This is a genomic window from Variovorax sp. PBS-H4 (genome assembly GCF_901827205.1).
Classification (GTDB): domain Bacteria; phylum Pseudomonadota; class Gammaproteobacteria; order Burkholderiales; family Burkholderiaceae_C; genus Variovorax.
Window position 1 is genome coordinate 4,484,311 of the sequence record NZ_LR594675.1, and the last position, 111,553, is coordinate 4,595,863.

The 111,553-nt window shown below is 65.5% G+C and carries 112 protein-coding genes, 1 tRNA gene, 4 pseudogenes and 1 riboswitch (2 of these 118 running past the window's edge); of the genes and pseudogenes, 43 read left to right on the top strand and 74 right to left on the bottom strand.

Going from position 1 to position 111,553, the window contains the following annotated elements; genetic code table 11:
* Both E5CHR_RS21245 and trbG read right to left on the bottom strand, forming a co-directional pair.
* Nucleotides 1-139, bottom strand: a pseudogene (locus E5CHR_RS21245) (TrbI/VirB10 family protein) (its annotated part extends 567 nt beyond the left edge of the window); the annotation flags it as partial.
* Between the two features lie 2 nt (nt 140-141).
* Nucleotides 142-858 (bottom strand): annotated as a pseudogene (gene trbG / locus E5CHR_RS21250) (P-type conjugative transfer protein TrbG); the annotation flags it as partial.
* 22 nt (nt 859-880) lie between these two features.
* On the opposite strand from trbG, the gene E5CHR_RS21255 reads away from it, so the two are divergent.
* Together E5CHR_RS21255 and E5CHR_RS21260 are read left to right on the top strand one after the other, a co-directional pair.
* Nucleotides 881-1,141, top strand: a complete 261-nt coding sequence (locus E5CHR_RS21255) for a hypothetical protein (RefSeq protein ID WP_232062143.1) — start codon at nt 881-883, stop codon at nt 1,139-1,141.
* 148 nt (nt 1,142-1,289) lie between these two features.
* Complete coding sequence (locus tag E5CHR_RS21260) at nt 1,290-1,586, top strand: hypothetical protein (RefSeq protein WP_232062144.1); 297 nt, start codon at nt 1,290-1,292, stop codon at nt 1,584-1,586.
* Here the strand turns inward: E5CHR_RS21260 and E5CHR_RS21265 are convergent.
* The 10 genes and pseudogenes from E5CHR_RS21265 to E5CHR_RS21305 all read right to left on the bottom strand — a co-directional run bounded on the left by E5CHR_RS21265 (nt 1,575) and on the right by E5CHR_RS21305 (nt 8,704).
* Nucleotides 1,575-3,548 (bottom strand): relaxase/mobilization nuclease and DUF3363 domain-containing protein, encoded by a 1,974-nt coding sequence (locus E5CHR_RS21265; RefSeq protein ID WP_162581689.1) that lies wholly within the window; start codon nt 3,546-3,548, stop codon nt 1,575-1,577. The genes E5CHR_RS21260 and E5CHR_RS21265 overlap by 12 nt on opposite strands.
* Before the next feature lie 376 nt (nt 3,549-3,924).
* Nucleotides 3,925-4,458 (bottom strand): S26 family signal peptidase, encoded by a 534-nt coding sequence (locus E5CHR_RS21270; RefSeq protein ID WP_162581690.1) that lies wholly within the window; start codon nt 4,456-4,458, stop codon nt 3,925-3,927.
* Complete coding sequence (locus E5CHR_RS21275) at nt 4,455-4,985, bottom strand: DUF2840 domain-containing protein (RefSeq protein WP_443083088.1); 531 nt, start codon at nt 4,983-4,985, stop codon at nt 4,455-4,457. Before E5CHR_RS21275 ends, E5CHR_RS21270 begins: the two co-directional genes overlap by 4 nt.
* Nucleotides 4,982-5,245, bottom strand: coding sequence for a chromosome partitioning protein ParB (locus tag E5CHR_RS21280; RefSeq protein WP_162581691.1), 264 nt, complete (start codon nt 5,243-5,245; stop codon nt 4,982-4,984). The genes E5CHR_RS21275 and E5CHR_RS21280 overlap by 4 nt, the downstream gene beginning before the upstream one ends.
* A complete protein-coding gene (gene parA, locus E5CHR_RS21285; protein ID WP_232062145.1) occupies nt 5,242-6,003 on the bottom strand; it encodes a ParA family partition ATPase in 762 nt (253 codons plus the stop codon). Before parA ends, E5CHR_RS21280 begins: the two co-directional genes overlap by 4 nt.
* A 197-nt stretch (nt 6,004-6,200) precedes the next feature.
* Nucleotides 6,201-7,028: pseudogene (locus E5CHR_RS21290) on the bottom strand (replication initiator protein A); the annotation flags it as partial.
* Nucleotides 7,029-7,056: 28 nt separating this feature from the next.
* On the bottom strand, nt 7,057-7,353 hold the full coding sequence (locus E5CHR_RS21295) for a helix-turn-helix transcriptional regulator (RefSeq protein ID WP_162581693.1): 297 nt from the start codon (nt 7,351-7,353) through the stop codon (nt 7,057-7,059).
* 92 nt (nt 7,354-7,445) lie between these two features.
* The gene (locus E5CHR_RS31855; RefSeq protein ID WP_232062146.1) at nt 7,446-7,928 is read right to left on the bottom strand and encodes a DUF2285 domain-containing protein; all 483 of its coding nucleotides are present in this window, start codon (nt 7,926-7,928) and stop codon (nt 7,446-7,448) included.
* A gap of 124 nt (nt 7,929-8,052) precedes the next feature.
* Nucleotides 8,053-8,238 (bottom strand): transcriptional regulator domain-containing protein, encoded by a 186-nt coding sequence (locus E5CHR_RS31860; protein ID WP_232062147.1) that lies wholly within the window; start codon nt 8,236-8,238, stop codon nt 8,053-8,055.
* A 124-nt stretch (nt 8,239-8,362) separates the two neighbouring features.
* A complete protein-coding gene (locus tag E5CHR_RS21305; protein ID WP_162581694.1) occupies nt 8,363-8,704 on the bottom strand; it encodes a DUF2958 domain-containing protein in 342 nt (113 codons plus the stop codon).
* Between the two features lie 153 nt (nt 8,705-8,857).
* Between E5CHR_RS21305 and E5CHR_RS21310 the strand changes: the two genes are divergently transcribed.
* The gene (locus tag E5CHR_RS21310; protein ID WP_162581695.1) at nt 8,858-9,166 is read left to right on the top strand and encodes a helix-turn-helix domain-containing protein; all 309 of its coding nucleotides are present in this window, start codon (nt 8,858-8,860) and stop codon (nt 9,164-9,166) included.
* 11 nt (nt 9,167-9,177) lie between these two features.
* On the opposite strand, the gene E5CHR_RS21315 is transcribed toward E5CHR_RS21310, so the two are convergent.
* The 4 genes from E5CHR_RS21315 to E5CHR_RS21330 form a co-directional block, all read right to left on the bottom strand.
* Nucleotides 9,178-9,519: a DUF2958 domain-containing protein gene (locus E5CHR_RS21315; RefSeq protein ID WP_162581696.1), complete on the bottom strand. Its 342-nt coding sequence runs from the start codon at nt 9,517-9,519 to the stop codon at nt 9,178-9,180.
* Nucleotides 9,520-10,117: 598 nt separating this feature from the next.
* Nucleotides 10,118-10,426, bottom strand: a complete 309-nt coding sequence (locus tag E5CHR_RS21320; protein WP_162581697.1) for a DUF736 domain-containing protein — start codon at nt 10,424-10,426, stop codon at nt 10,118-10,120.
* Between the two features lie 689 nt (nt 10,427-11,115).
* Nucleotides 11,116-13,152 (bottom strand): ParB/RepB/Spo0J family partition protein, encoded by a 2,037-nt coding sequence (locus tag E5CHR_RS21325; RefSeq protein WP_162581698.1) that lies wholly within the window; start codon nt 13,150-13,152, stop codon nt 11,116-11,118.
* 76 nt (nt 13,153-13,228) lie between these two features.
* Nucleotides 13,229-14,056: a DUF932 domain-containing protein gene (locus E5CHR_RS21330; RefSeq protein WP_162581699.1), complete on the bottom strand. Its 828-nt coding sequence runs from the start codon at nt 14,054-14,056 to the stop codon at nt 13,229-13,231.
* A gap of 544 nt (nt 14,057-14,600) precedes the next feature.
* Here E5CHR_RS21330 and E5CHR_RS21335 point away from each other — a divergent pair.
* Entirely contained in the window at nt 14,601-15,413 is an 813-nt protein-coding gene (locus E5CHR_RS21335) for an NYN domain-containing protein (RefSeq protein WP_162581700.1), read from the top strand.
* 31 nt (nt 15,414-15,444) lie between these two features.
* On the opposite strand, the gene radC is transcribed toward E5CHR_RS21335, so the two are convergent.
* Entirely contained in the window at nt 15,445-15,975 is a 531-nt protein-coding gene (gene radC / locus E5CHR_RS21340; protein ID WP_162581701.1) for a RadC family protein, read from the bottom strand.
* Nucleotides 15,976-16,297: 322 nt separating this feature from the next.
* Between radC and E5CHR_RS21345 the strand changes: the two genes are divergently transcribed.
* The 3 genes from E5CHR_RS21345 (at nt 16,298) to E5CHR_RS21355 (ending at nt 18,570) form a co-directional block, all read left to right on the top strand.
* The gene (locus E5CHR_RS21345) at nt 16,298-17,536 is read left to right on the top strand and encodes a hypothetical protein (RefSeq protein ID WP_162581702.1); all 1,239 of its coding nucleotides are present in this window, start codon (nt 16,298-16,300) and stop codon (nt 17,534-17,536) included.
* 53 nt (nt 17,537-17,589) lie between these two features.
* Nucleotides 17,590-18,030, top strand: coding sequence for a hypothetical protein (locus E5CHR_RS21350; protein ID WP_162581703.1), 441 nt, complete (start codon nt 17,590-17,592; stop codon nt 18,028-18,030).
* Between the two features lie 201 nt (nt 18,031-18,231).
* On the top strand, nt 18,232-18,570 hold the full coding sequence (locus E5CHR_RS21355) for a helix-turn-helix transcriptional regulator (RefSeq protein WP_232062148.1): 339 nt from the start codon (nt 18,232-18,234) through the stop codon (nt 18,568-18,570).
* A gap of 435 nt (nt 18,571-19,005) precedes the next feature.
* On the opposite strand, the gene panD is transcribed toward E5CHR_RS21355, so the two are convergent.
* Nucleotides 19,006-19,395, bottom strand: a complete 390-nt coding sequence (panD, locus tag E5CHR_RS21360; RefSeq protein ID WP_162581704.1) for an aspartate 1-decarboxylase — start codon at nt 19,393-19,395, stop codon at nt 19,006-19,008.
* Between the two features lie 155 nt (nt 19,396-19,550).
* Nucleotides 19,551-20,573 (bottom strand): substrate-binding domain-containing protein, encoded by a 1,023-nt coding sequence (locus tag E5CHR_RS21365; protein WP_162581705.1) that lies wholly within the window; start codon nt 20,571-20,573, stop codon nt 19,551-19,553.
* Nucleotides 20,574-20,749: 176 nt separating this feature from the next.
* Between E5CHR_RS21365 and E5CHR_RS21370 the strand changes: the two genes are divergently transcribed.
* The 6 genes from E5CHR_RS21370 to E5CHR_RS21395 all read left to right on the top strand — a co-directional run bounded on the left by E5CHR_RS21370 (nt 20,750) and on the right by E5CHR_RS21395 (nt 25,727).
* Nucleotides 20,750-21,394 carry a flavin reductase family protein gene (locus E5CHR_RS21370; protein ID WP_162581706.1) on the top strand — a complete coding sequence of 215 codons (645 nt, stop codon included), beginning with the start codon at nt 20,750-20,752 and terminating at the stop codon, nt 21,392-21,394.
* 205 nt (nt 21,395-21,599) lie between these two features.
* Nucleotides 21,600-22,541, top strand: a complete 942-nt coding sequence (locus tag E5CHR_RS21375) for an ABC transporter substrate-binding protein (RefSeq protein WP_162581707.1) — start codon at nt 21,600-21,602, stop codon at nt 22,539-22,541.
* Nucleotides 22,542-22,593: 52 nt separating this feature from the next.
* On the top strand, nt 22,594-23,367 hold the full coding sequence (locus tag E5CHR_RS21380; RefSeq protein WP_232062149.1) for an ABC transporter ATP-binding protein: 774 nt from the start codon (nt 22,594-22,596) through the stop codon (nt 23,365-23,367).
* A complete protein-coding gene (locus E5CHR_RS21385; protein WP_162581708.1) occupies nt 23,364-24,122 on the top strand; it encodes an ABC transporter permease in 759 nt (252 codons plus the stop codon). Before E5CHR_RS21380 ends, E5CHR_RS21385 begins: the two co-directional genes overlap by 4 nt.
* Before the next feature lie 13 nt (nt 24,123-24,135).
* Nucleotides 24,136-24,891: an ABC transporter permease gene (locus tag E5CHR_RS21390; RefSeq protein WP_162581709.1), complete on the top strand. Its 756-nt coding sequence runs from the start codon at nt 24,136-24,138 to the stop codon at nt 24,889-24,891.
* Nucleotides 24,892-24,941: 50 nt separating this feature from the next.
* The gene (locus tag E5CHR_RS21395) at nt 24,942-25,727 is read left to right on the top strand and encodes an enoyl-CoA hydratase/isomerase family protein (protein ID WP_162581710.1); all 786 of its coding nucleotides are present in this window, start codon (nt 24,942-24,944) and stop codon (nt 25,725-25,727) included.
* A gap of 99 nt (nt 25,728-25,826) precedes the next feature.
* On the opposite strand, the gene E5CHR_RS21400 is transcribed toward E5CHR_RS21395, so the two are convergent.
* From E5CHR_RS21400 to E5CHR_RS21480, 17 genes and pseudogenes are all read right to left on the bottom strand, one after another.
* Complete coding sequence (locus E5CHR_RS21400) at nt 25,827-27,080, bottom strand: c-type cytochrome (protein WP_443083121.1); 1,254 nt, start codon at nt 27,078-27,080, stop codon at nt 25,827-25,829.
* Between the two features lie 26 nt (nt 27,081-27,106).
* Nucleotides 27,107-29,356: a xanthine dehydrogenase family protein molybdopterin-binding subunit gene (locus E5CHR_RS21405; RefSeq protein ID WP_162581711.1), complete on the bottom strand. Its 2,250-nt coding sequence runs from the start codon at nt 29,354-29,356 to the stop codon at nt 27,107-27,109.
* Nucleotides 29,353-29,808 carry a (2Fe-2S)-binding protein gene (locus tag E5CHR_RS21410; protein ID WP_162583829.1) on the bottom strand — a complete coding sequence of 152 codons (456 nt, stop codon included), beginning with the start codon at nt 29,806-29,808 and terminating at the stop codon, nt 29,353-29,355. The genes E5CHR_RS21405 and E5CHR_RS21410 overlap by 4 nt, the downstream gene beginning before the upstream one ends.
* Nucleotides 29,809-29,854: 46 nt before the next feature.
* A complete protein-coding gene (locus E5CHR_RS21415; RefSeq protein WP_162581712.1) occupies nt 29,855-30,262 on the bottom strand; it encodes a GFA family protein in 408 nt (135 codons plus the stop codon).
* Between the two features lie 70 nt (nt 30,263-30,332).
* Nucleotides 30,333-31,709 carry an NAD-dependent succinate-semialdehyde dehydrogenase gene (locus E5CHR_RS21420; protein ID WP_162581713.1) on the bottom strand — a complete coding sequence of 459 codons (1,377 nt, stop codon included), beginning with the start codon at nt 31,707-31,709 and terminating at the stop codon, nt 30,333-30,335.
* A gap of 49 nt (nt 31,710-31,758) precedes the next feature.
* Nucleotides 31,759-32,439 (bottom strand): annotated as a pseudogene (locus tag E5CHR_RS21425) (alcohol dehydrogenase catalytic domain-containing protein); the annotation flags it as partial.
* A gap of 154 nt (nt 32,440-32,593) precedes the next feature.
* Nucleotides 32,594-32,989, bottom strand: a complete 396-nt coding sequence (locus tag E5CHR_RS21430; RefSeq protein ID WP_162581714.1) for a RidA family protein — start codon at nt 32,987-32,989, stop codon at nt 32,594-32,596.
* 10 nt (nt 32,990-32,999) lie between these two features.
* Nucleotides 33,000-33,932, bottom strand: coding sequence for an electron transfer flavoprotein subunit alpha/FixB family protein (locus tag E5CHR_RS21435; protein WP_162581715.1), 933 nt, complete (start codon nt 33,930-33,932; stop codon nt 33,000-33,002).
* Between the two features lie 2 nt (nt 33,933-33,934).
* Nucleotides 33,935-34,684, bottom strand: a complete 750-nt coding sequence (locus E5CHR_RS21440; protein ID WP_162581716.1) for an electron transfer flavoprotein subunit beta/FixA family protein — start codon at nt 34,682-34,684, stop codon at nt 33,935-33,937.
* 13 nt (nt 34,685-34,697) lie between these two features.
* A complete protein-coding gene (locus tag E5CHR_RS21445; protein WP_162581717.1) occupies nt 34,698-35,669 on the bottom strand; it encodes a Bug family tripartite tricarboxylate transporter substrate binding protein in 972 nt (323 codons plus the stop codon).
* Nucleotides 35,666-36,694, bottom strand: a complete 1,029-nt coding sequence (locus E5CHR_RS21450) for an ornithine cyclodeaminase family protein (RefSeq protein ID WP_162581718.1) — start codon at nt 36,692-36,694, stop codon at nt 35,666-35,668. Before E5CHR_RS21450 ends, E5CHR_RS21445 begins: the two co-directional genes overlap by 4 nt.
* Nucleotides 36,691-37,506, bottom strand: coding sequence for an enoyl-CoA hydratase/isomerase family protein (locus tag E5CHR_RS21455; RefSeq protein ID WP_162581719.1), 816 nt, complete (start codon nt 37,504-37,506; stop codon nt 36,691-36,693). The genes E5CHR_RS21450 and E5CHR_RS21455 overlap by 4 nt, the downstream gene beginning before the upstream one ends.
* Nucleotides 37,503-37,976 carry an acyl-CoA thioesterase gene (locus tag E5CHR_RS21460; protein ID WP_162581720.1) on the bottom strand — a complete coding sequence of 158 codons (474 nt, stop codon included), beginning with the start codon at nt 37,974-37,976 and terminating at the stop codon, nt 37,503-37,505. Before E5CHR_RS21460 ends, E5CHR_RS21455 begins: the two co-directional genes overlap by 4 nt.
* A gap of 10 nt (nt 37,977-37,986) precedes the next feature.
* Nucleotides 37,987-38,778 carry a citryl-CoA lyase gene (locus E5CHR_RS21465; protein ID WP_162581721.1) on the bottom strand — a complete coding sequence of 264 codons (792 nt, stop codon included), beginning with the start codon at nt 38,776-38,778 and terminating at the stop codon, nt 37,987-37,989.
* Between the two features lie 10 nt (nt 38,779-38,788).
* A complete protein-coding gene (locus tag E5CHR_RS21470; RefSeq protein WP_162581722.1) occupies nt 38,789-40,321 on the bottom strand; it encodes an AMP-binding protein in 1,533 nt (510 codons plus the stop codon).
* A 9-nt stretch (nt 40,322-40,330) separates the two neighbouring features.
* Nucleotides 40,331-41,476 (bottom strand): acyl-CoA dehydrogenase family protein, encoded by a 1,146-nt coding sequence (locus E5CHR_RS21475; RefSeq protein WP_162581723.1) that lies wholly within the window; start codon nt 41,474-41,476, stop codon nt 40,331-40,333.
* Nucleotides 41,477-41,645: 169 nt separating this feature from the next.
* Nucleotides 41,646-41,993 carry a putative quinol monooxygenase gene (locus tag E5CHR_RS21480; protein WP_162581724.1) on the bottom strand — a complete coding sequence of 116 codons (348 nt, stop codon included), beginning with the start codon at nt 41,991-41,993 and terminating at the stop codon, nt 41,646-41,648.
* A 126-nt stretch (nt 41,994-42,119) separates the two neighbouring features.
* On the opposite strand from E5CHR_RS21480, the gene E5CHR_RS21485 reads away from it, so the two are divergent.
* Entirely contained in the window at nt 42,120-43,187 is a 1,068-nt protein-coding gene (locus E5CHR_RS21485) for a LysR family transcriptional regulator (protein WP_162581725.1), read from the top strand.
* A 75-nt stretch (nt 43,188-43,262) separates the two neighbouring features.
* Here E5CHR_RS21485 and E5CHR_RS21490 read toward each other — a convergent pair whose 3' ends face one another.
* From E5CHR_RS21490 to E5CHR_RS21545, 12 genes are all read right to left on the bottom strand, one after another.
* Nucleotides 43,263-44,513 carry a tyrosine-type recombinase/integrase gene (locus E5CHR_RS21490; protein WP_162581726.1) on the bottom strand — a complete coding sequence of 417 codons (1,251 nt, stop codon included), beginning with the start codon at nt 44,511-44,513 and terminating at the stop codon, nt 43,263-43,265.
* A gap of 192 nt (nt 44,514-44,705) precedes the next feature.
* Nucleotides 44,706-44,782: transfer RNA gene (locus tag E5CHR_RS21495), tRNA-Pro, on the bottom strand.
* A 27-nt stretch (nt 44,783-44,809) separates the two neighbouring features.
* A complete protein-coding gene (locus tag E5CHR_RS21500; RefSeq protein ID WP_162581727.1) occupies nt 44,810-45,274 on the bottom strand; it encodes a MerR family transcriptional regulator in 465 nt (154 codons plus the stop codon).
* 64 nt (nt 45,275-45,338) lie between these two features.
* Nucleotides 45,339-45,701 carry an integration host factor subunit alpha gene (locus tag E5CHR_RS21505; RefSeq protein ID WP_443083089.1) on the bottom strand — a complete coding sequence of 121 codons (363 nt, stop codon included), beginning with the start codon at nt 45,699-45,701 and terminating at the stop codon, nt 45,339-45,341.
* Between the two features lie 5 nt (nt 45,702-45,706).
* Nucleotides 45,707-48,145, bottom strand: a complete 2,439-nt coding sequence (gene pheT, locus E5CHR_RS21510) for a phenylalanine--tRNA ligase subunit beta (protein ID WP_162581729.1) — start codon at nt 48,143-48,145, stop codon at nt 45,707-45,709.
* A 22-nt stretch (nt 48,146-48,167) separates the two neighbouring features.
* Nucleotides 48,168-49,244 carry a phenylalanine--tRNA ligase subunit alpha gene (pheS, locus tag E5CHR_RS21515; RefSeq protein ID WP_162581730.1) on the bottom strand — a complete coding sequence of 359 codons (1,077 nt, stop codon included), beginning with the start codon at nt 49,242-49,244 and terminating at the stop codon, nt 48,168-48,170.
* Nucleotides 49,245-49,374: 130 nt separating this feature from the next.
* Entirely contained in the window at nt 49,375-49,734 is a 360-nt protein-coding gene (rplT, locus tag E5CHR_RS21520; RefSeq protein WP_028253492.1) for a 50S ribosomal protein L20, read from the bottom strand.
* Between the two features lie 23 nt (nt 49,735-49,757).
* Complete coding sequence (gene rpmI / locus E5CHR_RS21525; protein ID WP_028253491.1) at nt 49,758-49,961, bottom strand: 50S ribosomal protein L35; 204 nt, start codon at nt 49,959-49,961, stop codon at nt 49,758-49,760.
* Nucleotides 49,962-50,113: 152 nt separating this feature from the next.
* Nucleotides 50,114-50,719 carry a translation initiation factor IF-3 gene (gene infC, locus E5CHR_RS21530; RefSeq protein ID WP_269474088.1) on the bottom strand — a complete coding sequence of 202 codons (606 nt, stop codon included), beginning with the start codon at nt 50,717-50,719 and terminating at the stop codon, nt 50,114-50,116.
* Between the two features lie 107 nt (nt 50,720-50,826).
* Nucleotides 50,827-52,734 (bottom strand): threonine--tRNA ligase, encoded by a 1,908-nt coding sequence (gene thrS, locus E5CHR_RS21535; RefSeq protein ID WP_162581732.1) that lies wholly within the window; start codon nt 52,732-52,734, stop codon nt 50,827-50,829.
* Nucleotides 52,735-53,054: 320 nt separating this feature from the next.
* On the bottom strand, nt 53,055-54,374 hold the full coding sequence (gene aceA / locus E5CHR_RS21540; protein ID WP_162581733.1) for an isocitrate lyase: 1,320 nt from the start codon (nt 54,372-54,374) through the stop codon (nt 53,055-53,057).
* Nucleotides 54,375-54,593: 219 nt separating this feature from the next.
* Entirely contained in the window at nt 54,594-55,004 is a 411-nt protein-coding gene (locus tag E5CHR_RS21545; protein ID WP_443083090.1) for a gamma-glutamylcyclotransferase family protein, read from the bottom strand.
* 92 nt (nt 55,005-55,096) lie between these two features.
* Between E5CHR_RS21545 and E5CHR_RS21550 the strand changes: the two genes are divergently transcribed.
* Together E5CHR_RS21550 and E5CHR_RS21555 are read left to right on the top strand one after the other, a co-directional pair.
* Entirely contained in the window at nt 55,097-55,981 is an 885-nt protein-coding gene (locus tag E5CHR_RS21550) for a DMT family transporter (RefSeq protein WP_174255800.1), read from the top strand.
* Between the two features lie 173 nt (nt 55,982-56,154).
* Nucleotides 56,155-56,574, top strand: coding sequence for an SWIB/MDM2 domain-containing protein (locus E5CHR_RS21555; protein WP_162581736.1), 420 nt, complete (start codon nt 56,155-56,157; stop codon nt 56,572-56,574).
* An 83-nt stretch (nt 56,575-56,657) separates the two neighbouring features.
* Here the strand turns inward: E5CHR_RS21555 and E5CHR_RS21560 are convergent, their stop codons facing one another.
* Nucleotides 56,658-58,382, bottom strand: coding sequence for a thiamine pyrophosphate-binding protein (locus tag E5CHR_RS21560; protein ID WP_162581737.1), 1,725 nt, complete (start codon nt 58,380-58,382; stop codon nt 56,658-56,660).
* 98 nt (nt 58,383-58,480) lie between these two features.
* On the opposite strand from E5CHR_RS21560, the gene E5CHR_RS21565 reads away from it, so the two are divergent.
* The 14 genes from E5CHR_RS21565 to E5CHR_RS21630 all read left to right on the top strand — a co-directional run bounded on the left by E5CHR_RS21565 (nt 58,481) and on the right by E5CHR_RS21630 (nt 73,220).
* Nucleotides 58,481-59,128: a TetR/AcrR family transcriptional regulator gene (locus E5CHR_RS21565; protein WP_162581738.1), complete on the top strand. Its 648-nt coding sequence runs from the start codon at nt 58,481-58,483 to the stop codon at nt 59,126-59,128.
* Between the two features lie 168 nt (nt 59,129-59,296).
* Nucleotides 59,297-60,232 (top strand): tripartite tricarboxylate transporter substrate binding protein, encoded by a 936-nt coding sequence (locus tag E5CHR_RS21570; protein WP_232062315.1) that lies wholly within the window; start codon nt 59,297-59,299, stop codon nt 60,230-60,232.
* 66 nt (nt 60,233-60,298) lie between these two features.
* Nucleotides 60,299-61,462 (top strand): Gfo/Idh/MocA family protein, encoded by a 1,164-nt coding sequence (locus E5CHR_RS21575; RefSeq protein ID WP_162581739.1) that lies wholly within the window; start codon nt 60,299-60,301, stop codon nt 61,460-61,462.
* Nucleotides 61,463-61,469: 7 nt separating this feature from the next.
* On the top strand, nt 61,470-62,657 hold the full coding sequence (locus E5CHR_RS21580; protein WP_162581740.1) for a dihydrodipicolinate synthase family protein: 1,188 nt from the start codon (nt 61,470-61,472) through the stop codon (nt 62,655-62,657).
* A 24-nt stretch (nt 62,658-62,681) separates the two neighbouring features.
* Nucleotides 62,682-63,704: an NAD-dependent epimerase/dehydratase family protein gene (locus E5CHR_RS21585; RefSeq protein ID WP_162581741.1), complete on the top strand. Its 1,023-nt coding sequence runs from the start codon at nt 62,682-62,684 to the stop codon at nt 63,702-63,704.
* 7 nt (nt 63,705-63,711) lie between these two features.
* The gene (locus E5CHR_RS21590) at nt 63,712-64,779 is read left to right on the top strand and encodes a dihydrodipicolinate synthase family protein (protein ID WP_162581742.1); all 1,068 of its coding nucleotides are present in this window, start codon (nt 63,712-63,714) and stop codon (nt 64,777-64,779) included.
* Nucleotides 64,780-64,829: 50 nt separating this feature from the next.
* Nucleotides 64,830-65,840 carry a Bug family tripartite tricarboxylate transporter substrate binding protein gene (locus tag E5CHR_RS21595; protein ID WP_162581743.1) on the top strand — a complete coding sequence of 337 codons (1,011 nt, stop codon included), beginning with the start codon at nt 64,830-64,832 and terminating at the stop codon, nt 65,838-65,840.
* A complete protein-coding gene (locus E5CHR_RS21600; protein WP_162581744.1) occupies nt 65,837-66,412 on the top strand; it encodes a tripartite tricarboxylate transporter TctB family protein in 576 nt (191 codons plus the stop codon). Before E5CHR_RS21595 ends, E5CHR_RS21600 begins: the two co-directional genes overlap by 4 nt.
* Before the next feature lie 16 nt (nt 66,413-66,428).
* Complete coding sequence (locus tag E5CHR_RS21605; RefSeq protein WP_162581745.1) at nt 66,429-67,955, top strand: tripartite tricarboxylate transporter permease; 1,527 nt, start codon at nt 66,429-66,431, stop codon at nt 67,953-67,955.
* A 12-nt stretch (nt 67,956-67,967) separates the two neighbouring features.
* Entirely contained in the window at nt 67,968-68,816 is an 849-nt protein-coding gene (locus E5CHR_RS21610) for a sugar phosphate isomerase/epimerase family protein (RefSeq protein ID WP_162581746.1), read from the top strand.
* Nucleotides 68,809-70,233 (top strand): enolase C-terminal domain-like protein, encoded by a 1,425-nt coding sequence (locus tag E5CHR_RS21615; protein WP_162581747.1) that lies wholly within the window; start codon nt 68,809-68,811, stop codon nt 70,231-70,233. The genes E5CHR_RS21610 and E5CHR_RS21615 overlap by 8 nt, the downstream gene beginning before the upstream one ends.
* Nucleotides 70,234-70,267: 34 nt before the next feature.
* Complete coding sequence (locus E5CHR_RS21620) at nt 70,268-71,146, top strand: sugar phosphate isomerase/epimerase family protein (RefSeq protein ID WP_162581748.1); 879 nt, start codon at nt 70,268-70,270, stop codon at nt 71,144-71,146.
* Nucleotides 71,147-71,189: 43 nt separating this feature from the next.
* Nucleotides 71,190-72,281: a DNA glycosylase AlkZ-like family protein gene (locus tag E5CHR_RS21625; protein WP_162581749.1), complete on the top strand. Its 1,092-nt coding sequence runs from the start codon at nt 71,190-71,192 to the stop codon at nt 72,279-72,281.
* Nucleotides 72,282-72,414: 133 nt separating this feature from the next.
* Nucleotides 72,415-72,612: riboswitch (FMN riboswitch) on the top strand.
* Nucleotides 72,613-72,701: 89 nt separating this feature from the next.
* On the top strand, nt 72,702-73,220 hold the full coding sequence (locus E5CHR_RS21630) for a 6,7-dimethyl-8-ribityllumazine synthase (RefSeq protein ID WP_162581750.1): 519 nt from the start codon (nt 72,702-72,704) through the stop codon (nt 73,218-73,220).
* Here E5CHR_RS21630 and E5CHR_RS21635 read toward each other — a convergent pair.
* Complete coding sequence (locus tag E5CHR_RS21635) at nt 73,213-73,977, bottom strand: sulfite exporter TauE/SafE family protein (RefSeq protein ID WP_162581751.1); 765 nt, start codon at nt 73,975-73,977, stop codon at nt 73,213-73,215. The two genes, E5CHR_RS21630 and E5CHR_RS21635, sit on opposite strands and share 8 nt — an antisense overlap.
* Before the next feature lie 46 nt (nt 73,978-74,023).
* Nucleotides 74,024-75,265, bottom strand: a complete 1,242-nt coding sequence (locus E5CHR_RS21640) for an MFS transporter (protein ID WP_162581752.1) — start codon at nt 75,263-75,265, stop codon at nt 74,024-74,026.
* A 116-nt stretch (nt 75,266-75,381) separates the two neighbouring features.
* Between E5CHR_RS21640 and E5CHR_RS21645 the strand changes: the two genes are divergently transcribed.
* Nucleotides 75,382-76,227 (top strand): AraC family transcriptional regulator, encoded by an 846-nt coding sequence (locus E5CHR_RS21645; protein WP_162581753.1) that lies wholly within the window; start codon nt 75,382-75,384, stop codon nt 76,225-76,227.
* Nucleotides 76,228-76,354: 127 nt separating this feature from the next.
* Entirely contained in the window at nt 76,355-78,076 is a 1,722-nt protein-coding gene (locus E5CHR_RS21650; protein WP_162581754.1) for a SulP family inorganic anion transporter, read from the top strand.
* Here the strand turns inward: E5CHR_RS21650 and arfB are convergent.
* From arfB to E5CHR_RS21685, 7 genes are all read right to left on the bottom strand, one after another.
* On the bottom strand, nt 78,045-78,458 hold the full coding sequence (gene arfB / locus E5CHR_RS21655; RefSeq protein WP_162581755.1) for an alternative ribosome rescue aminoacyl-tRNA hydrolase ArfB: 414 nt from the start codon (nt 78,456-78,458) through the stop codon (nt 78,045-78,047). The two genes, E5CHR_RS21650 and arfB, sit on opposite strands and share 32 nt — an antisense overlap.
* 44 nt (nt 78,459-78,502) lie before the next feature.
* A complete protein-coding gene (locus tag E5CHR_RS21660) occupies nt 78,503-80,179 on the bottom strand; it encodes an alkaline phosphatase D family protein (RefSeq protein WP_232062151.1) in 1,677 nt (558 codons plus the stop codon).
* A 303-nt stretch (nt 80,180-80,482) separates the two neighbouring features.
* Complete coding sequence (locus tag E5CHR_RS21665; protein WP_162581757.1) at nt 80,483-80,818, bottom strand: hypothetical protein; 336 nt, start codon at nt 80,816-80,818, stop codon at nt 80,483-80,485.
* An 8-nt stretch (nt 80,819-80,826) separates the two neighbouring features.
* Nucleotides 80,827-83,448, bottom strand: coding sequence for an ATP-dependent chaperone ClpB (clpB, locus tag E5CHR_RS21670; RefSeq protein WP_162581758.1), 2,622 nt, complete (start codon nt 83,446-83,448; stop codon nt 80,827-80,829).
* Nucleotides 83,449-83,543: 95 nt separating this feature from the next.
* Nucleotides 83,544-84,446: an alpha/beta hydrolase gene (locus tag E5CHR_RS21675; RefSeq protein ID WP_162581759.1), complete on the bottom strand. Its 903-nt coding sequence runs from the start codon at nt 84,444-84,446 to the stop codon at nt 83,544-83,546.
* Nucleotides 84,447-84,524: 78 nt separating this feature from the next.
* Nucleotides 84,525-85,565, bottom strand: a complete 1,041-nt coding sequence (locus E5CHR_RS21680; RefSeq protein ID WP_162581760.1) for a Bug family tripartite tricarboxylate transporter substrate binding protein — start codon at nt 85,563-85,565, stop codon at nt 84,525-84,527.
* 10 nt (nt 85,566-85,575) lie between these two features.
* Nucleotides 85,576-86,490, bottom strand: a complete 915-nt coding sequence (locus tag E5CHR_RS21685) for a diiron oxygenase (RefSeq protein ID WP_162581761.1) — start codon at nt 86,488-86,490, stop codon at nt 85,576-85,578.
* Nucleotides 86,491-86,616: 126 nt separating this feature from the next.
* On the opposite strand from E5CHR_RS21685, the gene E5CHR_RS21690 reads away from it, so the two are divergent.
* Nucleotides 86,617-87,510: a LysR family transcriptional regulator gene (locus E5CHR_RS21690; protein WP_162581762.1), complete on the top strand. Its 894-nt coding sequence runs from the start codon at nt 86,617-86,619 to the stop codon at nt 87,508-87,510.
* A 99-nt stretch (nt 87,511-87,609) separates the two neighbouring features.
* Nucleotides 87,610-88,605, top strand: a complete 996-nt coding sequence (locus E5CHR_RS21695) for a Bug family tripartite tricarboxylate transporter substrate binding protein (RefSeq protein ID WP_232062153.1) — start codon at nt 87,610-87,612, stop codon at nt 88,603-88,605.
* A gap of 5 nt (nt 88,606-88,610) precedes the next feature.
* On the opposite strand, the gene E5CHR_RS21700 is transcribed toward E5CHR_RS21695, so the two are convergent.
* The 7 genes from E5CHR_RS21700 to E5CHR_RS21730 all read right to left on the bottom strand — a co-directional run bounded on the left by E5CHR_RS21700 (nt 88,611) and on the right by E5CHR_RS21730 (nt 95,317).
* The gene (locus E5CHR_RS21700) at nt 88,611-89,087 is read right to left on the bottom strand and encodes a molybdenum cofactor biosynthesis protein MoaE (protein WP_162581763.1); all 477 of its coding nucleotides are present in this window, start codon (nt 89,085-89,087) and stop codon (nt 88,611-88,613) included.
* A gap of 117 nt (nt 89,088-89,204) precedes the next feature.
* Nucleotides 89,205-89,456 carry a MoaD/ThiS family protein gene (locus E5CHR_RS21705; protein ID WP_162581764.1) on the bottom strand — a complete coding sequence of 84 codons (252 nt, stop codon included), beginning with the start codon at nt 89,454-89,456 and terminating at the stop codon, nt 89,205-89,207.
* 2 nt (nt 89,457-89,458) lie between these two features.
* Nucleotides 89,459-90,706, bottom strand: a complete 1,248-nt coding sequence (locus E5CHR_RS21710) for a molybdopterin molybdotransferase MoeA (protein ID WP_232062154.1) — start codon at nt 90,704-90,706, stop codon at nt 89,459-89,461.
* Nucleotides 90,699-91,268: a molybdopterin-guanine dinucleotide biosynthesis protein B gene (mobB, locus tag E5CHR_RS21715; protein WP_332061350.1), complete on the bottom strand. Its 570-nt coding sequence runs from the start codon at nt 91,266-91,268 to the stop codon at nt 90,699-90,701. The genes E5CHR_RS21710 and mobB overlap by 8 nt, the downstream gene beginning before the upstream one ends.
* Before the next feature lie 46 nt (nt 91,269-91,314).
* On the bottom strand, nt 91,315-92,730 hold the full coding sequence (thrC, locus tag E5CHR_RS21720; protein ID WP_162581766.1) for a threonine synthase: 1,416 nt from the start codon (nt 92,728-92,730) through the stop codon (nt 91,315-91,317).
* Nucleotides 92,730-94,052, bottom strand: a complete 1,323-nt coding sequence (locus E5CHR_RS21725) for a homoserine dehydrogenase (protein WP_162581767.1) — start codon at nt 94,050-94,052, stop codon at nt 92,730-92,732. The genes thrC and E5CHR_RS21725 overlap by 1 nt, the downstream gene beginning before the upstream one ends.
* 41 nt (nt 94,053-94,093) lie before the next feature.
* Entirely contained in the window at nt 94,094-95,317 is a 1,224-nt protein-coding gene (locus E5CHR_RS21730) for a pyridoxal phosphate-dependent aminotransferase (RefSeq protein ID WP_162581768.1), read from the bottom strand.
* A gap of 67 nt (nt 95,318-95,384) precedes the next feature.
* Between E5CHR_RS21730 and E5CHR_RS21735 the strand changes: the two genes are divergently transcribed.
* The 5 genes from E5CHR_RS21735 (at nt 95,385) to E5CHR_RS21755 (ending at nt 99,797) form a co-directional block, all read left to right on the top strand.
* A complete protein-coding gene (locus E5CHR_RS21735; protein ID WP_162581769.1) occupies nt 95,385-95,768 on the top strand; it encodes an Mth938-like domain-containing protein in 384 nt (127 codons plus the stop codon).
* Between the two features lie 177 nt (nt 95,769-95,945).
* Nucleotides 95,946-96,416 carry a peroxiredoxin gene (locus tag E5CHR_RS21740; RefSeq protein WP_162575924.1) on the top strand — a complete coding sequence of 157 codons (471 nt, stop codon included), beginning with the start codon at nt 95,946-95,948 and terminating at the stop codon, nt 96,414-96,416.
* Between the two features lie 199 nt (nt 96,417-96,615).
* The gene (locus tag E5CHR_RS21745) at nt 96,616-98,355 is read left to right on the top strand and encodes a PhoH family protein (protein ID WP_162581770.1); all 1,740 of its coding nucleotides are present in this window, start codon (nt 96,616-96,618) and stop codon (nt 98,353-98,355) included.
* Between the two features lie 174 nt (nt 98,356-98,529).
* Nucleotides 98,530-98,985, top strand: a complete 456-nt coding sequence (locus tag E5CHR_RS21750) for a GyrI-like domain-containing protein (protein WP_162581771.1) — start codon at nt 98,530-98,532, stop codon at nt 98,983-98,985.
* Between the two features lie 101 nt (nt 98,986-99,086).
* A complete protein-coding gene (locus tag E5CHR_RS21755) occupies nt 99,087-99,797 on the top strand; it encodes a helix-turn-helix transcriptional regulator (protein ID WP_162581772.1) in 711 nt (236 codons plus the stop codon).
* A gap of 3 nt (nt 99,798-99,800) precedes the next feature.
* Here E5CHR_RS21755 and dnaB read toward each other — a convergent pair whose 3' ends face one another.
* From dnaB to ppsA, 7 genes are all read right to left on the bottom strand, one after another.
* Nucleotides 99,801-101,204 (bottom strand): replicative DNA helicase, encoded by a 1,404-nt coding sequence (gene dnaB / locus E5CHR_RS21760; RefSeq protein ID WP_162581773.1) that lies wholly within the window; start codon nt 101,202-101,204, stop codon nt 99,801-99,803.
* A gap of 187 nt (nt 101,205-101,391) precedes the next feature.
* Entirely contained in the window at nt 101,392-101,844 is a 453-nt protein-coding gene (rplI, locus tag E5CHR_RS21765) for a 50S ribosomal protein L9 (protein ID WP_162581774.1), read from the bottom strand.
* 15 nt (nt 101,845-101,859) lie between these two features.
* Entirely contained in the window at nt 101,860-102,141 is a 282-nt protein-coding gene (gene rpsR / locus E5CHR_RS21770) for a 30S ribosomal protein S18 (RefSeq protein ID WP_007830781.1), read from the bottom strand.
* Nucleotides 102,142-102,159: 18 nt separating this feature from the next.
* Entirely contained in the window at nt 102,160-102,462 is a 303-nt protein-coding gene (priB, locus tag E5CHR_RS21775; protein WP_232062155.1) for a primosomal replication protein N, read from the bottom strand.
* 4 nt (nt 102,463-102,466) lie between these two features.
* Nucleotides 102,467-102,841 (bottom strand): 30S ribosomal protein S6, encoded by a 375-nt coding sequence (rpsF, locus tag E5CHR_RS21780; RefSeq protein ID WP_162581775.1) that lies wholly within the window; start codon nt 102,839-102,841, stop codon nt 102,467-102,469.
* Between the two features lie 124 nt (nt 102,842-102,965).
* Entirely contained in the window at nt 102,966-103,493 is a 528-nt protein-coding gene (locus E5CHR_RS21785) for a hypothetical protein (protein WP_162581776.1), read from the bottom strand.
* Nucleotides 103,494-103,704: 211 nt separating this feature from the next.
* Entirely contained in the window at nt 103,705-106,098 is a 2,394-nt protein-coding gene (gene ppsA / locus E5CHR_RS21790) for a phosphoenolpyruvate synthase (RefSeq protein WP_162581777.1), read from the bottom strand.
* A 188-nt stretch (nt 106,099-106,286) separates the two neighbouring features.
* Between ppsA and ppsR the strand changes: the two genes are divergently transcribed.
* Genes ppsR through E5CHR_RS21805 form a run of 3 tightly spaced genes read left to right on the top strand, consistent with a single transcriptional unit; the run spans nt 106,287 to nt 108,654 of the window.
* Nucleotides 106,287-107,108, top strand: a complete 822-nt coding sequence (gene ppsR / locus E5CHR_RS21795) for a posphoenolpyruvate synthetase regulatory kinase/phosphorylase PpsR (RefSeq protein WP_162581778.1) — start codon at nt 106,287-106,289, stop codon at nt 107,106-107,108.
* 47 nt (nt 107,109-107,155) lie between these two features.
* Entirely contained in the window at nt 107,156-107,635 is a 480-nt protein-coding gene (locus E5CHR_RS21800; RefSeq protein WP_162581779.1) for a MarR family winged helix-turn-helix transcriptional regulator, read from the top strand.
* Entirely contained in the window at nt 107,632-108,654 is a 1,023-nt protein-coding gene (locus E5CHR_RS21805; RefSeq protein WP_162581780.1) for an FUSC family protein, read from the top strand. The genes E5CHR_RS21800 and E5CHR_RS21805 overlap by 4 nt, the downstream gene beginning before the upstream one ends.
* Here E5CHR_RS21805 and ahpF read toward each other — a convergent pair.
* Both ahpF and ahpC read right to left on the bottom strand, forming a co-directional pair.
* Complete coding sequence (gene ahpF, locus E5CHR_RS21810; RefSeq protein WP_162581781.1) at nt 108,651-110,240, bottom strand: alkyl hydroperoxide reductase subunit F; 1,590 nt, start codon at nt 110,238-110,240, stop codon at nt 108,651-108,653. The two genes, E5CHR_RS21805 and ahpF, sit on opposite strands and share 4 nt — an antisense overlap.
* Nucleotides 110,241-110,324: 84 nt before the next feature.
* Entirely contained in the window at nt 110,325-110,897 is a 573-nt protein-coding gene (gene ahpC / locus E5CHR_RS21815; protein ID WP_162581782.1) for an alkyl hydroperoxide reductase subunit C, read from the bottom strand.
* A gap of 247 nt (nt 110,898-111,144) precedes the next feature.
* Between ahpC and bfr the strand changes: the two genes are divergently transcribed.
* Nucleotides 111,145-111,553, top strand: partial view of a bacterioferritin gene (gene bfr, locus E5CHR_RS21820; protein ID WP_162581783.1) — the 5' portion only. Its footprint extends 68 nt past the window's final position; the window shows 409 of its 477 coding nt (coding positions 1-409); the start codon lies at nt 111,145-111,147; its stop codon lies beyond the right edge, outside the window.

The window sequence follows — 111,553 nt, forward strand, 5'->3', positions numbered from 1 at the left end:
ACAGGCCGCCCATCAGCATCGCCAGCGTGCGCCGGTTCAATCGAGTCACCGGACGCGGCTGGGCGCGCAGCGCCACCGCCTCCGGCGCGACCTTGCCCGCCTGCGGCGAGGCACGGTCGAAAGTATCGTATTGGTTCATGGTCAGTTCCTCCGCATGCCGTCCGTGCGCTCGATCTGCACCACGTCGCCCTTGTCGCCGCCCAGGCGCATCTCTGCCGCGCCGAACAGCCGATCGACGATGTAGTACGGCGCACGGAAGCGGTAGTTCATCAGTTGCCCGTCGCCCTGCGCACCGATCACGAACAACGGCGGCAGCTCGCCTTGCGCGATGCCAGCGGGGAACTGGATATAGACCTTCTCGCCATCGTCGAAGGCGCGCAGCGGCTTCCACGGCGGGTTGCTGCCGCTGATCGCGTAGCGGAAGGGGATCTTCTCCAGCGGCAAGCCAGAGTCCACCGGTTCAGCCGCGCTCGCGGCCTGCGCCTGGCGCTGCAAGGCAAGCATCCTGTCCTTGGGGTATTCCCAGGACACCGACGCCATCCATGTCTTTTCGGTCGAGGCCAGCTCCAGCAGGTACGTGCGCCGACTGGTCGTGATGACCAGATTCGTCTTCAACCCCGAGCGGATGGGCTTCACCATCACATTGACCCGCAGCGCATCGCCGCTGCCGCTCAATGTGTCTCCCACGATCCAGCGCACCGTGTCGCCCGCGACCACCGTCACCAGTTCCTCGCCCGGCTGAAGCGCGATCACGGTCACGCGGCCCACGGCCGCATAGACCTGATACAGCGCGCCGTCGGTGAAGGGCCAGACCTGAATCGCATTGACGTAGCCCTCGCGCGTGGGCGCGACGCGGGCCAAGCAGCTCAATCAACTGTTCGTGCCGGAGGTCAAAGCCGCGCAGGATGCGGGCGATGTTCGCGGCGATGTTCCCGCTGGGCTGCTCATGGTCACGATGGGCGGCCTGATGCAGTATTTCCTGCACAGCGACGTGGAAACCAACGATGCGCTGGCTGTCACTGGCGCGCGCCCGATGACAGACGACCAGGCGCTGGGCTACCTGTGGGGACTGATCGCCACGGTGCCGCCAGCGCCTACATCGGCAACGAAAAAGCGTCGCACGCCGGCAAGGGCGAAGTGACACCAAACCGCAAGGAGATCAGCCAATGCCAAACCCTTCACTCGGCGTCATAGACACCGGCCAGTTTCCCATCGTATGCATCCACGGCCAAGCCTGGTTCCTGGAAACGGACTTCGCATTATTGAAGACCTGGAGACAATGATCCGGCATGCCAAGGCGTTCGTACTCGTTCATCGTCAATGGTGATGATCCTGCCCAGCGCCACCATGATGAGGACAAGGCGCGCATGCTCTGGCTGAAGGAGAACAAGGGCCGCTTGGCGAGCGTCTGCCAAGGCATCGTGTCCGTCATGCAGGACAGCCAGCGCCTGCCGTTGGTCGAGAAGCAGGCTGCGGGACTACAGGCCGCGTTGGGCATCCCTTTCCTGGTCACAGCAAACCTCAGCGATGCGAATGCGCAAGCTATTTCCCTGCTGCAAAACACGGCGGCGGGGTCAACCGATTGAGGGGCCGCGCTGCCGCCCGACTTCCCACGACACCCCGCCGCCGCGCACCATTGCCGCAAGCTGCTGACCCAGCCGCTGCTCGATCACCGGCTTCCACGGCACCAGGCTGAACCCCATGCCGTCATTGAGCATCGCATAGCGCCCGCTGGCGAGCATGACGCTGCGGCGGTAGATGCCAGCGACGCGCTGCCCATCGGCCACGGGGCGATGCTCCAGCCCAGTTTCGGCGGCAATGTCCTTGGCGGCCCGCGCCAGTTCCCGGTTGCGCAGCGTGCCCAGCAGGTTGCGCGCCAGAATCACGCGCTGCCCGCGCCGCTCGGCCAGTCCCTGTTCGGCCAGGAAGTCGGCGCGTTGCTGCATCGCCTGCTTGGCGTCTGCGCCAAAGCCCAGATCGCCCAGCCGCGAGCCGCCGCCGATCAGTTGCTGGTCGAGCCAGGTGGCGCCGATCACGCGCGCCTGGCGCTCGATGGGCAGGTGCGATTTCAGCTCCACCGCCACGCCACCCAGGCGCTGCGCGTCATAGCGGCGGCCCTGCTCGGGCAGGTCGTCCGGCACCTTCCATAGCCCCTCGGCCACGCGCTCTACGATGCCAGCGCGGCGCAGGGCTTCGAGCCGTCGGACATGGGCCGCCACCACTTCCTCCGGATCGCGGCCTGGCACGGCCTGGCCCTGCGCGATGGCGAGATGATGGTCGGTGCGATACAGGCCATCGCTCGCTAGCGCGGCGATGTTTTTGTCTGCTGCCCGCACGTCCGCCGACCCCTTCACCTCCACCACGGCGCCGATCGGATAGTTCGCCAGTTCGTCGCGGGCATTGAGCGCAACGTAGTGGGCCTTGCCGTCTACCCCGTCGATGACCAGATAGCCCCGGTCGCGCAGCTCGTCGGCCAGCCCCTTCGCGGCCACGCGGCCGAGGATGGTTCGGCCATCGTCGCCCGGCTCGAACACCGCCACCTCACGCGGCTCGCCGCGCATGGCCCACTGCATGGTGCGGATGATGTCGCCGCGCTCGCCCAGGGCGCGCAGGGTCTTTTCCGCGTCGGCATGGACGGCCCAGGTGCCAAGCTGCGTCTCGTCGGCCAGGCCAAGGCGCTGCAACCGTTGCAGGCGGCCGATCAGTAGCAGGCGCTGGCATTGCAAATTCGGCTCGTTGAGGCGTTCGACATGCAACAGGCCATCGTCGCCCAGTTCGCGTTTGAGCGTGCGATCCAGGCTCGTCCACCGCTCTTGCTCCACCTCGCGCTGCAAAGTCTGCTGGATCTCCAGCTCGGTGCGCGGCCCCAGCCATTCGGTCGCCAGTTCGGCGGCCCGGTGTCGGAATCCATCGGCGATGTAGTCGCCCGCGATGATGAGGTCTTTGCCGGTGTCGTCGCGCCCGCGCACGACGATGTGCGTGTGCGGGTTGTCGGTGTTCCAGTGATCGACGGCCACCCAATCCAGCCGCGTGCCCAGATCGGCCTCCATACGGCCCATCAGGTGCCGGGTGTAGGTGCGCAGGTGTTCCAGTTCCGCGCCATCCTCGGGCGAGAGGATGAAGCGGAAATGGTGCCGGTCATCTGCGCAGCGTTCCTTGAACGCATCCAAATCGGCCTCGTCGGCCTGTGGCCCGTAGGCCCGGCCTGGCTCGCCATCGCGGCCCACGCCATCGCGCTCGATGTAGCGCAGATGCCTGGTGAGCGACCGCGGGCTCGCCTTGTGCCGGTTGACCAGCAAGGTCTTGATGGTCACCCGCCGGGCCATGGGCGTCAGCCTCGCACCGGCGAAGCGTGCAGCCGCATGGCCGCGGCCCAGACGCGATCCTGGCCGCTGGCCGGCCTTCCGGCTGACCGCAGGACGGCGCATCGAGGATTTGCCGCCACTGGTCTTTCCGAGCTCCTTGAGCACCCTGGAGACGAAGCCCTGGCGCCGGCTCTTCGGGGCGCCGGGACGAACCCGGAAATCGTCCGCGCGGCGATCGCTCACGGCCGCGTCCTCGGAAGGCTGCGGCGTCGTCCAGCGTACGAGGCACGTGGATGCGCCCGTGGCGACGCGGGATCCGCGGCCTGCACGGCACAACGGACAAGCAGAGGTGTGCCGCACCAACCCCACGTGCAGACTGGCTTTGCGGGCGGCCGGGTGCCGCCCCCTTTTGTCTTGCCCTCCGTCTGCGCCTTCCGCATGTGCTCCCGGCTCCGACCTACCGCCAGCCGCGCACGACGTGCGCAACGCTGCCCGTGGGGCAGCGGCGGTGCAGCAGGTGCTGCACGCTGGCGGCGGGCTCCCTGCACGAAGGGATGCAGCACGGACGCGCGTCCGGCTGCAGTTCGACAGCATGCTCGGTCGCGGGATATCGCAAAGTTCATGGCGCACTCCATGTCCACAAAGGCCGCGCGACGCCGAGCACGGCCGACGCGGCAATGGGCCCGAAATACCGGCTATCGAACGACGCCGGGTTCGTGTCGCCGAGCAGGAACAGCTCGCCCACCGCGAGGGGACGGCACTGAGACCATGCTTGCAGCGGGCGATGCGCGCCGTCATGCGTGCGCACGTTCGCCACCACGACGCCATCGATGCGCACAACCTGCTCCCGAACGCACGCCGATTGCGGCGCGAGTGCGCCGATGCGCTTGAGGATCGGCACGCCCCTGGGCAGGTAGCCGCGCTGCCCTGCGAACGCTGCCACGTCCGCCGGGAGCCGGGCCAGCACGATGCTGCCTACGTGCAGCGACGCTAGGTTTTCCATGCGGTCGATGCGGTACCAACCGCGCGGTACGCTGTCGCTCGGGTTGTAGACGACGAGGACGCCGTCGTCTATTGCCACCGGCATGACGGCAGGCGCGCACAGCGCAGCCAGACCGACGCCCATACAGGCGAAGAGCAGGCGCGGTGTCATCGCAGCGCCGCGCGCGCCAGATGCGCCGCATGCCGTTCGGCGGTGTAGGCCGGCAGCGGCTGGCGCGCAGCCAGCCGGTTGCCGACCGTGCGCCAGTACGTGAGGGCCACCGCGCGCGGGTCGATGCGCAACGCCCCGATGGTGTCGACCAATGCGAGCACGGCCTTGACCTGCGCCTCGCCGTTCGCGCGGAGCAGAATGCGCGCGCCCGGATGCACGCCGGCAACGCGCTGCGCGCCGTCGAACGGCATGGGCGCCTGCAATACCATCAATTGCCATAGCGCCGTGCCGTAGTCGTTGCCGATCCACTTGACGCGGCAGCAGACCGCCTCCGGCTCGAAGCTCGCGACGCGCCGCCAATGGTCGAGGACGGTCTCGCGCACTGGCCGGCCGAAGCGCAGCCAGACGTTCACCCGATCTTCGACGAACGCGAGTGAAACCCGCATGTGCGCAGGCCGCTGCGGCTGCGCGGCTTGCGGCGAGATAGGCATGACGGCCGGCGTCGAATATGAAGGCAGCGCTGTCATGGCTCGCCTGCACCGTACTCGCGCTCCAGCAACTCGCGCAGCATCTCGGCCGCAGTCACGCCGCGCTTGAATGCGACCACTTTGATGTGTCCGCGCAGCGCGGGCGTCACGTTGATGGTCAGGCGTGCGGTATAGATCGACGCCTTGTCCGCAGCCGCCGGTTCGTCGGCACGCCGCACCCAGGCCGATGCTGGGTCGGCCGCCGGTTTGCTGCCGATCGGTGCCCGCTTCTGCGTTACGGATGGCGCCTGCACCGTCATCGCAGCATCTCCCGCACGGCCTGCGCCAGCGCGGCGATCTCGCGCGCGGCTACGCACTTCGGCGCCGTTTCGCCAGCGAGCCGACCGGCGGCGACGCTGTCGGCGAACACGATGCGCTGCGAGATTTCAGCGTTCAGGGCAGCGAACGGCTGATCGGCCAGGGCCGTGCGCGCTTCACGACCGATGACCGTGCCGACCACGCGCCGATTGATCACGAATGCCGCGCGCAATGCAGGGCGGAACACTCGCGCTTCGATAACGAGCTGCACCATCTCATGGCTGGCCCACACGTCGTAGGCACTGGGCTGCACCGGAATCAGCACGAGGTCGGCGGCCAGCAACGCGGAGCGCGCGAGGGCCGCGACCCGGGGCGGCCCATCGATCACCACGAAGTCGGCCTGCAAAGCGACCTGCGGCGCCTCCTGGTGCAGACAGTCCCTCGCCAGCCCGAAGACGCCGTAAAGCCGCTCTTGGCCGCTCTGAAGCCGCCGCTGCGCCCAGTCGAGGGCCGAGCCCTGCGGATCGGCATCGAGCAGCGTGACGCGGTTTCCCTGCAGGGCCAGTTCGCCGGCCAGGTGCGTGGCGAGTGTCGTCTTGCCTGCCCCGCCCTTCTGGTTGAGCAGCGCGATCACCTTGCCGGGGCGGCCGTCCTTTCTTCCTGGCGAGCTGGTTTCGGATGCTGGGTCTGCCTGATTTGCAGTCGCCGAACCATTGCCCATTTTTTGAGCAGTATCTGCTCGCGCGCGCGTGACTTCCATTTATGTATCCCTTTAGATGTTTAGGGAGGTCCCAAACCGTTGCTGGGCGCGGCCTGCGGGCTGTTTGGCGCCGGTGATCCACCGATAGATGCGCCGGTGATCCACCGAGTCCCGCGCCGGTGATCCACCGAGTCCGTCCCCACGTCATCCACAGGTTCTTCAACAGAAGTTGTGGACAAGTCGCTTGGGGAGGGCTCGGCTGGGCTTGGGCGGAATGCCAGCCATTCGATGCCGCCGCTGCGCTCGATGAAGAGGCGGTAACCCGGCAGCGCCTGTCGCACAGACAGACCTCGCACATGCGCGGCGAAGTCGCGGTAGCGCTGGAGCGCCCCCGACTTCAGGTACAGGTGGCGCATGTCGAAGCGCCAGCCGCCGGGCTGCCGTCCACCGTGCTTGCGCACGAGCCGGTAGAGCCAGCGCTCAATCCCCCCGGAAAGCCGGAAGTACGTAGGATCGAGCGTGAGCACCAGGGCTTCGTCCAAGACGCCCGAGAAGAACCAATCGGCCAGGATCAGCTCGATGCCGTCGGCGCGTCCGTCGGGGCGCATGTACTCCTTCCACTCGTTGATCCAGGAGAAGCGGTGCACGCGCATCGCGCCGTTCGGACGCTCCCGCTGGCGCAGCGTCGTGGCGACGGTGGTGGACTGCAGCCGGTCCAGCGCGGCGCGCAGCGCCAGGTAGTCGCTGCGGCCGGTGCCGCGCTGCGCGAAGCGCAAGATCTCGTAGGGCGTGGCCACCATCAGGCGCGAAGGCGCGATGCCTTCCTTCTTGGCCTGGACGATCTGGCTCGCAGCCCAGATCAGCACGTCGGCATCCCAGATCGTGGCGATGCCGTGCTCGGGCACACCTTCAACGGTGAGCGAGACGCCTCCGGCGCCAAAGCGGATCGGCACGGTGCGCGGCGACTTGGCCAGCGAGAAGAACGGGTAGGCCATCAGGTCCTGCGCATCGCGCAGCGCCATGTCAGCGCCCGGCAGCGCGCGGAACAGCGACAGCTGTTCGCGTTCGGTGGGGCGCTTCGACATGGGTGACGCTCCCTGCCCTGCTTGCTGGTCAGCGGACGGAGTCACGCTGCACGTAGCCAGGATCGGAGGTCATGCCGTAGGCGCGGCTGTTGGCCCAGGCACGCAGGTCCTCGACCGCGTAGACCACGCGCGCGCCGAACTTCCGAAAGCGCGGGCCACCGCCCAGCACGCGCTGCTTCTCGAGCGTGCGCGGCGACAGGCGCAGGAAGGCGCCGGCCTCGTCGGTGGTCAGGAACTCGGGGCTGGCCGGTGCGGCGGGCACCGCAAGGGGCCGCGGCGCAGCCGCCGCAGCGCAGACGGGGAACTGGGAACTGGCACTTGCCATGAGGGCCTCCATCGTTGTCGCGGGGCCGCGAACCATTCGCAGCCCAATGGAGGCAGTCTCGGGAGTAAGGCCCTTCTTGCGCAGGGAGATATTCAGCGCATCGGTTCGTCTCCGGGGGGGTCGGCTGCGGTGCGCCGTATGCCCGCGAGGCTCAGATAGCCACCGCCCATGTACGCCTCGGCGCGCCGCAGCAGGTGCCGAACCTGGGCGCGCAGTTCGCCATCGGCGTGCCAGCGCACGACAGCTTCGAAACCGAACAGGGCTTGGGCAATGTCGCGGTGTGACGCGCCGGCCTGCGTGCCATCGAGCGCTTGGAGGGCGCGAAGATGCAGCAGTGCCGCGCGAGTAGCGGGCCGCACACACGATCTTGCCGGAGCGTGTCCTCGAAGAACCCCTGCCTGCGCGTTGAACGCCTCCAACTGACCTCGCAGACCGGGTCCGAGCGGGACCATGCAGGCGTAGGCCGCACCGTCCACGAGGTCAGTGGCCAGCGACAGGAGCAGGCGCTGCGTAGATACCTCGGTCAGCAGCGTCAGGCCTGCGCCGCCGAGCGCCAAACGCTTGCGGCCAGGCACGCGCCAGAGATCGAAAGTCGGCCGGGCCGACGCACCGTGCGCGCGCGAAGCGCATACGTGCAGCAGCTCGTCAGCGGCGGTGATCCATAGTGGACGCGCTTCGCGCGCATCGAGACGAGGATCTTCAGCGCTGTCGCAACCCCCACCGTTCAAGCGATGCGGCGCGCCGTGCCCAATCCGCCTGGTACTTCGGATGGCGGCGCAGGTACTCCCACGCGAGCGCGGGGTCGTCGAGATCGAGCGTGTAAAGATAGGCCGCCGACACGCGCCAGGGCGCGCTTGGCAGGCTTTCGGCCTTTCGGTCGGTCATGGCAGAACTCACTTCTTCTTGCTTGCGCGAAGGCTGCCACAGGAACGGCCGGCATGGCTGGCTTTTGCAGCGATGCGCTGTCGCGCGGGCGGGACGATCCTGTGCGCCCGCCCGCCACCGAAGTTCAGTCGTTGATCGAACCGTCGCGTTGCGCGTCAGCCGCGTAGCCGGACAGCGGCTGGCGCGCCCTGAAATGCGGATCGGCCACGATGCACAGGCCGGTAGGGCCGCGCACGCCCTCGAGCGCCGCCAGGCTCACATGCCCTAGTTCGGGGAAGCCGGTGCCGGCATCGGTCAGCCCATAGGCGCGATCGCCATCGGCATCGAGTTCGGTGAGCAGCCAGCAGGCAGGGGCGTCCAGCGTGTACAGCTTAACGACGGGATAGGGGTCGTCGGCTTGGCCACGGGCGTGCGCCGCGCGGTTGGCCAGCATTTGGGCGCGCTGCTGCTCGGTGAGAAAAGTCATCGGGTCCTCGGAGGAGGTGACGGAATGCTAACGTCCCAAGAGCAGGTGCAGGTGCAGGTGCAGAAGGATTCGACGCGCCAGCACATCCTGGAGATAGCACACGAGTTAAAGATAACGTGGTTTAAATTGTGCTGAACCGGGACGCTTCTGTCCATGCAGAAGCGAGCCATTCAGCGGGGACGCCCTATCGGCGCGACGACCTTCGAGGTCGCGCCGGCGCTGGCGTTCGGTGCCGTGGTGCGCGCACTGAGAACCGAGGAAGGCATCGCCCAGGAAACTCTGGCGCACCTCGCCGGCATCGAGCGCTCTCACATGGGCAAGATCGAGCGCGGCGAGCACATGCCCACGCTGGTTCTGGTGCTCCGGATAGCCCGGGCGCTGGGCCGCAGCGCCGGCGAATTGATGCTCGAGACAGAGGCCAGATTGCCGAGGGAATGGCATCGGCCGGCCATCGGCGGCTGATGCCTGCAGCGCTACGCCACGATGCGGCCTGCCAGCCGCGCCTCACGTGCGTAGCCGCTCAGCCGCTTGTCCGCGACGAAGTGGAGATCGCGCTCAATGGGCAGCCCCCACTTCCCACGCAAGGCCTCCAGCTCCGCCAGGCTCACATAGCCCAGCTCGGGAAAACCTTGCCCGAGATCGCAAAGTCCAAATGCGATTTCTTCTGAATCAAGTTCGGTGAGTAGCCAGGTCGCCCCCGCACTGGGCGTGAACAGCTTGACCAACGGCCGCGGGTCGAAGCGCGGATTCTCGGCCGACTCCCGGCCGTTGGCCAGCAGTTGCGCGCGTTGTTCGTCGGTGATGAGCTTCGTCATGGTCTTTCTCCTTGGAAGGATGCCGGGCGGAATTGCCCGAGACCGGAAGCGGCACGCCGCAGCGCAGCCGTCAGGGTTCGAAGACGGCCTCCAGGACGCCAGCGCGCAAGGCACGCGCAGACCTTGACGGCCAGACCGGCGTGCGACGATGAAGGGAACAGCAAGCCAGCCCTCCCCCTGCATGCACCCGCATCGCAAGCGGCTGCGCGCAGCACCGCAGGTGCGAAGGCGTCAGGGATGGAAGCCCGAACGGGGCGAGACGCCAGGGGCGGCTCGATGCGCCAGCACGACAGCGCGATCCGGCACCGCCGGAGACGCACGGATCCGTGAGATCTCGGAAACGCATCTGCTGACATCCGCTGAACCGCGAATCCAGCTTGGCGCATCTCCCCAAAGCCCCAGACGCACGAACCCGGGACATCGGCTTTACGACGAAGTGCGAACACGACATCACGCTTTTGCACTGATCCGCGCTTCCGCAAAGGAACACGGCACCCAAGAACTGGAAGTCAGACAACAAGGCCCGCGAACACTCGCGGGCAGTCGAAGCGATGGTGGAAGACGGCACCTCGCCGCAGCGGGGCGCCGAGGGCGACGCTCAGTCGCCCTTGCTGCGCGACCAGATCAGGTTGTGCGCGCCGTCATCGCCCTCGACCAAGCGGGCATAGATGGTCGCCGAGAACGACGGGTCGTCCAGCGTCACCGACAGGTAGGGCCGGTCCGCCTTGCTGACCTTCTTCCACGCCGCGCCAATCTCGAGTCCGTTGCCGGCGACGACGCGGTAGTCCGGGGCGTTCTCGCTCGCCTTGTCGCTGGCGGCGATCTTGACCTTGACGTTCAGGGTCAGGGTGCGAACCGTGCCGCTGTAGCCGTCGCCCAAAGCGGTGAAGTTGCCAATGGTGCTCATGATGAAGTCCTTTCGAGGTTGATCCAGGTCCGCGCCCATCGCGGCCTTGGCGTGATCCGACCGGCGCGGGTCCGGGCGCGCCGCACCGAAGGCCGCAGCGCAGCGGAGGACCGGCAGGCCCGAGAAATTTGCCTCGCGAGGAATCCGCGCAGCGGAGGGGAAATTTGTCGGGCCTGCCGGTTGCGGCGCCCGAGGCGAAGCGCAACGAAGAGCAGCGCCGCCGTGCCCGCGCCAGGATTCACGACACATACAAGGCCGTGGGCGTGGACCTGTCCTCGCAAGGGACGCATGCGCCTGGCAATAGCCCGATGAGACAGCCTCCCGGCACGGATTCGGCTGCGGCCGAACGCGAGGCCGACTGACCAGCGAAGCCAAGAGAGAATGCACCGCCGCATGGCGGCGGCACACAAGATCGGCATCGGCGGCGTGGAAGAAGGTCAGCATGGCAGACGGCCCGTCGGTGACACCACCAGTGTTCGGGGGGTCTGCCCGCCAGCGTCGGGGACGGCGCCACATTTCGGAACCCAGCGCAGCAAGGCCTGTCGCAGCCCTGTGCCCGTCCTGCGACGGGGGCTGACTTTTTGAGATGTCGGCGGCGCAGCCGCTGGATGTGAATACGCGCGCGGCACACGTGCCGCGCGCGTCGCGCCGACTCAACAAGCCCAGGCCCGCAGGCCGGGGCGCCATGCTCACGCGACAGCGTGCATATCTTCGCGGTCTTCTGCCTCGGCACCGCTGCTGGACTCGGCATCGGTCTCGGCCTCGCCCTCCGGCACGGCCTGCGTTTCGGCAGCAACCTCCTGCCCTCGGAACATCACGGGCAGCCAACCCGTACCCGCCGCCAGCCGTTCGGCCTCGCTCGCGATCTCGGCCTTCTTGAGCTTGCCCAGCCGGTTCACATGCTCGGGCGCGAACGCCTGCACCGCTTCCAGCGCCTTGGATTTCGAGACATGCTCGAAGTAGCCTGCGACGGTCGGCGTCCACCAGCCGTGCATGTCGAGGTTCACCGCCTGCGCGAGCGCAGCGGCGGGGACTTCTTCCTCATGCGAGGCCACCGCGCTGACCGTGGAGGCCACGCACACCGCCAGCAGCGACAGCAGTTCCTGCTGCGGGAAGGCCAGCAGTTCGGCAAACAACGCATCCGGGTCGCCGGGCAGGCGGTCGGCCCACGCGTCCCGAACCTTGCGCATGCCCACCGCCGCCGGTGCATCTCCGATGTCCGGCGCATGCTGCCCGAGCCCATCCTGCGGCGTCGCGGTGATGCCGACCGGCGAGCCGCCCGAGCCATAGCTGTCCACGATCACGCGCAGCGCGAGGCGATGCACCAGGGCCACCAGCGCGACGTGCGGGTGTCGGGCCACCTCGGCCTGCAAGGCCGCCGTGCGGTGCGCGCTGAGGCGCTTCGCCAGCTTCTCCGAGATGCAGGACTTGGTCTGTTCATCGATACCCGCATCCGGGCCGCTGCCCGCGGCGACCCCTTCCTGCCGCGCCTGTTCCCGCAATGCCTTGGCCTGTTCCTCGCGCAGCAGGCCGCGATGGACGACCACGCCGCCCATGGGATCGAGCGACACAACCGCGCCGGCCAGCGCCACCACGGCGGGCGGGTATTCGACCAATTGCCGCTCGAAGGCGTCCAGTTTGTTGCCCAGCTCGTCCATTTCGTCGTGAAGCGCCTGCGCCTGCTCGTCAGTCATGTCCTCGCTGTCGTCGTCCAGCCGCTCTTGCAACGTCGATTGCCGGTCTTCCAGTTTGGCGATGCGCCTGGCTTCGGCCTTGGTGGGTTCCCGGCGCGTGCTGCGCGCCCGCTGGAACTGGTACAGCTCAGAAGACGTGGCGCGCGGCGCGGCATCCACCCATGCCCAGCCCTCGGCCCGCACCTGCTCGGCGATCGGCGCGAGCTTGTCCCGCGCCAGTGCATCCAGCAGCGCGCCGTCCGCCAGGAAGATGCCGTTCTGGTCGTCCGCGAACAAGTCGCGGCGAACACCGCCACCCGCCTTCTCATAGGCCACCAAACCGACGAAGCGCGCCACCGCATCGCGGCCGGCATCGATCTGGTCGCTCGTCAGGTGATCGCGCAGCGCCTCCGGGCTGCGCTGCCATTGCGGCGAGTCGTAGAACGCGGCTTCCTGCGCCGCATGGTCATCGGTGATGGCCAGCGCCATCAGTTGCTCCAGCGTCACGGCCTGCGTTTCGAAGTCCGCCAGCAATCGGGGCGAGACGTTCGCGAGCTTCAGGCGCCGCTGCACCACGAGAGGCGTGACGCCGAAATCGGCGGCGATGTCTTCCACGGGCCGGCCTTCGGCCACGAGGTCCTTCCAGGCGAACAGTTCCTCGATGGGCGACATGGCCTCGCGCTGCAAGTTTTCCGTCAGGCTGACGGTGCGGGCCGCATCGTCAAGTACGAGCAGGCAATGCACCTCATGGTCCTTCGCCAGCTTGCGGCGCTTGACCAGCAGCTTCAACGCCGCCAGACGCCGTCGCCCGGCCACGACGTCGTAGTGCTCGCCATCGGGCGCGGCCACCACGGTGAGGTTGTGCAGCAGGCCGACGCGCGCGATGCTCGCTGCCAGTTCGGGAATCGACGTGCCGCCGTTCTTGCGCACGTTGCGACTCGAAGGCCGCAGCTTGGACAGCGGAATCAGCAGCAGTTCCTGCGAGGCCGCGACGGCGGCGACAGCGCCGGCCGTGGCGACGGCGTTGGTTTCTTGAAAGGTGGCGGTATTCATGGTGTAGCTCCTGTAAGGAAACATGGAAAAGGCGGGGAATGAATGGAGAGGCTTTGCGCCCCTCCGGGCTTGGGGTTCAAGCTTTGAGCTGGCGCATGCCGTCGGCCAGCAGCCATAGGGCGCGGTTCAGTCGCAGGTTCTGGTCGATGCCCTGCACCGGCCGAGTGGTCTGGCGGCGGCCGTTGGCGGCGCGCCCGTTCAATCCGCCTTTGATGAGGTTTTCCTGCGTGCGGTTGAACACGCTCCACAGGTCGCGGCGGTCGTCGTCCGTGCGGCGCGGCATCAGGATTTGCGCTTCCGTGATGGGCGCGGGCTTGTCCGGATCGTCGTACTTGAGGGTCAGCGCGGCGCGGGCGAACACCTCCGACTCGCCGGCATCCAGCGCAATCGCCTGCATGCCCTCGCGGGATTCCGATGCATGGTCGAACCCACTCAGAACCTCATACGCGCCCTCGATGACGTGGCCCGCCACATCGCCCTTGTGAGGGACGCGCACATCGGCCACGGTGTCGCCGCACACCAGCCCGTTCCGGCAGACGAAGCGGAACATGCCCGCCAGCATCTGGTAGCTGCTGGTGCCGTCATGAGAGTTCAGCAGGATGATTTCGTTGGCCTCTCGGCCGTTGATCTGGCTGGCGTGACGCAGCCGGATCATGTGCTTGGTGAAATCGCGCCGCCCTTCCTGACGCACGCGGGTCTGGCACACCATGAAGGGCTCGAAGCCCTCCCCTCTCAATTCCCGCAGCACGGTGGCCGTGGGAATGTAGCTGTAGCGTTCCGAGCGGCTGCCATGGGGAGCCTCCGCAAAAATGGACGGGGCCACGGCCCTGATCTGCTCGTCCGACAGTGGGGATTCCGAGCGCAGCGTCGGCGAAGCCGGCGCGAAACGGGAAGCGAGTTGCATGGTCTTTCTCCTGACGAAGTTGGCTGTTGAACAACCCCCACCGGATTCCTAGATTCGGAGCCCTCTTCGGGTCTTCCGGTGGGGTCGGCACGAAGAACCCGGTTGGCCTCGTTGCCACCGTCTTTCCTGAGTTCATCGCCCGCGACGGTCAGGAGCGCGCGGCCGGGGGCCGTCAAGGAAGAAGCGCCAGGGTGGTGCGGCCCGCAGGCGCAGCCGAGGACACGGCCTGGCGCGCCTTGACGGCCCCCGGCCGCGGGCTACGGTCGCGCACAAGGTGATGAGCTCAGGAAAGATGGCTGACAGGCAACGGTCGCCTTCTTCGCCGACCTCACGCAAGCGAAGCGCGCAGGCCCGCATCGAGAGCCGGGCCGAAGGCGTCGGCCGAGCGGAGCGAGACGAACGATGAACGCCCGCAGGGAGCGAGGCGCCAAGAGTGGCTCGATGCGCAGCACGACAGCACGGCCGGCCATGTCCGCCTGGCCGGAGACGCCCTGAATCAGTTACCGTGAGGGCACCCGTTCAACCCACAAAAACAAAACTCCGGATGAGCACCGCCCCAACGACAACTGAGACCCGCGTGGCCGTCCTGGTCGACTGCGACAACGTGCCGCCCGACATCCTCGAGCACGCGCTGCGTATGGTGGCGCAGTTCGGCCGCGTCGTTCTGCGCCGCGGCTACGGCAACCAGGGCACGCTGGCCAACAAATGGCAGGACGCCCTGGTGCGCCTGGCCTTCACCCCTTGCCTGCAGTACCAGTACGCCGCCGGCAAGAACACCGCGGACATCGCCCTGGCGCTCGATGCGCTGGAAGCGCTCTTCGACCAACGGGCCGACACCTTCTGCCTGGTCACCAGCGACTCCGACTTCGCCTACCTGTGCCGCAAGCTGCGCGAGCGCGGTGCCACCGTCTGCATCGTCGGCGAACCCAAGACGCCCGACGCCCTGCGCAACGCCAGCGACCAGTTCTTCGAATGGACACGTCCCGAACCACCGGCGGAAGCGGCGGTCGAAGCCGCGCCGAAGGCCACCGCGAAAGCGGAGCCGGCCAAGGCCGAGCCGCCGAAGCAGGAACCGCCCAAGCCGGCGCCGAAGCGCCGGCCACGCTTCCTCGTCGAGGCCGTGGCACTGCTCGCCAGCGACACGTCCGAAGGCAAGGTCGGCCTGGGCGTCCTGGGCCAGTACCTCAAGCGCACCGACCCGGCCTTCTCGCCCCAGACCTACGGCCACTCGGGCCTCTTGAACATGGTCAAGACCTACGATCTGCTGGCGCCTCAGCAAGAGCAAGGCGGCCATTGGTCGGTGAGCCTGCTGCCCAAGGCCGAGGGCATCGCAGAAGCCGACGCGTCGCGCGCCTAGTCGTCGGCACAGGGACCCGAGGGCCCCTGGGTCACAGAAGCCCTCGCTCGGCCATCGACAGGACCGTGCTGCCCGCGACGATCAGGTGATCCAGCACCCGCACGTCCACCAGCGCCGCCGCCTGCCTGAGCGTCCGCGTCAGATGTTCGTCGGCCAACGAAGGCTGGGCGCAACCGCTCGGGTGGCAATGCACGAACAGGAGCGCGGAACTGTTGAGCGCCAGCGCATCCTTGACCACCTCGCGCGGATAGACCGAGGTCTGCGTCACGGTGCCCCGGAACATCTCGACGTAGTCCAGGACCACATGCTGCGCATCCAGGTGGACAACCGCGAAGACCTCATGGGGCAAGGCACCGAGCCGCGCCCGCAGGAAGTCCTTGACCACCGCCGGCGACGTCAGCACGTTGGCGCCGCGCACCCGGCTCGCCAGCACCCGCTGCGCCGCAGCCAGCACTTCATCGGCCTCGGCAGGCCGGTACGCGCCCGCGACATCGCGAACCAACAGCGAAGACGAGGGAACCGAACCGAAGGAATCAAGGGAAGAGAACAGATCGTGCGACATGGCGGACTCCAGTGACCGGGCGGGATTGCCCGAGACCGGAACCGGCACGCCGCAGCGCAGCCGTCAGGGTTCGACAGACGGCCGAAGGACGCCAGCGTGCGCAGCACGCGCAGACCTTGATGGCAAGAACGGTGTGCAAGGATGAAGGGAACCAGCAAGCCGCCCCACCACGCGCCCCCCCGATTGGGCAAGCGCAGCGCGCAGTGGCTCTTCCATGAGAAAGGGGCGCAGGACGCTGATAAAAAATAGGGGCAGAGGCTCAGTTCGGCGTACCCAATCGGTTTGGCCGGAGTCTTCCTTTCGACTGACGATGGAGATGTGCGTGAAACGATCCGAACTGTATGCGTTGGTCTGGCAGACACCGCTACGCCATCTGGGGCCGAATCTCGGTCTGTCCGATGTCGGACTCTCCAAGCTCTGCCGCCGATACAACATCCCTGTTCCGCCCGTCGGCTATTGGACCCGTCTCGCGGTCGGCAAGATCTGCGTGCAGACCCCCCTGCCGCCTTCCGACGTCGATCACGAAATCCACCTGCCGGAGAAAGACACCACGGCGGCCCGCTCCTCCGACGCCACGAGGATCCAGCAGGTCCAGCAAGCGTTCTCCCGGGCCAAGGACGCCGTTGCCCTGCAGTCCATCGATCTACCGGCCTCACTCGACCACTGCCACCCGCTGGTGGCGAAGACCGCTCGCTTTTTTCAGTCCATCCAGCGCGATGAGGCGAAGTTGGCGGTGGAGGCTGAAGAAGCCAGGCGACTGCGCAAGCCCTTCTTCGGCGGCATGTCGAGCCACAGGATGACCACGGGCCGGCACACCTCCGGCAGCGGCTGCCTGCGCATCACCGCGACCCTGACCCACATCGACTGGATTCTGCGTTTCCACGAAGCGCTCATCCGGGGACTGATCGCCGGAGGCTGCCAGGTCGTCGCTGGCCGGGGAGAGGCATCGAACACGGTTGAGATCCGGCGCGCGGGCGGCGCCATCAAGCTGAACTTCTCCGAAAAGGTGGAGAAGATTGCGCAACCCAGGCGCCAGGATTTCCTCTTTTATCGGGATGAGTACAAGGCCCTCGACAGCTACAAGCTGAAGCTGGAGAGAGACTGGCACGCCATCGCCCGCCAGTGGACAGGCAGCCGCGAACAGCTGGAGCAGCAACTCCCGGAGATCACACGCGCCCTGATCGCATTCCCGGAAGCCGAAGCACTCAGGTCCAAGCTGCGGGCCGAAGAAGCCGCCATCCGACGGCAGCAGGAGCGGGAAGCAGCCCGGGCACACGACATCGCGATGGCCGCAGAGCAGGCGCGTACCCAGCGCCGCGAGGCGCGGGCGAATCAACTGCCTCGCGCCGTCGCGGTCGGCCAGTCCCTGACGACCTATCACAGTGCCCTGGATGTGCTGTCGCGCCTGGAGGGGATCGCCGACGATCAACCCGAGGATGACGCATTGCGCACATGGATCGCACTCGTGCGAAGCAGCCTCAAGGACCCCGTGCATGAACTGGCCGACACATTGCGTGCCGAAGCGGCGCAGCCGGAACGGCCGCTTTGGTGGCCGGAATGAGGCGCGGCCCCAGACCACATCACCAACCTTCGCAGAAACGATCGGAACCCGAGATGGCCGAAAACCGCCGAATCCTTGCGCACGTTCTCATCGAAATGAACCCGCTCGCGGATCAGGGTGCAGACGCAACCAAGGCCGCACTGCGATCGGCAATTCAGGTGGGCTTGAATGCCCGGGTTCTGGAACTGAACGTCTTCCCGATCGCCGCGGAAGATGGAACGCGTCATGAGAAGGCGCAGATTCCGCACTCGGAACCCTCGGACCATGATCAGATCGTCGAAGAGTACATGCACAGCGGCATGCAGGTGCAGATCTATCGCGAGGCTGGAGAAAAATCGCCGCCCGGCTACTTCGCCGTGGTCTTGAACCCGAACGCGAAGAATCCCAGCGGAGCGGTTCTCGACGCAAAGTCCTACACCGAACTCAAGCAAATTGCCGAAGCACGAGCCGAACGCAAGGCGTTTCTGCTGCAAAGGAAGAAGGGAGGGAATTGAAGGGTATCGGCCCACGCCCACTTTGGTCCAGAGTGCACGAAGGCTCGGCATGTGCTGAACGCCCTTTCCGATTCGCACGCCCGGCGCTCCGATACGCCTCGCATCGCTACAGCGGGTCGGTCTCAACAGACATCCCTGGCAACCTATGGACGTCCCGCAACGGCATTGGACGCGCTGCGGAAGAACCGAAAGGCAATGCCCATGCGAGCCCAGACCAACCCTGAATCGAGCGCGTTCGTCGCCGCAGATCCTGCCGCTCCACGAGCCATGCAGGTGGCTCATCTGCTGCATGAGGCGCTCACGCTCCTTTGCTCCGACTCAACGATACCGCTGGCGCAGAGGATCAAGCCCGCCCCCGACAGGCTTCTGAGACTGCCTGAAGTCGAGCGCCTCACTGGCCTGCGCAGGTCAGCCATCTACGAACAAATGCACAGGGGCATCTTTCCGCGATCGGTGAAAACCGGTCAGCGCACCGCAGCATGGCCAGAGAGCGCCGTGCAATCCTGGATCGCGGAGCGCATGAACGGGCAGCCAAGCTGACGCAAGACGCCCGACATACTAAGGTGTAATGGACGTTGCTCACTGATTGATTCCCGAGCATTAGCCCGAGGTGACCTGCACCGCGTGATCGAATGCAGCGACCGATCCGGGTCCGAGGCGGTGCGGAATCGCGACTTCCGTTTTCGCTGCAAAGCGGCCTTCGGCAACTTTGGCCGACATCACAGTCTTCGAATTTTGGCCCTCACGTTCGCCAACTGACGATAAGTGGGCGTTTACGAAGGGAGGTGTTGCGCTGCGTGCATGAGATGGCGCTGGAGCCACCGCTAGTTGGAGAGAGAGTTTTGCTTTTGCAGGACCGCGCATGACCGCTTCGGCTCCACCATCAGCCTGGGCAGCGAGCTCGAAGACACTCGCGGCTGCGGCATTCCTAAATCAACCGCTGGTCATAGCCCTATCGAGAAACAGCAGGTGGAGTCAGCTTGCAGTTGCGAGTTGCACGGGCACATGATCGCGCTGCTGCTTTATGCGGTTGGCCTCGTCGACGAAGACAAGCTTGGGAAGATGGTCAGTCACCTTCTCCTCTGCCACCGTCCCGAAGGCGGCGATGATGATCAAGTCACCAACGGATGCCCGCCTGGCCGCCGATCCGTTGACCGAAATGATCCCGCTACCGCGCTGGCCGCGGATCGCATACGTGACGAAACGCTCGCCATTGTTGATGTTCCAGATATGCACCTGTTCGTTTTCCACCATGTTGGCCGCGTCAAGAAGATCCTCATCGATTGCGCATGAGCCTTCGTAATGCAATTCGCAGTCTGTGACGGTAGCCCGGTGAATCTTCGACTTGAGCAAGGTACGGAACATGATGGAGAGTCCTTCGATATCAACTGAGGAAGAGCCGCAATTGTGAACGGCTCGCTACTGTATATGTCCACTCATCGACGACAACATGGAACGATCGCATCAATGCATCTCGAACGCGCTCCGCTTCGAGAATTGACTGCGTATGCCGGCCTTCTTCACGGGGCCGAGGTGCGCGGCGGACCGTCCGACGCGCGAAGTATCAACTCCGGGTTCCATAGTTCCTGAAGCTCTTCGGCAGGCGTGCCGTTCAAGCGAGCAAGGAGCATCTCCACCATCCGCTTGCCGGCGCGGTGGGTCTCTGCGCTGAACGTCGTTAGCGCAGGTGACAGTAGGCGACCGATCGGATGGTCGTCTCCCCCGATCACCCCGATGTCTTTCCCCGGAACCCTGCCAGTCTCTGAAATAGCGCGCATGACGCCCATGGCCACGATGTCATGCCCGCACACGATGGCGGTGGGCGGATCAGGCAACTCGAAGAGACGACGGGCGGCATCGACGCCGCCTTCTTCGGAAGGCGCGGCTTCAAGGCAAAGCGCCGGATCGATGGGGATTCCTGCCGCGCGAAGCGCCGCCTCGTAACCCACTCGCTGGTGGTGGCTGAACATCAGGAACTCGGGAGCGTGCACCAACGCAATCCGGCGATGGCCCAGCGCGATGAATCGCGCGCAACCAGCACGCCCGACGACGGTGTGGTCGATGTCCAGGTACGGAAAACCCTTCTGCGTATCGCTCCGGCCGAACGCCACGAAAGGAATATCGCGTTTCTGAAGGTATGCGATCCGTTCATCGTCTCGCCGAGTGCGGCCAAACAGCAACGCGTCCACGCGCTGGCGCTCGACCAAGCGCTTGAACACATCGATCTCCGTTTCGATGCTTCGTGCCGAGGCGATGATGACCTGGTAGTTCGACCCGTCGAGTTGCTCGTCCACGCCCATCAGCATGTTCAGGAAGAACGGGTGCACAAACGAGGCCTGCGGGGCCGAGAGCACGAAGCCGATGGTGTCTGACGTCTGGCGCCTTAGCCTGCGCCCGGCCGGATCCGGCGAGAAGCCAAAGCGGGCCGCAGCCGCAAGGACTCGCTCTCGTGTTGCCTGGCTCACGTCTTCTCGTCCGTTCATGGCCTTGGACACGGTGCTGACCGAGAGCTTCAGCTTCGCTGCAAATTCATGAATGTTCAATCGATGGTCCCTTGATTCAGGGCGTCATTGTCGCTGATAAGTGCACGGGTGCGAAACCGATTTCAGAGGCGCCCTCTTCCCATTCTTGACATTTTTACGAAGGGTTTTTAACATTCACCGAAATCGTTTTCGAGATTTGTTTTCAGGGCTTTCCAAGCTCTTTCCAAGGACTGCATATGGAGTTTCATTTCTACGAGCCCGCTGCCGGGCATGGGCTTCGGCACAACCCGCTCAACTCCATCATCGCGCCGCGGCCCATTGGGTGGATCTCTACGAGGAGCAAGGAGGGAGGTTTCAACCTCGCGCCCTACAGCTTCTTCAACACGTTCCACTACGACCCACCCATCCTCGGCTTTGCCAGCACCGGCTGGAAGGACACCGCGCAGAACGCGGTGGAGACGGGTGAGTTCGTCTGGAACCTGGTATCCGAAGACCTCGGAGAGCAGATGAACATGACCTCCCAACCGGTGGCCCGGGGAGTCGACGAGTTCAAGCTGGCTGGCCTGACAGCCATTGCCGCGAACAAGGTGAGCGCGCCGCGCGTCGCTGAAAGCCGAGCCTCGATGGAGTGCAAGGTGGTGGATGTGGTGCAGTTCCGAAACACGCGCGGAGAGCAGTTGCCTGGATGGCTGGTCCTCGGGGAGGTTGTCGGCGTCCACATCGACCACGACCTGCTCAAGGATGGCGTCTACCAGACCGCGTTGGCTCGCCCGCTCATGCGATGCGGTGGGTTGAGTGACTACGCATTGCTGTCGCAGGAGTGGATGGTCGAGATCCACCGCGCGCCCGACGAAGCCCTTCGCGACTCGCACGGCAGTTAGCGGACAGGCCGTCCGTTCGCAGCAATCGCTGGAGACGATGCGACGGAAGCGCGCGTCTCCGCGACTCGCACATACAGCCTTCGCCATGGTCGATTTGATGGCATCGGCTGCGCTGAACCGCGCCATTTGCGGCAAGGCCCGATCGGCCAGCGTGCGTCTTCTTGCCGCTGGTACTGGGCCAACTCATTCACATAAAGGAGACCCCATGCAATCCGTTTTTCGCCTGCTCGCTCCATTGCTGATCTGGGCTTCGTTTGCCACGTCTATGGAAGCCGTGGCACAAACACCCGCCAAGACCAAGATCCGGGTTGCATCCGTCGTTTCGGCTGCATGGCTTCCGCTGTGGGTCGCCAAGGACAAAGGTCTGTTCGAGGCCCATGGCCTGGACGTCGAGATCACGACGGTGCAGAACGTCTCGACCGTCGTGGGCGCACTGGGCCGACAGTTCGAGGTGTCGGGCTGCACGCCGATCGACATCATCAAGGCGCGGCTCAAGAAACTGGACGTCGTCGGCATTGCGGGCAACACCCAGGAGATGTCGAGCAACCAGCAGATGCGCCTGCTGACCCGCGCAGACGGACCGGTCAAGCGCATGGCCGACCTCAAGGGGCAGGTCGTCGCCACGCCTTCGCTCAACGGCGTGATCCACATTGCCACGCTGAACGCGCTGCGCCAACAGGGCATCGACACCAACGACATCCGCTTCCAGGAGATGGCCTTCGCCAACATGGGCGACCAACTGGCGGTCGGGCGCGTCGCGGCGGCCGAGATCGTCGAGCCTTTTGCCTCCGCGCCGGGCAAGGTCGCCACGACCAGCCTGGGCAATCCGATGCTCTCGGTGGCGGACCCGGTGGTGCTGACCTGCTGGATGGCCAACGGCCAGTGGGCCAAAGACAACCGCGCGGCGGTGCTCGCCTGGCGTGCGGCACTCGACGAGGCGAATCAATACATCCAGAAAAACGACAAGGCATCGCGCGCGGTGCTCACAAAGTGGACACGCCTGCCCGACGAGATCGCCAACGCGGTGCGCCTGCCCGCCTACAGCACCCGGCTGGACGACACGGCGATCGACACCTGGATCAAGGCGTCTCTGGCTGTAGGCGCCATCAACGAGAAACTGACCGCGGCGGGCGCCAGCTTCGAGTGACGCAACGCAAAGAGACAACCCGAAGAGACAACGGCCCTCGGGCCAGAGAACCATGAATTCACCCGTATTCATCTGCGAACGCGCAGAAGTCAGATTGGCATCGGCCACCGGCGACAAGGTGATCCTCCAGGGCATCGACCTGCAAGTGGGCCGCCAGGAGTTCCTGTGCCTGGTGGGCGGATCGGGCACCGGAAAGACCACCCTGCTGCGTGCATTGGGCGGCTTCTGCGCGCCAACGAGCGGCGCCGTCCTGTACGAGGGCAAGGCGTTCCGCAGCCCGCCCGAAGGCGTCGTGACCGTGTTCCAGGACTATGGCAATGCCCTGCTGCCATGGCGAACGGTTCGCGCCAACGTGGCGCTCGGCATCGAGGAAAAAATCTCCGGCGCAGAGCTCGACCGCCGCCTCGACACGGCGCTCGCGCTGGTGGGCCTGCAGAAGGCCGAACGGGAATACCCCGCGAAGCTTTCCGGCGGCATGCAACAACGGCTGCAGATCGCGCGCGCCCTGGCATTGCAACCCAAGGTCCTGCTGATGGACGAGCCCTTCGGCGCGCTCGATGCCATGACGAAGGCGAAGCTGCAGGACGAGCTGCGCAACATTCAGGCGAGCACCGGTGCCACCATCGTCTTCATCACGCACGACGTGGACGAGGCCATCTATCTGGGCGATCGCGTCGTCCTGCTCGCAGGATCGCCGGGAACGATCGCCTCGGAAATACGCCCGCCTCTTCCCGCGCGCCGCGACCAGATTTCCACCAAGGAGATGCCGGAATACCTGCACGCGCGGCACGAGTTGCTGGAGCGCTTGCACGGAGCTGCCCGATGACCGGCCACTCACGCAGGGTGCGTCAATGGCTGGTGCCCATCGCGCTCCTCGGCGCCTGGCAACTCGCCGTCATGGTCAACGACGGGCTCAACGTGCTGCCCACGCCCACCGAGATCGGTCGCGCGCTCACCGAGAGCCTCATCGACGGGCGCCTGGCCGCGGACGCCGCGCACACCTTCGCCGCGGCCCTCGCGAGCTGGGCGATCTGCCTGCTCATAGGCATACCGCTCGGCATGGCGCTGGGCACCTTCAGCACGCTTCGCACCATGCTGTCGCTGCTCATCGAACTGCTCAGGCCGTTGCCGGCGGTGGCACTCATTCCACCCGCGGTGCTGGTCTTCGGTTTTTCATGGAAGACCGAGATCACCGTGACGGTGTTCGCCAGTATCTGGCCGCTCATCTCCAGCAGCAGGGCCGCCATCGAAGGGCTTCACGCAAGAATCTTCGAGGTGGCCGCCACGCTGCACTTGAGCAAGTGGCACACGTTGCGCAGCGTCGTCACACCCGCAGCCTTCAGCCAGATTCTCGTGGGGGCGCGCCTCAGCTTCAGCCTCTGCCTGGTCGTCAGCGTGGTCGCTGAAATGGTCGGCAATCCTGCCGGCCTCGGCTGGGGGCTAGTCAGCGCGCAGGAAGCGATGCGGGCGAGCGAGACCTTCGCGTACCTCTTCGCCATCGGCGTGCTGGGCGTCTGCGCGAACTTCGCCCTGGGCTTCGCCGTCCGGCGCCTGCTGCCCGGCCTGGCCCAGGCGAGCTGAAAGGAGCGAGCCCATGAACAAGATGTCTCGCATCCTCCTGAGCCTTGCCACGCCCGTCGCATTGCTGTGCCTTTGGCAAGCCGTGGGCGACCCCGCCTCGCCCATCGCACCGCCGCCTCAGACCTGGCTCGCGAGCGCGCAGGCGATGCTCGCAGCCGGCGAGCTTCAACTCGCCGTGCTGGCCACGCTGAAGACCGTCGTGCTGTCCACCTTTATCGCCGGCGTGGTGGGCACAGCCATGGGTGCGATCCTCGGCGTCCGGCCTGCAGTTTCCGAAGCGGTGGCGCCCACGCTCGAGTTCCTGCGGTCCGTGCCGCCGCCCACCATCGTGCCCGTGGCAATGCTGCTGATCGGCAGCGGCGCCGTGCTCGGTGCCACGGTCGTCTCGCTCGCGGCGGTCTGGCCGATCCTGTTGAATGTGCTGCAGGCCACGCGGTCCATCCATCCGACTCTCGTCAACACCGGCCATACGTTGCGGATCTCGGCCCGCAGCAAGGTGATGAACATCTACGTGCCTAGCATCCTCTCCAGCGTGATCGCGGGGCTGCGCGTGGCCGTGCCGCTGGCCATCATCGTCGCGCTTCTCGTGGAGATGCTGGCCACCCGCCCCGGCATCGGGCGCATGCTGCTCTCCGCCCAGCGCGACTTCGATGCACCCGCCGTCTTCGCTCTGTTGTCCACCGTAGGCATCATCGGCGTCGGCGTGAACTGGGCGCTCGAGTGGCTGGAGCGCTGCGTCTCGAGGAAGTTGCCCGGGATGAAGCGCTGACACCCGGTCCCTTCTTCTTCCCCTCTCCTCCTCCCAACAGAACCCTCCAGATGTCCATCGATTTCCAAATCATTGACCACGCCATTGCCCGCATCGTCATCAACCGTCCCCAGCAACACAACGCGCTGGACGTCGAGCACGACCGCGCGCTTGCGGACGCCTGGCAGCGCTTCAACGACGACCCGCAACTGAAGGTCGCGATCCTGTCCGGCCAGGGAGGCCGTGCGTTCTGTACCGGCGCCGACATTCGCGACTACCTGCCCTACCGGCGCGGCCGCGCGGCCAGCCAGGAACCCACATCGATCATCAGCTTCGGCGGGCTGACTGGCGCTCAGGACGTCGCCAAGCCGACGATCGCGGCCATCGAAGGATTCTGCGTGGCTGGCGGGCTGGAGCTGGCGCTTGCCTGCGACATCCGCATCGCGACGCACGCATCGAGCTTCGGCCTTCCCGAAGCCAGGCTGGGCATTCTTCCCGGTGGCGGCGGCACGCAGCGGCTCGCCAAGGTGACGGGACTGGGTGTTGCAATGCGGATGATCCTCACGGGCGACACGTTCGACGCGGCCTTCGCGCTCAACCACGGCCTCGTGACCGAGTTGGTGTCCAGCGAGGCGCTCGAAGAAGCCGCGCTGGCCATCGCCCGGCAGCTCGCCAAGAATGGACCGCTCGCCGTCGTTGCCGCGCGTCGTTCGGTACTTGCCAGCTACGGACTCTCCGTCGAGGAAGGCTTGCTCCAGGAATCGGCGCTGCAACGGCAACTGCTCCTGACCCGCGATGCACACGAGGGCGTCGCGGCCTTTTCCGAACGGCGGCCGGCGGCATACACCGGCAGCTGACACGAGCAACTGACATCTCGCCCCGCTTCCAGCCGGCGGGTGCTTCGTCGCCGGGGCCGATCCATCCTGACCTCCAATGGAATGTCAGGAAGGATGAAGTCAGGAGCCGCCTCTCAACTTCGCAACCTCCTTCGGGCTGACTGCCCCCGCGCTGTTGTTCCAGCCTGCACGAATGAAGGTCAGCACGTCGGCAATGTCCCGATTGCTCAGCACGGCGGCGTACTTGGGCATCGGGTACGCCGCCGGAATACCTCGAACGACGAGATCCCCGGTGCCGTTCAGCGTCACGTTGATGAGTGACGACGGATTGCGCTCCAACACATTGGGATTGCCGGCGAGCGGCGCGAGCATGGGCGCGAAACCGCGCCCATCGGCGCCGTGGCACTGCAGGCAATGCGTTGTGTAGATGCGCGCGCCTGCATTGCCGGCCGGCCGGCTCAGCGACACCTTCGTCTTTTGCGCGTCGTAGGCATAAGGTGGTGCGCCATTGCCGCCCTGCGCCGGAAGCGTTTTCAGATAGGCGGCCATCGCGCCGAGGTCGGTATCGGTCATCGCCTGCGTGCTGTTGTTGACAACCTCCGTCATGGAGCCGAACGCGGTGGCATGCCGGTTCGCGCCGGTCTTCAGGAAGCTCACGAGTTCCGGTCCACTCCAGCGGCCCAGGCCGACGTTGTGCTCACCCGTCAGGTTCGAGGCAAACCAGCCTTCTATCAACGCGCCGGAGAGAAACGTGCTGCCGCCTTCGTCGAGTGCCTTTTCCTGGAACGCGACACCGCGCGGTGTGTGGCACGAACCGCAATGCCCCAGCCCCTGCACCAGGTAGGCGCCGCGATTCCACTCGGCATCCTTGCCGGGCTTGTCCTGGTACACACCCTTGTCGAGGAACATGAAGTTCCATACTTTCAGCGGCCAGCGGATGCTCAATGGCCACCGAATCTCGGACTTCTGATTCTCCCGGTTCACGGGTTCCACACCATGCATGAAGTAGGCGTAGAGCGCCTGCATGTCGCCGTCGTTGACTTTGGCGTACGACGGATACGGCATGGCCGGATACAGGTTGTGGCCGTCCCTTGCGATGCCTTCGCGCATCGCGCGAATGAATTCTTCCTGGGTGTAGCGGCCGATGCCGGTGTCCGGATCGGGAGTGATGTTGGTCGAGTAGATGCGCCCGACCGGCGTCGTCATGGGCAGGCCGCCGGCGAACGGCTCGCCGCGCTGTGCCGAGTGGCAGGCGATGCAATCGCCTGCCTTTGCAAGATAGGCTCCGCGCGAAACCAGCGCCTGGTCGGGCGCGGTAGCGGCATGCGCGGTCGTGGCGGGGCCGCCCGATGCCAGTGAGAGCGCAAATCCCAGCGTGGCAAACGTCTTCGGTGCGTGGGTTATCGACGGCCTCCACTCGCGTTTGACTTCAGTTGGTCGCCGATTGGCAAGGCGTGCAACCGCTTGCCGGTGGCCGCGAAGATCGCATTGGCGAGCGCCGGTTGCAACGCCGACGTGCCCGGCTCGCCGATGCCGCCAGGCGCTTCGCTGCTCTTCACGAGATGCACGTCGATGTTCGGCGTTTCATTGATACGCAAGACCCGATAGTCGTTGAAGTTGCTCTGCTCGACGCGCCCATTCTTGAAGGTGATCTCGCCGTAGAGCGCCGCCGTGAGGCCGAAGACGATGCCGCCCTGCATCTGGGCCTCGATCGTGTCGGGATTGACCGCCATGCCGCAATCAACTGCGCAGGTCACGTGATCCACGCGCACCTCACCGTCGTCCACGGTCACGTCGACAACCATCGCGAAGAAGCTGCCGAATGCGTGCATGAGGGACACGCCCCGGCCCTTGCCTTTGCCTTGTTGCGCGCCAGCCGTCCATTTCGCCGCGCGCGTGGCTTCGTTGAGCACGTTCAGTGCACGCGGCGACTTTCCGAGCAGGGCTTGGCGGTACTTCACCGGGTCCACTTTCGCGTGCGTCGCGAGTTCGTCGATGAAGGTCTCGACGACAAACGCGCTGCGCGTCGGGCCCACGCCGCGCCAGAACGCCGTGGGTATGCCCCGCGGCTCCTGGCGAACGTAGTCGACGAGCTGGTTGGGAAGGTCGTAGGGCAACTCGGCCGCCACGGCCACGGCATCGGGGTCGACACCGTTCTTCATCATCGCGGCCGGTGCGTAGCGCGCCAGGATCGAAGAACCGACGATGCGATGCTGCCAAGCCACTGGCATGCCGTTCGCGTCGAGGCCGGCGGAAATGCGGTCGTAGTAGTACGGCCGGTACATGTCGTGCTGAATGTCTTCCTCGCGCGTCCACACGACCTTCACCGGCACATTCAACTGCCTGGCCACTTTCACGGCCTGCGTGACCATGTCGATTTCCAGGCGCCTGCCGAATCCGCCACCCAGCAGATGGTTGTGGACGATGATCTTCTCCGGCGGCAGCCCAGTGACCTTCGCCGCCGCATCGGCCACGCGGCCGGGCACCTGCGTGCCCACCCACACCTCGCAGGCGTCCGGCCGGACGCGCACCGTGCAGTTCACCGGCTCCATCGTCGCGTGCGCAAGGAACGGCTGGTGGTAGACCGCATCGATGCGCGTCTTCGCGTTGGCAAAGGCTTTTTCGACATCGCCTTCCTTGCGCGCCACCGCGCCGCTGCGCTGCGACGCCTTCACGAGGTCAGTGACGATCGTCTCGGTCGAAACGTCGGCGCCTGCGCCCTCGTCCCATTGGATCTCGAGCGCCTGCAGACCGCGCCTGGCGGCCCACGTGTGCGCCCCGATCACGGCGACCCCGTTGTCGAAGCTGACGACCTGCTGCACGTCGGGAATTTTTCTCGTGTGCGTGTCGTCGAATTTCGCCAGCCTGCCGCCGAACACGGGACAGGTCGCTATCGCCGCGTACACCATGCCGGGCACACGCACATCCAGACCGAAGACCGCGGTACCATTCACCTTCTCCGGCGAGTCGAGGCGCTTCACGCGAGTGCCGATCAACTTGAAGTCCTTCGGGTCCTTGAGCCTGACATCCTGCGGCGGCTGCAGTCTGGCTGCGACATCGACCAGCTCACCGTAACCAATGCTGCGACTAGTCTGCGGATGCAAGACCCGCCCTTCCCGCGCCACGCAGCCCGAGGGATCGACCTTCCAGCGCTGTGCCGCGGCCGCGACAAGCAAGGTGCGCGTGCTCGCGCCGGCCTTTCGCATCGGCTCCCATGCGTAGCGAATCGAAGTCGAAGCGCCGGTCAGCTGTTCGGCCAGCATCGGATCGGCAAAGAGCTTCTCGTTCGGCGGCGCATGAGCGAGCGTGACGCTCGCAAGCGGCACCTCGAGCTCCTCGGCAAGCAGCATCGGAATGGACGTGTACACGCCTTGCCCCATCTCGACCTTCGGCATGACCAGCGTGACCTTGCCGCGGCGATCAATTTGGATGAAGGCGTTGGGGGCGAATACGCCCTCGCGCGGCATCTCGACGCCGTCGCCGTCGATCACAGACGTGCGCGCCCCGCCCTGGCTGCGTGCCGGCACGCTGAAGCCGAACAACAAACCGCCGCCGGCGGCCGTGCCTACCGTGGCGACCAACCCGAGCAGACTGCGGCGCGACAGGCCCGCGCTCTGCCGCGCACCAGACGATTCGTGTAACGTGCTCATGTGCTCTTCACGGCCTGCTTGATCGCGGCACGAATCCGGTTGTAGGTGCCGCATCGGCAGATGTTGCCGGCCATGGCGGCATCGATATCGGCATCGCTCGGCGCCGGATTGCTGGCGATCAGCGCTGTCGCCGACATCACCTGGCCCGACTGGCAGTAGCCGCATTGCACGACGTCCAGTGCGCGCCATGCGTCCCGGACTTTTTTGCCGATGGGCGTTGCGCCAACGCCTTCGATCGTGGTGATCTTTCGATCCGCAACCGCCGCCAGCGGCATCACGCAGGAGCGAGCCGCGACGCCGTCGAGATGCACGGTACAGGCGCCGCACTGAGCGATGCCGCAACCGAACTTGGTGCCTGTCAGGCCGACGAGATCACGAATTGCCCACAGCAGGGGCATATCGGGCGACGCGTCGACGTCGTGCTTCCGGCCGTTGATGTCGAGTATTGGCATGGCTTTGGCAATCAGAAGGTCTTCGTGATGGCGAACGTGTGGCCGTTCATGGGCTGAGCGCAAAACGATTCGCGCCGGTGAACGGCGCGAGCCATTCCACCGCGCGGTCGGTATAGATCTCGACCTGCGGGGACGGCAGTCCCTCCAGGCTGTCGAGCGTGCCGGCCTTCACCAGGACCTGGCCGGGCATCATCGCCACCTTGGTAATTACCGGCGAGCCGCAGCTCCCGCAGAAATGCCGGTAGGAGAGCTGTCCGCTGTCGCCCCTGTCCTCGAAGAACTTGGTCTCGCCGCGTTGCTCATAGTCGGCTTCGGCGATGAAGAGGTTGAAGGAGAAGAGGCTGCCGCTTTGCCTCTGGCAGTGCCTGCAATTACATATGGCTGCGGCCTGCGGTTCGCCCTTCAGCACGTAGCGCACGGCGCCGCAGAGGCATCCGCCTTCGCGATGTTTCATGATTTCTTTCTCTATCGAAAGCCGGGATATCGGCTTCCTTCTTGATGGGCTGCGCCGTCCGTTGCGGCGTTCAAGCCGCGCTGGCAACCCGGATCAGCTTGCGGTTCAGGAATTCACCGATGCCCACTTCCGCCAACTCCCGTCCGAAGCCGGCGTTCTTGACGCCGCCGAAAGGCAGCCCCGGCGAGTCGACGAAACAGGAGTTGATGTAGACCATGCCGGACTCGATGCGCGACGCCACCTGCTTGGCATGCTCGATGTCCGCGTCGAAGACGTAGCCGCCGAGCCCATAGCGGGTGGCGTTGGCCAGCTCGATCGCTTCTTCCTCGGTGTCCACGACATAGAAGGACAGCACCGGGCCGAAGGCCTCCTGCTGGTAGAGCGGGTTGTCAACGTCGATGTCCGTGACGATGGTCGGCTCGAGATAGAAGCCGGGGCGTTCGACGCGCTTGCCGCCGTAGACGATGCGCGCGCCCGCGGCCTTCGCCTCCTCGATCTGCTTGAGCAACCCGTTCAGCGCGGTCTCGCTGACCAGCGGGCCGAGCACGGTCGCTTCGTCCGTCGGGTCGCCCACCTTGATCGCTGCGAACCGCTCCTTCAGCGCCTCCAGCATCTGCGCGCCGCGCTCCTTGCCGACGACGATGACACGCTTGATGTTGACGCAGCCCTGACCCGAGTTGAACGTGCGGCCCATCACGCACTGCTCGACCGCGTGATCGAGCGGCGCGCCCTTCAGGATGAGCGCCGGGTCGCTGCCGCCCAGCTCGAGAACCACCTTCTTGAGATTACGCCCGGCCCGTTCGCCAACGGAGGCGCCCGCGCGTTCGCTGCCGGTCAGGGCGACGCCGCGCACGCGGAAGTCGTCGATCAGCTTCGCGGCCTGCTCGACGCTGCAAAAGAGGTTGGTGTAGACGCCTTCCGGCGCGCCTGCTTCCTCGAAGAGCCGCGCGAAGGCAAGTGCGCAATGAGGCACGTTCGGCGCATGCTTCATGAGCACCACGTTGCCCGCGACGAGCTGCGGCGCGGCGACGCGGACCAGTTGGTAGTAGGGAAAGTTCCACGGCTCAATGGCGAAGAGCACGCCGATCGGCTCGGCCACCACCGTGGCGCCGGGCTCGTCAGGCAGCGGCTGCGGCGCAAGGAAGCGTTCCGCATTCTTTGCGTAGTAGTCCAGGATGTCCGCAACGAGATCGACCTCCATGTAGCCGAAGCGGGTCACCTTCCCCATCTCGAGGGTGAGGTATTTGACATATTCGTCGCGCTTCTCGCGCAGGATCTGTGCAGCGCGGGCGATGATCTTGGCGCGCTCGGCTACCGGCCTGAATTTCCAGTCTTCGCGATAACGCCTGTCGGCGGTCTCCAGCGCGGCGAACACCTGCTCGTCGGATTGCAGCGGGAATTCCTTGACGAACTCGCCCGTGGCCGGGTTGATGGTGCGAAAGCTCATTTTCTGTTCCTTGTTCTTTGCGCTTGAAGCGCGGAGGGAGGGCTCCAGGCAAGGCCTGCCCGACTTGCTGCGATTCGCTGTCGATGTAGTGGTGCGCGCCGAGTTGCTTCGCGAGCTCGGCCTTGGCCTCTCCGCGGTCGATCGCTGCGGTCACGAAGCCCATCTTCCGGGCGAACTGCACGCCCAGGTGGCCGAGACCACCGACCCCGAGGATTGCCACCAGTCGACCCGCGCGGGCGCCGCTGTTACGCAGGGCGTTAAAGGTGGTGAGACCCGCACAAAGCAGCGGTGCAGCATCGGCGTCCGGCAGGTCATCAGGGATGCGCGCGAGGGCTTCCTGCGGCGCCACCATGTACTCCGCGTACCCGCCGTCATAGCTGATGCCGGGAATGCGCAGGCGCTCGCACCGCACGAAGTCGCCGTGCCTGCAGTTGTCGCAGTGGCCGCAATGCCCGCCGTGCCAGCCCACGCCGACCCGCTGTCCGGCGCGCCATCCCTGGACGCCGGCGCCGAGCGTGTCGATCACGCCGGCGATCTCATGGCCTGGCACACGAGGCAACTGGAGACCCGGCCAGGAACCATCCTTCGTGTGCGAGTCGCTGTGGCAGATGCCGCACGCCTGCACCTTGATCAACACATGGCCTTGGGGCGGCTTGGGGACTTCGCGCTCGACGAGCTCCAGGGGACCGCCTGCGATTGCCACTTGCACCGCCCGCATTGTTCGCGTCATTTGGTTCACCATCTTGATCTTCCTTCTACGAAAACGATTTCGCTGAAGCTAGCATTGGATTGTTGGAAGCCAAACGTGTATTCAATATATTTTTCGAAATCGTTTGATAGAAAACGATTTTTCGCAGATGACGAATTTCCCGTAGCGGGACTTTTCAGGAACCCTGCAGCGCCACGGCTTCGACTTCCACCTTGAGCCCATAGTGGAGTTGGCTGGTCGATACCACTGCCCGACTGGGCTGACTGCTTCCCGCCCACTCGGCATAGATCCTGTTGAACTCGGGCCAGTTGTCTATGCCGTCGATATAGACGCGAACCTGAACCAGGTTGGCGATGCCGCTGCCGCAGGCCGTCAGGACGGTCCCGACGTTCTCCAGGACCTGCCGGGCCTGTACCGAAAAACTCGCGTCCACGAGCTTTTCTCCCGCCGATGTGATGGGGAGTTGACCGGAAACAAAGACGAATCCGTTGGCGACGGTTCCATGCGAGTAATGACCGCCCGGTTGCGCAAGGTCAGCAGGGTTGATCGGGGTTATCTTGTTGGCGCACATCTCCGAATTCCTACAGCGCCTTGGTCAGTTCCGGCACGGCCGTGAACAGATCCGCTTCCAGTCCGTAGTCGGCGACGGCGAAGATCGGGGCCTCCGGGTCTTTGTTGATCGCCACGATCACCTTGGAGTCCTTCATGCCCGCCAGATGCTGGATCGCGCCGGAAATGCCTGCTGCGATGTAAAGCTGCGGTGCCACGATCTTGCCGGTCTGGCCCACCTGCAGGTCGTTCGCAGCGTAGCCCGCGTCCACCGCCGCACGGCTCGCGCCGATGGCCGCGCCCAGCTTGTCGGCCAATGGCATCATGACCTCGATGAACTTCTCGCTGCTGCCCAGCGCTCTTCCGCCGGACACGATGATCTTGGCCGCAGTCAACTCCGGCCGGTCACTCTTGACGAGTTCGGCGCTCACGAAGGTGCTCTTGCTGCTGGCGGATACGGTCGCGATCTGCTCGATGGCCGCACTGCCGCCGGTGGCCGCCGCCGGATCGAAGCCGGTGGTGCGCACAGTGATCACGCTCTTCTCGGTCAGGCTCTGCACCGTCGCGATAGCGTTGCCTGCGTAAATGGGGCGCTCGAAGGTGTCGGCGCAGTGGATCTTGGTCACCTCCGAGATCTGCCCCGCTTCCAGCACCGCTGCGACGCGGGGCGCAATGTTCTTCCCGCTAGCCGTCGCCGGAAAGAGGATGTGGCTGTAGCCGCCGGCCAGCGCGACCACCTGCGCGGCGACGTTCTCGGCTAGGCCATGTGCGAAGGCCTCGCTGTCGGCGCGGATCACCTTGGCCACGCCCGCGATGCCCGCCGCGGCCTCGGCGGCATCGCTCGTGTTGTGCCCTGCTACGAGGACGTGCACCTCGCCGCCGCAAGCGAGCGCCGCGGTCACGGTATTGAAGGTGGCGCCCTTGAGGCTGGAGTTGTCGTGCTCGGCAATGACGAGAGCGGTCATGTTCAGATCACCTTGGCTTCGGTCTTGAGTTTTTGCACCAGCGCGGCCACGTCGGGCACTTTGATGCCAGCCGAGCGCTTCGCAGGTTCGGTGACCTTGAGGGTCTTCAAGTACGGCTTGAGCGCGACGCCGAGGTCCTCGGGCTTCACGGTCTCGAGCGGCTTCTTCTTGGCCTTCATGATGTTGGGCAGCGTCACGTAGCGCGGCTCGTTCAGGCGAAGGTCGGTGGTGACGACGGCGGGCAAGCTGACCGAGATGGTTTCCAGGCCGCCGTCGACTTCCCGCGTGACCGTGGCCTTGCCTTCAGCGATTTCGACCTTGGAGGCGAAAGTGGCCTGCGGCAGGTCCGCCAGCGCGGCGAGCATCTGGCCGGTCTGATTGCAGTCATCGTCAATTGCTTGCTTGCCCAGAATCACAAGCCCGGGCTGCTCTCTGTCCACCAGAGCCTTGAGCAGCTTGGCTACGGCCAGAGGCTGAAGCTCTTCGGTCGTTTCGACAAGAATGCCGCGATCGGCACCGATGGCCATGGCCGTGCGCAGCGTTTCCTCGCACCGCGCCGGCCCGCAGGAGACGGCAACGATCTCGATAGCCGCACCCTTTTCCTTCAAGCGCACGGCCTCTTCGACGGCGATTTCGTCGAAGGGGTTCATGCTCATCTTCACGTTGGCGATGTCCACGCCCGTGTGGTCCGATTTCACCCGGACCTTCACGTTGTAGTCGACCACGCGTTTGACAGCGACAAGGATCTTCATGCTGGTCGCCTCTTCAGTCGAGCTTGGCGCCGGACATCTCGATCCTCGCCTTCTGCAACGGCTTGTCCTTTGCAATGAAGGCGCTGAACTCTTGAGGGGTGCTTGCAGCGACTTCGAACGCGACGTTGTCGATGTACTTGGTCCGGAACTCCGGCTCCAGGAGGATTTTGCGCACCGTGCCTGCGACTGTATCCACCACCTCCGCCGGTGTGCCGCGCGGCGCGAAAAGACCCATGTTCAGGTTCGACTGGATATCCGGAAACCCGCTTTCCGTGAAAGTTGGAACCGATGGCAGTACCTTCGCTCTTTGCGATCCCGAAATGCCAAGCGCCTTGAGCTTGCCCGCCTTAACGTAGGGTTCGACTGCAGAAGGCACGCCGAACGCAGCCTGAACCTGTCCCGCGAGCATGTCCTGGATGACTGGCGCCAGTCCCTTGTAGGGAACATGCGTCATGCGCAACCCCTTGCTCTTCTCCACGTAGGCCATCGACAGATGAGTGATATTGCCGATTCCTGCCGATCCGTAGTTGACTCGCTGCGGGTTCGCACGCACGTAGGCAATGAACTCACGCACGTTGGACGCCGGAAAGTCGACCGGAACGAAGAGCACGAGGTTCGCTAACGCGAGGCGGGTGATCGGAACCATCGCCTCGGGATCGTAGGCGAGCTTCTCGTAGAGATACTGGTTCTGGGAGAAGGCCGAGTCAGTCGCCATCAGTAGGGTGTAGCCGTCAGCAGGCGACCGCAGCATTTCGCTTGCGCCGATGATCTCGTTAGCGCCGGGCTTGTTGTCGACCACTGCGCTGACCTTCCACTCCTCAGAAAGCCGTGCGCTCAGGCCACGCGTGATGATGTCGACCGGACCACCCGCCGAATAGGGAACGATGATGCGGACCGGCTTGGTCGGGAACTTGTCCGCCGCATGCGTGGCGGGAGACATTGCCGAGACGGCCAGGGCGAAGAGTAAGGAGACGAGGTGCTTCATGATGTTCCTCCGGTGGATGATTGAACCTGCCCAGCCCGGGTGGGGGCTGGCGTGACGATCTCGCCGCGGGGGCGCCGCTCGAGGACCAGGGAAGCCATTGCCAGGTCTTGAGCCGCAACGCCCGTGCCGTCATACACGGTGATCTCGTTGGCGACGCGCGCGCGCACGCGCCCGATCAATATGTCGCCGAGGGTCCCGAGAATTGCCAGCGGCGGGCCTTGCGTCGAACGTGCCGCGCTCTGGCACTCGCCAATGGAGATGGCCTGTTCCGGCGAGTCGGTATAAATGGCGGCACGCTGAAGGATGCTCATCTCGAGCTCCTGCTTTCCGGCAGTGTCGGCGCCCATGCACACGAGGTGTGTGCCCGCTCGAACCCAAGCGTCCTCCACGACGGGCTGGGTCGACGGCGTGAGGGTGATCACAACGTCCGCCACCGAGACGGCGTCCCGTGCGTGGGAGGCCACCTCGACGGGGCAATCGAGATTCGAAAGGCGTGCCGCCAGCGCGGCCGCCCGCGGCGCGGTCCGGCTCCAGACGAGTACGCGCGAGAACGGACGCACAAGGAGTGCCGCCCGGACATGGGCCTCCGCCTGCGCCCCCGCGCCGATTACAGCCAGCGTACGCGTATCGGCGCGCGCCAGAAGCTCGATGGACAAAGCCGCCGCCGCCGCTGTTCGCAGCCGCGTAACGAGGTTGCCGCTCACGACGGCGCGCAGGGCGCTGCTCTGTGCATCGAACAAGACGATCGAGGATCGGTGACCGCCGCCTTCTCCAGGCAACGGAAAGTAGCCTCCCGCCTTGAGCCCCAGGATACCCCTCGTCGCGTCGTACGCACTCTTCACGCCGAACACGCTGTCCTCGCCGCGCAGACGCTCTCGCACCACGGGAAAGTTGCGGGCTTCCTGCCGGGCCATTGATTCGAAGACTGCCCGCATCTCGCGCATGGCGTCTTGTGGCGTCACCACCGCGGCGACATCATCCTCGCCCAGCAATGCAACCTCAGCAGGCGTGCGGTTGTCGTTCATGTGCCGGCCTCTTTCGAATTCACAGCTGCCGAGCGCTCTGCGATCGAGGCCCAGAAGCGCTCGAACGAAGCGGGTCGGCGCTCAGTGAAGGCATTCAGCCCCTCTTGCCACTCGCTGCGCGGCACATCAAGCGGTGATGCCAGCACGCGCTCCCAGGCAACCGGGGAATGGGCGCGCAGGTTTGCCTTTGCCGCCGCCAGCGCACCAGGAGGTGCCTTTCCCACGATGTCTTCTGCAAGCTCCAAGGCGGCTTCGAGCACAGTTTCCGGTGAAACCAGACGGTTGACCAATCCAAGCGCCTGTGCCTCCACAGCCGATACCCGCCTGCGTGTCAGGACCAGATCCATGGCTTGCCGCCAACCCACCGTGCGTGGCAGCAACGCGACCGCGGAATTTGGGATCACGCCGTGCCCGAGTTCCGGCATCGCGAACCATGCGGCGTCGCTTGCCACCGCCAGATCGCAGGCCAGGAGAAGCTCCATGCCGCCACCGAGCGCCGGACCGTGGACGGCAGCGATGACAGGTAGGTCCAGTTGCCAAAGCCGCCTGAACAGCAACGCAGGATCCTCATCGGGATCCTTGCCTTCCATCCACCCGTCACGCAGGTCGTCGATGTTGGCGCCGGCGCAAAACGCGGAGCCCTCTGCAGCCAGCACGATAGCGCGCGCACCCGCCTGCAAGCTGCGTTCTAGAGCGCTGAGAAGGCCGCGGACGATTTCACGCGACAACGCGTTGCGTCGGTCCGGGTCATTCAGCGTAAGAAGCGCCGTGTGTCCGCGCAACTCGAACAGGACCTTGTCGACGGGCTTCATGCATCGGCTCCTTCGGGCGCGCCCGCAAGCAGGTGCGCTCTCAATTCCGCTCCAATAGGCCACGGTGCGCCGGTCTCCGGACTCACGATGACGCAGACCGCCTCCGCAGAGGCATGGCAGTCTCGGCCATTCGCAGCGAATAGACCCTGCACAATGCGCACCGAGGTCCTGCCGACGGCGACAACGGTGCTGCCGATCTCCACCTGTCCCGGAAAGTGGACCTCCTTGCGAAAGTCGACCAACAGGCGCGCTATGGCGAGGTTGCCGCCGTCCATCAGCGCGCGAATTTCTGGCGGCGCGAATATCTCCATGCGCGCCGCTTCGAAGAGCGTGGAGATCACCGCGTTGTTCACGTGGCGGGACTGGTCGGTGTCGGCGTTGCGCAGCTTCTCATGCGTCCAGAAGCGGAAGTCGCCACGCACCGGCGCAGCCGTTCGCCGAGGTGCTTGCGTGGTGGGCTGGTCAGTCATCTGCGGCCTCTCAGGGATTCGAGGGATGCATGTGCGCCGTCGCCTCGTGCTCGACGCGCAGATAAAGCGGTTCCGCCATCGGCTGGCGCATCTCCTCCAGGATGTGGCCGACCAGACCGACGGCGCGCGCCGACACGGCCAAGCCGCGGCAGATCTTCCAGGGTATTCCCATCTCGGAGGCGACCGCCGCCATCGCACCGGTCACGTTGACCGGCAGTGGACGATTGGCCTGGCGCGTGGCTTCGGCGCCGAGCGCTTCCATGAGCCGCACATGCGGGCCGTAGTACCCGGTTTCCTTCGCGACCTTGAAGAGCGCCGGAGTGCGCGGATCGATTGGCTTGTGGAACGGATGGCCGATGCCCGGCAAGATTTCCTTGCGGGCCCGATAACCCGTGACGATTTCCCGGGCCTTGGCTTCCACATCGATTTCATCGCCGCCCTTGCCGCCATCGGGCAGGGACTCCTGCAGCAGCCGGGCGGCGTTGTCGAGCGAGCCCACGAACACCGAGCCCAGGCCGAGCAAGCCCGCCGCCACCGCGGCCTGCACCGACTCGGGCGCGCCGCAATACGTCATACGGGTGGCGAGCGACGACGGCGTGATGCCGTGCTCGACCAGAATCACCATCATTGCGTTGAACATACGAAGTTCGCGCTCGTCGGGAAGCCGCGCGAACAACTGCAGGAACGCCATCTGCCCGAAGTCCACCTTGCCGACAATCTCTTCGCACAGGTCCAGGCCGTGCACCACCACCTGGGTCGGGCTGGCCCATGCGATGTCCGATTTCACTTCACCATTTTTCATGGGCGTCTTTCTATTGAGCTGTTGAGGAAGGCGAGGATTCGAGATAGGGTTTGGCCATCTCGCGCAAGACGTTCTTCAAAATCTTGACCCCGTTGGGCCCGTTCGATTGCGGAAACTCGTCGATCGGCACGATGCGTCGTGGGACCTTGAAGCCTGCGATGCCGCCCTTGCAGTAGGCGAGCAATTCCGACTCCGCAGCGGGCTGCGCCGACGGCCGCACAAAAGCCACGGCCACGTCTCCCTCGCCGTCCTGGTGGACGCCCACGACCTGCGCGGCCTCGACGCCGGGGTGGCTGCAGAGAAAGTCCTCAACCTCCGTGGGATCGACCAGGTAGCCCTTCAGGCGGAGGCTGTCCTTGAGCCGCGCGAGGTAGAAGAACTCGTTGCCCTTCGCATAGGCGAGATCGCCGGTCTTGAGCCAGCCGTCGGAGGTGAACGCATCGGCCGTGGAAGCGGCGTTGTTCAGGTAGCCCTTCATGACGTTGTAGCCACGCAGTTGCAGCTCGCCCTGCTCGCCGTCTTCCTTGGGCAGGCCGGTGCCCGGATCGACGATGCGAAAGCGCATCTCCGGCGAGATCGGCGTGCCGCCGGCCATACCGCGCTCGCGCGCATCACCGGCCGTATCGCGAATGGCCATCAAGGCCAGACATTCCGACATACCGTAGATGCCGCTCAACCGCAGACCCCAACGGCTCCAGGCCTGATCGATGACTTTGGCGCCGAGGCCGGCGAACTCGGCGAAGCCGCCGCGGCGCCAGGTCGCAAACGAGCCCTGCGCTCCGAAGACCATGTCGAACATGCCGTCGGATGCATAGAAGTGCGTCACACCGTGACGCTCGATGGCGGCTGCGGCGGCATCCGCCTTGAAGACAGGAAGGAACACGCAGGTGCCTCCGGCAGCGAGGGCCGCGACAGCCGAGACGAAACCGAGCACGCCATACAGCGGCAGCGCACAGAGCATCGTGTCGCCGGGACGGATCTCCGTCACCTGGCCGGCGTTGCGAGCATGCGCGGCGAGACCACCCTGGGTATGCACCGCCAATTTGGGCTTGCCCGTGGTGCCGGAGGTGCTGAAGGTGCACAGCGCATCGGCATCCCGGCCGGAAATTTCGCGATGCGGCTCGCAGGCCAGCCATTGGAAGCCGCCTTCCGCAGGCACCTCGATCACATGAGCGAGTGCGGCAAGCGAAGCCTGCATGGTCCGCCCTGCACCCGCGTAGTCGAAGTCCAGAAACTTCTCGGGAACGACGAGTACGCGCGCCGCGGCAGTGCCGACAATGTGCTGCGCCTCCGACAGCTTGAGCCGCGTGCTGACCGGAACCATCAACACCCCGAGCTGCGCAGCGCCAAACAGCAGCTGCAGCCAGATCGCGCCATCGGGAATCCAGACGGCCACAGTGTCGCCCCGGCGCAAGCCGAGTTCGTTCAGGAACGCAGCCGCACGCTGCCCCGCCAATTTCAGTTCGGCCCGCGTGGCCGTCTGCCCGGCGGCGTGGAACGCGGGCAATTCCGCGGGGTGCTGGTCGAGGATGTCAAAGGCCATGACCGCTCCTCACCCAGCCAGCGCCGCGCGGGCAATCTGCAGACGCTGCATCTCGGAGGTACCTTCGCCGATGCGGAATGCGCGCGCGTCGCGGTAGAAGCGTTCGATGGGCAGCTCGCACATGTAGCCCATCGCGCCGAAGATCTGCAGCACCCGGTCAGTGACGCGGCAGCCCATTTCGCTGGCAAAGAGTTTTGCGCGGGACGCCGCGATCCGCGCCTGCGGGTCTTGCGCCTCGATGGCGTCCGCCGCGCTGTGGATCAAAAGCCGCGCGGCTTCCAAATCGACATCGTTGTCCGCGATCATGAATTGAATCGCCTGATGCTGGGAAAGACTGGCGCCGAATGCCTTGCGTTCCACCGCGTACTCGCATGCCATCTGCTGTGCACGACTCGACAGCCCAAGGGAACGACTCGCCGACAGCAAGCGATCCTGATTGATCGACTGCATCATTCCGAGAAAGCCCTCATCGGGAGCTCCCAGCACGTCGGCATCAGGCACAAAACACTCCTCCAGCGAGAAGCCGTTGAGGTGATAGCCGCGCCACCCCATCTTTTTGTATCGGGTCATGCCGACCACGCCCGGATTGCCGCTGCGCACGATGAACGTTCCGAGCTTCGACTTCAATGGCGCGTCCGGATTCGTCACCGCCAGGACGATGACGTAGTCCGCGGTTTCGGCGTGGGAGATGAAGTGCTTGCTACCCGTTAGTACCCAGCCGCCATCAACCTTCACTGCGCGGGTCCGCAGCCCCCCGAGGTCGGAGCCGGCATTGGGCTCCGTCAACGCATAGGTGATGGTCTTCTTGCCGGAAAGAACATCCGGCAGAAACGACTCACGTTGCGCGCTGCTGACCTGACTCAGCTGCAGAGGCAAATGCCCAAAAACCTCACTGAGGGGGACGGAGGTGTAGGTCAACTCCTCCAGGATGGCGACCTTTGCCGCGGCCGGCAATCCAGGCCCACCCACGCTGTCCGGCAGGTTGAATCCATACAAGCCCAATGCCGCGACCTCGCTTCGGAGCTGCGCCAGCAGATCGAGGCTAACATCATCATCGTTTTCGATCTGCTGCTCAAGCGGGATGAGACGCTGTCTCACGAATCGTCTAGCTGTTTCACGGATCAAGGAGAGTTCGGTGTCAGAGGTTTTTTTCATGGCTTTCTCGAAAACGATTTCGAGGAAGTTTAGGAGGTTTTTTCGAGGAATGCAAGAAGCTCGAATCAGGGGCGCCGCACTCCCGACTGCGCACGGCTGCGGGACCTGCGATTGCCCCCTTGGACCGCCGAGGGAGCTGCCGTCTGGGCAGGCCCGCGTCCTCGGAAAGTCAGGCGGCGTCGTGCAATGCGTAGTGGCTAACCACCATCGGGGCGGCAAGCCACGCCGACGACCCGGCCAGCCAGTTCGAAACATGCGCCGAGTTCAAGTGCTGTTCGAACGCGTTGTGGTCGGTGAAGAGGCCATAGGTGACGAACTCCGAGGCGTCCTCGGTTCCGCGGTGCAGTTGGTAGATCAGGACACCCGGCTCGATCTGGCTGGCCTCGACTACCGGCGCCATGCGCGCGAGGAAGAAGTCTTCGCAACCTGCCTTGATGGGCAGCTTGACGACGATGACGTGGTGATTCGCTCGCAGCGCCGACTCGGCGCTGCCCAGGCTTTTCAATGAAGGGGGCATGTTCGGTGTCTTTCTGGTCTTTGGGGTTTCTTTGCCTGACCGCTCGAACAACGTCTTGTCATCCGAGCAACTCAGGGGTGCCACTGTGGCTTTCAGACACGCTTGCAACAAGGCGACCAATGGCAAATGACTTTTGTCCAGATTGAGAAGATGAAACCCACCCCTCAGATCGAAACCCGGGACATGGTCCTGCTGCAGGCGCTTGCCGCACAAGGCTCGCTGAGCGGTGCCGCCGACGTGCTTGAGCAGCCGGTGTCGTCCGTCAGCCGTTCACTCAAGGCGCTAGAGCAGCGCCTCCAGGTGGCGCTCCTGGTGCGCACGACACGACGCATGGAACTGACTCAGGCCGGACGGCTGTTGCTGGAGCGCAGTCGTCATGTACTGCAGTCGCTGGCGGACATCGAAGCCGACCTGGCGCGCGTTGCCGGCTCCCCGAGCGGGCTGTTGCGGGTCAATACCTCGGCCTCGTTCATGAGCCATGTCCTGCTCCCATTGATTCCGCACTTTGCACAGGCGTATCCGGGCATCGACCTCGAGTTGCGTAGAAGTGACCAGATCGTCGACTTGATCCAGGAGCATGCCGATGTGGCGATCCGCATCGGCACCATGGCCGACTCCTCGCTGCGAGCGGTATTGCTGGGGAATTGCCGCCGCCTCGTACTGGCATCACCAGCCTATCTGGGACGGCACGGCACGCCGCGCACCATCGAAGATCTTGCGACGCATCGGCTGCTCGGCTACATCGGTACAGATGCGCTCAATCGCTGGCCGCTTAGTCATGGCCAACAGCAAGAATTGAGCATCCGGCCCGCCCTCTGTGTGTCGCACGGCGAGATGCTGCATCAGCTCGCGCTGGCGCATCAAGGCATCGCCTGTCTGTTGGATTTTTCGGTGGCCGCTGATTGTCGCAGGGCAACCTGGTGGAACTGTTGCCGCAGTTCAATCTATCCCCACCGAGTCCTGTTCATATCGTCTACTACCGCCGCGCACCAACCGATGCACGCATCCAGGCGTTCATCAATTTCATGCGAGAACACGCAGAGTCATGGGCGGCGATTTCCGGAGACGGACCGGCGCAACGACCACGCGATGCGCATCGGTGAAAGCCGGACAGCGCACCGCGGCGTAGCCAAAGAGCGCCGTGCAATCCTGGATCGCGCAGCGCATGAACGGACGCACGACTTGATCCGATGATCCGGGCTGTCCCGCCCGGACGGCGCGTTCCACCGCAAATCGGGCCGCCGCGCCATCACGGGCGGGGAGCCCTTCTCATGCGGCCGCTTTCAACTCAACCGGCGGAGAACCCGACCTAGTAACCAGTATGTCCAAATAGTCCGCCCATCGCTGGAGCATCGCAGCGCGCTGCTTGAGGTACTGCGTCCGGTTGTAGGCGCGCCCATTGGCGTCCTTAACCGCATGCGCCAACTGGGCCTCTATCACCAGCGGGTCGATCTCCAGCGTTTCAGCCAGAAGGGTCCGGGCTGTCGCCCGGAAGCCATGAACCGTCTGCACGGTCGGGCCGTACCCCAAGGTCAGAAGCGCTGCACGCAGAGTGTTGTCCGAGATCGGCCGCTCGTGACTACGCTCGCCCGGGAAGACCAACGTACTGTGGCCCGTAATTGGATGCAGCTTGCGCAGCAGTTCCACTGCCTGCCTGGGCAGAGGTACTAAGTGCGGATCGCCTCGCTCCTTACCCTCGATGCGCCGCTTCATCCGCGCAGCGGGCACGGTCCAGAGCGCCCCGTCGAGATCGAGCTCGGCCCAGGCCGCCGCTCGCAGTTCGTTCGGGCGTTGAAAAAGCATGGGCGCCAGTTGAAGCGCCGTACGCACGATGGGGCCGCCTTGATAACCCTGGATGACGCGTATCAACGTCCCCAGTTGGGCCGGATCGGTGATCGCCGCGAAGTGCCGCTTCTTGTGGGGCGTGAGTGCCCCCTTGAGATCCGCCGTAATATCGCGCGGCGCCCGCGCGGTGGCGACCGCGTAGCGCCACACCGCGCGTGCTGTCATCAGCACGCGACCGGCGACGTCGAGAGCGCCACGCTCCTCGATACGGCGCAGGGCTGCCAACACCTCGATGGCCTCGATTTCGCTGATGCGACGAGCAGCGAAATACGGAAACAGGTCCTTTTCCAGGTTGCGCTTCTCGCGCGTGGCGTAGTGGCCGCTCCAGCGCGCATGGTGCTTGTCGAACCACTCGAGCGCCGTCTCTCGAAAGGTATCGCCGGTGTTCACGGCCGCCTTGAGCTTGACGACCTGGCGCGCCTGTATGGGATTGATTCCGGAAGCCTTCTGGGCCTTGGCAGCGTCACGGGCCTTTCGCGCCGCCGCAAGGCTCACATCGGGATAGGAGCCCAAGGCGAATTTCTTCTCAACCCCTTCGATCCTGAACTTCCAGAACCATCGGCGAGAACCCGAGGCCGAGACTTCCAGATAGAGCCCACCTGCGTCGGCGTAGCGTGCCTGCTTTCGGTCAGGCGGACAGGAGGCGTTGCGGCATGCAGCATCGGTCAACGGCATGGGGTACATCCAGGGGGTGGGGGTACAAAACTGCTGTCCCAGGGGGTTCAGGCGGTTTGTACCCCCTTTTGTACCCCCACTTGGCGCTGGCAGTCACCGGATTTCAGTGTATGCCTCCGGACGCGATTCGCCCAGCTCCCCAATGAAAAAGGGCGTCCGGAGGATGATTCCGGACGCCCTTGGACGTTTTGTTGGTCGGTGTGAAAGGATTCGAACCTTCGACCCCTTGCACCCCATGCAAGTGCGCTACCAGGCTGCGCCACACACCGAAGCTTGCGATTATAGCCTGCGGGCTTTCAGTGGTTCGAAGCCAGAAGCTCGCGAATTTCGTAGAGCTCCCGCTTCAGACGCAGCAGTTGCGACAGCTCGATCGCTGGGTGGCTGCCGCGAGACGCATCGAGGTCTTCCTGAAGCGCGGCGTCGAACTCCTCCTGGTCGATCTCAACGGCCTCCACGCCTTCGAGCGGCACCTCGCCCGCCTTGCGGCGGTCACGCTCCGTCTGCACCATTTCCTGCAGCTTGTTGCGCGCGCCGCTGATGGTGAAACCCTGGTCGTAGAGCAGGTCGCGGATGCGGCGGATCATCAGCACCTCGTGGTGCTGGTAGTAGCGGCGGTTGCCGCGCCGCTTCATCGGACGCAACTGGGTGAACTCCTGTTCCCAGTAGCGCAGCACATGCGGTTTGACCCCACACAGTTCGCCCACTTCACCGATCGTGAAGTATCGTTTGACGGGGATGGGCGGCAGGAGCGTTTTCTCCATTGAAATCAAGGCGGTGCGAGAACAACCTTAGAGATTACTCTACCGCGGGCACAAGGGCCAAGAACTATTCGGTGCCAAGGCTCCATTCCACATCCTGCGAACCCTCGTCACCCGCGCTGCCCTGGATCTGCTCCTTGAGCTTGGCGCTGGCATGGAAGGTGGCGACGCGCCGCTCGCCGATCGGAATAGCCTCGCCGGTACGCGGATTGCGCCCGGGACGCGGCGCCTTCACGCGGATCTGGAAATTGCCGAAGCCCGAGATCTTCACGTCCGTGCCCTCGATCAAGCTGCCGGCGATCAGGTCGAAAAAGGCTTCGACCATGTCCTTGGATTCGCGCTTGTTGAGGCCGATCTGCTCGAACAGGAGATCGGCCAGATGCGCCTTGGTCAGTGCCGGCGTTTCCAGGGCTTCAAGCGTGAAATCCATGAGCTTCATACCCGCAGATGCGCGCCGAGCCGCGCGCTGAGTTGTTCAAGAATCGCGGCCACTGCCGCTTCGACCTGCTCGTCTGTCAGCGTAGCCTCGCCGCTGTAGAAACGCAGGCGTACGGCCATGCTCTTCTCGCCGAGCGCCAGACCGCCAGGGCCGCCCGGCGCATCACGGCCCACGGGCGGGCGATAGATGTCGAACAGCACTGCGTCGCGCAGCAGCGCCGGATCGGCTGCGGAGCGGATGGTGCGCATCAGCGCGTCGTGCGTGATGGCTTCCGCCACCACCACGGCGATGTCGCGCTCCACCGCCTGGTGCTTGGGCACGGGCCGAGCCACGGGCACCGGGCGCGCAACCACGGCGTCGAGGTCGAGCTCGAAGAGCACCGGAGGCTGCGGGAACTCCCATTGCTGGCGCCATCGCGGATGGAGCTCGCCGATGACGCCTACAGGCCGGCCGTCGAGCAGCACGCGCGCGGCGCGGCCGGGATGCAGCGCCGGATGCTCGGTGGACTCGAACGTGGCCGCGCGCGGCGCCAGCAGCGCCTCGACGTCGCCCTTGACGTCGAAGAAGTCTGCGCGCTGCGGCCTGCCGTCCCAACGCTCGGCCTCGGCGTCGCCCCAGGCGAGACCGGCCACACGCATGGGCTGATGCACGCCCTTGACGGTGCTGTCGGTGGTGGCGACCGTGTCGTCACGCAGGAACACCCGCCCCAGTTCGAAAACGCGCACGCGCGGGGCGCGACGGTCGAGGTTGAACTTCAGGACCTGAAGCAGCGAACCGATCAGCGAAGAGCGCATCACGCTCATCTGGCTGGCAATTGGATTCAGCAGCTTGATCGGATTGACGTTGCCCGCGAGCTCCGCTTCCCAGTGCGCCTCGACAAAGCTGAAGTTGATCGTCTCCTGATAACCCAGCGCAGCGAGCCGATGGCGCACGCCGAAATTACTGCGCTGCGACTCGGGGCGCACGCGGGCGGTGATCGGGGCCAGCGGAGGCACGGTGGGCAGGTTGTTGTAGCCGACGAGGCGCGCGACCTCCTCGATCAGGTCTTCCTCGATGAGCAGGTCGAAGCGGTGCGGTGGCGGGGTGACGACCAGCGTGCCTTCACCCTCCTCGACGGGGAAACCCAGCCGACGCAAGGCGTCGCGGCACTGCGCCTGGGTCAGAGCCATGCCGATCACGCGCGCGGCACGCTCGACGCGCAGCGTGACGGACTTCGCCTCGGGCTGCCGCAAGGTCTGGTCATCGATCGGGCCGGGCTGACCCCCGCAGATCTCGACGATCAGCTGGGTAATGCGATCGATGATCTGCACGGTGCGGCTCGGGTCGACGCCGCGCTCGAAGCGATGCCCGGCATCGGTCGAGAAGTTGAAGCGGCGCGCGCGCCCCTGGATGGACTCAGGCCACCAGAAGGCTGCCTCGACGTAGATGTTGCGCGTGTCGTCCGAAACGGCCGTCGCATCGCCGCCCATGATGCCGGCCAGCGACTCGACCTGGCTGCGCTCGTCGGCGATCACGCCGACCTTCTCGTCCAGCGTCACGGTGTTGCCGTTGAGCAGCTTGAGCTGTTCGCTCGCCCTGGCCCAGCGCACGACCAAACCCCCGTTGATCTTGTCCAGATCGAAGACGTGACTGGGCTGACCGTACTCGAACATCACGTAGTTCGAAATATCGACCAGCGGCGACACGCTGCGCTGGCCGCAGCGCGCCAGGCGCTCGACCATCCAGCCCGGCGTCGCGGCCTGGGTGTCGACGCCACGGACGATGCGGCCCGAGAAGCGGCCACACAAGTCAGGGGCCTCGACCTTCACCGGCAGCCTGTCGGGCACTGCGGCGGCCACGGGCGGAATCGGCGGCGTTCTGAGCGGCGCACCGGTCAGCGCCGCGAGCTCGCGCGCAATGCCGTAGACGGAGAGGCCGTGCGCGAGGTTCGGGGTCAGCTTGAGGGTGAGCAGGGTGTCGTCGAGCTTCAGCAGCTCGCGCACGTCGGTGCCGACCGGGGCGTCAGCCGGCAGCTCCAGCAGCCCACCGTGGTCATCGCTGAGCTTGAGCTCGCGCGCCGAGCACAGCATGCCCTGGCTCTCGACGCCGCGCAGCTTGCCGAGCTTGATCTGGAAGGGCTGCCCGTCCTCGCCCGGCGGCAGCTCGGCGCCAACCAGCGCCAGGGGCACCTTGATGCCCGCGCGCGCATTGGGCGCGCCGCACACGATGTTCAGCAGCGTGCCCACTCCCGCATCGACCTGGCACACGCGCAACCGGTCAGCGTTGGGGTGCGGCGCAGCCTCCTTGATTTCGCCGACGACCACCTTGCTGAACGGCGGCGCGGCCGACCGGCGCTCCTCCACCTCGAAGCCACCCATGGTGAGCGTCTCGGCCAGCGTCTCGCTGTCGATGGGCGGGTTGCAGAACTCGCGCAACCAGGACTCGGGGAATTGCATCTCGCGTTCTCGTTCTGTCTGATTATTGAAACTGGTTCAGGAAGCGCAGGTCGCCATCGAAAAACAGGCGCAGGTCGTTCACGCCATAACGCAGCATGGTGAGCCGGTCCGGGCCCATGCCGAAGGCGAAGCCGATGTAGCGCTCTGGGTCCAGGCCCATGTTGCGCACCACCTGCGGATGCACCTGGCCTGAACCCGAGACCTCGAGCCATCGGCCGGCCAAAGGGCCGGTCTGGAACTGGATGTCGATCTCGGCGCTGGGCTCGGTGAAGGGGAAGAAGCTCGGCCTGAAGCGCAGCACCAAGTCGTCGGTCTCGAAGAAGGTGCGACAGAAGTCGGTAAAGATGACCTTCAGGTCCTTGAAGCTGACGTTCTCCCCCAGCCACAGGCCTTCGCACTGGTGGAACATCGGCGAGTGCGTGGCATCGCTGTCGACGCGGTAGGTCCGGCCGGGCGCGATGACCCGAATTTCGGGCGCCTTGACGGTGCCGGTGGTGTCGGCCGCCGCGGCGGCGAATTCGGCAGCGTACTTCTTGATGTGCTGATGTGCGTAGCGCACCTGCATCGGGCTGGTATGCGGACGCAGGTTGTAGGGGATGCCATCCTCGCCGTTGATGTCGACGTAGAAGGTGTCCTGCATCGATCGTGCGGGATGGTTAGGCGGATTGTTGAGCGAGGTGAAGCTGTGCCAGTCGCTCTCGATCTCGGGACCGTCGGCCACATCGAAGCCCATGCTCGAGAAGATGGCCTCGATGCGCTCCATCGTGCGGCTCACCGGATGCAGGCCCCCGCCAGCACGACGGCGGCCCGGAAGCGTGACGTCGAGCGCCTCGGCGCGCAACTGGATGGCGAGCTCTTCGTCGGCGAGTTGCTGGCGGCGGCCGGCCAGCGCGGCCTCGATGGCCTGCTTGGCCACGTTGATCGCGGCGCCGCGCGACTTCTTCTCCTCGACGGACAGCGTGGCCATGCCCTTCATCAGTTCGGTGATGCGGCCGGCCTTGCCGAGGAACTGCGCCTTGGCGTTCTCAAGTTCGGCCGGTGCCTTGGCTTCGGCGAAGGCTGCACGTGCGGTATCGACCAGGGAGTCCAACTCGTTCATGGAAATTCTTGAGCGTGAGAGAAAAAGAGGCCGACGATGCGAATAAAAAAGGGCTGGAGCCCTTTCAAGCGCCAGCCCTTGTACCGTGGGCGCAGGCCGCCTCTCGAGGAGCGGCAACCTGCTTGCGAGATCAAGCAGCCAGCTTGGCCTTGACCTGCTCCACGATGCCGGCAAAAGCGGCCTTGTCGTGCACGGCGATATCGGCCAGGACCTTGCGGTCGATCTCGATACCGGCCTTGCGGATGCCGTTGGCGAACTGGCTGTAAGTCAGGCCCAGTTCACGGGAGGCGGCATTGATACGGGCGATCCACAGTTGGCGGAAAACGCGCTTCTTGGTGCGGCGGTCACGGTAGGCGTATTGGCCCGCCTTCATCACCGCCTGCTTGGCGATGCGGAAGACGTTGCCGCGGCGACCGCGGAAACCCTTGGCAAGTGCGAGAACCTTCTTGTGGCGGGCGCGAGCCGTGACACCACGTTTGACGCGAGGCATGTGTGTACTCCTTGTTCGTCGTGTTAGATGCCGCTGCCGGGCAACATGGCAGCCATCGAGACCATGTTGGTCTCATGCACTGCCGTTGCACCACGCAGGTGACGCTTGTTCTTGGTGGTCTTCTTCGTCAGGATGTGACGCTTGAAGGCTTGACCGCGCTTGACGGTGCCACCGGGACGAACGCGGAAACGCTTTTTCGCGCTGCTCTTGGTCTTCATCTTGGGCATGTGAATGCTCCTTTCGTTTGTGCTCGTGAGGCGCCGGGGATGATTCCCACGGTCTTGTTGGCCCCGAGACACTTCTTCATCCCGCCGCTGCCTGCGCCCGAAGACGCCGGCAGCGGCGAAATCCCTTCAAAACCTGCTACTGCCGCCGCGGCTCAAGCCGCTGCGGGTGCCGTCGTCGGCTCGGTGGCCGGCTTGGCTGCTCCACCGCCGCCCTTCTTGCGACCCGGCGCGATCATCATGATCATTTGCCGACCCTCGAGCTTGGGGAACTGCTCGACCACGATGCTGTCGCCGAGGTCGTCGCGAATGCGCTGCAGCAGGGCCAGGCCGAGCTCCTGGTGCGTGATCTCGCGGCCTCGGAAGCGCAGCGTGATCTTGCATTTGTCGCCCTCATCAAGAAAGCGCCGGATGTTACGCATCTTGATGTTGTAGTCGCCTTCGTCGGTACCGGGCCGGAACTTGATTTCCTTGACCTCGATGACCTTCTGCTTCGACTTCGCCTCGGCGGCCTTTTTCTGCTCGTGGTACTTGAACTTCCCGTACTCGATCAGGCGACAGACCGGCGGATTGGCCGCCGCGACTACTTCCACCAGATCCACGTCTTGCTCGCCGGCCAGCCGCAAGGCCTCGGCAAGACTTACGACACCCAACGGCTCATTCTCGGGGCCGATCAGGCGGACTTCCGGGGCCATGATCTCCCGGTTCAGGCGGTGTTGGCGTTCCTCGCGGTGGCGGCGGTCGCGAAATGCAGTAGCGATGGTCGGATCCTTCAATCAATTTGCTACAAAAATTGTAGCGAACACCTTCGAGTCCACGCCCACAAGCAGCCTGATCGGTCGAAATCAGCCTTTGAACCTGTTCAAATTCAAAGCTTGTGTTGGATGTCGTGAGCAATCTTTTGGGAGAACGCTTCCACCGACATGGCACCGAGATCAAGATTGCCCCGGGCGCGCACTGCGACGGCACCTGTTTCCTTTTCCTTGTCGCCGACGACGAGGATATAAGGAAGCTTTTGCAACGAATGCTTCCGTATTTTATACGTAATCTTTTCGTTGTGCAGGTCAAGCGAAACTCTAAGCCCTTGATTTAGCAGCGTTTTAGCAACTTGAGACGCGTAGTCGGCCTGCCCTTCGCTGATATTGAGCACCGCCACCTGCACCGGCGCCAGCCAGGCAGGCATCGCGCCCGAATGGTGTTCGATCAGCATGCCGATGAAACGCTCCAGGCTGCCGACGATGGCTCGATGCAGCATCACCGGATGAGCCCTGCCGCTCGACTCCGTCACGTACTCGGCGCCCAGGCGCTCGGCCATGTTGAAGTCCACCTGCATCGTGCCGCATTGCCAATGGCGGCCGATGGCGTCGCGCAGCGTGTACTCGATCTTGGGGCCATAGAAAGCGCCTTCGCCGGGCGAAATGACGAAGTCCACACCCGAACGTCGCAAGGCCTCCATCAGCGCACTTTCAGCCCTGTCCCAGAGCTCGTCCGAGCCGATGCGGTTGTCGGGCCGCGTCGCTACCTTGTAGAGGATGTCCTTGAAGCCGAAGTCGGCATACACCTTGAGCAGTTGACCTGTGTAGGCCACGCACTCCTCCAGGATGTGGTCTTCCGTGCAGAAGATGTGGCCGTCGTCCTGCGTGAAGCCACGCACCCGCATGATGCCGTGCAGGCCTCCCGAGGGTTCATTGCGGTGGCACTGCCCGAATTCGCCATAGCGGATCGGCAAGTCGCGGTAGCTGCGCAGGTCGCTTTTGAAGATCAGCACATGGCCCGGGCAGTTCATCGGCTTCAGCGCGTAGTCACGCTTTTCCGACTCCGTCGTGAACATGTTCTCGCGGTAGTTCTGCCAGTGGCCCGTCTTCTCCCACAGGCTCTTGTCGAGGATCTGCGGCCCCTTGACCTCCTGGTACCCCGTGTCGCGATACACCTTCCGCATGTACTGCTCGACCTGCTGCCAGATGGCCCATCCCTTGGGGTGCCAGAACACGACGCCCGGCGCCACCTCGTCGATGTGGAAAAGATCCAGTTCCTTGCCGAGCCGCCGGTGATCGCGCTTCTCGGCCTCTTCGATGCGCCGGATGTAGTCGTCGAGCTGCTTCTTGTCGGCCCATGCCGTGCCGTAGATGCGCTGCAACTGCTCATTGCGCGCATCGCCGCGCCAGTAGGCGCCTGCCAGCTTCGTGAGCTTGAAGACCTTGAGGAAGCGCGTGTTCGGGACGTGCGGACCGCGGCACATGTCGACGTACTCCTGGTGGTAGTACAGCCCCATCGCCTTCTCGTCCGGCATGTCTTCGACCAATCGCAGCTTGTAGTCCTCGCCGCGGGACTTGAAGACCTGGATGACCTCGTCTCGCGGCGTCATCTTCTTCACCACGTCGTAGTCCTGAGAGATCAACTCGCGCATGCGCGCCTCGATCGCCTCCATGTCCTCGGGCGTGAAGGGCCGCTCGTAGGAGATGTCGTAGTAAAAGCCCTCCTCGATCACCGGCCCGATCACCATTTTCGCCGTCGGAAAGAGCTGCTTGACGGCGTGGCCGACCAGATGCGCCGTCGAGTGGCGGATGATCTCCAGGCCTTCGTCGTCCTTGGGCGTGATGATCTGCAGCTTGGCGTCCTGCTCGATCAGGTCGCTCGCATCAACGAGCCGGCCGTCGACCTTGCCGGCCACCGTCATTTTCGCCAGGCCGGGGCCGATGGACTTGGCAACATCGGCCACCGAAACCGGGCCGGGGAACTCGCGGCGCGAGTTGTCGGGAAGCGTGATCTGGATCATGAAAAAACCTCGGCGAGAAAACAAAAAAGCGCGGTCATCGGACCGCGCTTGGGCTTGAGTGAGGGCGCTGGAAGCTCCAGCATGCGCGGCCTACCGGCCTTCTCCTTCAAGAAAAAGGCCGCTCATTTCTTGCGGGGTAGTTCGCGGTGTCATAACCAGGATGCCTTTCTCGCCCTTGTTGCTGCTCTGACGGAAGCTTGTGATTCTAGCGGTTGAGCTCAGGATGCGAGCGCGGTCCACGAGCTGCGCACGGCCGACCGACACGAAAAAAATCCCCGCGGATTCCTCACGCGGGGACCAAGCTCGGTGACAGCGGGATATCAGTGGAATTGCTCTTCCTCGGTCGAACCGGTCAGCGCCGTGACGCTCGACTTGCCGCCCTGGATCACAGTGGTCACCTCGTCGAAGTAGCCGGTGCCGACTTCCTGCTGGTGCGACACGAAGGTGTAACCGCGATCGCGTGCGGCGAACTCCGGCTCCTGCACCTTCTCGACGTACGCCGACATGCCGCGCTGCACGTAATCCTGTGCCAGGTCGAACATGTTGAACCACATCGAATGGATGCCGGCCAGCGTGATGAACTGGTACTTGTAGCCCATGGCGCCAAGCTCCTTCTGGAACTTCGCGATGGTGGCGTCGTCGAGGTTCTTCTTCCAGTTAAACGACGGCGAGCAGTTGTAGGCCAGCATCTTGCCCGGATGCACCTTGTGCACGGCCTCCGCGAACTTGCGCGCGAACTCGAGGTCGGGCGTGCCGGTTTCGCACCAGACCAGGTCCGCATAGTGGGCGTAGGCGATGGCGCGCGAGATCGCTTGGTCGATGCCCTTCTTCGTCTTGTAGAAGCCTTCCGCGGTGCGCTCCCCCGTGAGGAAAGGCTTGTCGTTCTCGTCGTAGTCGCTGGTCAGCAGGTCGGCCGCTTCGGCGTCGGTGCGCGCGATCACCAGCGTCGGGGTCCCGCACACATCGGCCGCCATGCGCGCGGCGATCAGCTTCTGCACCGCTTCCGTCGTCGGCACCAGCACCTTGCCGCCCATGTGGCCGCACTTCTTGACCGAGGCGAGCTGGTCTTCGAAGTGGACACCCCCAGCGCCGGCCTTGATCATGGCCTTCATCAGCTCGAAGCCGTTGAGCACGCCGCCAAAACCCGCCTCGGCGTCGGCCACGATGGGCGCGAAGTAGTCGACGTAACCCTTGTCGCCAGGGTTGGTGCCCTTGGACCATTGAATTTCGTCGGCACGGCGGAAGGTGTTGTTGATGCGCTCCACCACGGTCGGCACCGAGTCCACAGGATAGAGCGACTGGTCGGGGTACATGGCGGCGTAGCTGTTGTTGTCAGCCGCGACCTGCCAGCCCGACAGGTAGATCGCCTTGATCCCAGCCTTGACCTGCTGCATCGCCTGGCCACCGGTGAGCGCACCGAGGCAATTGACGTAGGGCTCGTTGTTCACCAAGTCCCACAGCTTCTCGGCGCCCCGGCGCGCGATCGTGTACTCGATCGGGAAGGAGCCGCGCAGGCGCACCACGTCGGCAGCGCTATAGCCCCGCTTGATGCCCTTCCAGCGCGGGTTGGTCGCCCATTCTTTTTCGAGGGCGGCGATTTGCTGTTCCCGGCTCAGTTGTTCGGTGATGGTTTGAGGCATGGTCACTCCAAGGGTTGATTGAGGGTTGGCGCTGTGGCCTTGGGAGCAACTTTAAGGCAGTGCTTCCTGTCTTATGTCTTATAGAAGACTTATTTTTTCTCGATCAAAATCAACGACTTTGAAGACGCTTTTCTCAATGCGGAACTACTTTTCTCATATCGAGAAAAAATATTGCGACGCAACATACGATCTTTTCGCGATGCGGAACGACTTCTTCGGTCATGAAAACGGGACCGCCCGGTCGAACCAGTCGCCCGATGCGATCACTCGGCGTCCTGCGATTCGATCGGGGTGGATCTCGTAGACCAAGCACAGGAGCTCCGTCGAGCCGGCCTGCACCCACACTTCGCGCTTGATGTATTCGCCGCCATCGTCAGGCCGCACCTCCTCGAGTTGATCGAGCAGCGCCTCGAGCGCCGGCGCAATGGCATAGATCTCGCCGACCAGTTCGTCGCTGCCGCCAAGCACCGCACCGGGATAGCTGCCCAGGTCGTACAGCGTGCCTCGGATAACCGCTTCCGCCACGTAGCGCGGCGCCGGCCGGAAGCGCGCGATATCGTTTCGCCCACCGCGCCGCAAGGTGCCGTAGACGAACACATGTCGGGGCTCGAAAGGTGAATGCGGCATCATCATCGGCTCGTCTTCGCAACACGACCAGTCTATTGAACTCCGTACTCGCCGCGCCTGGCCGCCTCGTCGCCTACGGCTGCCTGGCCCTCAGCATGTCGCTGGTCGGCAGCTACGTCGCGCTGTCCAAGCCGCTGGTCGTCGCCTTCCCGGTGTTCCTGCTTGCCTGGCTTCGCTTCGGCATCGCCGCGCTCGCGATGCCGCATTGGCTGCGCCGTCCGCCGGACGAACCGACAATGACGCCCCGCACGCGCGGCCTGGTCTTCCTCGAGTCCTTCCTCGGCAACTTCCTGTTCTCGATCTGCATGTTGTTCGGCGTGAGCCTCACCAGCGCCGTCTCGGCGGGCGTGATCATGGCCTCGATCCCCGCCATGGTCGCGATCGGCAGCCGGGTCTTCCTGCGCGAGAGCATCACGACGCGGACGGCGCTCGCCATCGCTTGTGCGGCCGGCGGCATCGGCCTGCTCGCGCTTGCGCCCTCGCAGCCCTCCGCCCACTCGGGTAGCACCACCGCCCCCTCGATGCCCTGGCTCGGCAACCTCCTGGTGTTCTGCGCGGTCCTCTGCGAGGCAGCTTACGCGGTGATCGGCAAGTCGCTCACGGGCAAGCTCGGTCCCAAGCGCATCTCCTCCCTGATCAACCTCTGGGGCTTCGTGCTCTCGACGCCACTGGGCTTGTGGTTCGCGCTGCGCTTCGACTTCGGCGCTGTTCCGCTCGGGCTGTGGGCGCTGCTCGTGGTCTATGCGCTGGCAGCGAGCATCTGGACGGTGTGGCTCTGGATGACCGGGCTCAAGGGAGTACCGGCCTCGCAGGCGGGCGTGTTCACCGTGATGCTGCCCGTGAGCGCGGCCATGGTCGGCGTGCTCGTGCTCGGCGAAAACCTGTCGCTGCTGCAGCTATGCGCCTTCGCATTTGCATTGCTCGGCGTGGTGCTCGCAACCTGGCCTTCGCGCCGCGCTGAAGCGCGGCGCGGTGCCTGAAGGCACTCCAGAGTGCGAAGCACTCCCTTCTCTCCTCTGAAAAAACAACAGCTCCCAATGAAAAAGTCCCTTTTTCCCTTGGAAACACGTTTTTTCTCCTTTAGCATCCGCAGTGCCAGTGGAGACACCGTTTTCATTGGTGAAAAGTGACCAATCCAAAAAGGAAATCAACCATGGCAACTGCAAAGAAGGCTCCGGCCAAGAAAGCGCCTGCGAAGAAGGCTGCTCCTGCAAAGAAGGCCGCCGCGCCGGCCAAGAAGGCTGCTCCGGCGAAGAAGGCGGCACCCGCCAAGAAGGCGGCTCCTGCCAAGAAGGCTGCTGCGAAGAAGGCTCCCGCCAAGAAGCGCACGCCCAATGCCGCGTTCATGAAGGCCTTGACCCCCAGCCCGGCGCTCGCCGCCGTCGTGGGTCCGACGCCTCTGCCGCGCACCGCCGTCGTCAGCAAGCTGTGGGACTACATCAAGAAGAACAACCTGCAAGACAAGGCCAACAAGCGCAACATCAACGCTGACGCCAAGCTGAAGGAAATCTTCGGCAAGCCGCAAGTGTCGATGTTCGAGCTCGCCTCGCTGATCGGCAAGCACGTAAAGTGACCTCCCGAGCGCCTCAGGCGCTTCAAGAAAAAAGCCGGCGCATGCCGGCTTTTTTCTTGAAGACGCCCGGCGCCTGCAGCAGCTCAATGACTGCTGCGCGCCTGCGCTGCCTTGGTGATGACCGACAACGTGCCGCGCGTGGTGATCACCTCGGGGTCGAGCGGGATCTCGATGAGCGTGCCGACGTCGGCCGCCAGCGCACGCAGCAACGCTGCCTCGAATTGCGCGGTTTCGGTGACGCGCTCCGCCGCGTAGCCGTAGGCGCGCGCCAGTGCGCAGAAGTCCGGATTGGCCAGCGCCGTACCGCTCACCTTGGCCGGGTACTCGCGCTCCTGGTGCATGCGGATGGTGCCGAACATGCCGTTGTTGAGCAGCACGATGATGCTCTTGCCGCCATGCTGCGAGGCCGTGGCGAGCTCCTGCCCGTTCATCAGGAAGTCGCCATCGCCTGCGATGGTGAAGGCGGTGCGGCCCGTCGCGATGTTCGCCGCAATCCCCGCGGGCACGCCGTAGCCCATGGCACCGCTGGTCGGCGCCAGCTGCGTCTTGTGGCCTTTGGCGAGGCCGTGGTAGCGGAAGTACCGGTGCACCCAGCTGGCAAAGTTGCCAGCCCCGTTGGTAATGGCCGCGTCGGCGGGCAGGTGCTGCTGCAGGGTGCGCACCACCGCCGCCATGTCCACCGCACCGCGCGGCGACTCGGCCGGCAGCCCGGCCAGTGCCTGCGGCTCGAGGTTGGCGAGGTAGTCGGCATGCAGCTGTGCGGCCCAAGGCTCCCAGGGCACTTCGGCCGGCGGGCTCAGCACCTCGAGGCTGCGCGCCGCGGCGCTCATGCCGGCGTTGATGGCGAGGTCGGCCTGGTAGACGCGGTTGAGCTCCTCGGCACTCGCATGGAAGTGAACCAGCGTATGCGCCGGCCGGGGCGCCTCCAGCAGCGCATAGCCGCCTGTCGTCATCTCGCCCAGCCGCGGCCCGATGGCCACCACCAGGTCGCTGTGCTTCACATGCTCGGCCAGCTTGGGATTGATAGCGATGCCCACGTCGCCGGCGTAGAGCGGGTGATGGTTGTCGAAGGTGTCCTGGAAGCGGAAAGCGTTCGCCACCGGCAGCTTCCAGCTTTCGGCAAAGCGCTGCAGGGCCTGCGCTGCCTGCACGGTCCAGCCGCCGCCGCCGGCGATCACCAGCGGACGCTGCGCTTTGATCAACAACTCGCGCAGGGTCCGCAGCGCGCCCGGATCGCTCCACGGCTGAACCGCCTCCACGCGCGCCAGCGGCCGGGCCGAGGTCATGCTGCGCAGCATGTCCTCGGGCAGCACCAGGACAACCGGACCCGGCCGCCCGTTCATGGCCGTCGCGAAGGCGCGCGCCACGTATTCGGGAATGCGGTCGGCATCGTCGATGCGCTCCACGCGCTTGGCGAAGCCCTTGGTGCTCGGGCCGAGAAAGCTGCCGTAGTCGACCTCCTGGAACGCCTCGCGGTCCCGAAAGTCGCTGCCGACATCGCCCACGAAGAGCACCATCGGCGTCGAGTCCTGGAAGGCGTTGTGCACGCCGATCGAGGCGTTGGTCGCCCCCGGACCGCGCGTCACGAAGCAGATGCCGGGCCGCCCGGTCAATTTGCCGTGCGCTTCGGCCATGAAAGCCGCTCCGCCTTCCTGGCGATTGACGATGAAGCGGATGCGGTCGGCATAGGCGTGAAAGCCATCCAGAACCGCCAGGAAACTTTCGCCCGGCACGCCGAAGGCAAGCTCGACTCCTTGCTCGATCAGGCACTCGACGATCAGGTGGCCTGCGGTTTGCGACGAACTCATGGACGGGCGCCTCTCTGCTGCAATATCAAAAGGAGCGGCGATTATCCGCACACCGCAGGAATACTTGCCTTAATTCCCCAGTTGGTTAAATTTCACCCATGAAGACGCCGCCTACAGCGCCCATCGAACCCCGCTCTCGTGACGCCGACCGATCGCAGCTCGCCATCCTCGACTCGGCCCGCGACGAGTTCGCGCAGCGCGGCCTGGCCGGCGCACGCATGGACAGCATCGCCGAGCGCGCCGGGCTCAACAAGCGCCTGATCTACTACTACTTCGGCAGCAAGGACGATCTGTTCCTCGCGGTACTCGAGCGCACCTATGCCAATATCCGCGATGCCGAGCAGCAACTGCACCTGGACGAGGTCGAACCGGTCGAGGCGATCCGGCGCCTGGTCTCGTTCACCTGGCACTACTACCTCGAGCACCCCGAGTTCATCACGCTGCTCAACAGCGAGAACCTGCACCGGGCCGCCCACCTCAAGCGCTCCGGGCGCATCCAGGAAATGAACTCGCCGCTGGTGCAACTGCTCGACGGCGTGCTCGAGCGCGGCCGGCGCGAGAAGCTCTTCCGCTCCGGCATCGATCCGGTGCAGCTGTACATCTCCATTGCCGCGATCTGCTACTTCTACCTGTCGAACAACGACACGCTGTCGGCCATCTTCGGCCGCGACCTGCGCGCGCCCAAGGCCATGGCGCAGCGCCTGTCGCACATGACCGACCTGGTGCTGGGCTACGTCCTGCACTGATAGGGGTATCTCCTAGGGCCGAGCCGTTGACGGGCTCGCGAACGGATTCCTAGAATTGCCAATTCACTTTTTGGTGAATTGCAGTTTTTTCGGTTCGCCGTTCAGTCCACGCCAACAGGAACAGACCCAGTGCCCATCACCACCCGCCGCCATGCCTTCTTTGCCACGCTGGCGCTCTGCACCGCGCTCGGCGTCAACGCGCAGGGCGCCTATCCGAACAAGCCGATCCGCGTGATCGTGCCTTTCGCCGCCGGCAGCACCACCGACATCATTGCCCGAGCCATCGCCGACAAGATGGGCACCAGCATGGGCCAGACGCTGGTGATCGACAACCGAGGCGGAGCCAGCGGCACCATCGGCCAGCAGGCCGTTGCCACGGCGGCGCCGGATGGCTACACGATCATGATCCACTCGTCCTCGCACACGGTCAGCCCTTCGACCTTCGCCAAGCTGCCCTTCGACACGGTGGGCGATTTCGCAGGCGTCACGCCGATCTCCTCGCTGCCCAACGCGCTGGTGATCTCGCCCTCGAAGAACATCAAGACGCTGAAGGACCTGGTCGCAACTGCCAAGGCCAAGCCCGGCACGGTGAACTTCGCCTCGGCGGGCCAGGGCAGCGCCACACATCTGAACGCTGAAAAATTCAAGATGGCGGCCAACATCGATGCCACCAACATCCCCTTCAAGGGTTCGGCCGAAGCCGTGACCGAGGTGCTGGCCGGCCGCGTCGACTACTACTTCTCGCCCATCGCTCCGGTGATCGGCCAGATCAAGGAGGGCCAGCTCCTGGCCCTGGCCGTGGGCTCGCCCAAGCGCGCCGCCGCCCTGCCCGATGTGCCCACCACCGCCGAGGCGGGCGTGCCCGGCTCGGAATTCAACTTCTGGATCGGGATGATGGCCCCGGCCAAGACGCCGCGCGACGTGGTCAACCGCCTGCACGACGAAGTGGCGAAGGCACTCGCCAGCCCCGAGGTCAAGGAGCGTTTCCTCAAGCTGGGCGCCGATGCCTGGACGCTCAAGCCCGAGCAGTTCGACGCCTATATCAAGGAAGAGATCGCCAGCAATGCCAAGCTGGTGAAGGCCGCAGGCCTCTCGCCCCAGTGAGCTTCCCACGCATTTCCCCGACCCCTCTTTCCTTCTTCTTGTTCTTCATTCGGCAAACCTTCTGATATGGCCACCCAAAGACTCGGACTCATCATGCATGGCGTCACCGGACGCATGGGCATGAACCAGCATCTCATCCGCTCCATCTGCGCCATTCGCGCGCAGGGCGGCGTCACGCTTTCCAACGGCGACCGAGTGATGCCAGACCCGATCCTGATCGGGCGCAACGCCGACAGGATCGAGGCGCTGGCCAAGGCCCACGGCATCGAGCGCTGGGGCACCGACCTGGACGCCGCGCTGGAGAACAAGGACGACACCCTGTTTTTCGACGCAGGCACCACGCAGATGCGCCCTACCCTGCTGGCCAAGGCGATCCGCGCCGGCAAGCACGTCTACTGCGAAAAGCCGATCGCGACCAACCTCAACGAAGCGGTCGAGATCGCGCGCCTGGCCCAGGGCTCGGGCCTCAAGCACGGCGCGGTGCAGGACAAGCTCTTCCTGCCCGGCCTGCGCAAGCTCGACATGCTGCGCCGCGCCGGCTTCTTCGGCCGCATGCTGTCGGTGCGCCTCGAATTCGGCTATTGGGTGTTCGAGGGCGACCTGCAGCCTATTCAGCGCCCGTCGTGGAACTACCGCAAGGAAGACGGCGGCGGGATGATCCTGGACATGATGTGCCACTGGCGCTACGTGCTGGACAACCTGTTCGGCGAGGTGCAATCGGTTTCGTGCATCGGGGCGACGCACATCCCGAAGCGCTGGGACGAAAACGGCCAGCCCTACGAGGCCACCGCGGACGACGCGGCCTATGCAACCTGCCAGTTGCGCGGCCATGCCGGCGAGCCGGTGATCGCCCAGCTCAACATGAGCTGGGCCACGCGGGTCCGGCGCGACGACCTGGTGACCTTCCACGTCGACGGCACCGACGGCTCCGCGGTCGCGGGCCTGTCGTCATGCCGGGCGCAGTCGCGCGTCGCCACGCCGCGGCCGGTGTGGAACCCGGACGAGAAGCAGACGATGAACTTCTTCGACCAGTGGCAGGAGATCCCGGACTCGCAGGTCTACGACAACGGCTTCAAGATCCAGTGGGAGCATTTCATTCGCCATGTGGTCGAGAACGCGCCGTACAAGTGGACGCTGCCGGAAGGCGCCAAGGGCGTGCAGCTGGTCGAGGCCGCGCTCGAGTCATGGCAGGACCGCCGCTGGATCGACGTGCCGGAACTGAACATCTGAGGCGCCGATGTCTCTCTCGCTGACCCTCCCCGTCGCCGGCGGCACCCTCGCCCGCTATGCCTTGCGCGGCACGGCGCCACTGCAGCCGGCGCCCGGCATCGGTTTCAACCGCATCGCCTACTCTGCCGCCCACGTGGTGGCCGATCCTCTCGCCGCCATCGATCCGTGGCTGCAATGCGCCGTCGACTGGGACGCCACCATCGCCTACCGCCGCCATCTCTGGTCGTTGGGGCTAGGGGTGGCCGAGGCCATGGACACGGCACAGCGCGGCATGGGCCTGGACTGGCCGACCTCGCTGGAACTGATCCGCCGCTCCCTCGACGCGGCCAAGGACGTGCCGGGCGCCCTGGTTGCATCAGGCTGCGGCACCGATCACCTGAGCCTCATCGACGTGAAGAGCGTCGACGATGTGATTCGTGCCTACGAGGAGCAGATGGCCGCGATCGAGGCCCTGGGCGGCAAGCTGATCGTGATGGCCAGCCGCGCGCTCGCCCATGTTGCGAGAAGCCCGGCCGACTACGAGCGCGTCTACGACCGTATCCTGCCGCAGGCGAGGCAGCCCGTGGTCCTGCATTGGCTGGGCGAGATGTTCGATCCGGCGCTGGCCGGCTACTGGGGCACGAAGGATGTCGACGCCGCCATGGACACCGCACTCGGCATCATCGCGGCCCATCCGCGCAAGGTGGACGGCATCAAGATCTCGCTGCTGGACAAGGACAAGGAGATCGCGATGCGCCGGCGCCTGCCGGCCGGGGTGCGCATGTACACCGGCGACGACTTCAACTATGCCGAGCTGATCGCCGGCGACGGCCATGGCAGCGAGCCCACGCACGGCAAGAGCGACGCGCTGCTGGGCATCTTCGATGCCATTGCGCCGGCCGCCAGCGCCGCGCTGGGCGAGCTGGCCCAGGGCAACACCGAGAAGTTCCATGCCATTCTTGGTCCCACGGTCCCACTGTCGCGCCACATCTTCGCGGCGCCCACGCGCTTCTACAAGACCGGCGTGGTGTTCATGGCCTGGCTCAACGGCCACCAGAAGCACTTCACGATGGTGGGCGGTCAGCAGAGCACGCGCTCGCTGCAGCACCTGGCGGAGCTGTTCCGTCTGGCTGATGCGGCCAACCTGCTGGAGCAGCCCGAGCTCGCGGTCACGCGCATGAAAGCGCTGCTGGCCCTGCACGGCGTCGAGGACTGAAGCACACACCAAGGGAATCGCACCATGCAGTTGCCCGACCGCATCGAAGACCTCGAACACCTCGAGGAGCTGCTGTCCCGCCCTTCCGAGGCACTGGTGCAGACCCTCGAACGCGTCGAAGGCGACATCCTCGTCCTTGGCGTGGGCGGCAAGATGGGCCCGACGCTGGCACGCATGGCCAGGCGCGCCAGCCCCGGCCGGCGCGTGATTGGCGTGGCGCGCTTTTCCGAGGCCGGCTTGCGTGAGCGCCTGGAAGAACAAGGCATCGAATGCATCGAGGCGGACCTGCTGTCGCGCGAAGCGCTGGCCAGGCTGCCGGATGCTCCCAACGTCGTCTTCATGGCCGGGCGCAAGTTCGGTTCCTCGGGGAGCGAATGGCTGACCTGGGCCATGAACGCCCACGTCCCGGCGTTGGTGGCCGAACGCTTCAGGCGCTCCCGCATCGTCGCCTTCTCCACCGCCTGCGTGTACCCCTTTGCCGACGTGCGCGGCCCCGGCGCACGCGAAGAGGTCCCGCCCACCCCGCCGCCGGGCGAGTACGCGAACTCCTGCGTCGCGCGCGAGCGCTTGTTCGAGCACTTCTCGCACCTCTACCAGACGCCGGGTCGCCTGATCCGCCTCTCCTACGCGATCGACATGCGCTACGGCGTGCTGCACGACCTCGCGCAGAAGCTGGTCGCGGGCCAGCCCATCGATCTCACGATGGGACACGCCAACGTCATCTGGCAGGGCGAGGCCAACGACTGGACGCTGCGTACGCTGGCGCACTGCGACACACCGACCTCGCCGCTCAACCTCAGCGGCCCCGCCATCGCCATCCGCGAGGCCGCACGGGGACTGGCGCAGCGCCTCGGGGTGGAAGCGGTCTTCACCGGCGGCGAGGCCGACACGGCCTGGCTGATCGACTGCACCCGCGCCTTCGAGCTCTTCGGCCCGCAACAGGTCACGCTGGCGCGCATGCTGGACTGGACGGCCGACTGGGTACGGCGCGGTCAGGCCAGCCTCAACAAGCCCACCCACTTCGAAGCCCGCGACGGCAAATATTGAGCGAGCCATGCGTCACTCCGAGATTCCGCCCGCCTCGCTCGCCCTGCTGCGCCGCGGCACGGCGATTCCCGCGCACCTGCTCGCGCTCGATGCCAACGGGCGCCTGGACGAGCGCCGCCAGCGCGCGATGAGCCGCTACTACCTCGATGCGGGCGCGGGCGGGATGGCCGTGGGCGTGCATTCGACCCAGTTCGCGATCCGAGAAGCCGGCCTCTACGCGCCCGTGCTCGAGCTTGCCTTGCACGAGGCCCTGACCTGGGAGCCGCTGGACGGGCGTCGTCCCCTCTTCATGATCGCGGGCCTGGCCGGGCCCACCGCGCAAGCCAGGAACGAGGCCGCGACGGCACAGGCGCTCGGCTACCACGCCGGCCTGCTGAGCCTGGCGGCGATGAAGGGCGCCAGTGAAGACGCGCTCATCGATCACTGCGCCAGCGTCGCAGAGGTCATGCCGCTGGTGGGCTTCTACCTGCAGCCGGCCGTGGGCGGCCTCCACCTGCCGGCCAGCTTCTGGCGCCGCTTCGCCGCCATCGACAACGTGGTCGCGATCAAGATCGCGCCCTTCAACCGCTACCGCACGCTGGACGTGGTCCGTGGCGTGGTCGAAGCCGGTGCCGAAAGCCGCGTGACGCTCTACACGGGCAACGACGACCACATCGTGCTGGACCTGCTGACACCGTTCGTCCTCCTGCGCGAGGGCCTTCCCGTCACCGTTCGCATCAAGGGCGGCCTGCTGGGCCACTGGAGCGTCGGCACGCGCAGCGCGGTGCAACTGCTCGCGCGCATCCAGGAGGCCGTTGCCGCCGACAAGGTGCCGACGGACCTGCTGGCCCTCGATGCGCAGGTGACCGACTGCAACGCGGCGCTCTTCGACGTCGCCCACGACTTCCACGGGTGCATCGCGGGGTGCCACGAGGTGCTGCGGCGGCAGGGGGTGCTCGACGGCATCCGGTGCCTGGACCCGGGCGAGGGATTGAGTCCCGGCCAGGCCGACGAACTCACGCGGGTCCACGACGCCTACCCTGAACTCCACGACGATCTCTTCGTCGCCACCCATCTCCGACGCTGGCTCAGCTAGGGTCCTGCTTCCAATCCGGCACGTCAACATCAACATCAACAGGAGACATCATGCAGAAGCGCCACTTGATCCGAAGCATCGCTCTCGTCGCCGCACTCGCCGCGGCCGGCGTGCCCGCCCTCGCGCAGGAATGGAAGCCTTCGCGCCCCGTCACCATCATCGTGCCCTGGGCGGCCGGCGGCTCCACCGACCAGGTGACGCGCGTGACCGCCGCGGAGATCGAGAAGGCGCTGGGCCAGAAGGTGGTGATCGTCAACCAGCCCGGGGCTTCCGGCTCGATCGGCAGCAAGAGCGCGCTCGACGCGCCCAAGGACGGCTACACCTGGACCGCGGGCGCCGCGCAGGACCTCGGCTCCTACGAGACACTGGGCATGCTCAAGACCAAGATCAGCGACTGGCACCTGTTCCTCAACGTGGCCAACGTGCAGGTCATCGGCGTCAATGCGGCTGCCCCTTACAAGAACGCCAAGGAGTTGCTGGACGCCATGAAAGCCAAGCCCGGCCAGATCAGCGTCGCCACCGCAGGGGTGACCTCGGCCGGCCACAACGCGATGGAGCTGATCGCCAAGAGCACCGGCGTCAAGTACCGGCACGTGACCTACGACGGCGGCAACCCGGCGGTGGTGGCCACCGTGGCCGGCGAGACCGAAGTCACCACGCAGCTCGCCGTCGAGCAGGCCGACATGATCCGCGGGAAGCGCATCCGTCCGCTGGCGACGGTGAGCGACAAGGCGCTGGAGCTGGAAGGCTTCGGCACCATCGAGCCGCTGTCGAAGACGCTGCCGGGCTTCAAGGCCCCGGCCAACTACTTCGGCATCTTCATTCCCAAGGGCGTGCCTGACGAGGTGGTGAAGACGATGGAGAAGATCTGGGTCGACAACATCACCAAGAGCGATGTGCTCAAGAAGTACGCCACCAGCCGCGGCGCCCTGTTCGCACCGCTGTACGGTGCCGAGGCGCAGGCCGCGGTGACGCCGGCAATCCAGGCCAACGCCTGGCTGCTGTTCGACAGCGGCAAGGCCAAGGTCTCGCCCGAAACGCTGGGCATCGCACGGCCGTGACCGCCACGAGCACGGATCCAGACCCGCAGGCGGCCGAGGCGCAGGCCGACGCCGCTGCGCTCGAACGCAGGACGTCGCCCCGCTCGGACCTGAAGCAAGCGCTCGGATGGATCGCGCTCGGCATCGTCACCCTGGTTGGCGCGCTGCGCATGGACCGGCTGGAGCATCAGGACATCAACCCGTACACGGCGCCGGGCCTGCTGCCCGGCCTGCTCGGTGTGGCGATCGTCTTCTTCGGTCTGCTGTTGCTCTATCGCTCGTGGCGGCGGGTTTCCGCCTCGCCACCGGTGCAGCGCCGGCGCACGTCCAGCGACCGGACGGAAGCGCGGCGGATCGGCGTGGTGCTCGCGCTGTGCATCGGATTCGCCGCCGGACTGGTGGGCCATGGCATGGCCTTCTGGCTCGCCACGGCGCTGTTCGTCTCGGCCTCCGTCGCGATCCTGCAGTTCGCCGAACGCACTGCGCGCAACCAGCGGCTGCGCGGCTGCGCGTTTGCGCTCGCCGTGGGCCTGGGGACCGGCGTCGTGGTCACCTTCGTGTTCCAGGAGCTCTTCCTGGTCCACCTGCCCTGAGTTCGCGGGAGATCACATGTTCGACGGTCTGCGGATGCTGGGCGAGTCCTACCTCGGCTTCATGAATTTTTGGTCCCTGGTCTATGGCCTGGGCGGGGCGCTGCTGGGCATCATCGTCGGCGTGCTGCCGGGCCTGTCGGCCACGCTGTGCATCGCGCTGCTGACCACGCTCACGATCAAGCTGGCGCCGAACGACGCCATCCTGATCCTGATCTGCTCGTATGTCGGCGCCATCTATGGCGGCAGCCGTACCGCGATCCTCCTGAACATTCCCGGCACGGCGGCCAACGCGGCATCTTGCGCCGACGGCTTTGCGCTCGCGCGCAAGGGCGAAGCGGGGCGTGCCATCGGCATCGCCACCTCGGGCGCCTTCACCGGCACCCTCTTTGGCGTGCTGTGCCTGGCCATGTTCACGCCGGCCCTGGCGGAACTGGCCCTTTCTTTCGGTGCCTTCGAGTTCTTCTGGCTGGCGCTGTTCGGCGTCGCGATGTCCGGAAGCATCGTGGGCGAAGACCCGCTCAAGGGCTGGCTCATGGGCCTCCTCGGCCTGCTCGTCGCACAGGTCGGCCAGGAAGGGCTCTATGCCTACGACCGCTTCACCTTCGGCTGGGACGAACTCTCGGGCGGCATCGCGCTCATTCCCGCACTCATCGGCGCCTTCGGATTCGCCGAAGTGCTGACCTCGCTCTCCGACCCCATCGAACGCAAGCTGATCGACATGCGGGACTCGGTGCTGCCACGCTTCCGGGAAGTGGCGAAGTACTGGCGAACCGTGCTGCGCTCCGGCGTCATCGGCGTCGTGACGGGCATCCTGCCCGGCGTGGGTGAAGACTCGGGGGCATGGATGTCGTATGCGGCCGCCAAGGCAGCCAGCTCCGAGCGCGAGCAGTTCGGCAAGGGCTCCATCGACGGCCTGATGGCGGCGGAGACCGGTGACATGTCCGCCATACCGGGCGGCATCATCCCGGCGTTGGCGCTCGGCATACCGGGTTCGGCGCCCTCGGCCGTGTTGATGGCGGCCATGATCATCCACGGCATTCAGCCGGGCCCCATGCTCATGATCAAGACGCCGCACTTCGTCTACGACGTCGTGGCGATGACCACGCTCGCCACGCTCAGCATCCTCTTCTTCGGCTTGTTCCTCGTGCGACCGCTGATGCTGGTGCTGCGCGTGCGCCGCTCCGTGCTGATGCCGATCATCTTCGTGCTGTGTACGGTCGGTGCCTATGCGATCGCCTCGCGGCTCTTCGATGTCTACGCGATGCTCGCGATCGGCGTGGGTGCCTTCTTCCTGCGGCGGCGCGGCTACGAGATGGCGCCTTTCGTGCTGGGCCTGGTGTTGGGCGACCTGCTGGACAAGAGCCTGCGCCGTGGGCTCGTGCTGTCGGACGGCAGCCTGGCGCCTTTCTTCACGCGGCCCATCTGTGCCGCGCTGGCAGGCGTCACCATCCTCACCATGCTGATGTACATCCCGGCCGTGAACGTGCGCGTCAAACGGATCTGGGGCGAGGCCAAGCGCTTCGTGTTCCACCGCAGTGCCTGAGGACACCGGCCCATGAAATTCGCGCTCTGCAACGAAGTGCTGAAGGCGCTGCCCTTCCCCGAGCAATGCCGGGTCGCTGCCGCATTGGGCTACGACGCGCTGGAGGTTGCGCCCTTCACGCTCGCGGCCGATCCGATGGACATCGCCGACTCACAGGCTCGCGAATTCGCCCGCGTGGCGCGCGAGCATGGCGTGGAGATCAGCGGCCTGCACTGGTTGCTGGTGGCACCGGCCGGCCTGTCGATCGTGAGCTCCGACGGCGCGCTGCGCCAGCGCAGCACCGCCGTGATGCAGCGCCTGGTTGAACTGTGCGCGCTGATGGGCGGGCGCTACCTGGTGCACGGCTCGCCGAAGCAGCGCTCGGTGCCGCCCGGTGAGACGCGCGCCGCCGCGCTGGAGCGCGCCCGCGAATGCCTGGCTGCCGCGGCGCGGACCGCGCAACAATGCGGCGTGATCTATTGCATCGAACCGCTCTCCATCGCCGAAACCGACCTCCTCAACACGGTGGAAGAGGCCGTGGAGCTGGTCCAAGCCATCGGCTCGCCGGCCTTCAGCACCATGATCGACTGCAGCGCCGCCGGGCAAATGGAACGCGAGGACATTGCCGCGCTGATGCGCCGGTGGATGCCCACCGGCCACATTGCCCATGTCCAGGTCAACGATCCCAATCGCAGGGGCCCGGGCCAGGGCAACATGCGCTTCGCGCCCATCCTGGAAGCGCTTCACGAAATGAAGTCAGCCGGCCAATACCACGGCATCGTCGCCGTCGAGCCCTTCGACTACCTGCCCGACGGCATGGGGTCGGCGGCGCGAGCCATCGGCTACCTGCGCGGGCTCGAGGAGGCGCTCGGACATGCATGACGCGCCACGCTTCGCCGTCCGCGAAATCGCCTTGTTCGAAAGGCCGGTCATGCTGCGCCTGCCCTTTCGCTTCGGCGTGGTCACGCTGACCGAATGCCCGCAGGCCTTCGCGCGGATTCGCATCGAGTTTGCCGATGGATCGAGCGCCTGGGGCGCTGCCGCGGAGCTGATGGCACCCAAGTGGTTCGACAAGAACCTCGCGCTCAGCAACGAGGACAACTTCGACCAACTGCGCCGTGTCACCGCGCTCGCACGCGAGGCCTACCTGAGCGACCCCGCGCCCGCGACCGCCTTCGGCCATTTTGCGCGGCACCACGACGCCCACCGCATGGCTGCCGCAGGGCTCGGCTTCAATCCCCTGCTGGCGAGCTACGGGCCCGCGCTGCTGGACCGCGCCATCCTCGATGCGCTGTGCCGCGCGCTGCAGACTTCTTTCCACGCGGCAATCCGCAGCAATGTCGCGGGCATCGGCCCGGGCCGGGCCGAGTTCGACGGACTGGAGATACAAGCCTTCCTCGCGAGCCTGAGCCCGGCCGACAGCATCGAAGCGCGCCACACCGTCGGCATGCTCGATGCGATCACCGCGGCCGACCTGAAGCAACCCGTGGCCGACGGCCTGCCGGAGACCCTCCAGGAGGTGGTGCGCGTCTACGGCCACCGCTATTTCAAGCTCAAGGTGGGCGGCGACATCGCATCGGACCTGGCCCGCCTCGGTGCCATCGAGGACGTGCTCGACCGGATGGGCGAGCCCTACTTCGTCTCGCTCGACGGCAACGAGCAGTACGCCGACGCCGCCGGCATTGCCGAGCTGATGGCGCGCATGCGCGAAACGCCCGCACTCGCGCGCCTGTATGCCTCGATCCTCTTCGTCGAGCAGCCGATCGCACGCAGGTTTGCCCTCGAGCGCGATCTTCGCGACCTGCGCAGCGCGAGCATCGGCAAGCCCGTGATCATCGACGAATCGGATGGCGAGCTCGACAGCTTCGTGCAGGCGCGCGCGCGCGGCTACGCCGGCGTTTCGTCGAAGACCTGCAAGGGCTTCTACAAGTCATTGCTCAATGCCGCCCGCTGCGCGAAATGGAATTCGGAACAGTCGCAGACGCGCTATTTCATGTCCGGCGAAGACCTGACGACGCAGGCCGGCCTGGCCGTGCAGCAGGACCTGGCGCTGGTCAGCCTGCTGGGCATTCCCCACGTCGAGCGCAATGGCCACCACTACGTCAACGGCATGGCCGCACTGCCGCTCGCGGAGCAGCAGGCCTTCCTGGCGGCGCACGGGGACCTCTACGAGCATTCCCACGGCGCGGTGCGCCTGCGCATCCGCGACGGGCGCATCCGGCTCGGCTCGCTGGATTGCGCCGGCTTCGCGAGCGCGGCCATGCCCGATTTCGATGCGATGCAGCCGATGGCTTGCTGAGTCCTTCTTTTGTTCTCCTTCAACTGACGGTTCCATGCGCGACTTCACCCAAGGCCACGAGTGGCTTTCCATCAACACCGCCACCCTCCGCAGGCAGCAAGGCACCGAGGTGCCGCTGGACCGCCTCATCGACCAATGCGCCGCGCAGGGCATCCGCGCGATCAGCCCCTGGCGCGACCAGGTCGCCGCGGTGGGGCTCGACCGCATCGGCAAGCAGTTACGCGCGCATGGCATCGGCCTCTCGGGCTACTGCCGTGGCGGTTTTTTCCCGGCAGCTGATGCCGCCGGGCTGAAGGCCGCGCTGGAGGACAACCGCCGCGCCATCGACGAAGCCAAGACGCTCGGGGCGCCTTGCCTGGTGCTGGTCGTCGGCGCCCTGCCCGGCGCACTCGAGGGCCGCGTGCAGTACAAGGACATCGGCCGCGCGCGCGGCGAGGTGCGCGACGGCATCGCCGCTTCGCTCGACTACGCGCGCGAGGTCGGCATGCCGCTCGCCATCGAGCCCCTGCATCCCATGCAGGCCGCCGATCGCGCGTGCATCAACACGCTCGAGCACGCGCTGGACCTGTGCGACGAACTGGATGCGCAGCGCTCGGGCATGCTCGGCGTCGCGCTCGACGTCTATCACGTCTGGTGGGACCCGAAGCTGCAGCAGCAGATCGCGCGCGCGGGCAAGGAGCGCCTGCTGGCCTACCACGTGTGCGACTGGCTCACGCCGACGCGCGACCTGCTGAACGACCGCGGCATGATGGGCGACGGCGTGGTCGAGCTTCGCAAGATCCGCAGCTGGATCGAGGCCGCGGGCTTCGCCGGGTTCAGCGAGGTCGAGATCTTCTCGGCGCTCGACTGGTGGCAGCGGCCGGGCGACGAAACGCTGGCGACCTGCATCGAGCGCCACCGCAGCGTGGTCTGAGCGCATCGAGCAGGCACGCACGAGCTGTGCTGCAATTCGCCGCATGGCTGCCCCGACCCTCGACGACCTGCGCCGCTATGCAGTGGCGCGCACCCTCTTCAAGGCCACGACCTTGCCGGGAGCGATCAGGCGCCTCGGCTTCGTGCAAGCCGATCCCATTCGCGCGCCGGCGCGCGCGCAGGACCTGACCCTGCGCCACCGCGTGAAGGACTACCGGGCGGGCGATCTCGAGCGCCGCTACACCAGGCTGCCGATCGAGGAGGACTGCCTCGTCAACTATGGATTCCTGCCACGCGAGCACCTCGCGCTGATGCATCCGCGAGAAGCCCGGCGCGCATGGGACGCCGAGACCCGGCGCAAGGCGGCGGACGTGCTGGCCTTCGTACGCGAGCACGGCCAGGTGCATCCGCGGCAGGTCGATGTGCATTTCGCGCACGGCCGGGTGACGAACTATTGGGGCGGCTCGAGCAACGCCACGACCCACCTGCTCGACGGCATGCACTATCGCGGCCTGCTGCGCGTGGCGCGCCGCGACAGCGGCACACGCATCTACGAAGCCGTGACCCATGCGCCCGGCGACGACAGCCCGGCCGGCCGGGCGCAGCGCGCCGCGGCGCTCGTCGACCTCGTGGTCCGCAAGTACGCGCCGCTGCCGGCCACGAGCCTGACTTATCTCATCCGCCTGCTGGGCTACGGCGCGCCACAGCTCGCGCCACAAGCGCAGGCGGCCCTGCGCCAAGCACGCGAACAACTCGCCAGTTGCCGGATCGACGGGACGACCTGGTATTGGCCCGCCGACGAGAACCCGGCGTCGCGCCGGCATGCGCCCGATGAAGCGGTGCGCCTGCTCGCGCCCTTCGACCCCGTGGTGTGGGACCGCCGGCGCTTCGAGCTGCTCTGGGGCTGGCGCTACACCTTCGAGGCCTACGTGCCCGCGTCGAAGCGGCGGCTCGGTTATTACGCGCTGCCGCTGCTGTGGCATGACCGCGTGATCGGCTGGGCCAACATCTCGGCGCGCGAAGGCCGGCTCCAGCCCGCCTTCGGCTACGTGCAACGCAAGCCGCGCGACGTGGCGTTTGGCGCGGCGCTGGACGACGAGCTGGAGCGCATGACACGGTTCGTCGCCGGTCGCTGAGCGGGCGTCGTGCTTCTCGATGCCGCCGTTCACGCGGAAGCCCCGCGTGCCACGCGGTCTGCCGCCCACGCGACAACACCCGTGTCGCGGCAGTTCTAGAATCGCCGGGCCGCCGCGCGACAGCGCTGCGGCAAAGCGTTCTCAGGGCGGGGTGGAATTCCCCACCGGCGGTGATGGCGACCTGTTCGCACGAGCCCGCGAGCGCCCGCGGCGCGCCATGCGCGGCGGGGTCAGCAGACCTGGTGAGATCCCGGGGCCGACGGTTCAGGGCCTGTGTTGCCGCCAGGGGCGGCAAGACGAGCCCCTACAGTCCGGATGAAAGAGAGCGCGGTCTCGCCGCTGGGCGGGCGCATTCCCATGCGCCTGGCTGCGGCGGGCTCGTGTGCCCTGATTCAGGCAACCCTTCTGCAAAGGCAAACCATGAGTCAGATCAACGACCTTCCTTTCTCCGCCGTCGGCTCGCCCGGCACCTCGCGCGGCCAGCGCATCGCCTTCGTGCAGGCGCAGTGGCATGCCGATATCGTCCACCAGGCGCGCGACGCCTTTCTCGAAGAAATGGAGCGCCAGGGCGTGCCGCGGGCCGACATCGACATCTTCGATGTACCAGGCGCCTTCGAGATCCCGCTGCATGCCAAGCGGCTGGCGCGGTCGGGCCGCTATGCGGGCATCGTCGGCTGTGCGCTGGTGGTCGACGGCGGCATCTACCGCCACGAGTTCGTCGCCAGCACAGTGGTCAACGCGCTGATGACCGTGCAGCTGGAAACTGACGTGCCCGTGTTCTCGGCGGTGCTCACGCCGCACCACTTCCACGAACACGTGGAGCACCGCAAGTACTTTCATCGACACTTTGCAGTCAAGGGCACGGAGGTGGCCGAGGCTTGCGTGAAGACGCTGGAGGCGATGAAGCGCGTCGACGCGCTCATGGACCACCTCAACTGAGCAGACCGCGCGCAAACAGCACCGGCACCGAGGACACCAGCAGCGCCATGCCCGACAGCGTCAACAGCCCCAGCACGACCTGGCGAAAGGCTGTCTCGCTGATGCCGACATAGAGCCGCGCGCCGAGCAGCACCGGCACCAGAACCGCAAGTGCGACGATGCCCAGCAGCGGCAGCATTGGCACGCCGACAAGGCCGGTGCCGAGATACACCGAGAAGGTCACCAGCAGCATCGAGAGGTTGAAGTTCTGGATCACCGAGCGCTGCACGTCCTTCTCGAGGCCGCGCAGCGTGCACCAGAGCGTCGGAAGGGCGCCGGTAAAGCCGCCCAGGCCCCCGCAGACCCCGCCGATCAGGCCGACCACGCCGTCAGCGGCGCGGCCGCCGGCCTTCACCCGCGGCAGGTTGCGCGCCATCAGCATGGCGGGGCACCAGAGCACGAGCAGCCCGCCAAGGCATGCCTTGAACAAGGGCACGTCAAGCCGCGGGAGCAGCCACACGCCCAGCGGCACGCCGACCAGGCCGCCAAGCACGAAAGGCAGCAGCAATGCGCGGTCGAAGCCGCGCCGCACCGTGACCGCGGCGATCACCTGGCCGGTCAGCCCGCCGAAGGTGGCGAGCACCGCTGCCAGCCTCGGGTCCACCGTCCAGGCCCAGAAGGACATCGCGACCAAGCCGAAGGCGAAGCCCGACAGGCCCTGCACGAAGCCGGCCACGATCGCGCCGAGCGCGACGATCAGGTAGAGCGACGAATCCAAGGCGGAGGCCAAGCGCCGCAGGCGCAGCGCCGGGCGTGGGGGTCCATCAGGCCGACGCCGGCACGAGTGCCTCGCGGCGCACTCGCCGCACGTTGAAGGCGCTGGCGATCAGCACCCCCTGCACCACCGCAAGGCCGACGATCACGCTCATGTATCGGCCGTGGTCCATCAGCCGGCCGAAGATCAGCGGGGCCACGGCCTGCCCGATGTCCAATCCCGCGTAAACCACCCCGTAGACGCGTCCCGATGCATTGGCCGGCGTCGAGCGCTTGACGAGCAGGTCCCGCGAGGGCCCGGCGATGCCGGACGCAAAACCCATGGCGCCGAACATCGCGGGCACCAGCACCGGCGGGAAATCGACCAATGCGAGGACCAGCGCCAGCATGGCCGCGACACCGAAGGCAAAGCCGACGATGCGCTCGCACCGGCTGGGGTCGGAAGCCAGAAAGCCGCCGACCAGCATCCCGCCCGAGCTCGCCACCATGTAGACGGTGAGGCAGATGGCGACAAGGGCCACCGGCACGGCGTGCAGGTGGCCGGCCGCGGTTGGCGCGAAGGTCTGAACCACGCTCAGCACCATCGCGTAGACGAAGAAGAACCCGAAGCACATCCACACCGCCGGGATCTTGAGGAAGGCCAGTTCGCCGCCCGCGGCAGGATCTGCGCCAGTCGCCTTGCGGACAGCCTTCACGTCGAGCGCCAGCACGGCGCGGTTGAGCCACAGCACGAGCAGGATGACGAAGGCCAGCACGCCCGCGGAAGCCAGCGCCACGCGCCACGAGAAGGCAATCGCCAGCGGCACCACGAAGGCCGGTGCCAACGCCCATCCCAGGCTGCCGGTGATGCCGTGCACGCTGTACGCATGGCCCAGGCGCGTGGGCGCGACCTTCTGGTTGAACAGTGTGTAGTCGACCGGATGGAACACGCCGTTGCCGATGCCGGCCACGACCGCGCTCGCCAGCAGCATCCAGTAGCTCTGCGCCAGCGCATAGCCGATGGCAGCCAGCGCCAGCAGGCCCAGGCCCGTGAAGAGCACCGGCCGTGGCCCCAGCCGGTCCACCAGGAAGCCCGAGGCGGCCTGCACCACGCAAGAGACGACGAAGAACACGGTCAGCACCGCGCCGAGCTCCGTATAGCTGACGTTGAAGGCATCCTTGAGCCAGGGAAACAGCGGGGGCAGCACCAACTGCGCAAAATGGCTGACGGCGTGCGCCAGGCCGACAAGGCCGATCAGCCTCGCGTCGGAGCGCAGGGAGCTCGGGATAGGGGGCGCGTCGATGGAAGACATGAATTGCAACAAGAAACCGGCGGAGGATGGGATGGTATTCCCTGAGGCCGCGGCAGAATGGCGATACAGAGACAACATTTGTCGAAATCATGCCGTCCCCCGTCTTGGCACCCGTTATGTCTGCCCGCACACGCACAGCGCAGCCGGAAGGCCCCGCGCAGGGCCATGTCGTGCTCCCGCTCACACCCGACCGCTACGCGCCCGATGCGCTGCGGCCGCTGCGCGCCAAGGAGCACTTCCTCGAAGCCGACACCTTCGTCGAACTGCACACCCATCCCTGGCCGCAGCTCACTTTCTCGACCAAGGGCGTGATCCGCCTCAGCACCGAGGACGGCAGCTACATCGTGCCGCCCTCGCGCGCGCTCTGGGTGCCGGCCAACATGGCGCACAGCATCACCCTGATCGAGGATGCGGAGCTGCGCACCATCTACCTGCACAGCTGGCTCGGCCCCGTCTGGGAAAGATGCGAAGTGCTGGAGATCAGTCCCCTGCTGCGCGCCCTGATGCTGGCCCTGGACACCACCCCTGACGGTACCCCGCCGGCCGATCCGCACGCGGCGCAACGCGAACGCTGGATCGCACCGCTTCTGATCGACGAACTGGAGCGGGCGACGCAGATCCGCATCGACGTTCCGCTGCCCGCGGACAAGCGCCTGCGCCAGCTGTGCGAGACGCTGCTGCGCAATCCCGCCGGGCGCGCCACGCTGGCGGAGCGCGCCCAGTCCATCGGCGCCAGCGAGCGCACGGTGGCGCGCCTGTTCCGCGACCAGCTCGGCATGAGCTGGCAGCAATGGCGCCAGCAGGCCGTGCTGGCCCATGCGCTGCCGCTGCTCGCGCGCGGCATGGCCGTCAGCCAGGTGGCGTCGGCGAGCGGCTACGCCACCGACAGTGCTTTTTGCGCGATGTTCAAGGCCGCAACGGGGCAATCGCCGACGGCTTTCCAGCACAAGAGGAAGCGATAGCGGCGCAGGCGGATCACATCCATCCACCCGACCACGCGAGAGCGGCTCGGGCACCTTCAGGGTTTGGGCCCCGCACGCTTTCGTATCATCGGCGGGTGCACCCCGAAACATTCCCCGCGGTGAAGGCATGGCCTTGAACCGCGACCAGCTCGTGCGCTGGCTCCCCTTCCTCGGCTGGCCCCGCCCCAGCCGCGCGCTTCTCACCGGCGAGGCGCTGGCCGGCATCACGGTCGCGCTGATGGTGATTCCACAGGGCGTGGCCTATGCGGCGCTTGCCGGCATGCCGCTGGTCACCGGCATCTACGCGTCGCTGTTGCCTGCGCTCATCGGCGTGCTGTTCAGTGCATCGACGCGGCTCTCCGTCGGGCCGACCGCCCTGTCGAGCCTGCTCGTGGCCGCCTCCCTCGGCCCGCTCGCGATTCCGGGCAGCGCCGAGTGGGTCGCGCTGGCGGTATGGCTGTGCTTCATGTCGGGTGCGATCCAGCTGCTGCTCGGCATGGGCGGCTTCGGCTGGGTCTTGCGGCTGGTCAACTCGCCGGTGCTGATGGGCTTTACCCAGGCTGCCTCGGTGCTGATCATTCTGTCGCAGCTGCCCGCGCTCTTCGGCTTCACCGGCCGCAGCATGGGCCAGCTGTGGCACGGGCCGCCGCCCGACTTCCTGGCGATTGCGTTCGGGCTCGGCAGCATCGCCGCACTCTGGATCGCGAAGGAACGCTGGCCCCGCTTTCCGGCAGCGATGGTGGTGGTGGGCGTCAGCGCGGCGATCAGCGCTGGCATCGGGTACGCGCTGCGCGGCGGCGCGGTGGTCGGCACCCTGCCCTCGGGCCTGCCCGCCTTCTACTGGCCCGGCACACAGCCGCTGGGCACCTTTGGCGCCTTGCTGCTGCCCGCGTTGATGATCACGCTGGTGAGCTTTCTCGAGACGGCCTCGAGCGCCAAGGTCGACAACGCGCGCGCCGGCAAGCTCTGGAACGAAAACCAGGACCTGATCGGCCAGGGGCTCGCCAAGATCGCCTCGGGCTTCTCGGGCGCCTTCCCCACCAGCTCTTCCTTTTCGCGCTCGGCCATCAACCTCTATGCGGGGGCCCAGACAGGCTGGGCCACCGTGTTCTGCGTGGTTCTCATCGGGGCCGCGCTGCTGTGGGCGATGCCGCTGCTCTACCACGTGCCGCAGGCGGTGCTGGCCTCGATCGTGGTGATCGCCATGCTGGGGTTGGTGCGGCCCGGGCAGTTCGTGTCGCTCTGGCGCATCTCGCGCGTCGAGGCGGTCACGGCGCTGGTGACCTTCGTTCTCACCATCGCCACCTCGCCCTCGATCTACTGGGGCGTGCTCGCCGGCCTGCTGATGAGCCTGAGCCACTACATGTACGGCCACCTGCATCCCCGCATCATCGAGGTGGGCCTGCACCCGGACGGCAGCCTGCGCGACCGCCACCTGTGGAACCTGCCGCCGCTGGCGCCCCAGCTGCACGCAATGCGCATGGATGCCGAGCTCGACTTCGCCACCGCGAGCACGCTCGAGCGCGCCATCACGGTCACGCTGGCGATGCGGCCGGAGCTCACCGACATCTGCCTGTTCGCGCAGCCCATCAACCGCATCGACGTGACCGGCACCGAGGTGTTCGGCACGATTCGCCGGCTGCTGGAATCGAAGGGCGTGCGCTTGCACCTGAGCGGGCTCAAGCTGCCGGCACAGCAGGCGCTGGATCGCGCAGGCCTGCTGGCGCCAGGGCCGATGTTGTTCATCTACCGCACCGACGCCGATGCCCTTGCTGCGCTTGGCGCCATGCCCGGGGCCGCGGAAGCCGCGCCGGCGCTCAGTCCTGCACCGGCCCGCGCAGACGCTTGATCTGCCCGCGCTGGCTCTTGCCCTCGAGCCGGCGCTGCCTGGCGCCATAGCTCGGCTTGGTGGGTCGGCGCACGCGCGGCGGCAGGGCCACGCTGTCGACCAGTTCCTGAAGCCGCGCGAGCGCGTCGGACCGGTTCATGTCCTGGCTGCGATGCCGCTGCGCCTTCAAGACCAGCACGCCCTCCTGCGTGATGCGGGTGTCGCGCAGTGCGAGCAGGCGTTCCTTGACGGCATCCGGCAGGGAACTGGCGCGGATGTCGTAACGCAGGTGCACGGCGCTCGACACCTTGTTGACGTTCTGGCCGCCCGCGCCTTGCGCGCGCATGGCACTGAACTCGACCTCCGAAGGGTCGATGGGGACAAGCGGGCGTGGCGCGGGCATGCGCCATTCTGACGCGCCGGCCGGTGCCGTCGGCCAGGCGAACGCTAAACAGGCAGCACGTCCAGATTGTTCGCGCCCGGCAGAGCATGGAGGCTCATCGCGAGCCGCGCAGTGTAGGAGTGGCTCAAGACGGTGCTGACTTCCGTCCAGTCGGCACGGGCCTCGGAGGGCGTCAACGTGAGAACGAGATAGCCGCGCTTGGTCGTCTCCGCGTAGCGCAGATCCTTCACCATCCTGGGAAAGGCGTCCGTGAGAACCGGCCCCGAGATAAGCGGCAGCAGGATCTCGAGTCCCGGGGAGCTGACCGAAGGCGTTGCAAACTCGACCCCGACGCGCTGACCCGATGCATCGGTCAGGTTGCTGGCCCATGCGTTGTGGGTATCGCCCGCAAGCGAAACCAGGTTCTTGCCCATCGAGCGGGCCGCTGCCAGCACCGTTTCCCTTGCGGCCGGATAGCCGTCCCAGGCATCCAGGTTGTAGGGGACGTGGCGCTGGGCCAGCAATGCGCGCTGGCTGTCGCTGCGCAGGGATTCAGGCGTGGACTGCGCCAGCACATAGTCGCTCACCGTCTCCAGCGTGAAGGCACTTGCCACGCTCAGCGGGATCTCCATGCGCGCCATCAGCACCTGCTGGCCCAGCACCTGCCAGGTCGCGCCGGAAGCGGCCATGCGCGCAGTCAGCCAGTCCGATTGCTCGGCGCCCAGCAGCTGGCGCGAGGGGCCGTCGGCCGCGCCGTCGAGGTAGGCGTCCAGGCTGACCTGGATATCGCGCCCGATGATCCGCGTGTCCAGCATGTGCAGCGACGCGAGCGTGCCGAAGTCGAATGACCGGTAGATCTTCAGCGGATTCGCGGGATCGGGCATCCTGATCGGAAGCCATTCGCGGTAGGCCTGCACGGCCGCCAGGCGCCGGGCGGCAAACGAGCCCTCCGCATCGGGGTCGTGGTTGGACGCGCCGCCCATCCATGCGTTGTCGGCAAGGTCATGGTCGTCCCACACCGCGATCATCGGCATCCGCGCGTGCAGCGCGCGGAGGTCGGAGTCGCTCTTGTACTGCGCGTGGCGGCGGCGGTAGTCGTCCAGCGTCAGGATCTCGTGGGTCGGTTGCGATTCGCGATCGAGCGCGAATGCCAGCTGCGATGCGAAGCCCACCGGCCCGTATTCGTAGATGTAGTCCCCCAGGTGCAGGACCAGGTCGACGTCGCTGCGCTTGGCGAGTTCGGCGCATACGTTGAAGTAGCCCGCCGGAAAGTTCGTGCAGGACACCACACCGAGGCGGACCTGCGATACGTTGCCCGTCGGCAGGGTCTTCGTGCGTCCGGTGGGTGAAGGCTCGGAACCGACGTAGAAGCGGTAGTAGTACTCGCTGGCCGGCAGCAGCCCGGTGGCGTCCACCTTGACGGTGTAGTCCTGCTCGGCGCCGGTGCTCGCCGTGCCTCGCGCCACGATGACACCGAAATTGGCATCGCTCGAGACTTCCCAGCTCACGTTGAGCGTGCCCGGACTCGCCGAAGTGACGCGGGTCCACAGGATGACGCGATCTGTCAGCGGATCGCCGCTTGCGACCCCGTGCGAGAACAGAGCCGCAGCGCCGCCGGGCGTGCCGCCGCCGCCACTACCGCCACCACCACCGCCACCTCCGATACCCCCGCCGAAGCCACCTCCACCACCCCCGCCGCCACCGCCGCAGCCCGACACGCTGACGCCGGTACCGACGAACATGGCATAAAGCACGGCTCCTCGAATGAACGATCGCCGTGATGGCTCGGGAGCGAGTGGGGAGGGCGCGTCACGACCCTCGGTCAATCCAGACGTTGCCGTGCCATCCTGGGCTTTGCGCATGCTCGCTCCTTACCCGGCACGGGCAGCCGCACGATGCAGCTTCGTCGCGTCCGAGGTGGGGCGATTGAAAGGCGGAGGGCCTCGACTTCGCCGTCAGCCGAGATCACGGAAGAAGGTCGGCCAACCGCTTACATCGAGTCACAAGACGTTGCGCCCGGATACGTCGAGGGCGCTCGCGGCGCCTTACTCGGCGCGCGAGACCGGGCGCGCCTGCACGTCCGTCACGCTGCCGCTGCGGTCGCGCAGGCGTACCGGGCTGCGAGCCTCCTCGCCCCGCGCCCGGGCACCCGCGACGTCAGCCGCCGTGGGCTCGGCCGGCTGAGCCGCGGTGCGAAAACGATCGAAGCCGTGGCGCGGATCGAAGCGCATGACCCACGGCCGCACCGGTTGCCCGGTGAGGCGGGCCCAGCCGTAGCGCACGCCCCAGACCACGGCCAGCAGCGTCACCGCGACGGCAAGGCTGGCAGCGAAGGCCAAGCCCAGCAGGAACAGCAGAACGCGCAGGAGGAAGTTCATCATCATCCGGATTAGGCCACGGCCTCGGCGCGAGGTTCCCCGGCCTTCCGGAAGTCGAACTGTCCTGGGTTGCGGATCGGGTCGGTGGTGACCACGATCGTGTCCTTCGGCCCGAAGCTGCCGTCGAGCAGCAGTTTCGACAGCGGGTTCTCGATGCGATTCTGGATCGCCCGCTTCAGCGGCCGCGCGCCGAACACCGGGTCGAAGCCCACCTTGGCGATCTCCGCCAGCGCCGCCGGCGAGACCTCGAGCGCGAGGTCCATCTTCGCGACGCGCTCCTGCAGCACCTTGAGCTGGATCGCTGCAATCGCCTCGATGTTCCTGGCGTCGAGCGCATGGAAGACCACCGTCTCGTCGATGCGGTTCAGGAACTCGGGGCGGAAGTAGTTCTTCAGCTCGCCCCACACCGCGTCCTTGATCTCCTCGGCCGGCCGGCCCACCATCGACTGGATGATGGGCGAGCCGATGTTGCTGGTCATCACGATCACGGTGTTCTTGAAGTTCACCGTGCGGCCCTGGCCGTCGGTCAGGCGGCCATCGTCGAGCACCTGCAGCAGCACGTTGAACACGTCCGGATGCGCCTTCTCGACCTCGTCGAGCAGCAGCACGCTGTACGGCTTGCGGCGCACCGCCTCGGTCAGGTGGCCGCCCTCCTCGTAGCCCACGTAGCCGGGCGGCGCCCCGATCAGGCGTGCGACGGAATGCTTCTCCATGAACTCGCTCATGTCGACGCGGATCAGGTGGTCCTCGCTGTCGAACAGGAAGCCCGCCAGCGCCTTGCACAGCTCGGTCTTGCCCACGCCCGTGGGGCCGAGGAAGAGGAAGGAGCCGGTGGGACGGTTCGGGTCTGCCAGGCCCGAGCGCGAGCGGCGGATCGCGTTGGCGACCGCGCTGATGGCCTCGTCCTGGCCGACCACGCGCTCGTGCAACCGGTCTTCCATCTGCAGCAGCTTGTCGCGCTCGCCCTGCATGAGCTTGGAGACCGGGATGCCGGTAGCTCGCGCCACCACCTCGGCGATCTCTTCGGCGCCGACCTGCGTGCGCAGCAGCGTGGGCGCGCTGGACTTGCCCTTGCTCGCCTCGGTGTCCTGCGCTTCCTTCAGCCGCTTCTCCAGGCCCGGCAGCTTGCCGTATTGCAGCTCGGCCACCTTGTTGAAGTCGCCCTTGCTGGTGAACTCGGCAATCTGGAACTTGATCTTGTCGATCTCCTCGCGGATCTGCGCGCTGCCCTGGGCCTGGGCCTTCTCGGCCTGCCAGATCTCGTCGAGGTCGGCAAGCTCCTTCTGCACGCGCCCGATGTCTTCCTCGATCAGGGACAGGCGCTTTTGCGAGGCCTCGTCCTTCTCGCGGCGCACGGCTTCGCGCTCGATCTTGAGCTGGATCAGGCGGCGGTCGAGGCGGTCCATCACCTCGGGCTTGGAGTCCATCTCGATCTTGATGCGCGCTGCGGCCTCGTCGATCAGGTCGATGGCTTTGTCAGGCAGGAACCGATCGGTGACGTAGCGGTCGGAGAGCTCGGCCGCGGCGACGATGGCCGGGTCGGTGATGTCGACGCCATGGTGCACTTCGTACTTTTCCTGCAAGCCGCGCAGGATGGCGATGGTGGCCTCGACACTGGGCTCGCCGACCAGGATCTTCTGGAAGCGCCGCTCCAGGGCTGCGTCCTTCTCGATGTATTTGCGGTATTCGTCCAGCGTGGTGGCGCCCACGCAGTGCAGCTCGCCGCGCGCGAGCGCGGGCTTGAGCATGTTGCCGGCGTCCATTGCGCCCTCGGCCTTGCCGGCGCCGACCATGGTGTGCAGCTCGTCGATGAAGACGATGGTCCGGCCTTCGTCCTTGGCCAGTTCGTTGAGCACGCTCTTCAAGCGCTCCTCGAACTCGCCGCGGTACTTGGCACCGGCCAGCAGCGCCGCCATGTCGAGCGACAGCACGCGCTTGCCCTTGAGCGACTCGGGCACCTCGCCCGCGACGATGCGCTGCGCCAGGCCTTCGACGATGGCGGTCTTGCCCACGCCGGGCTCGCCGATGAGCACGGGATTGTTCTTGGTGCGGCGCTGCAGCACCTGGATGGCACGCCGGATTTCCTCGTCGCGCCCGATCACCGGGTCGAGCTTGCCCAGGCGGGCACGCTCGGTGAGGTCGAGGGTGTATTTCTTGAGTGATTCGCGCTGGCCTTCGGCTTCGGGGCTGTTCACGCCCTGGCCGCCGCGCACCGCGTCGATCGCGGCCTCGACGGACTTGCGCGACACCCCGTGGCTGCGCGCCAGGTTGCCGATCTCGGCCTTGCTGTCGGCCACGGCAAGCAGGAAGAGCTCGCCGGCGATGAACTGGTCGTTGCGCTTGATGGCTTCCTTTTCGGTCGCCTGCAGCAGCTTGCCCAACTCGGGACCGACCTGCACCTGGTCGTGGCCCTGCACCTGCGGCAGCCGCTTGATCGCCGCCTCGGCCGCAGTCAGCAGGCCCGGCACGTTGGCGCCGGCACGCTCGAGCAGCGCGCGCGGACCGTCGCTCTGGCGCAGCATGGCCACCAGCAGGTGGACCGGCTCGATGTAGGCGTTGTCGTTGCCCAGCGCGAGCGACTGCGCATCGCCGAGGGCTTCCTGGAATTTGGTGGTGAGTTTGTCTTGGCGCATGAATGACTCCGGTTTCCCGGGAGGTTGGGGGCCGGGACCGGCATTTCAAGCGCGCGGCCGCGCAAAACCCGGCTCGATGGGCCGAGTTTCGCGCCTTACGAGGAAGAAGACAGTGACGAAAAGAAATCCAGGATTTCGCGGCCGAGCCGCTCCTCGCCGCTGTTGAAATGGGCCACGATGGACATGTGGTTGTGGCCCCGCATCTGCAGGAAGCGCGGCGCACGGCCGCGCGCCGCTGCCAGCCGGTGCGCGAACTCGAGGCCATACACGTCCAGGAGCGGATTCTCGAATTCGGCGATCGCGACGAGGGTGGGGATCTCGCTGCGGCCCGCCAGCCGCATCGGGGCACGGGACTCGTGCAGCGAGATGTCCTCGCCAAAATAGGCCCTGACGGCGGCGGCATTGGGATTGCGCGGCGATTGGTCGGCCTGCAAGCGCGCGGAGATGAGGACGATGGCCTGTGCGTAGCAGGCACCGGGCCGCAGCGACGGGTCGAGGGCATGGCTGGCCACATGCGTGCCGCCCGCCGAATGGCCGATCAGCAGGATTCGCCGAGGATCACCGCCGTGGCGTGCCACGTTCTCGTGCAGCCAGGCCATGGCGGCGCCGACATCGCGCGCGCCGGCCGGGTATGGCGCCTCGGGCGCCAGCCGGTACTCGATGTTGGCGCCGACGAAGCCCTGGCGTGCGAACCAGTGCAGCACGTTGTCGTAGAGCTCGGTGCTGACGCACTTGTCGCCGCGCACAAAGGCGCCGCCGTGTACGAAGGCAACGACGGGCGCGCATTTCGCGCCGGCCGGGCTGAAGACATCGAGCACCTGGCGCGGATGGCTGCCATAGGCGAGGTTTCGAATCGCCGTGAGCTCTGCCCTCGGCGCGGCAGCCAGCAAAGGCGCATAGGCCGTCTTGACCTGCTGGCTGTGGCCCGGCAGATCCATGGCCCAGCGCGGGCCGATGTCGGCCATCAGGGCGCGCAGCGACTCGGGACCTTCGATCATCGGTCCAGGGCCGTGTTCACCTGGCGGCCTCGACGCCACGCCCTGCGGCGCGGTTCGACCTGCGAGGCACCCAAGGTCTCATTGCACCAGCCCCGCCTTCTTCACCACCGCCGACCACTTGGCGGCCTCGTTGCGGGTGAACTCGGCGAAGGCTTGCGCGCTGCCCTGCTCGGGTTCCGCTCCCAGCTCCTGGAGGCGCTTCTGCATTTCCGGCGCCTTCAGCACGGCGTTGATGTCGCTGTTGAGCCGCTCCAGCACCGGCGTGGCCAGGCCGGCCGGCGCGAAAACGCCGAACCACGCACTCACCTCGTAGCCCGGCAGGCCGCTTTCGATCGCGGTGGGCACGTCGGGCAGCAGCGCGCTGCGTGTCCGGCCGGTCAGGGCCAGCGCCTTGAGCTTGCCGGACTGCACATAGGGCAGCGCGGTCGCCTGCAGGTCGAACATCAGCGGCAGGTGGCCCGCCACCACGTCGTTGAGTGCGGGCGCGCTGCCCTTGTAGGGCACATGCAGCAGCCGGATGCCGGCTGCCGATGCCAGCAGCTCGCCGGCCAGGTGGTTGGAGGTGCCGAGCCCGGCCGAGGCGTAGCTCAGCTCGCCCGGCTTCGCCTTGGCCTGCGCGATCACGTCGGCCACGCTCTTGCCCGCGAACGAGGGATGGGCCACCAGCACGAAGGGAATGGAGGCCAGCGGCGCCACCGGCGTGAAGTCCTTGACCGGGTCGTAGCCCACCTTGTTCATCGCCGGGTTGATGGCCTGCGAACTGACCGTGCCCATCAAGAGCGTATAGCCATCGGCCGGCGTGCCCGCCACATGCCTGGCGCCGATTGCCGTACCGGCGCCGGCACGGTTGTCGATCACGACCGGCTGCCCGAGCCGCTCCGCCAGTTTCTGGCCCAAGGTGCGCGCCAGGATGTCGGCCGACCCGCCAGCGGGGTAAGGCACGACCATCGTGACCGGATGACTCGGATAGGCGCCCTGCGCGCCGGCCGGCGGCGCGAGCGCGAATGCGCCGCCGATGGCCAGCGCGCAGCAGCCCAGGAACTTCAGCAGGCGGCTCACTGGAGTACCTTCGCCTTCGGCTACGGTGCTATTCGCCTTCGGAACGGCCGTGCGGCTCATGGCGTGCTCCTCAGTGCATTGCAACGGCGGCACGATCGACTTCCGGCACCTCCGGGATCTCGACGCCGTAGGGCGCGACATCGCGGCGTATCTGCTCCAGTGCGCGGCGGATGATCGCGATCTCTTCGTCGGGATGGGTGGCGCCCAGGCCGTGCTCGGCTGCGAGTGCCCGATTGCGACCTGCTCGCGCCCGTTCGTCGTCGGGCAGGTTGACCACGGCGTAGACGCCGTTGAGCAGACTGCCACGCAGCTTCTTGGCCACCTTCTCACCCAGCAGCCGACGGTCGTCAGCCGACAGCTCCGAGAAGAAGCGGCGCATGATGATCCGGCCGAACTGGATGTGCCGCGCCTCGTCGCGCAGGATCAGCTGGCAGGCGCTGCGGATCGACTTGAAGCGCGCGTTCTCGTAGCGCGCCTGCAGCAGCTCGCCGGAGAGCTGCTCGAACAGCGTGTTGACCGCCAGTCCGGCAAAGAAGGACATCGCCTTTTCGTCGCGCTCGTCGTGGAAGCGCGGAATCACCGCCTTGAAGTAGTCGGCGCGCGGCTCGGCCTGGTAGCCTGCCAGGTTTTGAGCGACGAGGAACGATGCCTCGTGATGGCGCAGCTCCTCGGCAATGAAGTTGACGATGTGCTGCTTGATCTCGAAGGGCTGGTGCGCGAACACCGCTTCGCGCAGGCGCTCGGTGCCGTACGGAATGGCGCCGTGTTCCATCCAGGCGCGCAAGCTCCACCACTCGGCGCCAGCCTCTCGCACTTCCGCCGGAAGCTCGGCCTCGCGCAAATCGGAAAAGTCGATGGCCGTCGGGTTCCAGGCCAGCTCGCGCGACTGCTCGCACAGGCGCCAAACCTCGGGGTACTCGATCTGGGACTTGATGGGATACGGATTGGGAACGGGCGTGAGTTCTTCGAGGAGGGACGGCTGCATCGTGGGGCCTTCGTATTGGAGTTGAACGCTTGCGAGACGCATGCTCCGGCATCGGGCGTGTTCCGTCCAATACCGTTTTCATGGCCTGGTGATAGGGCAATGCGATCACGCTCCTAGAATGGACCGATGGACCTTCGCCAGCTCCGGCAGTTCGTCGCGGTCGCGGAAGAGCGCAGCTTCCGGCGTGCGGCCGAACGCCTGCACGTCTCGCAACCGCCCCTTTCCGTGGCCGTGCAGCGGCTCGAAGCCGAGGTAGGTGCCACCTTGCTGGACCGCACGCGCCACCACGTGCGGCTGACGGTGGCCGGCGAGGCCTTCTTGCGCGAAGCCCGCCGCACGCTGGCCCACGCGCAGCTATCGGTGGAGATCGCGCAACGCGCTGCCGCGGGCAAGGTGGGCACACTGCGCCTGTCCTTCGTGCCGAGCGCGGCACTCGGCGTGGTCCCGCAGTTGCTGCGCAGCTTTCGCGGGGACTACCCTGACGTCAAGCTCGTCCTTACGGGCGACACCACCGCACACCAGATGGCCGCCCTGCTCAGCGGCGCAACCGACGTGGGGATCGTGGTCCCGCCGCTGCACGACGCGGGCGACTTCCGCGTCCAGCCCTACTGCGAGCAGGAACTGATGTTGGCGGTGCCGGACACGCATCCGCTCGCGCAGGAGCAGCGCGTGCAGCTGCGCGACCTCGCCTCCGAAAGCTTCGTCGGCTTTCCCTTCAAGGAAGGCCCGGGCTTCGAGAGCGTGGTGATGGCCGCCTGCCAGGAATGCGGCTTCATCCCCCACTTCGTCGAGGTCGCGGCGCAGATGCAGACCATCCTCGCGCTGGTGGGCGGCGGCGTCGGCATCGCACTGGTGCCGCAGGCCATGCAGGCCGTGCAGACGGAGCATGTGAACTACCTTCAGGTCCGCCGTCGCAATGGCGCGGTGAAGTACCAGCTGGGACTGGCGTTCCGTCCATCCAACAACAACCCTGCTCTGGCTGCCTTCATCGCGATGGCGCACCGGCTGCGCCGCCGCTGAAAGCCGCTGCGCTCGTTCAGAATAGCGGCCTCCTGCCGAAAGGCGGGCACGCCTGTTGCTCGTCCTGGCTTGTTCCTCTTCAATCGACTGGAGTCGCTCATGTTCTCTACAAGAATGCCGCGCGCGTCGCGCCGTGTTTTCGCGATCGGGCTGGCCGCCGCGATGGCCGGCCTCGCAGGCCTCGCGCAAGCGCAGCAGCAAGGCGCACCGATCAGGCTCCTGGTCGGCTTCCCGGCCGGCGCCGGCACCGACGCGATTGCCCGCACCCTGGGCGAGAAGCTCAAGGACCAGCTCGGCGCCCCCGTGGTGGTTGAGAACCGCGCCGGCGCCGGCGGCCAGATCGCGGCCCAGGCGCTCAAGGCCGCGCCGGCCGATGGCCATACGCTCTTGCTGTCGCACGACCACACCATCTCCATCCTGCCGCAGGTGGTGAAGAACCCTGGCTACAACTCCGCGACCGACTTCGTGCCCGTGGCCGGCTTCGCGACCTTCGCCAACGTGCTGGCCGTGTCGGGTGGAACCCCGGCGAAGAGCCTGGACGAGTACCTGAAATGGGTGCGCACCCAGCGCGGCGGAAAGGACACCATCGGCGTGCCCGCGCCGGCCTCGATCCCCGAGTTCCTGGTGAAGATGATCGGCAGCAAGTACAAGATCGACGTGCAGGCGGCGCCCTACCGCGGCAGCGCGCCCATGACGGCCGACATGCTGGGCAACCAGATCAGCGCCGGCATTGCATCTGTGCCCGACTTCATCGAGAACCACCGCGCCGGCAAGTTGCGCATCGTGGCCACCATCGGTGCCAAGCGCCAGGCGTTGCTGCCGCAAGTGCCGACCTTCACCGAGATGGGCTTCGCCAACCTGGAGGACCTGCCGTACTACGGCGTGTTCGCGCCAGTGGGCACGCCCCAGCCGGTGATCGACCGTTTCGGCGAGGCGCTTGCCAAGGTGCTGGCGATGCCCGACGTGAAGCAGAAGCTCACCACGATGGGCCTGACCGTGGCGTACGAGCCGCAGGGGCAGTTCGCGGGCCGCGTGCGTACCTACACGCAGACCTGGGAACAGATCATCAAGGCGAGCGGCTTCACGCCGCAGTAGGCCATTCAGGCGTTGCGGCCCTGGATCCCCCACCGCGCCAGGGCTGCATCGTCATCGACCCGCGCATCGACCCACCGCGCGCCCGCAGGCGTCTGTTCCTTCTTCCAGAACGGCGCTTGAGTCTTCAGGTAATCCATCAGGAACTCGCAGGCCTGAAAGCTCTGGCCGCGATGGGCGGAGACCACGGCCACCATCATGATCTGGTCGAGGGGCTGGAGGAGCCCCACACGATGAATCACGCGCGCTCCGAGGATGTCGAAACGGCGATGCGCTTCGTCGATCATGGCCTCGATGGATTTTTCGGTCATGCCGGGGTAGTGCTCGAGCTCCATCGACGCCACCGTATCGCCGTCGTTGCGGTCGCGCACGGTGCCGACGAAGCTGCAGACAGCGCCCACGCGCATGTCGTCGGCGCGCAATGCGGCGACCTCTTCGGCAAGGTCGAAATCAGCTGTCTGGATGAAAACACGCGGGCCGCTCATGGCCGGATTGTGGCACCGCGCCAGACTGCAGCGCACGCCCTTTGCGCGCGCCGATGGTTGCGAACGCCCAGGAAAAAGTCCGCGCTGCGCGGGCAGCTGTCGCAGTTGCAGGCGCGCTCAGCCGCCCGTGACCGGCGGGAAGAATGCCACTTCCTGGCCTTCGCGCAGCGCAGCGCCCTCGGCGCTCATGACCTGGTCCAGCGCCATGCGTACCGCCTTGCCGCGGGCCAGTGCGCTGGCATGCGGCTCGCCGCGTGCAATCAGTTCGTCGCGCAGCGCGCCGAGATCGGCGGCGCGGGTCTCGACCGTTTCGCCGCCGGTCCCGAGGGCCTCGCGCACCGAAGCAAAGTAGCGCACCGTGACCTTCATGCTCAGCTCAGCAAGGATGAGAAGGGAATGAACTGCACCACGTCACCGCACTTGAAAGGCTGGCCGGCCGGCGTGTCGATCACGCCGTCGCCCCAGACCATGGAGGTCAGCACGCCCGAGCTCTGGTTGGCGAACAGGTCGAGCCCACCGGCGGCATTGCGACGGGCCCGGAGGAACTCGCGCCGTTGGTCGGCACGCGGCCAGTCGAAGTCGGCGCGCATCGCGACGGGCGCGGGCGCCACCCGGGTTGCACCCTGCAGCGTCAGCAGGAAGGGGCGCACCAGGAGCAGGAAGGTCAGAAAGCTGGAGACCGGGTTGCCGGGTAGCCCGGTGAGATGGGCATTGCCGATCCGCCCGTAGGCAAAGGGCTTGCCTGGCTTCATCGACAGCGACCACAGGTCGAGCTGGCCCAGCGCCTGCACGGCGGCCTTGATGTGGTCTTCCTCGCCCACCGAGACGCCGCCGGTGGTGATGATCAGGTCGCTGCGCTCCGAGGCGCTGCGCAGCGCCTCGATGGTCGCGTCGCGACGGTCGGGCACGATGCCGAGGTCGTGCACCTCGCAGCCCAGCCGCACGAGCAGGGCCCGCATGAAGAAGCGGTTGGAGTTGTAGATCGAGCCCGGCTTCATCGCCTCGGGCGCCACCTCGCCGGGCATCACGAGCTCGTCGCCGGTGGAGAGCAGCGTGACGCGCGGGCGCTTCGCCACTTGAAGACGATCGAGCCCGACGCTGGCTGCCAGCCCCAGCGCCGCGGGCGTCAGGCGCTCTCCGCGCGCGAGCACCACGTCGCCGGCAGCCACGTCCTCGCCGGCGCGGCGGATCCACTGGCCCGCTGCCGGCACGATCTCGATACGCACGTTCCCCAGTGCGCCCTCTTCCGGCAATGCGGTGGCGTCTTCCTGCATCACGACCGCATCGGCGCCTGCGGGAATTTGCGCGCCGGTGAAGATGCGCGCAGCCGTGCCGGCAGCCAGCGGCGTGCCCACGGTGCCGGCGGGGATGCGCTGGGCCACGCGCAGTACCGCGCCGTGCTCAGCACAGTCGGCGCTGCGCACCGCGTAGCCGTCCATCGAGCTGTTGTCGCGCGGCGGGACGGTCAAGCCCGAGCGCACGTCCTGCGCGAGCACGCGCCCGTCGGCGTCGAAGGTGGAAACCGATTCGATGCCCATCTGCGGCGTGGCGGCGGCGAGCAGCCGCGCCAGTGCCTCGTCGAGCGGCATCAAGGGAGGGCGTTTGGAAGCGTCAGCCATGGCGATCCACCTTGTACTCGAAACGGCTGGCGTTCTGCAGGAGCCAGGCGCCAATGCCATCGACGTCGTTCAGGTCGAATACCGGCAGCGTGGTGGCGCGCGGCAGCCGCTCGGGCGTGTCGGTGGCGATCGCGACGATGAAGGCGTCGTCCGCATAGCGCGCCGGCCGAGGCGCCTGTCCCTCCACGGGCTCGCGCCAGACCTCGATCTTCTGCAGGTCGCTGTGCTTGAAGCCTTCGACCAGGACCCAGTCCACAGCCGCGTCGAGCTCGGCGACGAGCTCGTGCACACCGAGTTGCGCCGGCCGTTCGAATTCGCGGATCAGGGCGAGCCGCTTGTCGGAAGCCACCACGACTTCGAAGGCTCCTGCCTCTCGGTGGCGGTAGGTGTCCTTGCCCGGATGGTCGATGTCGAACTTGTGATGGGCATGCTTGACCACCGAAACGCGCTGGCCATGGAACCTGAGCACCGGGATCAGCCGCTCGACCAGCGTGGTCTTGCCCGCGCCAGAGAAGCCGGCGAAGCCGATGACTTTCATGCGCGGCTCGACCGTTCGGGCGATGTGAATGTAGTCGCCGTGGGCGCGACGGGCTCGTTCATGCCTTGTCTCAAGCACAGTGCCGGACGATGTAGGCCTTCACGGCCTCGGCGTCGGCCGGCAGCTGGACCACCCGCCGCGGCAGCGCCTCGATGCCTTCGAAGCGCGCGGGACGGTCGGGCACGCGCCCCAGCGCTTCGACAATGGTCTCGGCAAACTTGATGGGCAGCGCGGTCTCGAGCACGATCATCGGCACGCCGGGCTCCAGGTGTTCGCGCGCGGCCTTCAGGCCATCGGCGGTATGAGTGTCCACCAGCGTTGCGAAGCGCTTGTCGGTGTCGCGGATGGTCGCGAGGCGATCGGCATGGGTGCTGCGGCTGCTCGCGAAGCCGAAGCGTGAGGCTGCCTCGCTGAAGATCGGGTCGGTGCTCAGGTCGAAATGCCCTGTTGTGCCGAGGTCTTCTTCGAACAGGCGCCGCGTCCTGGACGCATCGCGGCCGACCAGATCGAACACGAAGCGCTCGAAGTTGCTCGCCTTGGAAATGTCCATGGAGGGACTTGAGGTCTCGTGCGTATCCGCCGCCGAGCGCACGCGGTAGATGCCGGTGCGGAAGAACTCGTCCAGCACGTCGTTCTCGTTGGTTGCCACCACGAGCTTGCGGACAGGCAGGCCCATCGAGCGCGCCACGTGGCCGGCGCAGACGTTGCCGAAATTGCCGGAGGGGACGGTGAAGCTGACCTGCTTGTCGTTGCCCCCTGTCGCCTGGAAATAACCCGCGAAGTAGTAGACGACCTGCGCCAGCAGCCGTGCCCAGTTGATCGAATTGACCGTGCCGATCCTGTACTTGCGCTTGAAGTCGAGGTCGTTCGACACCGCCTTGACGATGTCCTGGCAATCGTCGAACACGCCGGCGATCGCGATGTTGTGGATGTTCGGGTCCTGCAGGCTGAACATCTGGGCCTGCTGGAAGGGGCTCATGCGCCCATCGGGCGAGGTCATGAACACACGTACGCCCTTTTTGCCGCGCATGGCGTATTCGGCCGCGCTGCCGGTGTCGCCGCTGGTGGCGCCGAGAACGTTGAGCTCCTCGCTGCGGCGCCCGAGCTCGTACTCGAACAGGTTGCCAAGCAGCTGCATCGCCATGTCCTTGAAGGCGAGCGTCGGGCCGTTGGACAGGGCTTCCAGGTACACGCCGTCTTCGAGTTCGCGCAGCGGCACGATGTCGGGCGTCCCGAAGATCTCGGCGGTGTAGGTCCTGGCGCAGATCGCCTTCAGGTCCGCAGAAGGGATGTCGTCGATGTACAGCGAGAGCACCTCGAAGGCCAGCTCCGCATAGGGCAGGTCACGCCACCTGCCGAGCGTCGCGGCGTCCACCTGCGGGTAGCGTTCGGGCAGGTAGAGGCCGCCGTCCGGCGCCAGGCCTTCGAGAAGGATCTCGCAGAAGCGGCGGCGCTCCGGATGGCCGCGCGTGGACAAATAGCGCATCAGGACAGCTCTTCCTTGCGAATGCGCACGATCGGTGCGAGTACGGTGGGCAGCGCCTGAAGCTGGACCAACGCGTCGTCCAGCGTGCCCTCGCGCGTGTCATGCGTGAGGATGATGAGGTCGGTCTGGGTGGAGCCTTCTCCGCCGACCTCGTCGGCCTCGCGTTGCAGCACCGCGTCGATGCTGATGCCGGCCGTGGCCAGCAGCCCCGTCACCTGGGCCAGCACGCCGGCCTCGTCGGCCACGCGCATACGCAGGTAGTAGCTGGTCACCACCTCGGACATCGGCAGCACCTGCAGGTCACTCATCGCATCGGGATGGAAGGCCAGGTGCGGCACGCGGTGCGCCGCGTCTGCAGTGTGCAGGCGGGTGATGTCCACCAGGTCGGCGATCACGGCGCTGGCAGTCGGCTCGCTGCCGGCGCCCTTGCCGTAGTACAGCGTGGTGCCGACGGCATCGCCGTTGACCACCACCGCGTTCATGGCGCCTTCGACGTTGGCGAGCAGGCGCTTGGCAGGCACCAGGCTCGGATGCACGCGCAGCTCGATGCCCTGGGCCTTGCGCTTGGTCACGCCCAGCAGCTTGATGCGGTAGCCCAGCTGCTCGGCGTACTTGATGTCCTGCGCCGCCAGCTTGGTGATGCCTTCGACATGCGCCCTGTCGAACTGCACCGGGATACCGAAGGCGATGGCGCTCATCAGCGTGACCTTGTGGGCCGCATCCACCCCCTCGATGTCGAAGGTCGGGTCGGCCTCGGCGTAACCCAGGCGCTGCGCCTCCTTCAGCACGGTGGCGAAATCCAGGCCCTTGTCGCGCATCTCGGAGAGGATGAAGTTGGTGGTGCCATTGATGATCCCGGCGATCCACTGGATGCTGTTGGCGGTAAGGCCCTCGCGCAGCGCCTTGATGATCGGGATGCCGCCGGCCACCGCGGCCTCGAAGGCCACCATGACGCCCTTGGCGTGGGCGGCCGCGAAGATCTCGGTGCCGTGCACCGCCAGCAGTGCCTTGTTGGCAGTGACCACATGCTTGCCGGCCGCTATCGCCTCGAGCACCAGCTCGCGTGCGATGCCGTAGCCGCCGATCAGCTCGATCACGATGTCGATGGCGGGGTTGGCGATGACCGCACGCGCGTCGTTCACCACCTGCACGCCCTCGCCCACTGCCGCCCTGGCACGCGCCACGTCGAGGTCCGCCACCATGGTGATCTCGATGCCGCGCCCCGCGCGGCGCTTGATTTCTTCCTGATTGCGCTGGAGCACCTTGAAGGTGCCGCTGCCGACCGTGCCGATGCCTAGCAGGCCTACTTGGATGGGTTTCATTCGATTCGTCTGGCTGTGGAACTGGGGCGCAAGCAAGTCTGCTAGGCGTTTCGGCTGCGATAGCGCTCGAGAAATTCGGCAATGCGCCGGACCGCCTCTCGCAGGTCTTCTTCATGGGGCAGGAACACGATGCGGAAATGGTCGGGCGTGGACCAGTTGAAGCCGGTGCCCTGCACCAGCATCACTCGGGTTTCTTTCAGCACCTCGAGGAAGAACTGGCGATCGTCCTCGATCGGGTAGAGCTTGGGGTCGAGCCGGGGAAACATGTAGAGCGCGGCGCTGGGCTTGACGCAGCTGACGCCCGGAATGGCGGTGATCAGCTCGTACGCCAGGTCGCGCTGGTGGCGCAGACGGCCACCCGGACCCACCAGGTCGTTGATGCTCTGGTAGCCACCGAGCGCGGTCTGGATCGCCCACTGCCCCGGCACATTGGGGCACAGGCGCATGTTCGAGAGCATGTTGAGGCCCTCGATGTAGTCCTGGGCCATTTTCTTGTCGCCCGACACCACCATCCACCCGGCACGGTAGCCGCAAGAGCGGTAGCTCTTGGACAGCGAGTTGAAAGTCAGCGTCAGCACGTCCTTGGACAGGCTTGCGATGGCCGTGTGCCTGACGCCGTCGTACAGCACCTTGTCGTAGACCTCGTCGGCCAGGATCACCAGCCCGTGCTCGCGCGCGATCGCCACGATGCCCCTGAGCAGTTCGTCCGAGTACAGCGCGCCGGTGGGGTTGTTGGGGTTGATGACGACGATGCCCTTGGTGCGCGGCGTGATCTTGGCGCGGATATCGGCCAGGCTGGGCATCCAGCCGTTCTCCTCATCGCACAGGTAGTGCACCGGCTTGCCGCCCGAGAGGCTCGCAACCGCCGTCCATAGCGGGTAATCGGGGGCGGGCAGCAGCAACTCGTCGCCGTCGTTGAGCAGTGCGTTGGCAGCCATCGCGATCAGTTCGCTCGCCCCATTGCCGAGATAAATATCGTCCAACGTAACGTTGGCGACACCCTGCTTCTGGGTCTCGTGCATCACCGCCTTGCGCGCCGCGAAAATACCCTTGCTGTCCGAGTAGCCGGAGGAGCCCGCGATGTTGCGGATCATGTCCTGCTGGACCTCTTCAGGGGCGTCGAAGCCGAACGGGGCGAGGTTGCCGATGTTCAGCTTGATGATTTTCTGACCCTCTTCCTCCATCTGCTTCGCGGCATCCATGATCGGACCACGGATGTCGTAGAGCACATTGGCCAGCTTGGCCGATTTCTTGAGTGGTTTCAAAGTCCCTCCAGGGGCGGGGTGCACGGGGGAAAACCTATAATTTGACCACAGTTCCCGCCCGTCCCCGATGAAGCTCCAGCCCGACAAATCCGATGCTCAGACCCTGACTGCGCATGGCCCCGGCTGGGTGGCCGTCAACCACGAGAGGATCGAGAACAGCGTGGTGGTGGGCTCGCGGGGCGAGCGTCTTGCCTGGGACTGCAGTCGCTTCGATGAGCTGCGCGCCGAGCACTTCGCGCAGCTGGCCTCGCTCGGCGCCGAACTGGTCATCTTTGGCAGCGGTGCACGCATCCGCTTTCCCCAGCCTGCGTGGATCCAACCATTGATGGCGCGGCGCACGGGCGTCGAGACCATGGACACGGGGGCGGCCTGTCGCACCTACAACATCCTGGCAGGCGAGGGCCGCCACGTGGTCGCGGCTCTGCTGATCGAGAGGCCTGAGGATGGCTAATGGCGGGCGTTTCGAGCTAAAATATCGGGTTACGAATCGGGGCCCCACCCAGTAGTCGTGCAGGGAGCCGCCCAGTCAACGACCAATCTCCATCGTATCGAGCGCTCCAGGCTTGGGCCGCGAGCGAGTGCCAAAAGCCCGACTCGAACATGGAATCAAACGGAGAAAACAAGTTTCATGGCGATCGTTGTCAACAAACCCATCCCTGAATTCGACGCCAACGCCACTGGCGGCATCAAGGTTTCGAACACCTCGCACCTCGGGCAAGTGCTGGTGATGTATTTTTATCCCAAGGACAATACGCCCGGCTGCACGACCGAAGCGATGCAGTTTCGCGATCGCTACAAGGATTTCGTCAAGGCCGGAGCGACCGTGTTCGGAGTCTCACGCGACAACATGAAGTCGCATGACGAGTTCAAGGCCAAGCTCGAACTCCCCTTCGAACTGATCGCCGACACCGAAGAAAAGATGTGCCACATGTTCGGCGTGGTCAAGAACAAGATCATGTACGGCAAGAAGGTCAAGGGTATTGAGCGCAGCACCTTCCTCATCGGCGCCGACGGCGTGCTCAAGGCCGAATGGCGTGGCCTCAAGGTGCCGGGCCATGTCGACGAAGTTCTCAAAGCCGTCAAGACACTCAAGAAGTGATCGACTGATCGGCATCGTTGGTGAGCTTGCGCCAGCAGACGTTGGCGATGCGCAACGCTCACCAAACCTGTCACGGCCGACGTGCATAATGGTTCCATGCCGTTGAGCTCCGCGACCGCATCCACCGAACAAAGCCGCTTGGGTCTTCAGGCGGCTTTTTCGCTTTCTGGCCCCTTCTTCCCTGCGAGCGAACCGCCCCATGCCCCTGCCTCCCGCCCCCACGAAACGCGCCGCACTGCTTTCGCCGGACGCACACGACGCGCCTGCCCGCTCCCTTCACGGAAGGGGTGGTCGTCGCTCCTCCGATCGGCACGCCGACGAGACCCGGTCCAGCGGACCTCAGCCACTCGAACTGTTCGACACGCGTCCCGGGGAAGGTAGCGGTGCGGTCGAGGCCCCGGTCCTGCCGAGCCTGAAAGCCCCCCCGCCCGTCGCGCCAGTCACGCGCAGCAACGAGGAGCGCCGCCCCGCGACGGCAGCCAAGGAAGCGGCCAGCCCGGCCAAGGGCAAGCGAGGCAAACCCATTGGCCCGACCAAGCTCTTCGTGCTGGACACCAACGTGCTGCTGCACGACCCCATGTGCCTGTTCCGTTTCGAAGAGCACGACATCTTCCTGCCGATGATCGTGCTGGAGGAACTTGATGGCCACAAGAAAGGGACGACCGAAGTCGCTCGCAACGGCCGCCAAGCGAGCCGCACCCTGGACGCGCTCGCCGCGGCGCAAGGTGCCGACATCGGGAAGGGTCTGAAACTCGATACCACCGGGCACCGGGAGGCCGGCGGGAAGCTGTTCTTCCAGACGGACCCGCTGGACTACTCGTTGCCGACGAGCTTGCCGCAAGGCAAGGCCGACAACCAGATCCTTGGCGTGGTCCACGCGCTGCGCGAGTTCTATGCCAAGGACGATCCGGGGCGCGCCAGGCAGGAGGTGGTGCTGGTGTCGAAGGACATCAACATGCGGGTAAAGGCTCGCGCTCTGGGCCTGGCCGCAGACGACTATCAGAACGACAAGACACTGGAAGACGGCGACCTGCTCTATTCCGGCGCGTTGGCATTGCCGGCTGACTTCTGGACTCGCCAGAGCAAGCCGATCGAAAGCTGGCAGAGCGGCAGCAACACCTTCTATCGCGTCAGCGGTCCCCTCGTGCCTAACCTCTACATCAACCAGTTCGTGTATTTCGAGGCGCCTGGCGAGCCCAGCATGTATGCCCGCGTGACGGAGATCCGCGACAAGACCGCGGTGCTCAAGACGCTCAAGGACTACGGCTCTATAAAAAACGCTGTCTGGGGCGTGAACACCCGCAACCGTGAGCAGAACTTTGCGATGAACCTGCTGATGGATCCAGAGGTGGACCTTGTCACCCTGACGGGCACAGCCGGCACCGGCAAGACGCTGATGGCGCTTGCCTCGGGCCTTACCCAGGTGCTGGACGACCGCCGCTACACCGAAATCATCATGACCCGGGCGACCGTTAGCGTGGGCGAGGATATCGGCTTCCTTCCCGGCACGGAGGAGGAAAAGATGGGCCCATGGATGGGCGCACTCGACGACAACCTCGAGTTCCTGGCCAAGGGTGACGGCGGGGGGGCAGGCGAATGGGGTCGCGCGGCCACCAACGAGTTGATCCGCAGCCGCATCAAGATCAAGAGTATGAATTTCATGCGCGGCCGCACCTTCCTGAACAAGTACGTGATCATCGATGAGGCGCAGAACCTGACACCGAAGCAGATGAAGACCCTGGTCACCCGGGCGGGCCCTGGCACCAAGATCATCTGCATGGGCAATCTGGCGCAGATCGACACACCTTATCTCACCGAGGGCTCATCCGGCCTGACATTTGCCGTCGACAAGTTCAAGGGCTGGCCGCACAGCGGCCACATCACGCTGGCACGCGGGGAGCGCTCGCGGCTGGCTGACTTCGCAAGCGAGGTACTTTAAAGAGCACCGGCTACCAAGCCGGCGCTCCTCGCGCGCCTCGGAAGGGCTGCTGACGGGACGTTGTCAGGAGCGAACGCGCAGCATGGTGACTTGACTTCGGGCACCGGGCCGAGGCGCTGAGCGTCTCAGTACCGGTGCTCTACCTCAAGAAGAAATGACCCTGGAGAGAGAACCATGCAACCTCGGCTTCAACGCCATGAAGGCTTCAACATCGCCGGTCTGACCGTGCGGACCAGCAACCACACCGAACACGAGCAGCACTCGGCACGCATCGGCAACCTTTGGACGCGCTTCTTCGATGAGCGCGTGTATGCCTTGACACCTAATCGCGTCCACGATATGCGGCTTTACGGCGTGTACTCCGCTTACGAGTCCGACGCGCATGGCGCCTTCGACTTGACGACGGGCGTCGCGGTCTCGGGCGGGCCTTCCGCAGTAAAAGTGGAAGCCGGCGACTACCTCGTCTTCACTGGCCAGGGCCAGATGCCGCAAATGGTGCACTCTCTGTGGGGATCGATCTGGAAGTACTTTGAGCAGCACCCCGAGGTCCGCCGCAGTTATCGCAGCGACTTCGAAGCCTACAGCGGTCCCGACCAGGTCGCCATCCACATCGGCGTAATAGCAGCCTGAGATCGAGGATACGAGCGTGCGAAGACCATGAGATGGGCGAAGGGCGCCACTTTCGTAAAGACTTCGAATGCAAGCTCCTTCGACCTTGACCGTTTATCCCAATGCGCCGCGCCGATCGCCTGTTCCAGATTGTTCAACTGATTCGTGGCCGGCGCCTCACGACCGCGGCCTTCCTTGCTCAGCGGCTGGAGGTGTCAGACCGCACAATCTATCGGGACGTGGCCGACTTGCAGCGCCAGGGAGTGCCGATCGAGGGCGAGGCCGGCGTCGGTTATCGCCTGGGTGCGGGCTTCGACTTGCCGCCACTTATGTTCACGCAGGATGAGGCCGCAGCATTGGTGGCGTCGGCGCGCCTCGCACAGAGCTGGGTCGACCCGGCCATGGCAAAGGACATCCAGACTGCGCTCGGCAAGATCCTGTCGGTGCTCCCTCCGGCCGCACGGGTGTCGGCCGAGAGCCTGGCGCTGTTCGCGCCTGCGCTCGCGCTCGACGATGGAACGCGGCTGCGCCTTCAAACGCTGCGAGAAGCCGTCCAGTCGCGCAATAAGCTGCGCATGGACTACCACGACGTCTCCGGCGCGCCGAGCCAACGCGTGGTTCGACCGCTGGGCTGTTTCTATTGGGGCCGTGTCTGGACCTTCTCGGCGTGGTGCGAACTGCGGGAAGACTTTCGCGGGTTCCGCCTCGATCGGATCGATCGCATCGAGGTCCTGCCGGAGCGATTTCGCCACGAGCCCGGCAAGACGTTGGCGGAGATGCTCCGGCGGCTGCAAGAAGATCCGGCGGAACCTCGGCGATCGCAGCTGCAATAGCGCCTAAAAATCGTCACCGCCGCTGGCCAGGTTCTCGAACTTGGTCAGCGGCTTGAGAAAGGCCAGCTTGACCGTGCCCGTCGGGCCGTTGCGGTGCTTGCTGATGATCACCTCGGCGACACCAGGCTCCTTGCTGTCCTTGTTGTAGTAGTCGTCGCGGTAGATGAACATGATCAAGTCCGCATCCTGCTCGATGGCGCCGGACTCGCGCAGGTCGCTCATCATGGGACGTTTGTCGGTTCGGCTCTCCACGCCACGGCTGAGCTGCGACAAGGCAATCACCGGGCACTTGAGCTCCTTGGCCAGCATCTTGAGCCCGCGGGAGATCTCGCCTACCGCCGTCGCTCGGTTCTCGTCATTCATGCTGCTGGAGACGCTCATCAACTGAAGGTAGTCGACCACGATCAGGCCAAGCCTTCCGTACTGGCGCGCCAATCGGCGCGAATTTGCACGCAGCTCACTGGTGGTTAGCCCCGGCGTCTCGTCGATGTGCAGCGACACATTGCGCAGCTTCTCGATGGCCTCGGTCAGGCGCGGCCATTCTTCGTCGCTGAGCTTGCCGGTGCGCAGGTGACCCTGATCGATGCGGCCAATGGAGCCGACGATACGCACCGCCAGCTGGGACGCCCCCATTTCCATCGAGAACACCGCTACCGGCAGCCCCTCATTGAGCGCCACGTGCTCGGCAATGTTGATCGCCAGCGAGGTCTTGCCCATGGAAGGCCGCGCAGCCAGCACGATCATGTCACCCGGCTGCAGGCCCGACGTCATCTTGTCGAACTCGTAAAAACCGGTGCGCACGCCCGTGATGTCGTTCGGGTTCTCCGCCATCTCGCTGACGCGGTCGAGCAATTCGACCACGAGGGATTCCATGCTCTGGAAGCCCTGCTTCATGCGCGAGCCTTCCTCGCCGATGTTGAAGATTTTCTGCTCGGCCTCGTCGAGGATCTTGTCGACGGACTTGCCCTGCGTGTTGAACGCATTGGTGGCGATTTCGTCACTTGCGCTGACCAGCTTGCGCAGGATCGAGCGCTCGCGCACGATCTCGGCGTAGCGGCGGATGTTGCTGGCACTAGGCACGTATTGCGCCAGCGAATTCAAGTAGCTAAGACCGCCCACCTCCTCGGCCTTGCCCAGGTTCTGCAGCTGCTCGAAGACCGTAATCACGTCGGCTGGTTTACTGGCGTTGATCAGTGCCCCGATGGCTGCGTAGATCAGCTTGTGCTCATGACGGTAGAAGTCACTGTCAACCAGCAGATCACCCATGCGGTCCCATGCGCCGTTGTCGAGCAACAGACCGCCGAGCACGCTCGACTCCGCCTCGATCGAATGCGGCGGGATGCGCAGTTGCGCGATTTGGCGATCGGCCGACGGGTCGTTGTCGGCATAGGAAAAGACGGCGGACATGAACTTCCTTGCAGCCGCACATGCTAAGGCGCATGACGGCCTACGTCACTTGATAGGCTGTGGATAAGCAGTGACTTATCGGTGCAGTGCGCGGGACAACTGCGACCGCAAAAAGCAAAGGCCGCCCCGAAGGCGGCCCATAAGAACAAGATCGCAGCCGCGACCTCGTTTTATCGCGATAAAGGCGTTAAGCGCTTTCGCCGTAAACCGTGACAGTAATGTCGACCACCACGTCGGTATGCAAGGCGACGCTGACGGTGCTGTCGCCGACGGTTTTGATCGGACCGCTCGGCATACGCACTTGCGACTTCGCGATCTTGTATCCCTGCCTGTTGAGCTCGTCCGCGATGTCTTGGTTGGTGACGGAGCCGAACAGGCGGCCGTCGACACCGGCCTTCTGCGTCAGCTTGACGGCGGTGCCGCCGAGCTTCTCCCCTTGTGCCTGCGCCTCGGTCAGCTTGGCGGCGGCGGCCTTTTCAAGTTCGACCCGCTTGGCTTCGAACTCAGCCTTGTTGGCCTCGGTAGCACGGCGAGCGCGACCGGAGGGAATCAGGAAATTACGAGCGTAGCCGTCCTTGACCTTGACGATTTCGCCCAGCACGCCGAGGTTGACGACCTTATCCAGAAGTATGACTTGCATGATGTTCTCGCCTCCTTAAACGCGATGCTGGTCGCTGTAAGGCACCATCGCGAGAAAGCGGGCACGCTTGATCGCGGTGTTGAGCTGACGCTGATAGATCGCGCGCGTGCCGGTAAGCCGCGCGGGGATGATCTTGCCGTTCTCGCTGATGAAATCGCGCAGGGTGTCGATGTCCTTGTAGTCGATCTCTTCGACACCGGCGACAGTGAAGCGGCAGAAGCGCTTGCGCTTGAACAGCAGCGATTGGGTGTTGCGCTTCGGACGCTTGTCCTTGTTGAACTTCTTGAACGTGGCCATTGTGGGACCTCTCGAAAATTAATCTTGCTGAAAATCCTGGATGTGCAGCACTGGGTGCTTGCCATTGCGCGGTGTGGCCAGAAAGCCCTGGAAACGCCAGAGACTTCCAAGTGCCTGCCTCGCCAGCCGCTCTGCAACCGCGCCAAACGCAACGGCCTTGAGAGTCGCCCTGACCTGCCGCGGCTGGGCCGCTTCGGTTATTGTCGACTCGTGTTCGACCCGCAAATCGATCGCGGGCAGACCAGCAGGCGTGAAGCGCAAGGCGCCGAGCTCGGCAACGCAGGCAGTCAGCACGAGCTGATTGACTGCGGCAGCGCTCACACCATCAATTGTTGTTGGCGGCGTACTCGGCCTGCTGGGCCTTGCGAGCTTCTTCGCGCTCAACCGTCTTCATCATTGACGACGGGCCGGTGTCGGCCTTCTTCTTGACGACGGTGAGATGGCGCAGGACGGCATCGTTGAACTTGAAGGCATGCTCAAGTTCGGCCATCACGGCCTGCTCGGCCTCTATGTTCACGCACAGGTAATGCGCTTTGTTGAGCTTGTTGATCTGGTAGGCCAGTTGCCGGCGCCCCCAGTCCTCGACACGATGGACCTTGCCGCCGCCGGCGGTGATCATGCCCTTGTAGCGCTCCAGCATGGCTGGAACTTGCTCGCTTTGATCCGGATGGATCAGCAGAATGATTTCATAGTGACGCATGGCACTCCTTGTGGGTCTTCCGTGGAAGGGATAAAGCCACCCGCAGCGTCAGTCGCAGTGTGGCAAGGCAAAGCCTGTGATTATAGCAGGCATTGCCGTCCTGGAGTGTTCGGTGCGGCTAGCCTCAGATCCCTAACGCGCGGTCCAGCTTCGCGGCCTTGTCCGGACCCACCGCATTCCGAATCTTGGGCGCCAGTGCAAGCAGGTCATCATAGGTCGAGCTGCCTTCTACCGACAGGTTCAGCCTGAAACCGCGCAAGCCAAGGCTGCCAGTGAGCTGCGTCGCAATCAAGTAGGCATCCTTGTAGCGCTGCTGCTTGGAACGCTCAATTGGCTCCGCGGGCAGGACAGAGACCTCCGGCTGGGATCCCGAAGGGTTGCCATCGACCGGAGCCGACACCGGCGTAGAGCTCAGCGGTGTCGCTACCGTCCCCGCATTGGCTGCGTCAGCCGAACTCCCAACTCGACCCAGCAAGCCGAGCTCGACCATCTGGTCAATGTCTGCACGCGCGATTCCCATACCGGCCTCGAGCACCTCGCTGACGGAACGCTTGCCATCAAACAGGATGAACGCGGAGCGTTGACGCGGTGTGAGTCGGACCGAGCGGTCCTTGAACACCTGCTGGCCGGCGTCAGTCTTCACAAGAATCATGGCGTCCTCATGCGGATCAGGGCGCTCTCGGGCTCAAACCGGCCCTTGTGGAACATCCCGAGTGGCTCCCTCCAGGTAGGCGCCAGTTTGACACTAAAGAATGTCTCTGCTTGCGATCTGCTTCACCTGACAGAGAAATTACGCCTTGACCTGTGACGAAAGTTGTAATGCGGCGGGACAAGGTCAGCCCCGCCGCTTCCAGGGAGGCCGATCAGCGCTGCGCCAGCTGTTGCCAGGTGTCGATCACGCTGTCCGGGTTGAGCGAGATCGATTCGATGCCCTGCTCGGCCAGCCAGATGGCAAAGTCAGGATGGTCGCTGGGACCCTGTCCACAGATGCCCACGTACTTGCCCTTTTCCTTGCAGGCCTTGATCACGCGCGCCAACAAGGCCTTGACGGCGGGGTCGCGTTCGTCGAAATCTGCCGCCAGAAGTTCGAGACCGGAGTCCCGGTCGAGTCCCAGCGTGAGCTGCGTCAAGTCGTTCGACCCGATCGAGAAACCATCGAAGAATTCCAGAAACTCCTCGGGAAGGATTGCATTGCTGGGCACCTCGCACATCATGATGAGCTTGAGGTCGTTCTCGCCGCGCTTGAGGCCGTGGTCACCGAGCAATCCGGTCACGCGCGCCGCCTGGCCCAGGGTACGAACAAAGGGCACCATGATCTGCACATTGGTTAGCCCCATTTCGTTGCGTACGCGCTTGAGCGCTTCACATTCCATTGCGAAAGCCTCGCCAAAATCTTCGCTGAGGTAGCGTGCAGCGCCGCGAAAGCCGAGCATCGGGTTCTCTTCCTCCGGCTCGTAGCGGCTGCCGCCGATCAGCTTGCGGTACTCGTTGGACTTGAAATCCGACAGGCGCACGATCACCGGCTTGGGCCAAAAGGCCGCGCCGATGGTGGCGATGCCCTCGGCCACTTTGTCAATATAGAAGGCGCGCGGAGAAGCGTGGCCCCGAGCAACCGATTCGACCGCCTTCTTGAGGTCGGCATCAACGTTCGGATAGTCGAGGATCGCCTTCGGGTGCACGCCGATGTTGTTGTTGATGATGAATTCGAGCCGCGCCAGGCCGACGCCGTGGTTCGGCAACTGGGCGAAGTCGAACGCCAGCTGAGGGTTGCCCACGTTCATCATGAGTTTTATGTCGATTTCCGGCATCTCGCCGCGCTGGACTTCGGTCACTTCGGTCTCGAGCAGGCCGTCGTAGATGAAGCCAGTGTCGCCCTCAGCGCAGCTCACCGTGACGAGCGTGCCATCTTTGAGCAGGTCGGTCGCGTCGCCGCAGCCGACGACCGCCGGGATCCCGAGCTCACGCGCGATGATCGCGGCATGGCAGGTGCGCCCGCCGCGATTGGTGACGATGGCGGAGGCACGCTTCATCACCGGCTCCCAGTTCGGATCCGTCATGTCGGTCACCAGCACGTCGCCAGGCTGAACCTTGTCCATCTCGCTGATGCTGTGGACCAGGCGAACCGGCCCGGTGCCGATCTTTTGGCCGATCGCACGGCCCTCGGCCAGCACGGGGCCCTTGGCCAACAGCTTGTAGCGCTGCTCGGCCTTGCCCTGCTGCTGGCTCTTCACAGTCTCCGGGCGGGCCTGGAGGATGTAGAGCTGGCCGTCGGTGCCGTCCTTGCCCCACTCGATGTCCATCGGGCGGCCGTAGTGCTCCTCGATCACCAGCGCGTACTTGGCCAACTGCTCCACCTCGGCATCGGTGAGCGAGTAGCGGTTGCGCTGCTCGGTCGGAACATCGGTGGTCTTTACCAGCTTGCCGGTGCCGGCCTTCTCGGCCGCATTGGCGAATTCCATATGGACCAGCTTGGAGCCGAGGTTGCGGCGAATCACTGCGCGCTTGCCCGCCTTGAGCATGGGCTTGTGCACGTAGAACTCGTCCGGGTTCACGGCGCCTTGCACCACCGTTTCACCCAGCCCGTAGCTGGAGGTAATAAAAACCACGCCGTCAAAGCCAGACTCGGTGTCGATGGTGAACATCACGCCTGCGGCGCCCAGGTCGCTGCGCACCATGCGCTGCACACCCGCCGATAACGCTACGACGTCGTGGGCGAAGCCCTTGTGGACGCGGTAGCTGATGGCGCGGTCGTTATAGAGGGAGGCGAACACTTCCTTCATTTTGTGAAGCACATCCTCGATGCCCACCACGTTGAGGAAAGTTTCCTGCTGGCCGGCGAAGGAGGCGTCGGGCAAGTCTTCCGCGGTGGCCGACGAGCGCACGGCAAAAGAGGCCTCGGGGTTGCCTGCGCTCAGTTCGGCGAAAGCCGCCTTGATCGCCTGCTCCAGGTCGGCGGGGAATGGCTGCGCCTCGACCATGGCCCGGATCTCGGCGCCTGCTGCGGCCAGGGCACGGACGTCTTCCGTGTCCAGGCTTTCGAGCTTTTTGCTGATGCGATCGGCGAGACCATCGTGGGCCAGGAATTGCCGGAACGCATGCGCCGTGGTCGCGAAACCGGTCGGCACGCGCACTCCTTGCGGGAGTTGGGAAATCATTTCGCCGAGGCTGGCGTTCTTGCCGCCGACCGACTCGACGTCGGTCATTCTCAGGTTCTCAAACGGTACGACCAGGGCGGTCGCTTCGAAGAGTGCAGACATGGGAAAGCTCCAGAAGTTGAAACCGGGACGACATGCAGACGGCGCGGCGCGATCGTTCTGATTGCTCTGGGCGCAAACGCGGTGTGCATGGATGAAGGTAGGGACGACGGGAACGGGCGCATTCCCGATAATGTGCCGGATTGTAGGCGCCGAGTGGGTCGGCGCGCCGCAGGACAAGGCCGTCAAGCATGCACACACGCACCGTTTTCTTCGTCTCCGACGGCACCGGCATCACCGCCGAAACCTTCGGGAACGCCGTCTTGGCCCAGTTCGAGATCAAACCCCGCCATGTGCGGCTGCCCTTCACCGATACGGTGGACAAGGCGCACCAGGCGGTGCGCAGGATCAACCATACGGCGGAAGTGGAAGGGCTGCGCCCCATCGTCTTCACCACACTGGCGAACATGGAAGTACTGGAGGTGATCGAGACAGGTTGCAAGGGCATGCTGCTCGACATGTTCGGCACCTTCGTGCGGCCTCTCGAGATCGAGTTGGCGATGAAATCCAATCATCGCATCGGCCGGTTCAGCGACGTCAGCAAGAGCAAGGAATACAACGCCCGGATTCAGGCCATCGACTTCAGCCTGGCACATGACGATGGTCAAAGCAACCGCGATCTCGAAAGTGCCGACGTGATACTGATCGGGGTCAGCCGCAGCGGCAAGACACCGACCTCACTTTATCTCGCGATGCAGCACGGCCTGAAGGCGGCCAACTATCCGCTGATTCCCGAGGACTTCGAGCGCCGCCAGTTGCCGCCGGCGCTGATGCCGCACCGCAAGAAAATCTTCGGGCTCACGATCCAACCCGAGCGCCTGAGCGAGATCCGCAACGAGAGGCGGCCGAACTCGCGCTACGCAAGTATCGAGAACTGCCGGCATGAGGTGAGCGAGGCCGAGGCCATGATGCGGCGCGCCGGCATTCGATGGCTGTCCACCACGACGAAGTCGATCGAGGAGATCGCGACCACCATCCTGCAAGAACTGCGGCCAGAACGGCTGACCTACTGAGCGTGCGCCTCACCCGCAGTTACTAAGATTGATCTTATAATCGGCGCGTGGCAAGCCCTTCCGCCGACACCCTGCACACCGCCGTACGACTGCGTGCGTCGATCTCACAACTGACCCGGCATCTTCGCGCGCAAAGCGCCGAGTCCGCCGGCTCGGCACGCCTCAGTGTGCTCGGGCAGCTGTACCGGCGCGGCCCGCTGAGCCCGACCGAATTGGCGCTGCATGAGCGCGTCAAGCTCCAAACGCTCACACGGCTGTTGGCGGAGATCGGGAGAGAGGGGCTGATTGAACGCCGCGCCGATACAGGTGACGCGCGCAAATCCATTCTTTCTCTGACCGACGCAGGCGCGCGGTTGCTGGGAGCCGAGGTCCATCGCAGGGAAACCTCGCTCGCAGCCGCGATCGCGGAATGCCTGAGCAAAGGTGAGCGCGCGGATCTGCTTGCGGCCTGCGAACTGATCGACCGCGTCGCCCAATCACTGGAATTGCCACCGCGGTCTCAGCCAGCTCCGCCCCTCAAGGCATGAGCGACTCGACCTGGCGCCAGGGCTTGCAACTGGCGGCAGCCGTGCTGCTGTCTTACCTCACATCCACGGCCCTGCGGCTGCCGGAAGGCTTCTGGGCCGTGATGAGCGCCCTGATCGTGGTGCGCCCCAGCACTGTTTCCACACTTGGCGCAGGCTGGGATCGCATGCGTGCCACGGCTGCGGGGGCAGGCGTCGGGTTGGGGGGTGTCTGGCTGCAGGACCACTTCGGCTTCGACTCGACGGCAGCAGTGCTGGGCACCATAGCTCTTCTCGCAGCAGCCAGCGCGTGGCGCTCGTCCATGCGCAACGTGCCGATTGCCGCCTTGATCGTGCTCTCGAGCGGTGCAATGGCGGGCCATTCGGCGCTGCAGGTCGCTGGGTTGAGAGTGGCCCAGATCGCCATCGGGGTGGCAAGCGGCGTTGTCGTTTCGCTGTTGGGAGTTCAATGGAACGCCCGCGCGCGTTTTGACGCGGCGTGTGCATCGGCGTTGCGCAAGATGGCTGAGCACGTCGTGAGCGATTTGGGAGCGCGGACGCCCCCGGCGCACGAGAAGGAAGCCGCCGCAGCCGAGCTGCGGCTCGCGCTGCGGGAGCTGGCGGTACAGGCAGCAAGCGCAGATCGCGAAGCCAGGTTCTGGCGGCGTCTGAGCCGCTGCTGGCGCGAACTCCCGCAACGCAGCGAGACCGCCCGCTGTGTCGGCCTCGCGCGACTGACGATCCGGACCGCGCACGACGCCGCCCTGTTGGGGCGCCTGGCCGACAGCGCAACGATGGGGCGTGACGATCCGGCATGGACGAGCCTGGCACAAGCTGCGAACCGAGCGTTGTCGACAACGGCGAACAGCATCGAAGGCCACGGTCCTCCCGAGCTTGGCCTGTTGCGTCCTTTCGCGGCGAAAGTCACCTTGCCCGCCGGGGAGCTTCAAGCTCCGCTCGCACCTCCGATTCCGTGGATCGCACCGGCAGCACGCTTGCTGATGCAGGATCTCACGAGCCTCGCCGGTCGAGCCGCCTGTTAAGCCACGGCCTCGGCTGTTGCGCCTTTTTCTGCCGGTGCCGAGGTACGGATCAGGTGGTCGAAGGCGCTGAGCGCCGCCTTCGCGCCATCACCGGCCGCGATGATGATCTGCTTGAACGGGACCGTCGTCGCATCGCCGGCCGCGAACACGCCGGGCACCGAGGTCTGACCCTTCGCGTCGACCACGATCTCGCCGTGCTTCGAGAGCTCGAGCGTGCCCTTCAGCCAGTCTGTGTTGGGCACCAGGCCGATCTGGACGAACACGCCCTCCAGCGCAACCTTGCGGGTCTCGCCTGTCGCGCGGTCCTTGTAGATCAGGCCGTCGACCTTCTGCTGGTCGCCAGTGATTTCGGTGGTCTGCGCGTTGGTGACGATCTCGACGTTGGCAAGGCTCTTCAGCTTGCGCTGCAGCACCGCGTCTGCACGCAGTTGGGTGTCGAACTCGAGCAACGTGACATGGCCGACGATGCCGGCCAGATCGATAGCGGCTTCGACGCCCGAGTTGCCGCCGCCTATGACCGCCACACGCTTGCCCTTGAAGAGCGGCCCGTCACAGTGCGGGCAATAGGCCACGCCCTTGTTCTTGTACTCCTGCTCGCCCGGTACATTGATGTTGCGCCAACGTGCGCCCGTCGATAGCACGACGGAGCGGCTCTTGAGCGAGGCACCGTTCTCGAGCTTGATCTCTATCAGGTCCTTGCCGGGCACCAGTGCCGATGCGCGCTGGAGATTCATGATGTCGACTTCGTAGTGGCGCACATGCTCTTCGAGCGCCAGGGCGAAGCGAGGGCCCTCTGTTTCCTTGATCGAAATGAAGTTTTCGATGCCCAACGTGTCGAGCACCTGGCCGCCGAAGCGCTCGGAGGCGATGCCGGTCCGGATGCCCTTGCGCGCGGCATAGACCGCCGCCGCCGCCCCGGCGGGACCGCCGCCCACGATCAAGACGTCGAAGGGATCCTTGGCGGCGATCTTCTTCGCCTCGCGCTCGACGCCGCTGGTGTCGATCTTCGCAAGAATTTCTTCCAGGCTCATGCGGCCCTGGCCGAACTCGGTGCCGTTCAGGAAAACCGTGGGAACAGCCATGACCTGGCGTTCCTTCACCTCGTCCTGAAAGAGCGAGCCGTCGATCATGGTGGTCCTGATGCTCGGGTTCTGCACAGCCATCAGGTTGAGCGCCTGCACGACGTCCGGGCAGTTGTGGCAGGTGAGCGAAATGTAGACCTCGAACTCGAAGTCGCCCTCCAGCGCGCGGATCTGCTCGAGAACGGCCTGCTCCACCTTAGGCGGGTAGCCGCCGACCTGGAGCAGCGCCAGAATGAGCGATGTGAACTCGTGACCCATGGGCAAGCCGGCGAAACGCGGGCCGTTGCTCTGGCTTGGGCGATTGATCGAGAACGATGGCTTGCGGTGGTTGTCGTCGCGGCTCTCGATGACCTTCACCAGCGATGACGACTCCGCCACATCATTCAGCAGCGATTGCAGGTCGATCGACGCCTTGCTGTCATCGAGCGAGGCGACGATTTCCACGGGCTGCGTAATGCGATCGAGATAGCTTTTCAGTTGTGCTTTGGTGCCGGCGTCGAGCATGGCGAACTCACCTCTTAAGAATCGAAAGGCAGAAACAGAAAAGCCCGGGTGCGAACGCGCCCGGGCCTGGCGCGAACGGATGGCTTAGATCTTGCCGACCAGGTCGAACGACGGCTTGAGCGTCTCGGCGCCCTCGGTCCACTTCGCAGGGCAGACTTCACCCGGGTGAGCGGCAACATACTGGGCAGCCTTCACGCGACGCAGCAATTCGGCGGCGTCGCGGCCAATACCGTTGTCGTGCACCTCAACGGTCTTGATCTTGCCTTCGGGGTCGATCACGAAGGTGCCACGATAAGCAAGGCCGGCGTCTTCGCCTTCCTCGATCAGGACCTGGAAGGCGCGTGCGAGCTGCTGGCTGGGGTCGCCGATCAGGGGGTACTTGACCTTGGCGATGGTGTCGGAGGTGTCATGCCAAGCCTTGTGCGTGAAGTGGGTGTCCGTCGACACGCCGTAGATCTCGACCCCGAGCTTCTGGAATTCCGCGTAGTGATCGGCCAGGTCGCCGAGTTCGGTCGGGCACACGAAGGTGAAGTCGGCCGGATAGAAGACGACGACAGACCACTTGCCCTTGAAGCTTTCATTGCTGACCGGGACAAACTTGCCGTTGTGATATGCGGTGGCTTTGAACGGGACGATTTCTGTGTTGATCAGGGACATGTAGCGATTCCTTGCTGAGACTATTGAAAATGCGAGCCTCGAGTATAACCAATGATCAGAACACTTTCGATAGCGGAGCACTATTGGATGAATTGGGGTGCACTATGAAGGACGCCCTGGGCAGTGCTGCGTCCCAATGCGAACACCTATCACCATCACACGCATGCAGAACGCCCGAACAGGGGTTCTCTTGCCTGCGGCTGCGCGCCGCTCACACAATCCATGCTTTCAAGAACAAGGAAGAACCATGAAGGGCGACCCCCAAGTCATCGACTATCTGCAGGCGCAGCTGAAGAACGAGCTGACCGCGATCAATCAATATTTCCTGCACTACCGGATGCTCAAGCACTGGGGTTTGGACAAGCTGGCCAAGAAGGAATACGAAGAATCCATTGGCGAGATGAAGCACGCAGACAAGCTCATGGACCGCATCTTCATGCTGGACGGCCTGCCAAACCTGCAAGACCTGGCCAAGCTCCGCATAGGTGAAGACGTACCCGAAATCCTGCAGTGCGACCTTGCCTCCGAAACAGGTGCTCAGGCCACCATCAAGGACGGCATCGCCCACTGCGAGGCGGTTCGCGACTACGTTTCGCGCGACCTCCTGCAGGGTATTCTGGACGACACCGAAGAGCACATCGACTTTCTGGAGACCC

Coding starts and splice junctions, on each gene's coding strand:
- rpmI (WP_028253491.1), bottom strand. CDS start 49,961: ATGCCCAAGATGAAGACCAAGAGCAGCGCGAAAAAGCGTTTCCGCGTT.
- rpsR (WP_007830781.1), bottom strand. CDS start 102,141: ATGGCCACGTTCAAGAAGTTCAACAAGGACAAGCGTCCGAAGCGCAAC.
- E5CHR_RS21475 (WP_162581723.1), bottom strand. CDS start 41,476: ATGAAAAAAACCTCTGACACCGAACTCTCCTTGATCCGTGAAACAGCT.
- E5CHR_RS21555 (WP_162581736.1), top strand. CDS start 56,155: ATGGCAACTGCAAAGAAGGCTCCGGCCAAGAAAGCGCCTGCGAAGAAG.
- pheS (WP_162581730.1), bottom strand. CDS start 49,244: ATGAACGAGTTGGACTCCCTGGTCGATACCGCACGTGCAGCCTTCGCC.
- E5CHR_RS21550 (WP_174255800.1), top strand. CDS start 55,097: ATGTCGCTGGTCGGCAGCTACGTCGCGCTGTCCAAGCCGCTGGTCGTC.
- E5CHR_RS21580 (WP_162581740.1), top strand. CDS start 61,470: ATGTCTCTCTCGCTGACCCTCCCCGTCGCCGGCGGCACCCTCGCCCGC.
- E5CHR_RS21615 (WP_162581747.1), top strand. CDS start 68,809: ATGCATGACGCGCCACGCTTCGCCGTCCGCGAAATCGCCTTGTTCGAA.
- E5CHR_RS21280 (WP_162581691.1), bottom strand. CDS start 5,245: ATGACGGTGCAGGCGCCATCCGTAACGCAGAAGCGGGCACCGATCGGC.
- E5CHR_RS21785 (WP_162581776.1), bottom strand. CDS start 103,493: ATGATTCTTGTGAAGACTGACGCCGGCCAGCAGGTGTTCAAGGACCGC.
- E5CHR_RS21295 (WP_162581693.1), bottom strand. CDS start 7,353: ATGGCAAGTGCCAGTTCCCAGTTCCCCGTCTGCGCTGCGGCGGCTGCG.
- E5CHR_RS21470 (WP_162581722.1), bottom strand. CDS start 40,321: ATGGCCTTTGACATCCTCGACCAGCACCCCGCGGAATTGCCCGCGTTC.
- rplI (WP_162581774.1), bottom strand. CDS start 101,844: ATGCAAGTCATACTTCTGGATAAGGTCGTCAACCTCGGCGTGCTGGGC.
- ahpF (WP_162581781.1), bottom strand. CDS start 110,240: ATGCTCGACGCCGGCACCAAAGCACAACTGAAAAGCTATCTCGATCGC.
- E5CHR_RS21460 (WP_162581720.1), bottom strand. CDS start 37,976: ATGACTGACCAGCCCACCACGCAAGCACCTCGGCGAACGGCTGCGCCG.
- E5CHR_RS21675 (WP_162581759.1), bottom strand. CDS start 84,446: ATGATCGAAGGTCCCGAGTCGCTGCGCGCCCTGATGGCCGACATCGGC.
- E5CHR_RS21350 (WP_162581703.1), top strand. CDS start 17,590: ATGGCCGAAAACCGCCGAATCCTTGCGCACGTTCTCATCGAAATGAAC.
- E5CHR_RS21605 (WP_162581745.1), top strand. CDS start 66,429: ATGTTCGACGGTCTGCGGATGCTGGGCGAGTCCTACCTCGGCTTCATG.
- E5CHR_RS21385 (WP_162581708.1), top strand. CDS start 23,364: ATGACCGGCCACTCACGCAGGGTGCGTCAATGGCTGGTGCCCATCGCG.
- E5CHR_RS21370 (WP_162581706.1), top strand. CDS start 20,750: ATGGAGTTTCATTTCTACGAGCCCGCTGCCGGGCATGGGCTTCGGCAC.
- parA (WP_232062145.1), bottom strand. CDS start 6,003: ATGGAAGTCACGCGCGCGCGAGCAGATACTGCTCAAAAAATGGGCAAT.
- E5CHR_RS21740 (WP_162575924.1), top strand. CDS start 95,946: ATGGCGATCGTTGTCAACAAACCCATCCCTGAATTCGACGCCAACGCC.
- E5CHR_RS21735 (WP_162581769.1), top strand. CDS start 95,385: ATGAAGCTCCAGCCCGACAAATCCGATGCTCAGACCCTGACTGCGCAT.
- E5CHR_RS21690 (WP_162581762.1), top strand. CDS start 86,617: ATGGACCTTCGCCAGCTCCGGCAGTTCGTCGCGGTCGCGGAAGAGCGC.
- E5CHR_RS21410 (WP_162583829.1), bottom strand. CDS start 29,808: ATGCCAATACTCGACATCAACGGCCGGAAGCACGACGTCGACGCGTCG.
- E5CHR_RS21455 (WP_162581719.1), bottom strand. CDS start 37,506: ATGAAGCCCGTCGACAAGGTCCTGTTCGAGTTGCGCGGACACACGGCG.
- pheT (WP_162581729.1), bottom strand. CDS start 48,145: ATGCAATTCCCCGAGTCCTGGTTGCGCGAGTTCTGCAACCCGCCCATC.
- E5CHR_RS21490 (WP_162581726.1), bottom strand. CDS start 44,513: ATGCCGTTGACCGATGCTGCATGCCGCAACGCCTCCTGTCCGCCTGAC.
- E5CHR_RS21390 (WP_162581709.1), top strand. CDS start 24,136: ATGAACAAGATGTCTCGCATCCTCCTGAGCCTTGCCACGCCCGTCGCA.
- E5CHR_RS21310 (WP_162581695.1), top strand. CDS start 8,858: ATGCAGAAGCGAGCCATTCAGCGGGGACGCCCTATCGGCGCGACGACC.
- E5CHR_RS21750 (WP_162581771.1), top strand. CDS start 98,530: ATGCAACCTCGGCTTCAACGCCATGAAGGCTTCAACATCGCCGGTCTG.
- E5CHR_RS21695 (WP_232062153.1), top strand. CDS start 87,610: ATGTTCTCTACAAGAATGCCGCGCGCGTCGCGCCGTGTTTTCGCGATC.
- E5CHR_RS21375 (WP_162581707.1), top strand. CDS start 21,600: ATGCAATCCGTTTTTCGCCTGCTCGCTCCATTGCTGATCTGGGCTTCG.
- E5CHR_RS21755 (WP_162581772.1), top strand. CDS start 99,087: ATGCGCCGCGCCGATCGCCTGTTCCAGATTGTTCAACTGATTCGTGGC.
- panD (WP_162581704.1), bottom strand. CDS start 19,395: ATGTTCCGTACCTTGCTCAAGTCGAAGATTCACCGGGCTACCGTCACA.
- E5CHR_RS21680 (WP_162581760.1), bottom strand. CDS start 85,565: ATGAGCCGCACGGCCGTTCCGAAGGCGAATAGCACCGTAGCCGAAGGC.
- E5CHR_RS31860 (WP_232062147.1), bottom strand. CDS start 8,238: ATGACCGACCGAAAGGCCGAAAGCCTGCCAAGCGCGCCCTGGCGCGTG.
- E5CHR_RS21420 (WP_162581713.1), bottom strand. CDS start 31,709: ATGAGCTTTCGCACCATCAACCCGGCCACGGGCGAGTTCGTCAAGGAA.
- E5CHR_RS21330 (WP_162581699.1), bottom strand. CDS start 14,056: ATGCAACTCGCTTCCCGTTTCGCGCCGGCTTCGCCGACGCTGCGCTCG.
- E5CHR_RS21650 (WP_162581754.1), top strand. CDS start 76,355: ATGGCCTTGAACCGCGACCAGCTCGTGCGCTGGCTCCCCTTCCTCGGC.
- E5CHR_RS21505 (WP_443083089.1), bottom strand. CDS start 45,701: ATGGATTTCACGCTTGAAGCCCTGGAAACGCCGGCACTGACCAAGGCG.
- E5CHR_RS21700 (WP_162581763.1), bottom strand. CDS start 89,087: ATGAGCGGCCCGCGTGTTTTCATCCAGACAGCTGATTTCGACCTTGCC.
- radC (WP_162581701.1), bottom strand. CDS start 15,975: ATGTCGCACGATCTGTTCTCTTCCCTTGATTCCTTCGGTTCGGTTCCC.
- clpB (WP_162581758.1), bottom strand. CDS start 83,448: ATGCGCCAAGACAAACTCACCACCAAATTCCAGGAAGCCCTCGGCGAT.
- E5CHR_RS21630 (WP_162581750.1), top strand. CDS start 72,702: ATGAGTCAGATCAACGACCTTCCTTTCTCCGCCGTCGGCTCGCCCGGC.
- E5CHR_RS21480 (WP_162581724.1), bottom strand. CDS start 41,993: ATGCCCCCTTCATTGAAAAGCCTGGGCAGCGCCGAGTCGGCGCTGCGA.
- E5CHR_RS21430 (WP_162581714.1), bottom strand. CDS start 32,989: ATGTGCGCCAACAAGATAACCCCGATCAACCCTGCTGACCTTGCGCAA.
- E5CHR_RS21320 (WP_162581697.1), bottom strand. CDS start 10,426: ATGAGCACCATTGGCAACTTCACCGCTTTGGGCGACGGCTACAGCGGC.
- rplT (WP_028253492.1), bottom strand. CDS start 49,734: ATGCCTCGCGTCAAACGTGGTGTCACGGCTCGCGCCCGCCACAAGAAG.
- E5CHR_RS21270 (WP_162581690.1), bottom strand. CDS start 4,458: ATGACACCGCGCCTGCTCTTCGCCTGTATGGGCGTCGGTCTGGCTGCG.
- E5CHR_RS21710 (WP_232062154.1), bottom strand. CDS start 90,706: ATGGCTGACGCTTCCAAACGCCCTCCCTTGATGCCGCTCGACGAGGCA.
- E5CHR_RS21610 (WP_162581746.1), top strand. CDS start 67,968: ATGAAATTCGCGCTCTGCAACGAAGTGCTGAAGGCGCTGCCCTTCCCC.
- E5CHR_RS21640 (WP_162581752.1), bottom strand. CDS start 75,265: ATGTCTTCCATCGACGCGCCCCCTATCCCGAGCTCCCTGCGCTCCGAC.
- rpsF (WP_162581775.1), bottom strand. CDS start 102,841: ATGCGTCACTATGAAATCATTCTGCTGATCCATCCGGATCAAAGCGAG.
- thrS (WP_162581732.1), bottom strand. CDS start 52,734: ATGATCCAGATCACGCTTCCCGACAACTCGCGCCGCGAGTTCCCCGGC.
- E5CHR_RS21590 (WP_162581742.1), top strand. CDS start 63,712: ATGCGTCACTCCGAGATTCCGCCCGCCTCGCTCGCCCTGCTGCGCCGC.
- E5CHR_RS21595 (WP_162581743.1), top strand. CDS start 64,830: ATGCAGAAGCGCCACTTGATCCGAAGCATCGCTCTCGTCGCCGCACTC.
- E5CHR_RS21705 (WP_162581764.1), bottom strand. CDS start 89,456: ATGAAGGTCACGGTGCGCTACTTTGCTTCGGTGCGCGAGGCCCTCGGG.
- E5CHR_RS21665 (WP_162581757.1), bottom strand. CDS start 80,818: ATGATGAACTTCCTCCTGCGCGTTCTGCTGTTCCTGCTGGGCTTGGCC.
- E5CHR_RS21660 (WP_232062151.1), bottom strand. CDS start 80,179: ATGTTCGTCGGTACCGGCGTCAGCGTGTCGGGCTGCGGCGGTGGCGGC.
- E5CHR_RS21620 (WP_162581748.1), top strand. CDS start 70,268: ATGCGCGACTTCACCCAAGGCCACGAGTGGCTTTCCATCAACACCGCC.
- E5CHR_RS21575 (WP_162581739.1), top strand. CDS start 60,299: ATGGCCACCCAAAGACTCGGACTCATCATGCATGGCGTCACCGGACGC.
- ahpC (WP_162581782.1), bottom strand. CDS start 110,897: ATGTCCCTGATCAACACAGAAATCGTCCCGTTCAAAGCCACCGCATAT.
- E5CHR_RS21565 (WP_162581738.1), top strand. CDS start 58,481: ATGAAGACGCCGCCTACAGCGCCCATCGAACCCCGCTCTCGTGACGCC.
- E5CHR_RS21560 (WP_162581737.1), bottom strand. CDS start 58,382: ATGAGTTCGTCGCAAACCGCAGGCCACCTGATCGTCGAGTGCCTGATC.
- E5CHR_RS21395 (WP_162581710.1), top strand. CDS start 24,942: ATGTCCATCGATTTCCAAATCATTGACCACGCCATTGCCCGCATCGTC.
- dnaB (WP_162581773.1), bottom strand. CDS start 101,204: ATGTCCGCCGTCTTTTCCTATGCCGACAACGACCCGTCGGCCGATCGC.
- E5CHR_RS21315 (WP_162581696.1), bottom strand. CDS start 9,519: ATGACGAAGCTCATCACCGACGAACAACGCGCGCAACTGCTGGCCAAC.
- E5CHR_RS21585 (WP_162581741.1), top strand. CDS start 62,682: ATGCAGTTGCCCGACCGCATCGAAGACCTCGAACACCTCGAGGAGCTG.
- E5CHR_RS21415 (WP_162581712.1), bottom strand. CDS start 30,262: ATGAAACATCGCGAAGGCGGATGCCTCTGCGGCGCCGTGCGCTACGTG.
- aceA (WP_162581733.1), bottom strand. CDS start 54,374: ATGCCTCAAACCATCACCGAACAACTGAGCCGGGAACAGCAAATCGCC.
- E5CHR_RS21435 (WP_162581715.1), bottom strand. CDS start 33,932: ATGACCGCTCTCGTCATTGCCGAGCACGACAACTCCAGCCTCAAGGGC.
- E5CHR_RS21625 (WP_162581749.1), top strand. CDS start 71,190: ATGGCTGCCCCGACCCTCGACGACCTGCGCCGCTATGCAGTGGCGCGC.
- E5CHR_RS21485 (WP_162581725.1), top strand. CDS start 42,120: ATGACTTTTGTCCAGATTGAGAAGATGAAACCCACCCCTCAGATCGAA.
- E5CHR_RS21335 (WP_162581700.1), top strand. CDS start 14,601: ATGAGCACCGCCCCAACGACAACTGAGACCCGCGTGGCCGTCCTGGTC.
- E5CHR_RS21260 (WP_232062144.1), top strand. CDS start 1,290: ATGCCAAGGCGTTCGTACTCGTTCATCGTCAATGGTGATGATCCTGCC.
- ppsR (WP_162581778.1), top strand. CDS start 106,287: ATGCACACACGCACCGTTTTCTTCGTCTCCGACGGCACCGGCATCACC.
- E5CHR_RS21805 (WP_162581780.1), top strand. CDS start 107,632: ATGAGCGACTCGACCTGGCGCCAGGGCTTGCAACTGGCGGCAGCCGTG.
- E5CHR_RS21500 (WP_162581727.1), bottom strand. CDS start 45,274: ATGGAGAAAACGCTCCTGCCGCCCATCCCCGTCAAACGATACTTCACG.
- arfB (WP_162581755.1), bottom strand. CDS start 78,458: ATGCCCGCGCCACGCCCGCTTGTCCCCATCGACCCTTCGGAGGTCGAG.
- E5CHR_RS21465 (WP_162581721.1), bottom strand. CDS start 38,778: ATGAAAAATGGTGAAGTGAAATCGGACATCGCATGGGCCAGCCCGACC.
- E5CHR_RS21355 (WP_232062148.1), top strand. CDS start 18,232: ATGCGAGCCCAGACCAACCCTGAATCGAGCGCGTTCGTCGCCGCAGAT.
- E5CHR_RS21440 (WP_162581716.1), bottom strand. CDS start 34,684: ATGAAGATCCTTGTCGCTGTCAAACGCGTGGTCGACTACAACGTGAAG.
- E5CHR_RS21380 (WP_232062149.1), top strand. CDS start 22,594: ATGAATTCACCCGTATTCATCTGCGAACGCGCAGAAGTCAGATTGGCA.
- E5CHR_RS21745 (WP_162581770.1), top strand. CDS start 96,616: ATGCCCCTGCCTCCCGCCCCCACGAAACGCGCCGCACTGCTTTCGCCG.
- E5CHR_RS21405 (WP_162581711.1), bottom strand. CDS start 29,356: ATGAGCACGTTACACGAATCGTCTGGTGCGCGGCAGAGCGCGGGCCTG.
- E5CHR_RS21545 (WP_443083090.1), bottom strand. CDS start 55,004: ATGATGCCGCATTCACCTTTCGAGCCCCGACATGTGTTCGTCTACGGC.
- thrC (WP_162581766.1), bottom strand. CDS start 92,730: ATGCGCTATTTGTCCACGCGCGGCCATCCGGAGCGCCGCCGCTTCTGC.
- E5CHR_RS21450 (WP_162581718.1), bottom strand. CDS start 36,694: ATGAACGACAACCGCACGCCTGCTGAGGTTGCATTGCTGGGCGAGGAT.
- E5CHR_RS21725 (WP_162581767.1), bottom strand. CDS start 94,052: ATGAAACCCATCCAAGTAGGCCTGCTAGGCATCGGCACGGTCGGCAGC.
- E5CHR_RS21325 (WP_162581698.1), bottom strand. CDS start 13,152: ATGAATACCGCCACCTTTCAAGAAACCAACGCCGTCGCCACGGCCGGC.
- E5CHR_RS21275 (WP_443083088.1), bottom strand. CDS start 4,985: ATGACAGCGCTGCCTTCATATTCGACGCCGGCCGTCATGCCTATCTCG.
- E5CHR_RS21685 (WP_162581761.1), bottom strand. CDS start 86,490: ATGCAGCCGTCCCTCCTCGAAGAACTCACGCCCGTTCCCAATCCGTAT.
- E5CHR_RS21645 (WP_162581753.1), top strand. CDS start 75,382: ATGTCTGCCCGCACACGCACAGCGCAGCCGGAAGGCCCCGCGCAGGGC.
- E5CHR_RS21445 (WP_162581717.1), bottom strand. CDS start 35,669: ATGAAGCACCTCGTCTCCTTACTCTTCGCCCTGGCCGTCTCGGCAATG.
- ppsA (WP_162581777.1), bottom strand. CDS start 106,098: ATGTCTGCACTCTTCGAAGCGACCGCCCTGGTCGTACCGTTTGAGAAC.
- E5CHR_RS21305 (WP_162581694.1), bottom strand. CDS start 8,704: ATGACTTTTCTCACCGAGCAGCAGCGCGCCCAAATGCTGGCCAACCGC.